This is a genomic window from Roseateles sp. GW823-FHT07B05 (assembly GCF_058794515.1).
Window position 1 is genome coordinate 56,788 of record NZ_JBXAGX010000003.1, and the last position, 109,543, is coordinate 166,330.

The window sequence follows — 109,543 nt, forward strand, 5'->3', positions numbered from 1 at the left end:
CCGATATTGTTCAGAGTGATCGTGATTTTTCCGTTGGTGACGGAGTCCAGCGACTTGACTTCCTTCGTGCCCTTGAAGTCGCCAGTCGCCATGATGCCGTTGGTGCCAGCGTCGCAGCCAGTCTTGTCACCGCCCTTTTCCTGAATGCACAGGGCAACGGCGGACTTCAGCGAGTCAGCGACCGTCAGGGCGTTTGCCGCCTTGGCGCGCGTCGTGTACGTGCGGTACTGCGGCAGTGCCACTGCGGCCAGGATGCCGATGATGGCCACGACGATCATCAGTTCGATCAGGGTGAAGCCCTTCTGGGCTTGGGTGCGAGCTTTCAGTTGCATGTCTGTTCTCCAGCGAGAGTGGTTGGGAGGTGGGCAGATCCCATGAATGCAGGGGGCGTGCCAGCTTTTTGTGGGGGGTGATCCGTGCAAAAGCACACGTCCGAAGGCCTTGCGGGCCCGCTTCTGACAAAAATCGTCACTTCCAGGTGACGCGTTTTGTCGCTTGACGGCCGGCGGGCAAGAAACGTCAGACAGCAAAAACGGCGCCGAGGCGCCGTTCGTGTTTCACCGCTAACGTCCAGTTACAGAACCATCTCCTGCCCCGCCTGCAGCGCGCTGATGCGGTGCGGGCTGGTGAGGGCCTGCACGCCGGCCATGACGGCATCCATCTCGCCGGGCTTGATGTGCGTGATGCGCACGTCCACGCTGCCGGCGAGCTGCGCCAGCTCCCGGCCGAGCTCGGTCGGGCACAGGTGCTGGCTGACGTGGGCCAGCTCGATCTCGTCGTCGCTGAAGGCCGTCTCGATGACCAGGTGGGACAGGCGCAGCTGCGCCAGCCGCTGCCACAGCGCCGGGTTGGGCCCGGTGTCACCGGTGAAGACCCAGTGCGCATGGCCGCCGGCCGCGCCGCCGTCGACGGCGAAACCCACCGCCGGCACCGTGTGTGCGGCCGACAGCACCTCGATGGCGCGGCCGCCCAGGTCCAGCCGGTCGCCGACCTGGAAGGGGTGCAGGCTCAGCACCGGCGCCTCGCGGCTGGGCAGGCGTGTGAAGTCGGGCCAGATGGCGCCATTGAAGATGTGCTGCTGCAGCGCCGCCAGCGTCTGCGGCAGCGCGTGCACCTGGATGGGCGGGCGGCCGGCGGCCGCGCGCAGGCGCAGCACGGCGTCGGCTAGCAGCGGGATGCCCAGCACATGGTCCAGGTGGGAGTGCGTCAGCAGGATGTGGTCGATGGCGGCCAGGGCATCCAGCGGCAGGTCGCCCACGCCGGTGCCGGCGTCGATGAGGACATCGTCGTCCAGCAGGAAGGCGGTGGTCTTGTAGCCGGCGGCGATGGCGCCGGAGCAGCCCAGGACGCGGATGTTCATGCGATGCGTTGGCTCGGGATCGGGGGCCTCGCGCCTGGCGAGGTGGAGCCAAGAATGTACGCACCCGCCCCGGGGGGCGAACGGTCGGAATACCGAGTTGGGGGCATCCCGGCCGTGAGGAAATCACACGCCGGCGACTCCCGCCGGTCCGGCGCTGCCGGGCGGCTGGAAGTGCCCCTTTCGAGGGCGTGTCAGCCTTGGATGAACTGCATCTGCGTGCCGGCCAGCTCGATCAGGTCGCCGCTGCGCAGTGCAATCGATTCGCCCGTCAGCGGGATGCCGTTGACGCTGGGGCGCTGCGCGCCTTCGACGTGGGCGAACACGTAGCCGGTGGGGCGTTTGGTGATGGAGGCCACCTGCACGCCGGGCTTGCCCAGCGTCGTGACGACCTTGGTCAGCGCCACCTCGCGGCCGGCGGCCGCACCCGTCAGCACCTTGATGGAGGCGGGGCCGATGGCCGCCACGCTGCCGCCCAGGCCGCCGAACGAGGAGCCCAGCCCACCCGCCAGGCCCGGCGGCGTCGCACCGGGCTTGAGGATCATGGTCTTTTCGTAGTCCCCGCCGTCATTGAGCAGGAACTTGATCTTGTACTTGCCGATCTCGACCGTATCGTTGTCAGCGAGCAGCTGCTTCTTGATGGCCTTGCCGTTGATGTACGTGCCGTTGGTGGAGTTGAGGTCTTCGATGAAAACGTCGTTGCCCACCATCTGCAGGACGGCGTGCTCACCCGACACGGCCAGGTTGTCGATGACGATGTCGTTGTAGGGACGGCGACCGAGCGTCGTCTTGTCCTTGGTGATCTGCACCTCCTTGATCACGACGCCGTCGAGCGAAACCACCAGTTTGCCCATGAATGACCTCAAGTTCTGTTGTTCGTGCCGTGACTCTCAGGCGAGGATGTCAGTTGCCGCCACGTCTTCCGAAGGGCCACCAGCCCCGGCCTTCGGTTCTTTGACGGCCCTCTGCGCGGGCCAGGATCAGGGCGATGTTATCGCGGCCGCCGCTCTCATTGGCCGCGTTGATCAGCGCCTGTGCAGCCTCGGGCAACGTGGGATTGCCGTTGAGCAGGTTGGCGATGCTGTCATCGTCGAGCATGTCGGACAGCCCGTCGGAGCAAAAAAGGTAGGTATCGCCGGCCTGGACCTCGTGCAGGTGCAGCTCCATCAGCACGGTGTCTTCCACGCCGACAGCACGCGTGACGAGGTTCTTGTTGCTGGAGAAGGCGGCCTCCTCCACGGTCAGCAGGCCGGCGTCGATCTGCTCCTGCAGCAGCGAGTGGTCGCGCGTGATCTGCTGGAGGCGACCCGCCCGCAGGCGGTAGCCGCGCGAGTCGCCGACGTGGCCCAGCAGCAGGCCCTCGGGGCGGAACACGCCCAGCACCAGCGTCGTGCCCATGCCGGCGTACTTGGGGTTGGTGTTGGCGGCGTTGAAGATGGCGCGGTTGGCGTTGTCCACGCAGATGTCCATCGCCCGCTTGACCTCGCCGGCGCGCGCCTCGCGGCCGGCGTCTTTGAGCCAGCGGCCCAGTTCGGAGCTGACGAAACCGGTCAGCATCTGGCTGGCCACTTCACCGGCGTTGTAGCCGCCCATGCCATCGGCCAGCACGGCCAGGCCGGCTGCCTCGTCGAGGGCGACCGAGTCTTCGTTGTTGTCGCGCGCGCGGCCCACGTCGGTGGCGCTGAAGAACTCCAGGATCATGAGGCTCGGGAGGAGGGGTCTTGGGGCTCGCCGGCGTGGGCGGGGGAGCGGCGATTCTGCCCTGCTTCCTCCGGCGTCAAGCGCAGTGTTTGTGCGAAGGCTGCTTCCTGGGACTTGACGGATTCGGCCTGCGGCGCTGCGGGCTCGGTCTGCAGGTCCATGATGAGCACGGCGTCCAGGTCCCGCGCCATCTGTTCTCCAGAGGGATAGCGCAGTTCGGGGCGCTTCTCCAGCGCGACGGCCAGCACCAGCGCCAGTGATTCGGGCAGCTCGGGGCGGTGAATCCTCACGTCCGGCGCCGGCTCGATGGCGATCTGCTGCATCAGCCGTGCCATGGAGTCGCTCTGGTGCGGCAGCGCGCCGGCCAGCAGCTGGTACAGCAGCACACCCAGCGAATACAGGTCGCTGCGGCCGTCCACCGTCAGGCCGGCCAACTGCTCGGGCGACATGAAGGACGGCGTGCCCAACACCAGGCCCGTGCGGGTGCGGCTGCCGTCGCCGACGCGCGCGATGCCGAAGTCCATCAGCTTGAGGCTGCCGTTGACGCGGTCCAGCATGACGTTGGCCGGCTTGATGTCACGGTGGATAACGCCGCGGCTGTGCGCATAGTCCAGCGCCCGCGCCAGCCGCGCGCCGAGCTGAACGACCTCGCGCACCGGTAGCAGCTGGCCGGGGCGGGTGAACAGGCTGAGGTCGCGGCCCAGCACGTACTCCAGCGCGATCCACGCGTCGCGGCCGTCCTGGCCGGCGTCGACGACTTGCAGGATGTCGGGGTGCTCCAGCGCGCGGGCGGCGCGGGCCTCGCGCATGAAGCGCTCGCGCACGTCAGCCAGGTCTTCGGCCGAGAACTCGCGCGAGAGGGCCAGCCGCTTCACGGCCACCTGCCGTCCGGTGGAGCGCTGGGTGGCCTTGTAGACGATGGCCATGGCGCCGCGACCGATCTCGGCGCCCAGCTCGAAGTCATGCAGGTCGGGCGGTGCCGGCGTGGGCCTGGCCTGCGCGGGCGAGGCGCCCGGCGCCTCGGTCTGCTGCGCGAGGGGCAGCGTGGAGAGCTCGCTGGGCGGCGTGTCCGCCACGCGTCCGACGAGGCGTTGCCAGAAACCGGGTTTGCCGCCGCTTGCCATGCGGCCGATCTTAGGGGGCTTCGGCCTTGCCGCGCCGGGCCAGCCACATGCCAGTGGCCACCACGGCCACCGCACAGCCGATGCTGACGGTGTAGTCCAGGCCGTGCATGTGGGCTTCGAACCAGTCGTGCACGGCCGCATCGTTCGTGGCCATCTCGCCGGCCACGAAGCCCAGCAGCGCCGCGCCCAGCGTGATGATGACCGGGAAGCGCTCCATCAGCTTCAGCAGCAGCGTGCTGCCGAAGATGATGAGCGGGATCGACAGGCCCAGGCCGATGATGAGCAGCAGCACGCGGGCGTTCTCCGGCGCGCTGTTGGCTGCGGCCGCGACGGCGATGACGTTGTCCAGGCTCATGACGAGGTCGGCGATCAGGATGGTGCGGATGGCCACCCAGATGCTGCTGCTGGCATGCACGTCGGCGTCGTCACCCCCATCGGCCAGCAACTGCACGCCGATCCACAGCAGCAGCACGGCGCCGATGAGCTTGAGCCACGGCAGCTGCAGCAGCTGCACCGCGAACAGCGTCAGCACGACGCGCAGCACGATGGCTGCGCCGCTGCCGAAGAAGATGGCGCGCTTCTGCTGGTCGGCGGCCAGGTTGCGCGAAGCCAGCGCGATGACGACGGCGTTGTCGCCGGACAGCAGGATATTGACCCAGATGATCTTCAGCAGGGCGATTAGGAAGGCGGCGTTGAGCAGGTCCATGGCGTGGCGAGGCAGGGGATGCGGGAGTTTCGGCGCGCGCAGGCGCGCTGTGTCTGCGGAAACTACGCAGGCGAGGGGCGGAATGAAAAAGGGCCGTTCGATGAACGGCCCTCGTCGATGCTCAAGGCAGGTTTACAGCAGCGCCTTCAGCAGCTTGCCCATCTCGGACGGGTTGCGCGTGATCGTGAAGCCGCACTCTTCCATGATGGCGAGCTTGGCGTCGGCCGTGTCGGCGCCGCCGGAGATCAGCGCGCCGGCGTGGCCCATGCGCTTGCCCGGAGGGGCGGTGACGCCGGCGATGAAGCCGACGATGGGCTTCTTCATGTTGGCCTTGCACCAGCGGGCGGCTTCCGCCTCGTCCGGGCCGCCGATCTCGCCGATCATGATGACGGCGTCGGTGTCCGGGTCGTCGTTGAAGGCCTTCATCACGTCGATGTGCTTCAGGCCGTTGATCGGGTCGCCACCGATGCCGACGGCGGACGACTGGCCGATGCCCAGCTCGGTCAGCTGCGCCACGGCTTCATAGGTCAGCGTGCCGGAGCGCGACACGACGCCGATGCGGCCCTTCTTGTGGATGTGGCCCGGCATGATGCCGATCTTGATTTCTTCCGGCGTGATCAGGCCGGGGCAGTTGGGGCCCAGCAGCAGCGTGCGCTTGCCGCCGGCGGCTTCCTTGGCCTTCATCTTGTTGCGCACTTCCAGCATGTCGCGGACGGGGATGCCCTCCGTGATGCAGATCGCCAGGTCCAGGTCGGCCTCGACGGCTTCCCAGATGGCGGCCGCAGCGCCCGCGGGCGGCACGTAGATGACCGAGACGGTCGCGCCGGTCTGGCCGGCGGCTTCCTTGACGGTCGCGTAGATGGGGATCTCGGAGAACTTCTCGCCGGCCTTCTTCGGGTTCACGCCCGCAACGAAGGCGTTCTTGCCGTTGGCATAGGCCTGGCAACCCAGCGTGTGGAACTGGCCGGTCTTGCCGGTGATGCCCTGGGTGATGACCTTGGTGTCTTTGTTGATGTAGATCGACATTTCTCTTACTCCTGGGCTTTAGGCAACGGCCGCAACGATCTTGGTGGCCGCTTCGGCCATCGTGTCGGCGGCAATGATGGGCAGGCCCGATTCGGCCAGCATCTTCTTGCCCAGTTCTTCGTTGGTGCCCTTCATGCGCACGACCAGTGGCACGGACAGGTTCACGGCCTTGCAGGCGGTGATGACGCCCTCGGCGATGGTGTCGCACTTCATGATGCCGCCGAAGATGTTCACGAGGATGCCCTTCACGCTCTTGTTCTTGAGCATGATCTTGAACGCCTCGGTCACCTTCTCGGCCGTGGCGCCGCCGCCGACGTCCAGGAAGTTGGCCGGCTCGCCGCCGAACAGCTTGATGGTGTCCATCGTGGCCATGGCCAGGCCGGCGCCGTTCACCAGGCAGCCGATGTTGCCGTCCAGCGAGATGTAGGCGAGGTCGAACTTGGAAGCTTCGACTTCGGCCGGATCTTCTTCGTCCAGGTCGCGGTAGGCGACGATCTCGGGGTGGCGGAACAACGCGTTGGCGTCGAAGTTGAACTTCGCGTCCAGCGCCATCAGGTTGCCCTTGGAGTCGCAGTTCAGCGGGTTGATTTCAACCAGCGACGCGTCCGTGTCCATGTAGCACTTGTAGAGCTTGGCGAAGATGTCGACAGCCTGGTCGACCGAGCCGCCGGTCAGGCCGATGGCGCCGGCGATCTTGCGCGACTGCGCTTCGGTCAGGCCGGTCAGCGGGTCGATCAGCTCGGTGATGATCTTCTCGGGCGTGCTGTGGGCCACCTCTTCGATGTCCATGCCGCCTTCGCTCGATGCGATGAAGGCGACCTTCTGCGTGCCGCGGTCGGTGACCAGCGAGACGTACAGCTCGTTCTTGATGTCGGCGCCGTCTTCGATGTAGAGGCGGCGGACCTTCTGGCCTTCGGGGCCGGTCTGGTGCGTCTTGAGCTGCATGCCCAGGATGCCTTCGGCCTTTTCCTTGACGTCGTCGATGGTCTTGGCGACCTTGACGCCGCCGCCCTTGCCGCGGCCGCCGGCGTGGATCTGGGCCTTCACGACCCAGACCGGGCCACCCAGCTTCTGGGCGGCTTCAACGGCTTCCTGCACGGTGAAGGCGGGGATGCCGCGCGGCACCGGCACGCCGAACTGGCGCAGGATTTCTTTGCCCTGGTATTCGTGGATTTTCATGGCTGGGTCTCTCGGGTCGGGGAAGTCAGGAAACGTTGGTCGCGGTCTCTGGCGCCTGGTGCCAGCGCGGGTAGAACTTGGCGACGGTCTCGCCGTCGCGCCGAAGGGCGTGGCAGCGGTCGAGCTGGAAAGGCGGGTTGCCGTCGGCATCGCCCTCGCGGGTGTCGATGACGGAGCCGGCCATGGCCTGGATGACGGCCGTGGGCAGCACTTGGCAGAGTTCGGTCAGGTGGGTGCAGCCGCGCGTGCCGCCCAATCGTTCCTGGACGGCCTGACGGAAGCCTTTCATCAGGTTCAGGCCGACCAGGCGGGCGTAGGCGTCGCCGTGCTCGTTGCAGGCGCCGGCGTACGGCATCCACCGGGTCTCCGACGTGGCGGCCGTGATGGCCAGCGTCGCGTCGACGGTCAGATGCAGGTGCATCTCGTGGATGGGGTCGCCCGCGCGGCGCGTCTCGCCGGCCAGCGGCACGTCATGCGACTTGGTGTCGATGAGGCTTGCTTCGACGTCGAACAGGCCGTCTTCACGCGCGAACACCTGCACATCGAGGGCGCGGCGGTGTAGCTGGCGGCGCGTGACGGAGGGTTGGACGGGGGGCATGAAACGGAACGGGCGAAACAATCCCGGCCGGTGCCGGGGACAGCGGGTGGAGCGACTCGCAGGGCCGCTTTGCCAAGGAGCTGAAGGCGTGTAACCGGGTGAACCGCCGTGCTGGCGGCAGCCGGCAATGTAGCACGGAGGGGAAAAATGCCTCCGCGTGCGCCGTCAAGCGGCCTTCAGGCGCGCAGCAAGCGGCGCACCAGATCGGGGGCAAACCCGCGTGTCAGCAGGAAACGTGTCTGCCGCGCCTGCGCCGTCGCGTCGCGCGGCGGTTCGGCGCCAAAACGCTTGTGCCAGACCTCGCGGGCGCGTTCCAGCTCGGTTTCACGCAGCGTGGTCTGCTGGTCGGCGTCCAGCTTCAGCCCATGCCGGGCCAGTTCCTGCTGGATGCGCTGGGTGCCGAAGCGGCCGGCACGCACGTGCAGCCGCGATTCGACAAAGCGGGTTTCGTCCAGGTAGCCGTCGGCAGCGAGGCTGTCGAGCAATGCATCGATGGCGGCCGAACGCGCTTCGGGGTCATCGTCTTCGGTCGGCGTCTCGTGATCCGCGCCGTCGGCGTCGGCCGACGTCACGGTCTGCTGCGCGCGCTGCTGCTCGATGCGCAGCAGCTTGCGCCGCAACTCGGTGCGGCTGTGCTCGCGCTGGGCCAGCAGGCCGATGGCGCGTGCTTTCAGCGACAGCGGCCCGCGGCTGGCCATGCTCCGGTGGCGTGGCGCGGCGGTTTAGGCTGCGTCGGGCGCATCGGCGCCCAGCGGCGCGACGCCGACGGCCGTGCGGATCTTGTTCTCGATCTCGCGCGCGATGTCCGGGTTCTCGCGCAGGAACTCGCGCGAGTTGTCCTTGCCCTGACCGATCTTCTCGCCGTTGTAGGCGTACCAGGCACCGGACTTGTCGACGATCTTGTGCACCACACCCATGTCGACGATCTCGCCCTCGCGGCTGATGCCTTCGCCGTAGAGGATGTCGAATTCGGCGGTCTTGAACGGCGGGCTGACCTTGTTCTTGACGACCTTGACCTTGGTCTCGGAGCCGATGACCTCTTCGCCCTTCTTGATCGAACCGATGCGACGGATGTCCAGGCGCACGGAGGCGTAGAACTTCAGCGCATTGCCGCCGGTGGTGGTTTCGGGCGAGCCGAACATGACGCCGATCTTCATGCGGATCTGGTTGATGAAGATGACCGTGCAGTTGGTCTTCTTGATCGTGGCGGTCAGCTTGCGCAGCGCCTGGCTCATCAGGCGGGCCTGCAGGCCGGGGAGCTGGTCGCCCATCTCGCCTTCGATTTCGGCGCGGGGCGTCAGCGCGGCGACCGAGTCGATGACGATGAGGTCCACGGAGCCGGAGCGCACCAGTGCGTCGACGATTTCCAGCGCCTGCTCGCCGGTGTCGGGCTGGCTGATCAGCAGGTCGGTCAGGTTGACGCCCAGCTTTTGCGCGTACTGGATGTCCAGCGCGTGCTCGGCGTCGATGAAGGCGCAGGTGCCAGAGAGCTTTTGCATCTCGGCGATGACCTGCAGCGTCAGCGTCGTCTTGCCGGAGGACTCGGGGCCGTAGATCTCGATGACGCGGCCGCGCGGCAGGCCACCGACGCCCAGCGCGATGTCCAGCCCCAGCGAGCCGGTAGAGACGACCTGGATGTCCTCCAGCACCTCGCCTTCACCGAGACGCATGATGGAGCCCTTGCCGAACTGCTTCTCGATCTGCGAGAGGGCGGCCTGCAGGGCCTTGGCTTTTTCGGTGTTCAGGGCTTTGACGGGGGCGTCCATTCGAATCTCCAGGTGAATGCGTGGATTATGGGTCAATCTGTACGTTTGTACAGTAGTTTTGTCCGGCGGTTTGAGGACAGCTGGCCCCCGCGAGGGGACTTGAAAGCGCCGGTATCGGGTCTGTGAATCGGATGCTACGGGCTGGGTAGCTCATGGCGTGAGCCAGTTTGCGGAGTTGCGCCAGCGCAGAGGGCAGCCGGCGTCGGCCCGTAACATCGGGCGCAGGAGACAGACAACCATGCGCATCCTCATTGCGGAAGACGACCAAGTGCTGGCGGACGGCCTGCTGCGCGCGCTGCGCGCGTCGGGGTATGCGGTGGACCGCGTGAGCAGCGGCACCGAGGCCGACACGGCGCTTGCCACGCATGAGTTCGACCTCGTCATCCTGGACCTGGGCCTGCCGCGGCTGCACGGGCTGGAGGTGCTGCGCAAGCTGCGCGCGCGCGGCTCGACGATGCCGGTGCTGATCCTGACGGCGGCCGACAGCGTGGAGCAGCGCGTCAAGGGCCTGGACCTGGGCGCGGACGACTACATGGCCAAGCCGTTCTCGCTGCAGGAGCTGGAGGCGCGCGTGCGCGCGCTGACGCGCCGCGGCCTGGGCACGGCCAGCAGCGTCATCAAGCACGGGCCGCTGACGTTCGACGCGACCGGCCGCGTGGCCTACATCAACGACCAGATGCTGGAGCTGTCGGCGCGCGAGCTGTCGCTGCTGGAGGTGCTGCTGCAGCGCGCCGGGCGGCTGGTCAGCAAGGACCAGCTCGTCGAGCGGCTGTGCGAGTGGGGTGAGGAGGTCTCGAACAACGCGATCGAGGTCTACATCCACCGGCTGCGCAAGAAGATCGAGCAGGGCCCGATCCGCATCGCCACCGTGCGCGGGCTCGGTTACTGCCTCGAAAAGATCAATTCGTGATGGCGCACCCCGCCGGCCGGGTACGGCCGTCGACCCTCCGCGAGGGTCGGACCTTGCTCGGGAGCGGCCCAGCGCTGCGGTCCGCGTAAATGCCAACCAAGGAAGGCGCCAGCCCGCAGCAGGGCTCGCTGTTCGGCGAGATCCTGGACTGGATGCTCGCGCCGCTGCTGCTGATCTGGCCGATCAGCGTGGCGCTGACGTGGCTGGTGGCGCAGGGCATTGCGAGCCGACCCTACGACCGCGAGCTGGGCGAGATGGCGCGCAGCCTGGGCCAGCAGGTGGCGGCCGCCGAGGCGCCGCAGAAGGGCCGCGACCGCTACGCGCTGGCGCCGGAGGCGGCGGCGCTGCTGCGCGTGGACGCGTCGGACACTGTGTTCTATCAAGTGCTGGGCCTGCGCGGCGAGCTGCTGAGCGGCGATGCGGCGCTGCCCGTGCCCACGGACGATGCACCCGCCGTGCCGTGGGAGCTGCACTTCCGCGACGACGAGGTGGGCACGGACGCGGTGCGGGTGGCCTACCTGTGGGTGGCGCCGGAGGGGCAGGCCGGCCCGGGCAAGGCGATGCTGGTGCAGGTGGCCGAGACGCTGGGCAAGCGCGCGCGGCTGACCAACGAGATCATCAAGGGCGTCATCCTGCCGCAGTTCGTCATCCTGCCGCTGGCGGTGCTGCTGGTGTGGCTGGCGCTGGCGCGCGGCATCTCGCCGCTGAACGAGCTGCAGCGGCGCATCCGCTCGCGCGAGAGCTCGGACCTGTCGCCCATCGACGAGCAGCGCGTGCCGGACGAGGTGGCGCCGCTGGTGCAGGCCATCAACGACTTGCTGGCGCGGCTGGACTCCTCGATGAGCCGGCAGAAGCACTTCCTGGCCGACGCGGCCCATCAGCTGAAGACGCCGCTGGCCGGGCTGCGCACGCAGGCCGAGCTGGTCCAGCGCGAGATCGATGCGGGCCGCTCCAACCCCGACGAGCTGAAGCGCTCGCTCGCGCAGATTGCACGCGCCAGCGAACGCGCCGCGCACATGGTCAACCAGCTGCTGTCGATGGCGCGGGCCGAGGATGCCGAGCAGGCCATGCGCCGGGAGTCGGTCAACCTGGCTGAGGTTGCCGTCGACACGGTGCGCGACTTCGTGCCGCGGGCGCTGGAGCGGCGCATCGACCTGGGCTACGACGGCGTGGTGCCGGACGACAGCCGGCTGCGCGTGCACGGCCAGCCGGTGCTGATCGGCGAGCTGATCCGCAACCTCGTCGACAACGCGCTGCTGTACACGCCGGCGGGCGGGCTGGTGACGGTGCGCGTCGTGGAAGACCCGTTCGGCCAGGTCGTCGTGCTGCAGGTGGAGGACACCGGGCCGGGCATCGCGCCGGGCGAGCGCGAGAAGGTGTTCCAGCCGTTCTACCGGTCCCTCGGCAGCGGCGTGGAGGGCTCGGGCCTGGGCCTGGCCATCGTGCAGGAGATCGTGCAGCAGCACGACGCGGAGCTGATGCTGGACGACACCCGCGTGCGCCGCGCAGCGGGCGGCGAGTCGCCGGACGGGCAGGGGCCGGGGGCGCGGTTCACGATCCGGTTCCCGGCAACGCCGGCCGCACCGCCGGCTATGTCTTGACCAGCTTTTTTACGCGCGCGATCGACATCAGCAGGCCCAGGCTCAGCCCCAGCGTCACCATCGCCGTGCCGCCGTAGCTGATGAAGGGCAGCGGCACGCCGACGACGGGCAGGATGCCGCTGACCATGCCCATGTTGACGAACACGTAGGTGAAGAAGGACAGCGTCACGGCGCCGGCCATCAGCCGTGTGAACAGCGTCGGCGCGTCGGACGCGATCATCAGCCCGCGCAGGATCAGCGCCGTGAAGCCGGCCAGCAGCGCCAGCGCGCCGAGGAAGCCGAACTCCTCGCCGAAGGCCGCGAAGATGAAGTCGGTGGTGCGCTCGGGGATGAACTCCAGGTGGGTCTGCGTGCCCTGCATGAAGCCCTTGCCGGTGGTGCCGCCGGAGCCGATGGCGATCTCGCCCTGGATGATGTGGAAGCCCTTGCCGAGCGGGTCCTTGGACGGGTCCAGCAGTGTGCAGACGCGGTGCTTCTGGTACTCCTTCAGCACGGGCCATTTGACGTCGGGCTGGCAGATGGCGTCCTCGCTGAGCACCAGCGTCGTGGCGCCCGCGGCGGCCAGCACGACCGCCGGCACGATGAGCTTCCACGGCAGGCCGGCGAAGAAGATCACGTACAGGCCCGCAGCAAGCACCAGGATGCCGGTGCCCAGGTCGGGCTGCTTGGCGATCAGCAGGAAGGGCAGCAGCAGCAGGCCGAACGCGGCGATGAAGTCGGGCCAGCGCAGGATGCCCTCGCGCTTCTGGAACCACCAGGCCAGCATCAGCGGCGTGGCGAGCTTGAGCAGTTCCGACGGCTGGATCTGCGTGATGCCGATGTTGAGCCAGCGCGTGGCGCCCTTTTTCGTGATGCCGAACAAGGCGGTGGCCAGCAGCAGCGTGACGCCGAAGACGTACAACGGGATGGCCACCGCCATCAGCTTCTGCGGCGAGATCTGCGCGACGATGAACATCAGCCCCAGCGCCAGCGCCATGTTGCGGGCGTGGTCGACGAAGCGGGTGCCGTGGTCGTAGCCGGCGGAGTACATGCACAGCAGGCCCCAGCCGCACAGCCACAGGATGGCCAGCAGCAGCGGGATGTCGAAGCCGCTGAGCCAGGGCTTGAGCCGCTGCCACAGGGGCGGGCGCTCGATGACGGTCATCGTGAGGCTCCTGACGCGGGCGCCGAGGCCGCGGACGCGCCGGCACCCGGCGCGCCGGGCTGGCCCGGCAGCGGCACGTCGGCCGCGCGGCGCGGTGTGCCGATGGGTGCGAAGGTCTGGCCCAGCTGGGTCTTGGCGATGTCTTCCTCGCTGGGGTAGGTGCCGGTGAGCAGATAGTCGAACACGCGGCGCGCGATGGGGGCGGCCGAGGCCGAGCCCCAGCCGGCGTTCTCGACGATGACGGCCAGCGCGACCGTGGGCTGCTCCAGCGGTGCGAAGGCGACGTACAGCGAGTGGTCGCGCTTGCGCTCGTCGGCCTTGATGCTGCTGTATTTCTCGCCTTGCCTCAGGCCCACGGCCTGCGCGGTGCCGGTCTTGCCGCCGCTCTGGTAGGCCGCGCCCAGGAAGACCTGGCGCGACGTGCCCTCCAGCGTCACGCCGTTCATCGCGTTGCGGATGACGTCGACGTCGGCCGGGCGCAGCGGCAGCGGCTCACGGGCGTCGCTGGCGATGCGGCGGCGCTCGTGCTTCACCACGTCCTCGATCTCGCGCACCAGGCGCGGCCGGTAGCGCTGGCCGCCGGAGGCGACGGTCGCGTAGGCATTGGCCATCTGCAGCATCGTGAAGCTGTTGTAGCCCTGGCCGATGCCCAGCGAAATGGTCTCGCCCGGGAACCACTTCTGGTTGGCCGGGCTGCGGCGGAAGTACTCGCGCTTCCAGGCCTGCGACGGCAGCACGCCGCTGACCTCGCCCTGCACGTCGATCTCAGTCTTGCTGCCGAGGCCGAACGGCGCGAGCTGGTCGTGGATCAGGTCCACGCCCATCTCGTTGGCCAGGCTGTAGAAGTAGACGTTGGATGAGCTGACGATGGCCAGCCGCATGTCCTTGGGGCCGGGCCGGTCGGTCTCGGGGCTGCCGAAGGTGCGGCCGCCGAAGCTGTAGGTCAGGTTGTCCATGACGACCGTGCCGGGTGCACGCTTGCCGCTGGTCAGCGCCGCCATCGCCATCAGCGGCTTGAACGTGGAGCCGGGCGGGTAGGTGCCGCGCAGCGCGCGGTTCAGCAGCGGCTTGTCGATGTCCTCGTTAAGGTCGCGCCAGGAGTCGACGTCGATGCCGTCGACGAAGAGGTTGGGGTCGAACGTGGGCTTGGACACGAAGGCCAGCACCTCGCCGTTGCGCGGGTCGATGGCCACCAGCGCGCCGCGTCGCTCGCCGAACAGCTGCTCCACCAGCGCCTGCAGCTTGATGTCGATGGACAGGTTCAGCGTGTTGCCGGGCGTGGGCGGGCGGTGGTCCAGCCGGCGCACGGCACGGCCGCCGGCGCTGGTCTCGACCTGCTCGAAGCCGGTGATGCCGTGCAGCTCGCGCTCGTAGGCCTGCTCCAGCCCCAGCTTGCCGATGTACTCCGTGCCGCGGTAGTTGGAGATGTCCTCCTCCTCCCAGTCGTCCATGGCCTTCTTCTCGGCCTGGTTGATGCGGCCGATGTAGCCGATCAGGTGGGCGCCGATGTCGCCCAGCGGGTAGGAGCGGAACAGCCGCGCCTTGATCTCGACGCCGGGGAAGCGGAAGCGCTGCGCCGTGAAGCGCGCGACCTCCTCGTCGGTCAGCTTGGTGCGGATGGGCAGCGAGTCGGTGTGCTTGGCCTCGTCCATCAGGCGCTTGAAGCGGCGCTTGTCGCGGGGCTGGATGTCGATGACGTGGCCCAGCGCCTCGATGGTGCCGTCCAGGTCCGTCACCTTCTCGGGGTTGATCTCCAGCGTGTAGGCCGAGTAGTTGCTGGCCAGCACAACGCCGTTGCGGTCCTTGATGAGGCCGCGGTTGGGCACGATGGGCACGACGGCGATGCGGTTGCTCTCGGCGCGTTCGGCAAAGCTGTCGTGCTGGATGACCTGCAGCCACACCAGTCGCGCGACGAGCAGCCCGAAGCAGAACAGCACGAACGCGACCGCCGCCAGCACACGCATGCGAAAGCGCGACAGCTCCTGGTGGAGGTTCTTCAGGACGACCATGTCAGTGGCGGAATTTCGGGCCGGGCGCCGGGCGCATCACAACGGTCTGTGGGCGTCGCGGTCCGGCGCGCGCTTCTGCGGCGCCAGCAGCAGCACGCTGGCAACGGGCCACAGCGCGGCCTCGAACAGCGGCGCCAGCAGCACGCCCCAGCCCGGCCACATGCCGCCCACCAGCAGGCGCACGACGACGGCCAGCACATGCGCCGCGACGAACAGCGGCAGCACCTGGATGGCCTGGCCGCGCAGGCTGAACCAGGGCAGCCGGCGGTGCAGCGTGATGGCGCTGAAGCTCAGCGCGCTGTAGGCCAGCGCATGCTGGCCCAGCACGGCGCCGTCGTGCACGTCGATGAGCAGGCCGAACACGAAGGCCCACAGCACGCCCACGCGGCGCGGCTGGTGCACGCCCCAGAAGACGAGGACGACGGCCAGCACGTCCGGCATGGCCGCCGCGCGGCCCACCGGCACCATGTCGATCATCAGCGCGACGATCAGCGTGAAGGCGATGAACCAGGGGTTGGCGGGGAGCAGCAGCTTTTCGGCTGCGCGCGGCATGATCATGGTGTCACCCCTGATGCCTTCGCCGCAGCTTTCTCCGCGGCCTTCTCTGCGCGTGCCGCCTTCTTCGCCTCGCGGGCCGTGGCCTTGGCTTCGGCGGCAGACGCCGCTTCGGCCGCTGCGGCCACCTCGGCCTCCTGCTTGGCCGCGATGTGGCGGTCCATCGGCTGCAGCACCAGCACGTGGCGCGCGCTGTCGGGCTGCGCGATGGGCGCCAGCAGCACCTGCGCAAAGCTGGAGTCGCCGCGGCGGTCCACCGCCGCGACCTTGGCCACCGGCAGGCCCGGCGGGTAGACGCCGTCCAGGCCCGACGTGGTCATCAGGTCGCCCACCTTCACGTCGGCATTGGCGGCCAGGAAGCGCAGCTCCATGCCGCTGCCGTCGGCGCGACCCGCGGCGGCGTTGCGCATCTGCGTGCGGGCGTTCAGCAGCGGGATGGCGGCGTCCTTGTCGGTCAGCAGCGTGACCTCGGCGGACAGCGGATAGACGCGTGTCACCTGGCCCAGCACGCCGGCCTCGTTGATGACCGGCGAGCCGGCCTTGACGCCCTGCGTCGCGCCGCGGTCGATGACGACGCGGCGCGAGAACGGGTCCGGCGCCTCGAACAGCACCTCGGCCGACAGCGACGCCACCGCCAGCGCGGGGCGCAGGTCCAGCAGCTTGCGCAGCCGCTCGTTCTCGGCCTGCAGCGCCTCGGCGCGCGACAGCCGCTCGGCCTGCGCGGCGAGCTGGCGCTTGGCGAGGTCTTCGGCGGCCATGGCGCGCTTGGTGCCGCGCAGGTAGTCCCCGGCGTTCTCCCAGGCGTCCACCGGCGTCAGCAGCAGGCGCTGCACGGGCTGCAGCACCAGCGCCAGCGCGGCGCGTGCCGGCTGCATCAGCTTGAAGCGGGCATCCGCCACCATCAGCACGAGGGCCAGCGCCGAACAGAGCGCGAGCTTGGTCAGCGCCGACGGTCCCTGGCGGAAGAAGGCGGGAGGGGTGCGGTCGAGAGTGCCGAGGGGCATGGCGCGCGCGGCGCGTTAGGGCTTATTCGGACGTGAAGATGGAGCCCAGGCGCTCCATGCGCTCCAGGGCCATGCCGCAGCCGCGCACGACGCAGGTCAGCGGGTCCTCGGCCACCAGCACCGGCAGGCCGGTCTCTTCGCCCAGCAGGCGGTCCAGGTCGCGCAGCAGCGCGCCGCCACCGGTCAGCATCATGCCGCGCTCGGCGATGTCGGCGCCCAGTTCCGGAGGTGTCTGCTCCAGCGCGTTCTTCACGGCGGAGACGATCTGGTTCAGCGGGTCGGTCAGCGCTTCCAGGATCTCGTTGGACGAGATCGTGAAGCTGCGCGGCACGCCTTCGGAGAGGTTGCGGCCCTTGACCTCCATCTCCTTCACCTCGGAGCCGGGGAAGGCGCTGCCGATGTTCTTCTTGATGGCTTCGGCGGTGGGTTCGCCGATCAACATGCCGTAGTTGCGGCGGATGTAGTTGATGATGGCTTCGTCGAACTTGTCGCCGCCGACGCGGACCGAGCCCTTGTAGACCATGCCGCCCAGCGAAATGACGCCGACTTCCGTCGTGCCGCCGCCGATGTCGACGACCATGGAGCCCGAGGCCTCGGCCACCGGCAGGCCGGCGCCGATGGCGGCGGCCATGGGTTCCTCGATCAGGTAGACCTCGCTGGCGCCGGCGCCCAGGGCGCTTTCACGGATGGCGCGGCGCTCGACCTGGGTGGAGCCGCAGGGCACGCAGATGATGATCCTCGGCGACGGCTTGAACGTCTTCGAGTCGTGGACCATCTTGATGAACTGCTTGAGCATCTGCTCGGTGACCGTGAAGTCGGCGATGACGCCGTCCTTCATCGGGCGGATGGCCTCGATGTTGCCGGGCACCTTGCCCAGCATGGCCTTGGCTTCGCGGCCGACGGCCTGGATGGTCTTCTTGCCGTTGGGGCCGCCTTCGTGGCGGATGGATACCACCGAGGGCTCGTCCAGCACGATGCCCTTGCCGCGCACGTAGATCAGGGTGTTTGCGGTGCCGAGGTCGATGGCCAGGTCGGTGGAGAAGTAGCGGCGCAGGGAGGCGAACATGGTGTGGCGCGGGGAGCCTCGCCGGCGGGGCGCGGCTTGAAATCGGGGGGCTGAATAAGCAACGAGGCCGCCCGGGCCGCGACGGAATTCATCGCGAAGCGGGCAGCCTCGAAGGCTTGCAAGATGGGCGGCGATAATAACCGAACACCCCTGTTTTGAGCCCTAGCACAGTAGGTTTTCGGCTCAATCCTTACACCTGAAAACGCCCTCCATGAGCCTCAGCCACGACGACGTGAGCCGCATTGCCAACCTGGCCCGGTTGGAGCTGCAGCCGGCCGAATCCGCCAGCCTGCTCGGCAACCTGAACGATTTCTTCAAGATCGTGGACCAGATGAGCGCCGTCGACACGGCCGGCGTCGAGCCGCTGTACACGCCGCTGTCGGCCATCCAGCAGGTGCAGCTGCGCCTGCGCGACGACGCCGTCACCGAGAGCAACCAGCGCGAAGCCAACCAGCGCAGCGCCCCGGCCGTCGAGGACGGCCTCTTCCTCGTTCCCAAGGTCATCGAATGAAGCCCGTTCACGACATGGGCGTGGCCGAGCTGGCCGCCGCCCTGAAATCCCGCGTGCTGTCCAGCCGCGAGGCCACGCAGGCGCTGCTGGCCCGCATCGCCGCGCACGACAAGGCGCTGGGCGCCTTCCTGCACGTCGACGCCGACGGCGCGCTGGCCCGCGCGGCCGCGGCCGACGCGCTGTTGGCCGCCGGCCAGGGCGGTGCGCTGGTGGGCGTGCCCATCGCGCACAAGGACATCTACGTCACGGCCGACATGCCCACCACGGCGGGCTCGAAGATGCTGGCCGGCTACCGCAGCCCGTTCGACGCCACCGTCGTGGCCCGCCTGAACGCAGCTGGCGCCGTGAGTCTGGGCAAGCTGAACTGCGACGAGTTCGCGATGGGCTCGGCCAACGAGAACAGCGCCTTCTTCCCGGCCAACAACCCGTGGGACCTGGGCCGCGTGCCCGGCGGCTCGTCGGGTGGCTCGGCTGTCGCCGTGGCGGCGCGCCTCGTGCCCGGCGTGACCGGCACCGACACCGGCGGCTCCATCCGCCAGCCGGCCAGCTTCACCGGCATCACCGGCATCAAGCCCACCTACGGCGTGTGCTCGCGCTACGGCATGATCGCCTTCGCCTCCAGTCTGGACCAGGCCGGCCCGATGGCCCGCTCGGCCGAGGACTGTGCACTGCTGCTGTCCAGCATGAGCGGCTTCGACGAGCGCGATGCCACCAGCGTCAACCAGCCGCCGCAGGACTTCCACGCGCAGATGCTGGCCGCCCGTGACGGCGCCACCGCCGCGCAGCCGTTGAAGGGCCTGCGCATCGGCCTGCCGAGGGAGTTCTTCCCATCGGGCCTGTCGGCCGACGTGAACGCCGCCGTGCGAGCCGGCCTGGCCGAGCTGGAGAAGCTGGGCGCGACGCTGGTGGACGTCAGCCTGCCGCGCACCGAGCTGGCCATTCCTGTGTACTACATCATTGCCCCGGCCGAGGCGAGCTCCAACCTGAGCCGCTTCGACGGCGTCAAGTTCGGTCATCGCGCCGCCAAGTACGACGATCTTCTCGACATGTACAAGAAGACGCGTGCCGAAGGCTTCGGTGCCGAGGTCAAGCGCCGCATCATGATCGGCACCTACGTGTTGAGCCACGGCTACTACGACGCCTACTACCTGCAGGCCCAGAAGCTGCGCCGCATGATCGCGGACGACTTCCAGCAGTGCTTCACGCAGTGCGACGTCATCGCCGGCCCGGTGGCGCCCACCGTCGCTTGGAAGCACGGCGAGGGCAAGGACGACCCGACGCAGGCCTACCTCGCCGACATCTTCACGCTGCCTGGCTCGCTGGCCGGCCTGCCCGGCATGAGCGTGCCGGTGGGCACCGGCGCAGGCGGCATGCCCGTGGGCCTGCAGCTCATCGGCAACTACTTCAAGGAAGGGCAGTTGCTGCACACCGCGCACGCCCTGCAGCAGGCGACCGACTGGCACCTGGCCGCGCCCGCAGGAATCTGACCATGCCCACGACGCCCCAACTCATCCGCGGCTACGAAGTCGTCATCGGCCTCGAAAACCACGTCCAGCTCTCTACGCAGAGCAAGATCTTCAGCGGCAGCTCTACCGCCTTCGGTGCGGAGCCCAATACTCAGGCGTCGCCGGTGGACCTGGCGCTGCCCGGCACGCTGCCAGTGCTGAACCGCGCCGCCGTCGAGCGCGCCATCCGCTTCGGCCTGGCGGTGGGCGCCAAGGTGGCGCCGCTGTCCATCTTCGCGCGCAAGAACTACTTCTACCCCGACCTGCCCAAGGGCTACCAGATCAGCCAGTTCGAGATCCCGGTGGTGCAGGGCGGCAAGGTGGAGTTCTTCGTCGGCGACAAGAAGCACGTCGTCAACCTGACCCGCGCCCACCTCGAGGAAGACGCCGGCAAGAGCCTGCACGAGGACTACCACGGCCAGTCCGGCATCGACCTGAACCGCGCCGGCACGCCGCTGCTGGAGATCGTCTCCGAGCCCGACATGCGCTCGGGTGCAGAAGCCGCCGAGTACGCCAAGACGCTGCACGCGCTGGTGATGTGGCTGGGCATCTGCGACGGCAACATGCAGGAAGGCTCGTTCCGCTGCGACGTCAACGTGTCCGTCCGCAAGCCCGGCGAGCCCTTCGGCACGCGCCGCGAGATCAAGAACCTCAACAGCTTCCGCTTCCTCGTTGACGCGGTGAACTACGAGGTGAACTGGCAGATCGACGAGATCGAGGACGGCCGCAAGATCCAGCAGGCCACGGTGCTCTACAACCCGGACACCGGCGAGACCCGCGCGATGCGCAGCAAGGAGGACTCGGCCGACTACCGCTACTTCCCCGACCCCGACCTGCCGCCGCTGGTGATCGCGCCGGAGTGGGTGGAGCGTGTGAAGGGCGAGATGCCCGAGCTGCCGGCCGTGATGGCCGCGCGGTTCATCGAGGTCGACGGCCTGCCGGAGTACGACGCGACGATGATGACGCAGAGCCTGGCGACGGCCCGCTACTACGAGGCCGCCAAGGCCGCAGGGGCGGTGCCGAAGCTGGTAGCGAACTGGGTCATGGGCGAGATCAGCAAGCGGCTGAATGCGAGCGGTGGCGAGATCGACGCTGCGCCGGTCGGACCTGAGTTGCTTGCCGCCCTGATCTCGCGAATCAAGGACGGCACGATCAGCAACAACGCCGCCAAGGAGGTTTTCGATTTCCTCTGGACGGCATCTGAAGCGACCGGTGCTGCGTTCAACGCGTCACACGCAGATCGCGCGATCCAGGATCTGGCGCGGATCGACGCCGTCATCGACGCCAAGGGCCTGAAGCAGGTCAGCGACACCGGCGCCATCGAGGCCATCCTCGACGAGGTGCTGGCCGCCAACCAGAAGTCCGTCGACGAATTCCGCGCCGGCAAGGACAAGGCGTTCAACGCGCTGGTCGGCCAGGCCATGAAGGCCACCAAGGGCAAGGCCAACCCGGCGCTGGTCAACGAGTTGCTGAAGAAGAAGCTCGGCTGATGGGGGCCCCGGCGCTCAGTGCGCCGGGAGGCTTCAACGCTTGGGTGCCGACGGCGTGGCCGTCGGCGCCGCCTTGGGCAGCTCGCCCAGCGGCGGCATGGAGCCGGGCGCCGCGCCGGCCCACAGCTTCTTCAGCCGTGCCAGCTCGGCGTCGAAGCGCGTGTTGATGCGCACGATCTCGGCCTTCTGGTTCTCGATGAGCACCTGCTGCGCCTCGACGCTGGCGTCGTTGGCGTCCAGCTGCTGCTTGAGCTTGCCCGGCAGCGGCCGGCCCTTGTAGAACTCGGCCTCGTCCAGCAGCGGCTTGCGCTCCTGCCCCAGGTCCTTGATGCGCCGCTCGGAGATGCGCATGGCCTTGTTGGCATCGTCCAGCGCGGCGTTGCGCGCGCGCTGGTGCGCCGCCTCGGTGGGGTAGCGCTGCACCAGCGTACGGTCGCGGCGGATGGCGTCCAGCTGGGCCAGCCGTTCGGCCGCGGCGCGGCGGTCGGCGGCCTCCTTGGCAGCGCGCTCCTCGGGGCTGAGGAAGGGCGGCAGCGTCGTGCGCTGCGAGCCGTCGGCGTTCAGCACGCGCTGCTCGCGCGAGGTGCATTCGGCAATCGGGCGGTCGCTGGTCAGGCGCCGGCCGTCGGCCGTCGTGCAGGTGTAGATGCCTTTGCCCGCGCCATCCTGGGCCTGGGCGGCCGACACGGCGATCAGCAGGGTGGCAGCGACGATCGGCGTGCGCATCGGCGGGTCAGACCCCGTAACGCTCTCGGTAGGCCTGCACGGCCGGGCGGTGGGCGGCGAGGTCTGGCGCGCCGTCCAGGAAGGTCAGCAGGTCGGCCAGGCCGGCCACCGAGACGACGTCCAGGCCGTAGCGCTGCTGCACCTGCTGCACGGCGGAGTGCGGGCTGTCGACGCCGCCCTCGGCGGCCTTCTCCTGGCGGTCCAGCGCGATGGCGACGCCGCAGGGCGTGGCGCCAGCAGCCTCAATCATCTGGATGGACTCGCGCACCGAGGTGCCGGCGGAGATGACGTCGTCGATGATGAGCACGCGGCCCTTGACCGGCGCGCCGACGAGGGTGCCGCCTTCGCCGTGGTCCTTGGCTTCCTTGCGGTTGTAGGCAAAGGGCACGTTGCGGCCGCGGCGGGCCAGCTCCATCGACACGGCGGCGGCCAGCGTGATGCCCTTGTAGGCCGGGCCGAAGATCATGTCGAAGGGCAGGCCCGAGGCGATCAGGCGCTCGGCGTAGAAGCCGGCCAGCCGGCCCAGCTTGGCGCCGTCGTCGAACAGGCCGGCATTGAAGAAGTACGGGCTGAGCCGCCCGGCCTTGGTCTTGAACTCGCCGAAGCGCAACACGCCCGCCTCGACGGCAAAGGCAACAAAGGATTGGGCGAGGGAATCGGTGGGCGCGGCGGACATGTCCGCGGGATTCTAGGGGTCAAAAAAACAGGCTCGACCCCTAGAAGAGGCCGAGCCTTCGCTGGTTTTCACCGAGTCGCGGGCCGGGCCCGCTTGTCGTCAGGAGGCGCTCAGAACGAGGCCTTGAACTGCACGCCGTAGCTGCGCGGTTCGTTGACGATACCGGTCAGGTTGTTGAAGTCGATTGCGGCGATGACCTGGCGGTGGTTGGTGATGTTGCGCGAGAACGCGGCCACCTCGTACTTGCCGTTGTCCCAGCCGTAGCCCACGCGCAGGCCGCCTTCCAGCGCCGACTTGGCGGTGTACTCCTTGGCGGCGTACAGGAACATGTTGTACTTGTCCTTGTAGGCCCAGTCGGTCAGTACGGTCAGCTCGCCACCGGCCAGCTCGGTGCTGTACTTCAGCGTCCAGTTCCACACCCACTTCGGCGCGCGCGGCAGCGGGTTGCCGTTGATGTTGACGGTGCCGTTCAGGCCCGCCGGGTTCAGCACGGCGCAGCCGTTGCCGCAGGGCACGACGAACAGGTTGGGGTCCTTGATCTCGGTGTCGTTGTACGACACGCCCAGCGTCGTGCGCCAGTCGCGGCCCAGGATGGCCTGGCCGTCGATCTCGAAGCCCTGGCCCTCGGCCTTGGCGGCGTTGAAGAGGCGGTTCTGGTTGATGGTGCCGCTGCCGGCCGTGACCTGCATGCCCTTCACGCGGTACTTGAACACTGTGGCGGTGACGCGCGCCGTGTTGTCCAGCAGGTCGGCCTTAATGCCGGCGTCGACGGACAGCACCTTTTCAGCGTTGGCCTGCGAGATGGGCGACGTGCCAGCAGGCACGGCGGATGCGTCGTAGAACAGCACGCGGCCCTGGATGCTGGGCGCGCGATAGCCGGTGGCCACGCGGGTGAACACGCTGGTGGCCTTGTCCAGGCTGTAGTTGGCGCCCAGGTCCCAGCTCCAGTTCGTCGACTTCGGCGACGTCGTGACGGTGGCGATGTTGGGCAGGAAGGGGTGCGACGTGCGGGCGGCGTCGAAGTCCTTCTTGTCGTTCGTGTAGCGCAGGCCGGCGGTGACCTTCAGGTCCGGCGTGATGGCGTGCTTGACGTTGCCGAACACGGCCCAGGACTTGGCGTTCTGGTGCTGCACGGCGTAACCGTTCTGCGGGTCGCCGGCGGCGAAGGTGTCGAAGTTGAAGCTGTCCACCTGCAGCTTCTCGTTGAAGTAGTACAGGCCCAGGATCCACTGCGTCGGATCGTTGGTGTTGGACTGCAGGCGGAATTCCTGCGTCGTCTGGCGCAGGTAGGGGATGCCGTCGGCGGTCTGCGAGTCGAACGGGATGTTGGCGTTCTGGCTGCCGTAGTTGGGGCCGGAGGGCAGCGCGTATGAGGCTCCGAAGCCGCCGTCCACGTCGGCGCGGCTGTAGAACTTGGCGCGGTCGTGGGCGGTGATGGAGTACAGCGACACGCCGTTGAAGTCCCAGCGCAGGCGGGCGCTGACCTCGTTGGACGTCAGCGTCTGCGAGTTGACGCCGTCGGTGGGGTAATAGGCGTCGTCATAGCCGTCGACCAGCTCGTTGGTGCCCTTCTTGATGATGTTGGCGCGGAAGAGCGTTGCCGAGCCCGTGTAGTCGCGGGCCTGCACCTTGAAGAGGCCCTCGAAGTTGCCGCTCTTGTAGAGGGCCTGCACGCGCAGCGCCTTGTCGCTGTAGCCCTCGAAATCGGAGGTCGCGCCCGGCAGCGGGTTGTGCACGCGGTCGTTCTGGCGCTGCACGAGGCCGGCCACGCGCAGCTGCAAGTCGCTGTTGACCGGCACGTTGACGGCCGCCTCCAGGTTCAGGGCGCTCCAGCGGCCGAAGCCCAGGTTGGCGTAGCCCTCCAGGCGCTTGGTCGGGCGGGCGGAGTCGAATTTCATGACGCCGGCCGGCGAGTTGCGGCCGAACAGCGTGCCCTGCGGGCCGCGCAGCAGTTCCACCTGGGCCATGTCGAAGACCGGGAAGCCCTTCAGCGCGATGCTTTCCTGCACGACGTCGTCATAGACCAGGCCCACCGGCTGGGAGGCATTCATGTCGAAGTCGGTGTTGCCGATGCCGCGGATGTAGAAGCGCGGGAACGTGCGGCCGTAGTCGGACTCGATGTTCAGGCTCGGCACCTTGCCCGACAGCGCGCGGATGTCCTGGCCGCTGGCGTTGTAGGTGTCCAGTTCCTCGGACTTGATCGCCGAGATGGACAGCGACACGTCCTTCAGGTTCTCGGCCCGGCGGCTGCCGGTGACGATGACGGCCTGCAGCTGGTTCACGTCCTTCTTGGCTTCGGGCTCCGACGCGGCCTGGGCGACGGCGGACTGCAGCGGAAAGGCCGCACCCAGCGCCAGCGCAAGCAGGGTCGGGGTGGTCAGGATCTTGGGCATGGGAAATCCTCGGGGTTGATGGGCAGACAGACGGACGGGGGGGAGAGCGGCGGGGGCACTTGTGGTGCCTCTGGATTGCTACGGGATAGTAAAGATCGCGTGACGATTTCGTGATGACAGCGACCCGGCGCTGTTGTGCATTTGCTGCACTGCGATACTGGGGTTTTGCCGCCCCCCCAACCGCCCCGATGCGCTTCATCACCGCCAACCTCAACGGCGTCCGCTCCGCCGCCAGCAAGGGCTTTTTCGACTGGCTGGCCCAGCAGCAGGCCGATGCCGTCGGCGTGCAGGAGCTCAAGGCGCAGGCCGACGTCGTGGAGAGCAAGTTCCGCAGCTGCGACAAGCTCAACGGCCATTTCCACTATGCCGAGAAGAAGGGTTACTCCGGGGTGGGGCTGTACACCCGGGAGGAGCCCAGCGACGTCGTCACCGGATTGGGGATTGCGGAGTTCGACGGCGAGGGGCGCTGGGTGGAGAAGCGCTTCGACAAGCCGGGCCGCAAGCTCAGCCTCATCAGCGTCTACTTCCCCAGCGGCACCAGCGGCGAGGAGCGCCAGCAGGTCAAGTACCGCTTCCTGGATGCCGTGTTCCCGCACCTGCAGGCGCTGAAGGCCGAGCGGGAGTTCATCCTCGTGGCCGACGTGAACATCGCGCACAAGGAGATCGACCTGAAGAACTGGCGCGGCAACCAGAAGAACAGCGGCTTCCTGCCCGAGGAGCGGGCCTGGATGACGCGGCTGCTGGACGAGGGCGGCGTGGTGGACGTGTTCCGCACGCTGAACCAGCAGGCCGAGCAGTACACGTGGTGGAGCAACCGCGGCAACGCGCGCGCCAACAACGTCGGGTGGCGGCTGGACTACCACCTCGCCACGCCCGGCGTCGCGGCGCTGGCCCGGGCCGAGTCCATCTACACGGGCCAGCTGTTCAGCGACCACGCGCCGCTGACCATCGACTACGACTTTGAACTCTGACTGGCGCGGCCTTCAGCCTTTAACGCGGGGTAACGAGCCGCTACGGGGTGGCGGCAACTCCTACAGCGCGTCGGGCCGGGTGCCGACCCCGGCGGCAGGGCGACCCTCCTAGAGTGGATTCCAGCCGGTGGAAATCCCGGCCCCGCCAGCCGGCGCTCCATGGCCGGTTCACCGCTTTGAAAGGAGTCCTCCATGTCTGCCCTCAAGACCGCCACCTCCGCGCTCACCGCCGTCGTCCTCGTGTCCGGCATCAGCTTCGCCTGGGCCCAGTCCGACGAGCAACCCGTGCAGCCTGTCGACACCCCCGCCGCCGTCATGCCCAGCGAGGAAACGCCGGCCGACCCGAATGCGCTGCCGCCCGTCGACAACACGACAGCCAACACCCCGCAGCAGCAACAGCAGGCTGACGACCCGTCGCGCACGATGCCCCCGGCCGACACCACCACCACGCCGCTGCCGCAGGACAGCAGCAGCCAGCCGGCGCCCATGCCCGAGCCGGCGCAGGAACCGGCCCCCCGCGCCGACCGCAACTGATCGGCTAACCTGGCGCGACGTCTGCACTGACCGCCATGCGATCCGACGCGCCTCCTGAGCACGACGCTGCCGCCCGCCGGCGGCGCGACGTGCTCACCGGCCTGGGGCGGGGCGTGCTGTTGGCCGCCCTCGCCCTGGCCGTGCTGTACCTCGTCGTCGGTGACCGCTTCCGGCGCAGCACGCCAGCGCCGGCACCCACGCCGCCCACCGCCGTGGCGCGAGCGCTGCCGGCCGCCAGTGCGGCCCTGCCGCGGCAGCTGGACCTGGCCGGCGTCAGCGCGCCGCGCGACGTGACGCAGGTGGCCGCCTGGGCCGTGCGCGATGCCGACAACGCCAGCCGCCCCTTCGCCATCGTCGACAAGCGCCGTGCACAGGTCTACGTTTTCGCGCCCGGCGGCCGGCTGCTCGGCACCAGCCCGGTGCTGCTGGGCTACGCGGCCGGTGACCGCAGCGTCCAGGGCATTGGCAACAAGGCGATCGATCAGATCCAGCCCCACGAACGCACCACGCCTGCCGGGCGCTTCCAGTCCGCACCCGGGCGCAATTCGCTGGGGCAGGAGGTCGTGTGGGTCGACTACTACGCCGCCGTCTCCATGCACCGCGTGCGCGCCACCAACCCGGCCGAGCGTCGCCTGGAACGCCTGGCGACCCAGACCGCTGCGGACAACCGCATCAGCTGGGGGTGCATCAACGTGCCGGTCGCATTCTTCGACGAGACCGTCTGGCCCCACATCGGCCAGGGGCGCGGCGTCGTCTACGTGCTGCCCGAGCGCGAGCCCCTGGCCGCCTTCTTCCCTGCCGCGGCCGCGGCGCCGCAGCTGGCCCAGCTGTCTGCCCCAAAAAGGTAACACCGCCAAACCGTGAAGTCCTCGGCTGTGCGCCGCGGGTCTGCCTTCCTAGACTGCCCGCCGGGCTGGCGCGCGGTCGCGCCCGCCTTCATGAATGGGGCAGCAGGTGGGCAGCAGGTGGGCAAGCCGGTTCAGGGGCGGTGTCACGGGCATCGTGATCGCGTGGGGCGCCATGTCGGCCGCGCCCGCCATGGCCGAGGTGTCGCCGCGGCCCGTCGCGCATGACGCCGCGGATGCCCGCCCGTTCGCCGTCGTCGACAAGCGCCGGGCGACGCTGGCCGTCTACGCTGCGGATGGTCGCCTCGTCGGCCGCACCGCTACGCTGCTGGGTCTGACGCCCGGCGACCGCGAGCCGGCCAGCGCGCGCGGCAAGGCCCCCAGCGCCCTGAACACCCACGAGCGGGTGACGCCGGCCGGCCGTTTCGAGGCCGTGCCCGGGCGCAACCTCAGCGGCGAACGCGTCGTCTGGTTCGACTACGCGGCCAACCTCGCCATCCACCGCCTGCGCCCGGCGCCCGCGAGCGAGCGCCGGCCCGAGCGGCTGGCGTCGGCCAACCTGCAGGAGCGCCGCATCACGCTGGGCTGCGTGGTCGTCGACCCGGGGTTCTTCGACGCCGTCGTGCTGCCCACGCTGGGCCGCGGCCCCAGCCTGGTCTACATCCTGCCGGAGCATGACGAGGCCGTGGTATCCGGCGGCGGCAAGTCACGCGCCGCGGCGCCTTGAGCGCCTGAACGGGGCGGCGCGGCCCTAGGATGCGCGCCCATGACCCTGATCAGCATCGTCACCAGCTGCCTGAACGAGGCCGACAACGTCGTCGAGCTGCACCAGCGCATCAAGGCGCAGTTCGACGCCGGCGGGCCGGCCGCCGACTTCGAGTTCGAGCACATCTACGTGGACAACGGATCCACCGACGCGACGGTGGCGCAGGTCAAGGCGCTTGCCGCGGCGGACCCGCGCGTCAAGCTGATCGTCAACGCCCGCAACTTCGGCCACGTGCGCTCACCGCTGCACGGCATGTACCAGGCCAGCGGGCAGGCGGTCATCTGCATGGCGTCCGACCTGCAGGACCCGCCGGAGCTGATCGCGCAGTTCGTGGCGCACTGGCGCGCCGGCGAACTGATCGTGCTGGGCGTGAAGCCGCATTCGCGCGAGACCTGGGCCATGGCGGTGCTGCGGCGCGCCTACTACCGCGCGCTGCGCCGCATGGCCGACGTGCCGTTGATCGCCAACTTCACCGGCTTCGGGCTCTATGACCGCTCCGTCGTGGCGATGATCCGCGAGCTGGGCGACCCGTACCCCTACTTCCGCGGACTCATTGCCGAGCTGGGCATCCGCTACGCCACCGTCGAGTTCGAGCAGCCCGCGCGGGTACGCGGCATCACGAAGAACAACTTCTACACGCTGTACGACCTGGCGATGCTCGGGTTGACCAGCCACTCCAAGCTGCCGCTGCGGCTGGCCACGCTGGCCGGCTTCACGCTCAGCGCGCTCAGTCTGCTGGTGTCGCTGGGCTACCTGGTGGCCAAGCTGCTGTTCTGGCAGTACTTCACCGTCGGCACGGCGCCCATCATCATCGGCCTGTTCTTCTTCGGTGCGGTGCAGCTGTTCTTCATCGGCATCGTCGGCGAGTACGTGGCAGCCATCCACACGCAGGTCAGCCGGCGGCCGCTGGTCGTCGAGAAGGAGCGCGTCAACCTGCCGCCGGGGCCGGCACTGCCGCGCCATTCGGGCGGGGGCGAGCAGTGAGCCGTACGCCCACCGGCCGTGGCATCGGCTGGCTGTTTTGGGCCTATCTGGCCGTTGCGCTGGCGACGATGGCGGTGTCGGCGCGGCTGTGGTGGCAGTCGCCACTGCAGTTGACGACGTTCGAGTTCGACTATTTCCTCGGCCTGTTCGATGGCAGCGGCCCTCGCGTCGCCCCGGAGCGTGTGCTGCAGGGGCGGGCGCTGCATCTGGTGCTGATGCTGGCGCTGGGCTTGCTGTTTGCAGCCGCCCTGCTGCGCGTGGCCCGGCAGCCCGAGGCAGTGTCCGTGCCGCGCATCGCGGCAGCGTCGGCGCTTGCCGCCGTCGTCTTTGCCCTCGGCATGCCGTGGGTCAGCCCGGATGTTTTCTTCTACATCGGCACCGGCTGGGTGGATGCGCACTACGGGCTCAACCCCTACCGGCAGCCGATGGGACAGATCCCCGGCTTCGCGAACGACCCGATGTTCGCCAATGTCTTCCCGAGATTCCTCCAGGGCACCACGGCCTACGGCCCTCTGTTCCAGAAGATCGCCGCCGGGCTGGCTGGCTTGTCCGGTGGCAACGAGAAGCTGGCACTGGCACTGCACAAGCTGTTCTACCTGGGCCTGCATGCGGCGGCCAGCGCGCTGGTGTACCGGCTGGCGCCGCCGGCCTGGCGCAAGGCGGCGTTGTTCGGCTACGCGGCCAACCCGCTGATCCTGTTCAGCGTGCTGACCTGCGCGCACAACGATCACCTGATGAACGTGTGCGTGCTGGGCGCGCTGTGCCTGCTGCAGCGCCGGCACGTGCTGGCGGCCGGCCTGGCGCTGGGCACCGCGTTCAGCCTCAAGTACTTCCCGCTGGTGTTCCTGCCCATCATGGCGGCCATGGCGCTGCTGCAGCCCGGGCCGCTGCGGCTGCAGTGGCGCACGCTGCAGCCGCCGGCGCTGCTGTTCATGGGTTTCGGGCTGGCAGTGCTGGCGTGGTCCAAGCTCTATCCGGCTTCGACGGAGCATGTGTCGCACCTGCTGAGCACGGGCGTCCATGTCTATCGCAGCAGCATCTTCCACTTGGTGGACGCGGTGACGCGCTATGTGCTGCCGGCATTGTTCGGCGCGCCGCCGGCGCTGATCGAGCGCGAAGACCTCGGTGGCGTGCTGCGGCTGGCCTACATGGCCTTGTACGCGCTGATGTGCTGGCGCTACTGGCCGCGGTTGAAGCGCGACCCCTTCCAGGCCGGCATCGAGATGTGCCTGCTGGCGACGCTGCTGTACTTCCTGCTCGTCAACACCTCCAACCAGGAGTGGTACCTGACGTGGCTGATGGGCTTCGCGTTCGTGCTGCCCAGCGAGGCGGCGCGCACGCTGACGCTGCGGCTGTCGGTGGCCTACGTGCCGCTGGTCATCTACACGGTGCGCGGCGATCGTGGCGTGGTGTTCGCGGCCAACCTGGCGCTGTACCTGTTGCTGCTGGTGTGCGCCTGGGCTTACATGCGCAGCCGGATCGCCCGTCCGGAGCCTCGGCCGTGACCCTGGCCGTGGAGGCCCGCTGGGCGCTGGCGACCCGTGCCGTCCAGGGGCTGGGAGCGCTGATTGCCGTCATCTGCGTGGTGCGCGGCTACGGCGTCGAATTGCAGGGCCTGTTCTTCAGCTTCCTGAGCCTGGCGGCGCTGATCCAGCTGGGCGACTTCGGCGTCGGCTATGCCAGCCTGCAGATGGCCGGCCACCTGCGCGCGCGAGGCGAGGTCGCCGAGGCCGCCCAGTTGCGCCGGCAGGCGCGCCGGCGTGGCCTGGCGTGGCTGGCGGCCAGCGGCGCGGTCGTGGCGGTCGCCGTCATGCTGTCTCTGCGCGCCTCGGCCGGCCAGCCCTGGCTGGGCGCCTGGTGTGCGCTGGCGTTGGCGGCCGTTGCGCTGCAGTGGGCGCAGCTGGAGCTGGCCTGGCTGGAGGGCGCGCGCTCGGTGGCCCTGGCGTGGCGCCTTCGCTTCGCACAGGAGTCGCTCGGCGCCGGTGTGTTCGTCGGCAGCCTGCTGGCGGGCTGGGGCCTGTGGAGCCTCGCGCTGTATTTCGTGGTCCGGGCGGTGGTGCCGCTGTGCTGGTGGCTGCTCGCCGGGCGCGCCGTTGCCCCGGTCGCCGAGCAGACCGCCGAGCCGGCAAACTTCTCCTGGGCCCGGCAGCTGTGGCCTTTCCAGTGGCGCATCGGCCTGAGCGCGCTGGCGGGCTTCCTCGTCTTCCAGGCGGTCAACCCGGTGCTGCTGCTCAGCCAGGGCGCGGCCGCCGCGGCACGCTTCGGCATCGCCCTGGCCATCATGAACATGCTGCTGCTGCTGTGCACCGCCTGGCCGTTGAGCCAAGCGGCGCGCTTTGCCGCGCTGCTGGCGCAGCAGGACGGCGCCGGCGTGCGCCTGAGATTGGCGCGCGTGCTTTGGCCGTCGCTGGCGCTGGCGCTGCTGGCCGCGCTGCTGGCGCTGGCTGTCGTGGCCGCGCTGTTGCACTGGCTGCCGCCGCTGGCTGAGCGGCTGCCGGACCTCGCCACGCTGTCGCTGCTGCTGGCTGCAGGCCTGGCCCACCAGGCCACGGCGTGCTACGCGGTGGTGCTGCGAGCCGAGCGTCAGGAGCCCCTGCTGAGGGTCAGCGTCATCGGCGGGTTGGGTGGCCTCGTGCTCATCGCCGCCGTTGCTCGGGTGACAGGCCTGCCCGGCGTCGCGCTGGCCCATCTGGGCTGCACGCTGGTCGGGCTGCTGATCGCCTGGCGGCACTGCCAGCGGCTGTTGCAACGTCTGCCCGTGTCATGAATCAACGCCCCCGCCTGAGTATTGCCATTCCCACGCTGAACCGCGCCGAGCTTGTGAAGCGCGCGCTGGACAGCGCGCTCGCCCAAACCTGCCAGGACATCGAGATCCTGATCTCCGACAACGGCTCGCGCGACGGCACGGCGGCCTGGCTGGCCGGCATCAGCGACCCGCGGCTGCGCAAGTTCCGCCATGAGCAGACGATGGACGCGGCGGTGCATGGAAACTTCCTGATCGAGCAGGCGCGTGGCGACTACTTCGTCGGCCTGTCCGACGACGACTGGCTGGAGCCCGACTTCGCGGCCGAGGTGCTGGCGCTGCTGGACCGGCACCCCGACCTGCCGTTCGTCTACACCGGCTGCCTGACCCACTACGCCGGCAACGCCGTGCCGGCGCTGTGCGGCCCCGAGCGCGAGTCGGGCAGCGAGTTCCTGGCCGCCTTCTTCGCCGGCCGGCGCGAGGTGTGCTGGTGCGCCTGCGCCAGTCGCCTGGCCGACGTGCGCGAGATCGGGCCCATTCCGCCGGGGCGCATTTTTGGCGACCTGTATCTGTGGACGCGGCTGGCGCGCCGGGGTGATATCGGCTGCGTGCCGCGGCCGCTGTCAAATTACCGCTTCGTGACGGCAGACAACGTCTCCACCGGCACGCCCGTGACGGCCTGGGCGCGCGAGACCCGGCTGGTGGCCGATGAGGTGCTCGCGGCCTGGCCCGCGCTGGCCGACGCCCCGCAGCGGCGGCAGCGCGACCGGCTGGTACGCGACATGCACGACTTCGTTGCCCGTTCCAGCGCCAACCAGTTCGTCTGGAATGCGGTGCGCGGCGTGCCTCGGAGGGCGTTGTGGCGCAGCCTGCTGCCGCTGTGGGGGCTGCTGTGGCGGTCGCCCCGCGTGGCGCCGCGGCTGGCGTTGGCGTTGCTGCTGCCGCAGCGCTGGGTACGCGGGCTGGTGCTCGCGGCTGCGGCCCGGCGGGGGCGTCAGCGCTAAGAGACCCCGCCAGGAACCCAGGGCAATCCCTGGGTGGATGGCCCCGGGTTTGTCGGCGCCAGACAGGACAATTCCGCCCTTTCCAGCGGGTTACCGCCCGCGCCCCCGGTTTCACTTGGAACGACAGACGTGACCACCCCCACCACCACGGCCCATCCGGCCGGCCGCGCGGCAGCCGCGACGCCGGCCACCACCATCCTCGGCCAGCCCAACCAGCTCTTCGTCCTCTTCTTCACGGAGATGTGGGAGCGCTTCTCCTACTACGGCATGCGTGCGCTGCTCGTGCTGTTCCTCGTCACCGAGGCCAGCAAGGGCGGCTGGGGCTGGAGCCGGGCGGATGCGACCAACCTGTACGGCTGGTACACGATGTTCGTGTACTTCACGCCCATCCTCGGCGGCTACGTGGCCGACCGGCTGCTGGGCACGCGCCGCTCGGTGCTGCTGGGCGGCTTCATCATCGCGGCCGGCCACATCGCGCTGTTCATGGAGACGGTGCCGATGTTCTACACCGGCCTGGGCCTCGTGGTGCTGGGCACGGGCCTGTTCAAGCCCAACATCTCGGCCATCGTCGGCCAGCTCTACGGCAAGGACAACGAGGGCGCCCGTGACGGTGGCTACACGCTGTTCTACATGGGCGTGAACGCCGGTGCCTTCTTCGGCATCTCGCTGTGCGGCTACATCGGCGAGAAGATCTCCTGGAACCTCGGCTTCGGGCTGGCCGGCATCTTCATGGTCCTGGGCGCCATCCAGTTCTGGCTCAGCCAGGGCCTGTTCGGCACCATCGGCGACAAGATCGACGCCGCCAAGAAGGTCGTCGAGGAGAAGCTGGACGACACGCCGGCGCACGTCGTGGCCGACCGCCTGAAGGCCATCTTCGTGTTCTCGTTCTTCACGATCTTCTTCTGGTTCGCCTTCGAGCAGGCCGGCGGCTCCATGACCATCTTCGCGGCCGACTACACCGACCGCACGCTGGTCGGCACGGCCGGCCTCGCGTTCAAGATCGTCAACACGGCGATGACGCTGGTGCCGGCGGCCATCCTGTCGTGGCTGCTGTTCAAGCTCTACCGCTCCACCGGCGGCCAGTACGCCCTGGCCAACGTGTCGCTGGCCGTCGCCTTCGCCATCATCTGGGGCCTGTGCCTGTGGATGCTGGGCCGCGAGTTCGCGATGGACCAGAGCGAGGTGCCTGCCACGTGGTTCGGCGTGCTGAACAGCTTCTTCATCGTCGTGCTGGCGCCGATGTTCTCCAAGATGTGGGAGGAGAAGTGGAACCCGTCCGGCCCGGTAAAGTTCGGTGTCGGCCTGGTGCTGCTGGGTCTGGGCTTCGCCGTGCTGTCCTACGGCTCGGCCGGCATCCCGCAGGGCGCCAAGACGGCGCAGGTCAGCATGATGTTCCTGACGCTGGCCTACCTGTTCCACACCATGGGCGAGCTGTGCCTGTCGCCGGTGGGCCTGTCCTACATCTCCAAGCTGGCGCCGACGCGGCTGCTGGGCCTGATGTTCGGCGTGTGGTTCCTGAACTCCGCCATCGCCAACAAGATCGCGGGCTCCACCGGCTCCTACATCGACCAGATCTCGTCGACGTACTCGATGTCCGTGTTCTTCCTGATCTTCACGATCATTCCCATCGGCGCCGGTGTCGTGCTGATGGCGATGACGCCGCTGATGAAGAAGTGGATGCACGGCGTTCACTAGCCCGCCCGCTACCGGCTTCGCCGGCCTGACGAAACCGCCCGAGGGCGGTTTTCCTTTTTGTTCACAGTTCTTTGCTGTTGACAAGGAATGTCAGCAGCATGGTCGGGCTTTATGTTCTGGGGTTACAGCGGAAGCTGTGATTTGCTTACAGTCGCCGGCTTGCACCCGGAGCCCCCCATGACGAAGCACAGCCTGGCGCTGACCCTGACCCCCCTCCTCGCCGCCGCCCTCCTCGCCGCCTGCGGCCAGAAGCAGGATGGCGCCGGCGGCCACGCCGGCGGCCCGCCGCCCGTGTCGGTGGCGCCTGCCACCCAGCGCGAGGTGCAGGAGTTCGACGAATTCACCGCCCGCCTGGAGGCGCCCGACACCGTCGAGGTGCGTGCCCGCGTCGCCGGCACCGTGGACGCCGTGCGCTTCAAGGAAGGCCAGCTGGTGAAGAAGGGCGACCCGCTGTTCACTATCGACGCCCGCGCCTTCAAGGCCGAGGTGGCGCGCGCCGAGGCGCAGATCGCCGCCGCGAAGACCCAGGCCGAGCTCGCCAAGGCCGACCTCGCCCGCGCCGAGAAGCTGGTCAGCGCCAACGCGGTCAGCCAGCAGGAGATCGACCAGCTGCGCGCCGCGCTGCGCAGCGCCGAGGCCAACCAGAAGAGCGCCGAGGCCGCGCTGGTGCAGGCCCGGCTGAATGTGGAGTACGCCAGCGTGACGGCACCCGTCAGCGGCCGCACGTCGCGCGCCAACGTGACGCCGGGCAACCTCGTGGGCGTGGGTGACGCGGTGCTGACCACCGTCGTCTCCAGCGACAAGGTCTACGCCTACTTCGACGCCAGCGAGGCTACCTATCTCAAGTACATGCGCTCGGCCAAGCCCATCCAGACCGCCGTGCAGATGGGCCTGTCCAACGAGCAGGGCTTCCCGCACACCGGCAAGCTGGACTTCGTCGACAACCGCCTGAACCCCGCCACCGCGTCCATCCGCGCCCGCGCCGTGTTCGACAACAAGGGCGGCCTGTTCACGCCGGGCCTGTACGCCCGCGTGAAGCTGGGCGGCAGCGGCACCTATGCCGGCGTCGTCGTGCCCGACCGCGCCATCACGACCGACCAGACCCAGAAGCTCGTCCTCGTCGTCGGCCCCAACAACATCGTGCAGCCGCGGCCCGTGAAGCCCGGCGCGCTGATCGACGGCATGCGCGTCGTCGACGGCGTCAAGGCCGGCGAGCTGGTCATCGTCGACGGCCTGCTGCGTGCCTTCCCCGGCGCGCCGGTCACGCCGCAGGTGCTGAAGGTGGATGACAAGGGCATGCCGATCCCGGCAGCTCCCCCGGGCGCCGCGCCTGCGCCGGCCCCGGCTTCTGCCGCCTCGAAGTAACCAAAGGCGGCACCAGCCATGGACATCTCACGCTTCTTCATCGACCGGCCGCGTTTCGCGACCGTGTTGTCCCTCTTCGTCTTCCTGATCGGCGCGCTGGCCATCCCGCTGCTGCCGATCTCGGAGTACCCCGAGGTCGCGCCGCCGCAGGTCGTCGTGCGCGCCCAGTACCCCGGCGCCAACCCGCGCGTCATCGCCGAGACGGTCGCCACGCCGCTCGAGGAACAGATCAACGGCCTCGAGAACGTTCTCTACTTCGAGAGCCAGGCCACCGGTGACGGCGGCATGACGCTGACCGTCACGTTCAAGATCGGCACCCACCCCGAGGCCGCCGAGACGGCGGTGCAGAACCGCATCAACCGCGCGCTGCCGCGGCTGCCCGAGATCGTGCGCACCATCGGCGTGACGACCGAGAAGTCCAGCCCCAACCTCACCATGGTGGTGCACCTGGTGAGCCCGGACAACTCGCGCGACGCGCTCTACCTGCGCAACTACGCGACGCTGAACGTGCGCGACGACCTGCTGCGCATCCCGGGCATGGGCTCGGTGCAGAGCTTCGGTGCGGGCGACTACGCGATGCGCATCTGGTTGGACCCGCAGAAGCTCGCTGGCCGCAACCTGACGGCGGGCGACGTCGTCGGCGCCATCCGCGAGCAGAACACCCAGGTGGCCGCCGGTGTCGTCGGCGCGTCGCCGTCGCCGCAGGGCACGGACTTCCAGCTCTCCATCAACGCCCAGGGCCGCCTGGCCAGCGAGGAGGAGTTCGGCAACATCATCGTCCGCACCGACCCGCGCACCGGCGCCTTCGTCCGCGTGAAGGACGTGGGCCGCGTCGAGATCAGCGCCAACACCTACGCGCTGCGCAGCCTGCTGAACAACAAGGAGGCCGCCGCCATCGCCGTGTTCCAGGCGCCGGGCTCCAACGCACTGGCCATCTCGGACAACGTCCGCAAGACGATGGAGAAGCTCAAGCCCAGCTTCCCCAAGGGCGTGGACTACGCCATCGTCTACGACCCGACGCGCTTCGTGCAGACCTCCATCGAGAAGGTCGTGCACACGCTGTTCGAGGCCGTCGCGCTGGTGGTGCTGGTCGTCATCATCTTCCTGCAGACTTGGCGCGCGTCCATCATCCCGCTGGTCGCCGTGCCGGTGTCCATCGTCGGCACGTTCGCGGTGCTGCTGCTGCTGGGCTTCTCCATCAACACGCTGACGCTGTTCGGCCTCGTGCTGGCCATCGGCATCGTCGTGGACGATGCCATCGTGGTCGTCGAAAACGTCGAGCGCAACATCCAGGACGGCCTCACGCCGCATGCGGCGACCGTGAAGGCGATGCAGGAGGTCTCGGGACCCATCATCGCCATCGCGCTGGTGCTGTGCGCGGTGTTCATCCCGCTGACGCTGGTGCCGGGCCTGTCGGGCCAGTTCTACAAGCAGTTCGCGGTGACCATCGCCATCTCGACGGTGATCTCGGCGTTCAACTCGCTGACGCTGTCGCCCGCGCTCGCAGCCATCCTGCTGCGCCCGCATGACGCGCCCAAGGACCGCCTGATGGTGGTCATGGACAAGCTGTTCGGCCGCTTCTTCCACTGGTTCAACTGCTTCTTCCAGCGCCGCTCCAGCGACTACGGCCGCGGCGTCACCGGCATCCTCAAGCGCAAGGGCGCCGCGCTGGTGGTCTATGCGCTGCTGCTGGGCGCCACGGCGCTGCTGTTCACGCGCATTCCCAGCGGCTTCGTGCCCGCGCCGGACAAGCAGTACCTGATCGGCGTGGCCCAGTTGCCGGCCGGCTCCAGCCTGGACCGCACCGAGGAAGTCATCCGCCAGATGAGCGCCATCGCGCTCAAGGTGCCCGGCATCGTCGACTCGGTGGCCTTCCCCGGCCTGTCGGTGGCCGGCTTCTCGGCCTCGCCCAACGAAGGCATCGTGTTCTTCGGACTGGACAGTTTCGACAAGCGCACCTCGCGTGAGCTGAGCAAGGAAGCCATCCTTGGCCAGGTCAACGGCGCCATCCAGCAGATCCAGGGCGCGCGCATGTTCGTCGTGCCGCCGCCACCGGTGGACGGCCTGGGCATCGCGGGCGGCTTCAAGATCCAGGTGCAGGACCGCAGCAGCCAGGGCGAGCAGGCGCTGTACGGCGCCACCTGGGGCTCGCTGGGCCAGATCTACGGCAACCCGGGCACCAGCATCGGCACGCCGTACTCCAACTACGACATCAACGTGCCGCAGCTGTTCGCCAACGTCGATCGCGTGAAGGCCAAGCAGATGGGCGTGCCGCTGGCCTCCATCTACGACACGCTGCAGATCAACCTCGGCTCGCTGTACGTCAACGACTTCACCAAGTTCGGCAAGACCTACCAGGTCATCGTGCAGGCCGACGCGCCGTTCCGCGCCAAGGCCGAGGACGTCGTGCAGCTCAAGACCCGCAACGACGGTGGCGACATGGTGCCGCTGGGCTCGCTGATGAGCGTGGAGCCCACGTTCGGCCCCACGCGCGTGACTCGCTACAACGGCTTCCCCGCCGCCGACATCAACGGCGCGCCCAAGCCGGGCTTCTCGTCCGGCCAGGCCGAGGCCGAGATCGAGCGCATCCTGAAGACGCTGCCGCGCGGTTTCAGCTACGAGTTCACCGACCTCAGCTACCAGGACCGCCTGACCCGCGACGTCGAGCTGCCCGGCACCGGCATCAAGGTGCCCACGCTGGCCGCCGTGCTCGCGTTCTCGGTGCTGCTGGTCATCCTCGTGCTGGCCGCTCAGTACGAGAGCTGGAGCCTGCCGCTGGCCATCATCCTGATCGTGCCGATGTGCATCCTGTCGGCGCTGTTCGGCGTGTGGATCTCGCACTTCCCGCCGTTCATGCAGGCGGGGGACCTGAACATCTTCACGCAGGTGGCGCTGGTGGTGCTGGTGGGCCTGGCGTGCAAGAACGCCATCCTCATCGTCGAGTTCGCCAAGGAGCTGGAGGAGCACGGTCGCTCGGTGGCGGACGCCGTCATCGAGGCCTGCCGCCTGCGGCTGCGCCCCATCCTGATGACGTCCATCGCGTTCTGCGCGGGCGTGATCCCGCTGATCCTCGGCAGTGGTGCCGGCAGCGAGATGCGCCGTGCGATGGGTATCGCCGTGTTCGCCGGCATGCTCGGTGTGACCTTCTTCGGCATCTTCCTGACGCCGGTGTTCTACGCGCTGCTGCGCAAGGGTACCGAGAAGCGCCGCGCCCGCGCGGCCGCGCTGCGCGCCCAGGTCGAGGCCTCGGCCCACGCCTTCCACCCCGGCATCGATGACGCCGCCCCCAAGAAGGAGGGCCACTAAATGAGCCACAAGCCCCCACGTTCGCTTCGCTCGCTGCCCCCCGAGGAGGCGCGCAACGGCTCCGGGCGGACGAGCGCCATTGCAGCCCGCCTGACCCCTTTCGCCCTCGCGGCCCTCGTCGTCGGCTGCGCCGCGCCCGGCCTGTCCCAGGGCCCGGCCCCGCTGGCCCCTGAGAAGTTCGCGCAGCTGCCGCCCTCCGGCAACGGCGCCGCGACGATGACCGCCGCCTTCGTCGACAGCGCGCAGCTGCAGCGCGTCGTCGACGACGTGCTGGCCAACAACCGCGACCTGCGCGCCGCCGCCGCGCGGCTCAAGCAGGCCGAGGCACTGGCCGACGCGGCCGGCGCGCGCCGCCTGCCGTCGGTGGGTGCCGGCGCCAACGCCAGCCGCCAGCGCGCCGCCAACGACCAGGGCCAGTACAACAACTTCAACAGCTACGGCGTCAACGCGACGGCGGCCTGGGAGGTCGACCTGTGGGGCCGCGCGTCGGCCACCGCGCAGGCGGCCGGTTATGACGCCCAGGGCGCCGCGCTGGACCGCGACGCCGCCCAGCTCAGCCTGGCCGGCACCGCGCTGAACCTGCAGGCCCAGCTCATCGGCCTGGGCCACCGCCTCAAGCTCGCGAAGGAAACGCTGGTCGTGCAGAACCAGCTGCTGGACCTCGTGAAGGCCCGTGTCGGCGCCGGCCGCAACACCGCGCTGGACCAGGCCCGCGCCGAAGCGCTGGTCGCGCAGACCTCCGCCAGCGTGCCCGCGCTGCGCAACGCGGCGTGCCTCACCCGCCTGCAGCTGGACGTGCTGCGCGGCCAGCCGCCGGCCGACTGCGACAAGGCCGACACCGACCCGCTGCCCGCCATGCCCGAGCCGCGCCTCGTCAGCCTCGGCGCGCTGCCCGACCCCGCCGGCCTGCTGGCCGCGCGGCCCGACGTGAAGGCCGCCAACGCTCGCGCCCAGGCCGCCGCCGCGCGGGCCCAGGTCGCCTGGGCCGCGCGCTGGCCCACGCTGGGCCTGACCGGCCAGATCGGCTGGAGCGCCGGCAAGGCCGGCGACCTGTTCAAGAGCGGCACGCAGATCCACAGCCTTGCCGCCGCGCTGAACTGGAACTTCCTGGACTTCGGCGCCCGCAAGGCCGAGGAAACGGCCGCCCGCGCCGGCTTCGACGCCGCCGTGGCCGCCGCCGAGCAGGCGCAGCTCACCGCGCTTCAGGACGCGCAGGGCAGCCTGTCCACGCTGCGCGAGACCGAGCTGCAGGCTGTGGCCCAGGCGCAGGCGGCGGACGCCACCGTGCGCGCGCGGGACCTGGCCTTCAAGCGCTACGACGCCGGCGTGACCGACTTCTATGCGCTGCTGAACGCCGAACAGGAACGCCTGGCCGCGGCCGATGCGCTGATCCAGGTGCAGACCGGCCGCGCCACGGCGCTGCTGGCCGTGCACAAGGCGTTTGCGGCGAAGCTGACGGCGCAGTGAATGAGGGGCTGTCGGCTCAGCGAATCGACAGCCACCCGGCCAACCAAGTGGCGGTGCTGGCAGCGCTGATCCAGCCGATACACAGGCCGGCCCCGGCCAGCGTGATCCAGAAGGTCTGGCGTGCCATCGCCGTGGCGGGCAATGGTTGCGCGTGAACCATGCAGAAGCAGCCGGCGATGAAGCCTGCTGGCACCCAGATCGCCTGCAACAGAGCCGGGGCGTTTAGCTGCATGCTCAAGACAAAGCCGTAGCCTGCGCCGCAAAGGAACGCCGCGGCGGTGACCTTGCCGCCTGCCGTGTATCGGCCCTGGCATGACGGGCAGATCCTGGGGGAGCGCTCACCCCAGACGGCCCACCGGGATAGCGGGGCTCGGCAGTGCGGGCACGCATAGACGTCGGGGGTAAGCCTGGCCATGGCGCGAATTCTCATGCCACGACGGATCGCGGGCCGACCGCGCACGGTGGCTCGCCCGTCTCATCGTGTCAGCCGTGTTCCAGCAGCCACCGCGCGGCCTTCAGGTCTGCCAGGCGGACAGCGGGTTTCAGCGGGCGGCAGCAACGTCAGTCCAGCGGCTGGGTCTGCGGCGTCCGCTGGAAGGCGGCCTTGTCGAAGCCCAGCTCCGCGGCGCGGTCCAGCAGCGACTGCAGCGTGGCTTCGTCCAGCTGCGGCGTGCGCGACAGCACCCAGGCGTACTTGCGGTCCGGCTCGCCCACCAGCACATGGCGGTAGTCGGCGTCCAGCGCCAGCACCCAGTAGTCGCCGTAGAAGGGCCAGAAGAACGTCACGCGCAGCTTGGCGTTGCCGCTGCCGGCCGCCACCTTGGCGTGGCCGCGGATGTCTTCCACGCGGCCGTCCGCCGTGCGGCAGCGGTTCAGCACGCTGACGCGTTCGCCGTCCAGCTGGTAGCGGGCCTGCGTGTCGGCCACGCACTGCTTCTGGAAGCGGTTGGGCAGCAGCGCGATCTCGTACCAGGCTCCGGCATAGCGAGCCAGGTCCACCTGCGCGACGGTGGGCAGCGGGGCCGGCGCGGCCGCCGCGGGCAGGGTCGCGGTAGCGATCATGGCGGCGTACAACAGGCGGGTGGCGTCAGTCGGCATGGCAGGCGGGCGAGGGTGGAGCGACATTCTGGCGCGTCGCGGGCCGCGCCGGCCGCCGCTACCGGCTGGCGCCGTCCTCCACGGCCTGGCGCTCCACCACGCGGTTGCGCCCCTGCGCCTTGGCCTCGTAGAGACCGGCGTCGGCACGGTTGATGAGGGTGTCCAGCGAGTCCTGCGGCCGCGCGCCGGCCACGCCGATGCTGACCGCGCAGCACGGCAGCACCGGGTCGGCGCAGGTGCTGGCGCGGATGCGCTCGGCCACGGCGAGCGCCTGCGCCGTGTCGGTGTCCGGCAGCAGCGCGACGAACTCCTCGCCGCCGTAGCGGCCCAGCACGGCCGGGCGGCGCAGCACCGCGTGTGCGCGGGCCACGAAGTCCACCAGCACGCAGTCGCCGACACGGTGGCCGTGCTCGTCGTTGATCTGCTTGAAGTGGTCCAGGTCCAGCATCAGCACCGACAGCGGCCGCCCCTGCCGCCGTGCGCGCGCCAGCTCGGCCTCGCCGGTCGTGAACAGCGCGCGGCGCGTCAACGCGCCGGTCAGGCTGTCGTGCGTGATGAGGCGTTCCAGCTCCCGGCGCAGGTGCTCCGACGCCATCAGCACCGTGCCGATGCTGGTCAGCAGCGTGCCGAAGGCCAGGCCCAGCAGGTAGACGACCTGCATCGGCGCCGGCGTGAACAGGCCCTCCTGCGGCGGCGCGAACGGCGCGCTGGCGGCGCGGGCCAGGATGATGGCGCTCGTCAGCGCCAGCACGGTGCCGGTGAAGCGCGTCGCGAAGCTGTGCACCGGTTGGCGCCAGACGACGGCGGCATGCCAGGCGCCCACGCCGCCCAGCAGCAGGCCCATGAACAGCACGCGCCAGCCATAGCCGCCGGTGAACAGGCTCATGAACAGCAGCGCCGCCACGCCGGTCAACCACAGCAGCGTCGTGGCCCGCGCGGACAGCGGCCGCCCGAAGAAGCGGCAGCTGCCGGCCAGGAAGGTCGCCGCCGCCGCGAACATCAGCGCATTGGCCAGCCCGGCCGACAGCAGCGCCGGCAACACGCCGCGCAGCGTGAACAGCAGTGCCGACGCGAACCCCAGCAGCGGCGCCACCGTCCAGTGGCCGAGGCCGTGGATGGACGGCGGATAGCTGCGGCGCTGGAATGCCATCACGAGCGCCATCAGGCAGCCCATCACCCCGGTGACGCCGCTGATGGTGCGCAACTCCAGCATGTCCAGCACGGTCTGGCCTCCTGCCGGCGCATCCACGTCGGCATGCGGAGTCTAGGAGCCGGCGGCGGCCGGGGGCGAATGGCGGTGCCGCCGGGGTGAACGACGCGGGCGGCGGTGTGGCGGCGGGGGACACTGCGGCATGCCCATCCTGCCGCGCCGCTGGCGCCTGCCCTATGTCGCGCTGCTGACCGTCGTCGGCGGGCTGCTCAGCGCGTCGGCGCTGGAGGCCTACCGGCTGGGCGGCGGCACGCAGCCGTGGGAGCCCTTCCTGTGGGAGTACAGCTCGGTCTTCGTCATCGGCGCGCTGGCCTTGCGCGTGCACGCCCTCGTCGGCCGGCTGCAAGGGCAGCCCTGGCCGCGGCAGCTGCTGGCGCATGCCGTGGCGCTGCCGGTCTTCAGCGTGCTGCACATCGCCGGCATGTTCGGCCTGCGGCTGCTGGTCTACGGGCTCGTGGGGGCGGGCTATCACCCCGACGACATCCCCACGCTGCTCGTCTACGAGGGCGGCAAGGACGCGGTGAGCTACCTCAGCTTCTGCCTGATCTCGCGCGGCGTCTGGATGGCCCAGGCGGCGGAGCGCGCGCGCCGCGAGCTGGCCGAGGTGCGCCTGGCGCGCCTGGCCGACCAGGTGCAGCCGCACTTCCTGTTCAACACGCTGAACCTGATCTCGTCGGTCATGTACGAGGACGTGCCCCGCGCCGACCGGCTGCTGTGCCAGCTGGCCGACCTGCTGCGCCAGACGCTGGCCGCGCAGCAGCGCGCCGAGCACACGCTGCGCGAGGAGCTGGCGCTGGTTGAACCCTTTCTTGCGTTGATGCAGGCGCGCTTCGGCCCCGAGCGGCTGGTGGTGCGCCTCGACGCCGACGACGCGGCGCTGGCCTGCCGGCTGCCGGCGCTGCTGCTGCTGGCGCCGGTGGAGAACGCCGTCAAGCACGACGTGGCGCGGCACCGCGGCCGCGTCGAGGTCGTCGTGGCGGCGGCGCGCGACGGCCAGCGCTTGACGCTGCGCGTCAGCAACCATGGCGACACGCCCGTGCCCGCGTCGCCGCCCGACCCCGACGGCGGCCTGGGCCTGCGCAACCTGCGCGAGCGGCTGGCAGCGCGCTACGGCGGCGCGGCCAGCGTCCGGTTCGGGCCCGATGGCCGCGGCATGAGCCTGGTCGTGGAGTTGCCGTGCGCGTCCTGATCGTCGACGACGAACCCGCCGCGCGCGCCCGGCTGCGCCGGTTGCTGGCCGCCGAGCCCGACGTGGCCGAACTGCTGGAGGCCCCCGACGCGCCGGCCGCGCTGGCCCTGGTGCAGACGCTCGCCGCGCCGCCCGACCTCGCGCTGCTGGACATCGAGATGCCCGGCGGCAACGGCGTGCAACTGGCCGCCGCGCTACGCGAGCGGGGCGTGCGCAGCGTCATCTTCTCGACCGCGCACGCCGAGCACGCGCTGCAGGCTTTCGAGCTGGCGGCGCTGGACTATCTGCTCAAGCCCTACACGCCCGAACGCCTGGCCGCTGCGCTGGCCCGCGTGCGCGAGCGCCTGGCGCAGCCGCCCGCGCCGGTGGGCGAGTGGTGGGTGGACGGCGAGCGCGTGACGCTGGCCGACGTGCCGTGGATCTCTGCGGCCGACAACTACATCGAGCTGCACCTGCCGCCGCGCTGCCTGCTGGAGCGCGCCACGCTGGCCGACGCGCTGGCCCGCCCCGGCTGGGCCGCGCGCTTCCTGCGCGTGCACCGCAGCCACGCCGTCAACCCGGCGCATGTGCAGCGCATCGAACGGCTGGGCAGCGGCGAGGCGGTGCTGACGCTCGCCTGCGGCGAGGTGCTGCGCGTGTCGCGCGGCTACCGCGACGTGCTGGACGCGTTCACCCCGTAGCGCCCGCCACTCGCCCCGCCGCCGTCGCGCCGCGCGGCCGGGCCGGCGAAGCTGCGGGCCATGAACACACCACGCCTGCCCTTTCTCGACGGCCTGCGCGTCGCCGCCTTTGCGCTGCTGATCCCGTACCACGTCGGCATGTACTACGTGACCTGGGACTGGCACGTGAAAAGCCCCGCCGCCAGCGCCGCGCTGGAGCCCTTCATGCAGCTCAGCTCGCCGTGGCGGCTGTCGCTGCTGTTCCTCATCGCCGGTGCGGCCTGCCACGGCCTGTTCGCGAAGCGCGGCGCGCTCGGCACGCTGAAGGACCGTTCGCAGCGCCTGCTGCTGCCGCTGCTGTTCGGCATGGCCGTCATCGTCACGCCGCAGGCCTACTTCGAGGTGCTGACCAAGGTGCCCGCGCAGCTGCCCGGCGACGGCGGCTACCTGGACTTCTGGGCCGCCTACCTGCGCAGCGGCCGCTACTGCCGCGGCGACGACTGCATGGTCGTGCCGACCTGGAACCACCTGTGGTTCCTGCCCTACCTGTGGGTGTACGCGGTCGTGGGGGCGGCGCTCGCGTCGTTGAAGCTGAAGCCGCGGTCCATCGAGCTGCCTGCCTGGGCTTGGCTGCTGGCGCCCGCGGTGCCACTGGCGCTGCTGCGCGTCTTCGTCATGCCGCACTGGCCCAGCACGCATGACCTCGTGCACGACCTCTACAACCACCTGCAGTACGGCTTCGTGTTCGCCGTCGGCTGGGCCAGCCGCACGCCGCTGGCGCAAGGCCTGTGGCCCGCGGCGCTGCGGCTGCGCTGGGTGGCGCTGGGGGTGTCGCTGTCGACCTGGGCCGCGCTGCTGGCGTTCAATGCCCGCTACGCGGACGCGGCGCCGCCCGACGCCGTTCTGGTAGCGGCCCGCACGCTGCGCGGCGCGTTGACGTGGTGGTCCATCGTCGCCTGCTGTGGCTGGGCGCAGCGCGCCTTCCCGCGCGAGACGCCCTGGCTGCGCCAGGCCGCCGCGGCGGTGTTCTGCCTCTACATCCTGCACCAGAGCGTCATCGTGCTGCTGACGCAGGCGCTGAAGCCGCTGGCGTTGCCCTGGGGCCTGGAGGCGGTGCTGCTGATCGTGCTGACCTTCGCGGTCTGCACGCTGGCCTATCTGGGCGCGCGGCACGTGCCGGGGATGGCGCTGCTGCTGGGCATCCAGCGCCGGCCGCGGCCGGCTGGCCCGGCCGTCAGTTCGGCAGCACCGGCGTGAACAGCGGCGTGGCCATGCGCACCGGCGTCACGTCCAGCCGCACCTTCAGCACCGTGTAGTCGTCGCCGCCCAGCGCGTTGCTGAACCAGCCGACCGTGCCCGGTCCCTTGTAGAGCCGGAACTCGAAGCCCAGCTCCGGCGCCAGGTCGCCTGGCCGCGGCCGCACGCGGTAGGCCAGGCCGCGCACCTCGGGCTGTCGGCTGTCCAGCAGCTGCGACATGGCCGTCACGATCATGTTGTCGGCCAGGATGTCGAGAAAGTAGTGGTCGAACTGCAGGTAGGGGCGGTAGTCCGCCGCGGCGGGGTCGAGCTTCTGGTCGCGCAGCTTGTGGGCCGCGGGCGTGGTGAGGCCGGTCTTGATGTCGTGCCGGTCGCCGCGGTCCAGGTAGCTGATGACGGCGCCGCGCACGTTGAAGGCCGGCAGCTTCGCGTCTGATGAGGCTTCGGACAGGTCCACCAGCATCGCGCCGCGCGCGCCGACGATCTCCACCTCTTGGCCCTTGACGACGGCGGCCGTGTTCTCCTCCACGCCCAGACCCAGCGTGTAGCCCAGTGCCCGCATCGCCGGCAGCATGCGGCCGATGCGGCCGCGCTTGAGGAAATGCTGGTCCACGAACAGGCCCGGCATGACGAAGCCCAGGCCCTGGTCGTACTCTCGCTTGTCGCGCCACTGGCCCTTGAGGATCTGCAGGTTGTCCGGCGCGTCGCGGAACATGATGCGGCTCATGATGGCTGCGCCCGCACTGGTGCCGGCCACGACGCCGCCGTCGTCGAACACCTGGCGGATGGCCTTCAGCATCGCCGTCGGTTCGCCGCCGGGCTGCAGCGTGTCGACGATGTACTCCTGCGCGCCGCCCGAGAAGAACACCGCCCTGGACGCGGCGACCTTGGCGATCAGTGCCGGGTCGTTCAGGTTGGCCTGCCAGTCCACGTCCTTCTGCCGCGGCGCGACGGGGATGGCCTCGGCGTTGGCGCCGCGCCGGTTCAGCGACGCGACGATGAGGCCGGCGCTGCGCTCGGGGTTGGCAGCAGCCGTCGCGAACACGGCGATGCGCGCGCCCGGGCCGCCAGCCTCGTCGACGATGCGCTGCCAGACGGCGTCGTTGTCACTCTTGGTGGCGCCGCCGATGACGATGGCGGTGCCCGCGTGGGCGGCGAGATGAAGGAGGAGGACCGCCGCGGCGGTCAGTCGGAACAGGAGGGCAGGCATGCCCCGCAGCTTAAGCGGCAGTTCAGGCGGCTACTTGCGCGGCAATGCCTTCGCTCAAGTAGACGCAATCGCCCTGCTCGAACACGCGCACCTCGCCCGGCTGGAACGCCTGCCAGGCTTCGTCGTGCGTCAGCGGCTCGGTGGCCACCAGCGTCATGCGGTCGCGCGGGCCGTTCAGCAGCGACAGGTCCACGCTCAGGTCGCCATCGCGCAGCCGCACATGCCCGAACGGCGCCTGGCGGCGCAGCCAGTGCAGGCGCGTGGACGCATGCGCCAGCATCGCGCGGCCATCGGTCAGCAGCAGGTTGAAGCGGCCGTGCTCGGCGATCTCGTGCAGCCAGGGCGTCAGCGTGGCGGCCAGCTCGGGCCAGGCCGGCGCAGTGTGGCCGAAGCGCTGCTGCAGGCGCTGCATCAGCCAGCAGAAGGCGCGCTCGCTGTCGGTCTGGCCGGCGGGCGTGAAGCTGCCGTCCAGGTCGGGGTGGAAGTCCTTCAGGTCGCCGTTGTGGGCGAACACCCAGCTGCGGCCCGCCCAGTCGCGGCGGAACGGGTGGCAGTTCTCCACCGCGCGCACGCCCTGCGTGGCCTTGCGGATGTGGGCAATGATGTTGCGCGCCTGCACCGGGTGGCGGCCGTAGTGGGAGGCCAGGTCCGACTCGGCGGCGGGGCGGTCCTCGACGACCACCTCGCAGCGCTCGCCGGCGTGGAAGGCCACGCCCCAGCCGTCGACATGGTCTGCCGTGCGGCCGCCGCGGGCGGCAAAGCCGCTCAGCGAGAAGTTCGCGGCGGCGGCCAGGCGGCTGTTGAGGGCGAAAAGCTCACACATCGGCGGTACAGGCAGTGGCGGATTGAGGTGACAACGCCGCCAGTCTGAAGCGCGATGACAGAAACGCCAACGAATCTTCCGTCATGAGCTCATGCCATCGTGCGTTGTTCACAAACGGCGTCCAGCGGCCGGCAATCCCTAGTTTGGAAATGCGTTTGGCCGAAATGACGCGCCCCTGGTATTCGTTCACAAACACATCCAGCAACATTTACGCCCGTGTCCAAACGTGCTCTCCTACGCTTTGAGGATGGCTCGCAGCGGGTGGGCCGAGGAGTGCTGCCATGTGGATGAATGAGTTTGTTCAACCGGGCCAGGCGCCTGGCCGCCCCCACGAGCGCCGCCAGGCGGCCTCGCTGTCCAGCCAGTGGATGGGGTTGGTGCTGGAGGAGCTCGACCACGGCGTCGTGCTGCTCAACGGCGCCGGCCGCATGCTGCACGCCAACCTGGCGGCGCGGGCCTCGCTGGATGACAACCACCCGCTGGAGGTCGTGGGTCCGCACCTGCGTGCGCGGCTGCTGACCGACGCTGTGCCGTTCGCCGAGGCGCTGGAAGGCGCCGAGGCCAGCGGCCGCCGCTGCCTGCTGCGCCTGGGCGATGACCGCGCCGAGTGCGGCCGCGCCAATGTCGTCGTCGTGCCGCTCAACCGCGACGTCAGCCAGGCGGCCGTGCTGCTGATCCTGGAGCGCCGCCAGCTGTGCGGCGACCTGGCCGCGCAGTGGTTCGCGCTGCGCTACCAGCTCACGCCGGCCGAGACCGAGGTGCTCAAGGCGCTGTCCAACGGCGTCAAGCCCACCGAGGTGGCGCAGCGCCAGGGCGTGGCCATCTCGACGGTGCGCAGCCAGATTCAGAGCATCCGCGCCAAGAGCGGCGCCGACAGCATCGGCGAACTGATGCGCCAGCTGGCGCTGCTGCCACCGCTGGTGTCGTCGCTGCGGCCGGCCAAGCTGGTCAACTGAGCCGCACGGCGCCTCCGAACTCCGCCATGGGCCGAGCGCGGGGCGCGTGCCGCCATGCTGGCGAGATTGGGCGAGGGGCTAATATTCCCCGATGCCTGACGATTCCAACGACGCTGAACTCCTGGCCCTACCCAGCTCGCTGCGCCTGCTCGCGGTGCGCGGCATCTCGCGCAGCCATCGCAAGGGCGTGGTGCTGATCGAGGAGGGCTCGGTCGGCGACAACCTCTACGTGGTGCTGTCCGGTTCGCTGCGGGCCTATAGCAGCGACGCGCGCGGCCGCGAGATCACCTACGGCGTGTACGGCCCCGGCGAGTACGTCGGCGAGATGAGCCTGGACGGCGGGCCGCGCTCGGCCAGCGTCATCACGGAGGAAGCCAGCCGGTTGGTCATGGTCACGCGGGCCAGCTTGCTGACGCACATCAGCGAGCACCCGGAGTTCGCGTTCGAGCTGCTGACCAAGGTCATCCGCCGCGCGCGTGCCGCGACGCTGTCGACCAAGCAGCTGGCGCTGAACGACGTCTACGGGCGGCTGAAGAACCTCGTCGACGAGCTGACGCAGGACGGCCGCCACCTGGCGCTGACGCACCAGGGCATGGCGCAGCGCCTGGGCTGCTCGCGCGAGATGGTGTCCAAGCTGGTCAAGGACCTGGAGCTGGGCGGCTATCTGCGCCGCGTCGCGGCCGGCGAGTACCAGCGCCTCAAGAACCTGCCTGCGCGCTGGTGACTGGCTGACTCAGGACTGCCGGGCCGCCAGCGGCGGCGCCACCGGGAAGCGCTGGTCCGGCTTGGCCGCACGGGCGTACAGCCCTTCCACCTTGGGCAGGTTGGCCTGGATGTCGCGGATGCGCGTGCCGCTGGCCGGGTGGGTGGACAGCCATTGCGGCGGCGCGCCCTTGTTGGCGGCCATCATCTTTTCCCACAGCCGCACGGCGGCGGACGGGTCGTAGCCGGCGCGGGCCGACAGCTCGATGCCCACCAGGTCGGCCTCGGTCTCGTCGTCGCGGCTGAAGCGCAGGCTCAGCAGTTGGCCGCCCATGCCCGCCAGGCCGCGGCCCAGGTTGCCCAGGCCCAGCAGCGCCGAGCCCAGCTCGATGACGCCGTTGGTGACGGCCGACTTGCCGACGCGCTCGCGCGCATGCTCGCGCAGCGCATGCGCCACCTCGTGGCCCATGATGGCGGCGACCTCGTCATCCTCCAGCTTGAGCTTGTCGAGGATGCCGTAATAGAACGCGATCTTGCCGCCCGGCATGCAGAAGGCGTTCAGCTGCGCGTCGCCCAGCAGGTTGACCTCCCACTTCCAGCGCCGCGCGCGGTCGTTCCATTCGTAGCTGTACGGAATGATGCGCTGGGCGATGTAGCGCAGCCGCTGCAGCTGCGGATGCTGCATCGAGGCCAGGCCGCGCTGCTGGTTGGCCTGGGTCATCATCTGCGCGTACTGCTGGCCGCCGGCCTGCTCCAGCTGGTCGGCCGACACGAAGCCGGTGAACTTGCTCTTGGGGCCCACGTCCACGCCCTCGCGGGCCCAGGCGGGCAGCGCGGCGGCTGCGCCGGTGGCGGCCAGCAGGCCCGTGAAGAGGCGGCGCCCGCGGCGGGGCGGCGCGCAGCGGCCAGCGGCGCAGTCGGCACAGGCGCCGAACATCCGCTGCGGCAGGTGGCTGAGTTGCAGGTCGTCGTGGACCTGGAAGTCGTCGGCATGCATGCCGGGATTGTGCGATGGCGGCGTGGGTGTTTTCGTAGGACGACGCGCGGGACTGGCGACAATCGCGGGATGACACTGCCTCCACGCCCGTGCTGCCCGCTGCCCCCCGAGGGGGCGCATCCATGCCTTCGGGCGGCCGGGCGGCACTGATATGGACACCCAGCAATTCCGCGCCGCCCTCGGCATGTTCGCCACCGGCGTGACGGTCATCACCGTGCGTTCGGCGGACGGCGGCCTCGTGGGCCTGACGGCCAACTCCTTCAACTCCGTGTCGCTGGACCCGCCGCTGGTGCTGTGGAGCCTGGCGCGCCGCGCCGGCTCGCTGCCGACCTTCACGCACGGCTCGCACTACGCGATCAACATCCTCGCGGCCGACCAGAAGGAACTGGCGCAGCGCTTCGCCACCCGCGACATCGACCGCTTCGCCGGCGTGGCCTGGCGCGAGGGTGCCGGCGGCGCGCCGGTGCTGGACGGCGCCGTGGCCGTGTTCGAGTGCGCCAACCGCAGCCGCTACGAGGAGGGCGACCATGTCATCTTTGTCGGCGAGGTGGAGCGCTGCACGTCGCGGCCCGGCGCGCAGCCGCTGATCTTCCACGGCGGGCGCTACTTCACCGAGCTGCCGATCTGACGGGGTGTCGATCGGGCGGCGCCTGAATCGTCGAGACTGCAGAGGGTCGTCCTCTCGTCCCCATCAGGAACCGCCATGCCCAGCACCGTCACCTTCCATCGCGTCCTGCGCTGCCCGCCGGACCGCGTCTACCGCGCCTTCACGACGCCCGCCGCCATGGCCAAGTGGCTGCCGCCGTTCGGCTTCACGTGCGCCGTGTACGCGATGGATGCGCAGGTCGGCGGCAGCTACCGCATGGCGTTCACGAATCACACGACCGGTGGCAGCCACGGCTTCGGCGGCCGCTACCTGGCGCTGGTGCCGGGCGAACGGGTGCAGTACACCGCCACCTTCGACGACGCCCACCTGCCCGGCGAGATGCAGACGACGGTCGAGCTGAAGGCCGTGTCCTGCGGCACCGAGGTGCGCGTCCAGCAGGAAGGCATCCCCGATGTCATCCCGGCGGAGGGCTGCTACCTGGGGTGGCAGGAGTCGCTGCTGCAGCTGGCCCAGCTGGTGGAGCCGGAGATCCGCGAGTGATCAGCTGAGCCTGCCGGTGGGCAGCGCGGCCGGCGCCCGGCTGAGCGTGCGCCAGCGCCAGGCCAGCAGGCCGGCCGACAGCGCCGGCACCGCGACGGTCAGCAGCGCCATCGGCACGCCCAGCTGCGACAGCCCGTACAGCAGCCCCGCCGTTGCCATGAACGCCAGCACGGGCCACATCGTCGTCAGCACCTGCGGCGCGCGCATGGCAGCCGGGCGGCGCGTGAGGTTCACCGCCATCACCGGGAGCGCCGCCAGCGGCAGGCATAGCAGCCAGCGGTTGCCGGCGGCCAGGCCCAGTGCCAGCAACACGAGGCTGGTGGCCAGCCAGGCCATGGCCGCGTTGCGCAGGTGGCCCGCGGCCACGGCGCGGTTCAGCGCGGCGCCGCGCGGCATGCCGGGCAGCAGGCACAGCAGGGCCTGCTCGCGCCGGCTTTGCCACAGCGCCGTGGGCAGCGCGAAACCGGGGTTGAAGCCCATGCTGGCGATGGCGATGCCCATGCCGAAGGCGCCTGGCAGGAAGGCCTTCAGCGGCACCTGCGCGAAGCTGGACACCGCCGCGAACACGACGAGCACGATGGCGGCCAGCGCGGCGATGCCCATCAGCTGGTACATCCAGTGCTGCACGCCGTGCAGCACGATGGCGGCGCGGGCCATCACGTTGGCCGGGCTGGCGTTGTCGGCGCGCGCCAGCAGCCGGCGCTGCCAGGCGTCGACCACCAGGCCGAACGGGCGCGTTACCCATTCGATGGGCCGGCCCCAGACCGCCGCGTTGGCCTGCCGGCCGTCCAGCTGCATGCGCATGGCGTTGCGCATCAGCATCTGGCGGGCGTGGCGGCCGCGGTGCCGGGCGTCACCGCCGCCGAAGGCCAGCATCACCAGCGCGGCCTGGGCGAGCAGGCCGGCCAGCAGCATCGCCGCGGTGTGCTCGTCCCAGAGCGCGATCAGCACCCTCCCGGCCGGTGCCAGCGAGCCACCCAGCGCGCCCAGCAGCGGCGACAGCAGCGTGAGCAGCAGCCACAGCCACACCATGCGCGACGACCACAGCAGGAACACGGCGATGAAGCCGCAGCTCAGCAGCAGCATGGGCCCCGCGCCGCCGGGCGGAAAGATGGCCCACAGCAGCAGCGTGGACAGCCCCGTGCACAGCGCCCAGCCCAGCAGCGCGGCGCGCCTGAGCGTGCGCAGGTGACCCGGCACGGTGCGGGCGGCGGTCGGGTGGTTCTGCTCCTGCAGGCTGCCGCACACGGCCAGCCAGACGCCCAGGCCCGTCAGCAGCAGCAGTCCGGCCACCACCAGCCAGCCGGCCGGGGCGGGCAGCCCCACCAGCGCGGCGGCGGCGCCCAGCGCCAGCAGCGCGGCGATGGCGCGGCGCCCCCACGGGGCGCTGCGGTCGCGCTGCCGCCAGAAGGCCAGCAGCACCTGCGAGTAGCGGGTGGCGGCGCGCATCAGGTCAGCTCCGTGAACAGGTCGTCCAGGTTCAGTCGCTCGGCCGCGACGCCGCCCGGCAGCGCGCCGCCGGCCGGCAGCCGCGCCAGCACGCGCTCGCGGCCGGCCTCCAGCGGCGTGCGCTTGAGCGGCTGCGCGCCGAGGCGCCCCATCAGCGTGGCCATCTCGGTGACGCTGCCGGTGAAGGCGCGCACCTGCTCCAGCAGATCGTCCAGCGGCGCCTGCAGCGCGATGCGGCCCTGCGCCAGGAAGGCGATGTTGAAGGCCACGCGCTCCAGGTCCGACAGGATGTGGGTGGAGAACACCACCGTCGCGCCGCGGTCCAGCACCTCGCCCACCAGCTCGCGCAGGAAGTCGCGCCGGCCGGCCGGGTCCAGGCTGGCGACGGGCTCGTCCAGCACCAGCAGGTCGGGCTCGTGGGCCAGCGCGCGGATGATGGACAGCCGCTGCTTCTGGCCGCCGGAGAGCTTGCGGATGGGCTGGTCGGCCCGGATGTCCCAGCGCGACATCAGGCCCTCCACCTTGGCCTCGTTCCAGCGCGGGTAGAAGCTCTTGAAGTAGGCCAGCAGCTGCGCCGGCGTGAAGCCCTCGAACAGGTCGCTGTGCTGCGGCACGTAGCCGATGCGGGCGCGGGCGGCGTCGTCCAGCCGCTGGGCGTCCTGGCCGAACAGCTTGACCGTGCCCGCATCCGGCTCGCGCAGCCCCAGCAGCGACTCCAGCAGCGTCGTCTTGCCGGCGCCGTTGCGGCCCAGCAGGCCCACCACCTGGCCCGGCTTCAGCGCCCAGTCCAGGCCGTCGAGCACGGCCGGGCCCTTGGGGTAGGCCAGCGACAGGCCGTGCAGCTCGGCAAAGAGCGTCTCGGAATGAGGAAGGTGCGGACTGGTCATGGGGCTTGCTCGTCGAGGATGGTCTTGAACAGCTGCAGGGCCTGGGCCGTGGACAGCTCCAGTTGCCGCGCTTCGGCGGCGGCTTTCTCCAGCGTCGGGCGCAGCAGCCCGGCGCGGTCGGCGGCGGGCTGGGCCTGCTGGTGCTGGGCCGCCACCACCATGGACAGGCCACGGCGGCGTTCCAGCACGCCGTCCATCTCCAGCAGGGAATAGGCCTTGGAGATGGTCATGGGGTGCACGGCCAGCGCCTGGGCCAGCTCCCGCACCGACGGGATCTCGTCGCCCGCCTTCAGCTGCCCGGCCGCCACGCGGCGCTTCACCTGTTCGATGAGCTGGCGGTAGATGGGCTCGGGCGAGCCGGTGTTGATGTGGACGAAGTGGGCGTGGTCCATGGGTGCTGGCTATGTGTACTAGTACGATAGTACACGTGGACAGATGCGGTCAAGTCCCGCGGTCGCACAATGGCAGCTTCACCGTTGTAGCTCCCCCCCTTGCCATGCGTCGTCTGCTGCTTGTTCCCGCCCTGTTGCTGTCCCTGGCCGCCCAGGCCCAGAGCCCCGCCGTGAAGGTGGACGACCCCTGGGTGCGCGCCACCGTCGCGCCGCAGAAGGCCACCGGCGCCTTCATGCAGCTGACGTCGGCCCAGGCGGCCAAGGTGGTGGCCGCCAGCTCGCCGGTGGCGGGCATGGTGGAGATCCACGAAATGAAGATGGACGACGGCGTCATGAAGATGCGCCCCGTCGACGCGCTGCCGCTGCCGGCCGGCCAGGCCGTGGCGCTGAAGCCGGGCAGCTATCACGTCATGCTGATAGGCCTGAAGGCCCCGATCAAGGCCGGCGAGGTCGTGCCGCTGACGCTGACCGTCGAGGGCGCGGACGGCAAGCGCACGGACGTCGAGGTCAAGGCGAAGGCGCGCTGACGCGGCCCGGGCAGAAATCGCTCAAGTTCGCCGCGTGGCGGTCGATAGACACGAACGCACGTCTTCCATCCCGCCATGCTGCCTCCCGTCACCCCCGCTGCCAGCGCCTCCCCGTCCGGGGTGGTGGCTGCGCCGATGCCGGCGCGGCGGGGCGCTGGCGAGGCGGCCTCTGCCGTGGTGATGGTGTCCGCCGCGGGCGCGCAGGCGGCGGCGCGGGACACGGCCAAGGTGGCCACCGGCGTGGTCCACGTGACGGCCGACGTCAACCATGACGGCACGGTGTCGGATCAGGAGCAGCAGACCGAGACGGCCCAGCTGGCGCTGAAGCGCGCGCTGATGGAAGGCGGTGCCAACCTCGGCGAGGCGCTGGAGGCCTACCAGTCCGTCGCGTCGCTGGCGGACGTGCAGCGCTGACGCTCAGGCACGCGCCGCGTTGGCGGCGATCTCGGCGGCCAGCCGCGGCCACAGCGGCTCGGGCAGGTCGTGGCCCCAGCCGGGGATGATTTCCAGCCTTGCATCCGGGATGCGCCGGGCCAGGTCGCGCGCCGCGGCCACGGGGATCAGCGCATCGTGCTCGCCATGCAGCACCAGCGTGGGCGCGGCAATGCGCGACACGCGCTCGGCGCGGTGGGCGTCGGCCGCGATGGCCACCAGCTGGCGCGCCACCGCCTGCGGCCGGAACGCGCGCTTCACGCCCTGCGCGATGCGCTCGCGCAGCACTGCGGGGTCGGCCGGGTAGCCGGGGCTGCCGATGATGCCGTACAGGCCCACGAAGTGGTCCAGCACGTTCTGCAGCTTCTGCTCGGGCGTGCTGCCCGGCCGGGGCCGGGACAGCAGCGCGCGGCGCACCTTCAGGCTCTCCTTGGGCAGGCTGCGGTCGCCGCTGGTGGTCATCATCAGCGTCAGGCTCTTCACGCGCTGCGCATGCGCGAAGCCCAGGTGCTGGGCGATCATGCCGCCCATGGACGCGCCGCAGACATGCGCCGCCGGGATGCCCAGCGCGTCCAGCACGCCGACGGCGTCGCGCGCCAGGTCGGCCAGCTGGTAGGGCGCCTTGATGGGCAGGTGGAACAGGTGCAGCAGCGCGGCCAGCGGCACGTTGGGCGGGCCCAGCTCGTCGAAGGGCTGGGACAGGCCCACGTCGCGGTTGTCGAAGCGGATGACGCGAAAGCCGCGGGCCACCAGCTCGTCCACCAGGCCGTCGGGCCAGGCGATGAGCTGCATCCCCAGGCCCATGATCATCAGCAGCGGCTCGCCGTCGGCCGGGCCGCGGATGTCGACCTCGATGCGGACGCCGTTGGCGCTGAGCTGCATGCGGGCGGGCGCGGGGTCAGCCGAGGTCGACCTGGCGCTCGATGACGCGCGACACCAGGCCGTAGGCGATGGCTTCCTCGGTGCCCATCCAGAAGTCGCGCTCGATGTCCACGCGCACGCGGTCCAGCGGCTGGCCGGTCTCGCGGGCGATGACGGCGGCGATGCGCTCGCGGGTGCGGATGATTTCCTTGGCCTGGATGGCGATGTCGCTGGCCTGGCCGCCGGCGCCGCCGGCCGGCTGGTGGATCATGAAGCGCGTGTTGGGCAGCGCGACGCGGCGCTCCTTGGGCGCGGCCAGGTAGATGTGCGTGCCGGCGCTGGCCACCCAGCCCGTGCCCACCACGGTGACCGGGGCGCGCACGAAGCGGATCATGTCGTGGATGGCGTCGCCGCTCTCGACGTGGCCGCCGGGGCTGGAGATCAGCAGCGTGATGGGGGCGTCCGATTCCTGGCTCAGCGCCAGCAGGCGGCGGCAGGTGGCGTGGGCCATCTTGTCGTCGATCTCGCCGAAGATCATCACGTAGCGGCCCTTGAAGAGCAGCTGCTCTTCCTGCTTCTCGGGGGCTTCTTTCTTGGCGGCCTTGTCGTCGGCGGCGGCGAGGGTGTGGTGTTGCATGGGCTTGGGTCCGGTTGAGGGCGATACCTTACCGCGAGAAGCGCGGCGGCGTGGAAGCGGGGTCAGGCATCGCCGTGGCGGCGCCACCAGGCCGCGCTGGCGACGGCGAGCAGCGCCGCGAAGCAGCTGGTGCTCCAGACGACGCTGCGCACGAGGCGGTGCGACCCGTAGGCGGGCAGCGTGGCCGGCGTCAGCGCCCAGGCGCTGGCGGCCCCGATGGCCAGGGCCACGGCCGCGCAGGCCAGCAGCAGGCGGCGGCGCTGCGTGTCCAGCGGTGCGGGCACGGCCGGCGGCAGGCGGCGCAGCGCGCGCCCGTACACGACGGCCAGTGCCGCCACGCCCACGGCGGTGCTCAGGTGCTGCAGCAGGTGCGTGAGCTGGAACTGCCGGTCCAGCCCCTCCAGCAGCGGCTCCTCCAGATCGGGCAGCAGCTCGGCACCCCAGCGGCCCTCGTGCGTGAACGAGTCCCACACCAGGTGCGTGGCCGCACCGATCAGCACCGACAGCATGGCTACCGCGAGCGCCCGCCAGGCCGGGTGCGGCGGCGGCTGCAGCTGCGCGCGCACCAGGCCGCGGTGCGGTTCGGCCAGCAGCACGGTCAGCGGCTTCGCAAAGCGCAGCAGCAGCGCCAGCAGCAGCAGGCACACCGGCAGGCAGGCGGTGAGGATGCCCTCGGGCGTGTGGCAGAACGCGCGCCACTTGCCGTGCATGCCGATGTAGTAGCTCATGTCGGGCGCCATGGCGCCGAGGGTCAGGGCCGGCAGCGAGAGCCAGCGGGGGCACAGCCGCCGCAGCGGCAGGATGGCCGCCGGGTGGGCAAAGGTCCAGGGCATGGGTGGGTCTTCAAACGAAAGGGCAGGGCGGGTGCAGCAAGTCCTGCGCCATGGGCAGCGTGCCCGGTGGCGGGGTCAGGTCTTGTAGAACCAGCGCCGCGCACCCTTGGGCTCGAAAGGCTGCCACTGCCCTTCGGGCTGCGCCAGCCGGTCGGCCAGCGCGTACAGCGCGATGGGGTTGACGCCCAGGCCGATGTGGCTGGCCTGGACCTCGATGTTCTCCGCCAGCGGTGACGGCTCGTTGACGCTGCAGCGCCAGGCGACGACGCCGTCGGTCTTGGAGTAGATGGACGTGGTGGGCACCGGCGGCGCCTGGCGGATCTGCGCCAGCAGGTCGTGGTCGTCGGCCACGGTCTGGCCGCTGACCATCTCGAAGAAGCGCCACGCGTTGGTGGCGCGCGGGTGGCCGGTGAACGGCGTGCCCAGCGTGACGACGCAGCGCGTCAGCTCAGGAGCTTCCTTGGCCAACTCGCGGGCATAGATGCCGCCCAGGCTCCAGCCGATGAGGCTGACCTTGCGGTGGTGGCGGCGGTGCAGGTCTGCCAGGTGGGCGCGGCACTGCTCCAGCACGCCGGCGCGCGGGCCGAAGTTGAAGCCCTGCTGCCAGGGCTGCGTGGCGTAGCCCAGCGAATCGAGCAGCGCGCGCAGCGGCGCGGTGGTCAGGTCGTTGGCGCCCAGGCCGGGGAACACCAGCACCGGGTGGCCGTCGCCCTGGGGGAGCTTCTTCATCCACGGCAGCGTGGCCAGCAGCGCGGCGTATTCCCACGGCGCGCGGCCTTCCAGCATCAGCAGCCAGGCATTGGGGGCGCGCAGGTCGTGCGCGGCAGCGGGGGCGTGGTCAGTCGGCGTGGGCCGGCGCGGGAGGCGCGGCGAGCGGGAGGCGGGCATGCAGGCGGGAAAGGGACTCAAGCACCGCGATTGTCCGCCGGCCGGCGCGGGGCGGTGCAGCGTGCTTGCCCGGGGCGCCGGTGTCGCGTGGGCGACGTCGGTGGTCTCGCCGTGGGCTCAGGGGCGCGGCGCTGCTGTTGACGGCTTGCCGATGGGGCACTGGGCGGTGGCGTTCGCGCTCGCGGGGCGGGCGTCGAAGGTCTGGCGCAGGTCGGCCGCCAGGTAGCCGATGACGCCGACCAGCACGGGAAACAGCACCAGACCCACCACGCCGCGCAGCGTGGCCCGCCAGCCGGCCACGGCGATGGTGTCCTGCGTCGGCACGCTGTCCAGCGGCGGTGCGTACCCGCCGCGGAGGATGCGCACGGACTGCAGGAGCAGCGGGGACAGCGTCGGCATCAGCAGGATCGGGAGGCCCGGATAGATCAGCAGCCACAGCAGCTGTGCGGTCTGCGCCGCACCGAGGCGTTCGCACAGCAGCGACAGCGCGCCTGCAGGCCTGAGCATGGGCAGGCCGAGCGCGAGTGCCGCCACCACGAGAATGTGCAGCGCCGCCTTCCAGCCGGCAGGCCGCTTGCCCCGCAGGATGACGGCGTGGGCGGTGGCGGGATAGCCGGCCAGCCGCTTCTGCAGGAGGGCCTCTTGCCGCGACTTGGCGTCGCTGTGGTCGCTCTTGACGACAACCACGATGAGCGCGATGACGCCCAGCAGCACGCAGCCCCAGAAGACCAGGTCGCCTGGAAAGTCATCCATCGCCGTCAGGCAGCCTTGGCGACACGTCGTCTGGCCGGCGCCTTCTTGGCGGCCACCGGCTTGGCAGCGGCCTTCTTCGCCGGGGCGCGCTTCTTCACGGCCGGCGCCGGCTCAGCCGCCACCTCGGCCACTGGCAGCGCCTGCAGCTCCATGAAGGCCGCCTCGACATAGGCCGCGAGTTCGGCGGTCTCGGGCAGTGCCTCGCCGCAGGCCATCAGGCCGATGTCCAGCGACTGGTTGTAGGTCTGCACCGTCACGTTCAGCGCCAGGCCGTGCACGGCGATGGACGTGGGGTAGTTGGTCAGCATCAGCGCACCGGCCAGGTACAGCGGCACTTGCGGGCCGGGCACGTTGGAGATGACGACGTTGGCGATGACCGGCAGCTTCTCGGCCACCTTGGCGCGGCCGTACAGCATGGCGCCGGCCTGCATCAGCCAGGGGATGCCCAGGGACGGGAAGTCGGTGGGCATCAGGCTCTTGAGCTGGGCCATCTGCGCCTTCATCGCGTGGCTGGACGCCATCACGTGGGCCAGCCGGTCAGGGGGGCTGGCGAGGTGGGTGCCCAGGCTCATGAAGGTCATCGTGGCCTGGTTGTTGGACGTGGTGTCGCCGGCCGCGCGCGTGGACACGGGCACGGCGGCGATGAGGCTCTTGCGCGGCTGCGGGCCGTGCTTGGCGAAGTAGCGCCGCAGCGCGCCGCCGATGACGAACAGCACCGCGTCGTTGACGCTGGCGCCGTGGCGCTTGCGGGCGCGGTTCAGCTCGGCCAGCGGCAGCGTGACGCCGGCGAACGAGCGCGTGTCGGACAGGCTCACGTTGAAGCGCGTGCGCGGCGCCGGGCCCAGGCTGGAGACGGCTGTCTTGCCGCGCACGAGGGCGGTCGTCTGCGCCGCCGCGCCGGACACGGCGGCCAGCAGCGCGCGCAGCTTGTCGACGGAGCTGCCGGCCGCGGCGCCGCCCACGTAGCCCACGGCCATATTGCCGAGGATGCCGGCCGCGCTGGGCAGCGCGCGGGCCAGCTTGACGGTCTGCTGCCACTGCTGCGACACGGCCGCGCGCAGCAGGCCCACGGTGCCCAGCTGCCCGCGTTTCTTGCCGCGCGCGGCGAGCGACTCGATGGCGCGCGGCTCGGGGCTGAGGTCGAGGATGACCTGCGCCAGCGCCACGGCGGCCTGGCCGTCCACGGCGGCGTGGTGCAGCTGCGTGTAGAGGGCCACGCGCACCTGGCCATCGGGGCCGGGCTCCAGGCCGGTGAAGACGTGGAACTTCCACAGGGGACGAGCCCGGTCCAGCAGCACGGGGTGCAGGGCGCCCACCTGCGCCTCCAGCTCGGCCATGCCGCTGCCCTCGGCCAACGGGATCTCGACGATGTGGTCTTCGAGATCGGGCTCGGCGTCCACCCACCCGGGGTTGGACAGGCCCAGCGGCATCGTCAGCAGCTTGCGTCGCAGCGCCGGCAGCAGCGGCATGCGGGCGCGCATGTGCTCGCGCAGGTCCTCGAGGTAGTCGCCGTCGTAGCCGGCCGGCAGCTCCAGCAGGTGCAGCGCGCCGACATGCATCGGCATCTGCGGCGTCTCCAGGTACAGGAAGCTGGCGTCGAGGCCTGGGAGCTGTTTCATCGGCGGTCTCCGGCGTTGTCGAGCCAGCATACCGATGAAACCGGTGGAGGCCCTCCGGGCCGACCCCTCCAGCAGCCGCCGCGGAACCGGCTTTGCCGGGCCGCCAGCGGCGCCCCCTTGAGGGGGAGGCGCGTCAGCGCCTCGGGGGTGGGCTTACTCCTCGGGGACGAAGATCCAGAGGAGGATGTAGAGGAACACGCCGCTGCCGAAGACCAGGAACAGCACCGTGAAGATCAGGCGCCAGACCCAGGAGTCCAGCCCCGTGAAGCGGGCGACGCCACCGCAGACGCCGCCGATCCAGCGGTCCACGCGGGCGCGACGCAGGTCGTTGACGGCGTTGAAGTGGGGGTTGCTGCCGGCGCCGTGGCTGGGCGTGCCCAGGCCGCCCAGCACCCGGGCCTTGGCCTGCGCGAACTCCGCGTCGCTGAGCACGCCGCGGGCGTGCAGGTCGGCCAGCTTGTTGAGTTCTTCCGCGTCGTTCATCTCGAGCTCCTGTCGGTGTTGATGGGCTGAAGCCTATCGGCACGCGGCGTGCCTGCCAGCGGCTTGCGACAGGCCGTCGAAACCGTGGGATGCATCCGCGGAAATCCGCGGATGGGCGGCCTACTGGCGCGCCCGTGATCGTCCTGCGTCGATGTCGACGTACTGCCAGAAGTCGTTCCAGAACAGCGGCCGGCGGAAGCCGCTCATCCACGGCTGCTCGATGTCGGTCAGCATGCGATGCACATGGACCTTGTAGGGCATGTAGGTCACCGCGTAGCGCTTGGCCTCCTTGAACAGCGCGTCGCGCTCGGGGCCGTCGGGCAGGCCCTGCATGCGGTCATACAGCGCGTCGAAGCGCGCGTCGCGGAAGCGCGGCAGGTTCTGCGTGCCGGCACCGGGGCCGTAGTAGCGCTGCAGGGCTTCCTGGCCGTCGGGCGACGTGGCGGTGGAACCGACGGGCCACATCTGATAGTTGCCGGCCTGCACGGCCTTCAGGTTCTCGGGCCACTGCTGGATCTTGATCTGCAGCCGGATGCCGACGGCCCGCATCGCCTTCTCCCACAGCTCGTCGATGGCGCGGCTCAGCGAGTTGGGCTCGGTGTTGCGCGTGATGACCAGCGGGCTGCCGTCGGGCAGGTCGCGCCAGCCGTCGCCGTCGCGGTCGATGTAGCCGTACATGTCCAGCAGCGCCTTGGCGCGCGGCGGGTCGTAGTCGCTCATCTCGCTCTTGAAGGCCGGGTCGTAGCCGCTGGTGTTGGGCAGGATGGGCGACTGCGCCGGCACGCCCTGGCCGCGGCGCGCGATCGTGATCTCCTTGCGCACGTCGTAGGCCAGCGAGATGGCCCGGCGCAGCGCAACCTTGTCCGGCGTGACGCCGCCAACGACCGGGTCGTCGAGGTTGAAGCAGGTCAGCGTCATGTCCGGCGCCAGCGTGAACACCGCCTGCATGCCGCGCTTGGCCAGGCTGGGCGCGATGCGGCCGCCCGGCGCGGCCTGGGTGATGAACTCCTCGGGCACGCGCTCCATGAAGTCGTGCTCGTTGTTCAGGAAGGCCAGCCAGCGCGGCTGGTTCTCCACGATGACGTCCACGACGACGCGGTCCACCATCGGGAGGCGCCGGCCCTTGAACTTCGCGTAGATGGCCTCGGCTTCCTTGTCGCCAGGCGCGGGCTGCGACTCGTAGTGGCGCTCGCGGTAGGTCGGGTTGCGCTCGAACACCATCTGCGAGCTGCGCCGCCATTCCTTCAGCACGAAGGGGCCGGTGCCGACCGGGTGCTCCATGATCTTGTCGCCGTAGAACTCGACGACCTCGCGCGCGACCACGCCGTAGATGTCGTTGCCGCTGAAGATGGACTCGACAAGGCGCGGCCGCGGGGCACGTGTTTTCACCTGCAGCGTGTAGCGGTCCAGCGCCTTCAGGCCCTCGATCTCGGTGTCGTAGGGGAACGGCTTTTTCGACTTCAGCACCTGTTCGCGCAGCTCGTTCAGGCCGGCTAGGCCGTTCTCCTCGTACGCCACCCAGGCCTGCGCGTTGGTGGCGGGGTCGGCGAAGCGCTTGATGCTGTAGACGAAGTCGGCCGCGGTGACCTCGCGCTTGCGGCCCTGGAAGGCCGGGTCGTCGGCGAAGTAGATGCCGGGGCGCACCTTGATCGTGAAGGTCTTGTAGTCGGCGCTGACCTCGGGCTCGCCGGCCGCCAGCAGCGGCACCAGGCGCGGGGGGCGCGCCAGCGGGTCGAACGCGTACAGCGTCTCGAAGATGTGCGCCGTGACGGTGCGCGAGTAGATGTCGGAGATGCGCGCCGGGTCGAAGCCGGTCTCGGCGATGCGGAAGGCGTAGCGCAGCGTCTTGGTGGGCTTGGCAGGCTCGGCGGCGCGGGCCGGTGCGGCCAGCGCGAGGCAGGCCGCCAGCGCGGCGAGCAGGGGCTTCATCAGGGCTCCTTGGGCAGTGCGGCGGGGTCGATGTCCATGTACTTCCAGAAGTCGCGCACGAAGATGTTGCGGCTGTAGCCGCGCACCCAGGGCTGGGCCATGTCGGTCCAGACCTTGTGCACGTGGAACTTGTAGGGGGCGTAGGCGACCAGCAGGCGCTGCAGCTCGGTCAGCAGCGCGGCGCGCTCGGGGCCGTCGGGCAGCGCCTTCTGCTGTTCGTAGATCGCCTCGAACGCCGGCAGGTCGAAGCGCGGCTTGTTGGCCTTGCCCTTGGACGCGCTGGAGCCCATTGCGACGAAGGTGTCGCCGTCGGGCGTGGTGCCCACCCAGCCGGCCTGCCACATCTGCAGCTTGCCGGCGTTGGCGGCCTTGAGCTGCTCGGGGAACTTGCCGATCTTGAACTTGAAGCGCACGCCCAGCGCGGTCATGTTCTTCTGCCACAGCTCGGCCAGCTGGCGGCGCTCGCCGTCGGCCAGCGTGGCGTACTCGATGAGCAGCGGCTGGCCGTCGGGCTGCTCGCGCCAGCCGTCGCCGTCGCGATCCCTGTAGCCGTACATGTCCAGCAGCGCGCGCGCCTTGGCGAGGTTGAACTCGGACATCTCGGACCGGAACGCCGGGTCGTGCCCGAAGGCCACCGGCGGGATGGGCCCCTGGCTCTTGACGGCCTGGCCGCGGCGCACGAGGCGCAGCTCCTTGTCCAGGTCCACGGCCAGGTTGATCGCACGGCGCAGCGCGATGCGCGCCGGCGTGTAGCCGCCGACGACCGGGTCCTCCATGTTGAAGTAGCTGAAGGACACGTCGGCGCGCGGGTAGCGCGTCATCGTGAGGCCCTGCTTGGCGAGGTTGGGCGCGAGCTTGTTGCCGGGCATGGCCACGCCGGCGAAGTCGATGGGAACTTCCTCGATGACGTCGGCCTCGCCGCGCAGGAAGGACAGCCAGCGCGGCTGGTTCTCCTCGACGATGTCGATCACCACGCGGTCCACCATCGGCAGCCGGCGGCCCTGCAGCGCGGCCACCTCGGCCTTGAGCCTGTCGGGGGCGTCGGGCGGTGCGGTCTCGGCGTAGCGCACGTCGCGGTAGTTGGGGTTCTTCTCCAGCACGATGCGCGAGTTGCGCCGCCACTCGGCCAGCCGGTAGGCGTTGGTGCCCACCGGGTGCTCCATGATCTTCTCGCCGTAGTACTCGACGACCTCGCGCGCGACGGCACCCAGGAAGCCGGCGTCGGCGAACTGGTAGACGAAGCGCGGGTCGGGCACGCCCAGCTTGAGCTGGAAGGTGTAGCGGTCCAGCACCTTCAGGCCTGCCACCTCGCGGTCGTAGTCGAACGGCTTCTTCGCCGCCATCAGCTCGCGGCGCAGCTCCGACAGGCCCAGGATTCTGGGGTTCTCCAGCAGGTAGAGGTTGGCGCTGTTCCAGCGCGGGTCGTAGTGGCGCTTGACGCTGTAGACGTAGTCGGCCGCGGTCAGCTCGCGCTTGCGGCCCTTGAAGGCCGGGTCGTCGGCGAAGTAGATGCCAGGCCGGACCCGCATCGTGATGGTCTTGAAGTCGGCGCTGATCTCGGGCATCGCCGCGAGCGTGTTGGGCCGCAGCTTGAACGGGCGGGCGCCGAAGTCGTATTCCAGCGGCGCGTCCAGGATGCCGGCCACGACGGCCTTGGAGTAGGTGTCGCTGATCTGCGCGGGGTCGAACCCGGTCTCGGCCACCTTGAAGGCATAGCGCAGCACCTTGTCCTGGGCCTGTGCAAGGGTCAGCGTGCAGGCCAGCAGCAGGCCGGTCAGCAGGAGGGAAGGCTTCATCGCGGGAGGTGCGCTTGGAAAAGCGCGGAGTCTAGTGAAACCGTCAGGGTGGGCGGGCGGCGCGCTCGCATAGACTCCGGCCCGTTCTCTGGTGTAACCCCGCGCCTGCCGCGGGGTTTGTGGTTTCTGGGAGCCCCGATGGCGGCCTATTTGATTCGACGCCTGTGGCAGATGATCCCCACGTTGCTGGGCGTCGTGCTGCTGGTGTTCTTCCTGTTCAAGTACTTCGGCAGCGACCCCGCCATCATCCTGGGCGGCATGAACGCCAGCCCCGAGCAGATCGAGGCCATCCGCGACCAGCTCGGGCTGAACAAGCCGGTCTGGGAGCAGCTGCTGATCTTCCTGAAGCAGATCGTGACCTTCGACTGGGGCCGCAGCTGGGCCACCAAGGAGGCCGTGGCGAACCTGTTCGCGACGCGGCTGCCGGCCACGCTGACGGTGACCGTGCCCATCCTGGTGCTGGAGGTGCTGTTGGCCATCCCGTTCGCACTGGCGGTGGCCACCGTGCGCGGCAGCCTGACGGACCGCGCGGTGATGGTCTGCACGACGGTGGCGGTGTCCATCTCGCTGCTGGTCTACGTCATCCTGTCGCAGTACTTCTTCGCGTTCCGGCTGGGCTGGTTCCCGGTGCAGGGCTGGACGGCCAGCCACTGGACCAACCTGACCACCTACGCCCCGCTGCCCATCCTCGTTGCGGTGGCCGTGTCGCTGGCGCCGCAGATCCGGCTGTACCGCAGCTTCTTCCTCGACGAGCTGGGCCACGACTACGTGCGCACTGCGCGCGCCAAGGGCATGACCGAGGGCACCGTGCTGCTCAAGCACGTGCTGCGCAACGCGATGATCCCCATCCTGACCAACGTGTCGGTGCTGCTGCCCGGCGTGTTGGTGGGCAGCTTCCTGATCGAGGTGTTCTTCTCCATCCCGGGTCTGGGCCGCGAGCTCTACCTGGCCGTGAACCGCGGTGACTACCCCGTCATCCAGGCCTTCGCCATCTACCTGGCGGCGCTGACGATGACGGTCAACCTCGTCGTCGACATCCTCTACAAGCTCGTCGATCCCCGCGTTGTCCTGAAATGAGTGCCGTGCTGACTTCCTCTTCCGGCGGCGTCTGGGCCGCCGCCTGGCGGCGCCTGAAGACCGACCGTGTCGGCGTCGTGTCCATGGGCATCGTCGGCGTGTTCCTCGTGCTGGTGCTGCTGGCGGCCACCGACCTCGTCGCCGCCGGCTGGCAGCGGGAGATCGGCGTGCCCAACGCGCCGCCGACGCTGCTGGGCCCGCAGCCCGCCGAGGACACCGGCACCATCGCCGCGCCCACTGGCCCCAACGTCGACCTGTTCGACATCGACCCGCTGGCGCCCCGCTACGCCGAGTGGGCCGAGCGCGCCAAGGCGTTCAAGACCGACGAGATCGTGCGCGCCGAGACGCTGCCGCTGGGCGGCGACCGGCTGGGCCGCGACGTGCTGGCCAAGGTCGTCAAGGGCGCCGAGGTGTCCATCTTCGTGGGCCTGGCCGCGGCGGTGGTGGCCACGCTGATCGGCACCGTGCTGGGCGCCGTCTCGGGCTTCTTCGGCGGCAGGGTGGGCGACTTCCTGGAGTGGGTCTACAACGTCTTCACGGCCATCCCCAGCATCCTGCTGATCTTCGCGTTCGCGGCCATCTTCCACCGCGGCATGGGCTCGGTGGTCGCCATCCTGGCGCTGACTGGCTGGACCGGCATCTACCGCCTCATCCGTGCGGAGTTCATGAAGCACCGCGTGCGCGAGTACGTGCGCTCGGCCGAGGCCATCGGCGCGTCGCAGGCGTCGCGCATGTTCCGGCACATCCTGCCCAACGTGTCGCACGTGGCGCTGGTGCAGCTGTCGCTGCACGTCGTCAGCTTCATCAAGAGCGAAGTCATCCTCAGCTACCTGGGCCTGGGCGTCAGCGTCGACCAGGTCTCCTGGGGCACCATGCTGGCCGAGGCGCAGAACGAGCTGATCCTCGGCTACTGGTGGCAGCTGGCCGCCGTGGCCGCCTTCATGGCCGTCTTCGTCACCGCGTTTGCGCTGTTCACCGATGCGCTGCGCGATGCGCTCGATCCGAAGCTGAGGGGACTCGAATGACCGCGCTGCTCAGCATCCAGGACCTGCAGGTCGCCTTCCGCATGGGCCGCGAGGGCGGCGAGATGAAGCGCCAGCTGGCCGTCAAGGGCATCAGCTTCGATGTGCCGGAGAACGGCACCGTGGCGCTGGTGGGCGAGTCGGGCTCGGGCAAGAGCGTCACGGCCATGTCCATCCTGAACCTGCTGCCCAGCAACGCGGAGCGCTCGGGCGCCATCCTGTTCCAGGGCCGCGACCTGCTGCAGGCGTCCACCCGCGAGCTGCAGGCCATCCGCGGCAAGGACATTGCCTGCGTGTTCCAGGACCCGATGAGCTCGCTGAACCCGGTGTTCGACGTTGCCACGCAGATCTGCGAGCCGCTGGTCAAGCACATGGGCATGACGCGTCGCCAGGCGCGGGTGCGCGCCGAGGAACTGCTGCACGAGGTCGGCATCCCCGAGCCGAAGCGGCGCCTCGCGGCCTACCCGCACGAGATGTCGGGCGGCCAGCAGCAGCGCGTCATGATCGCCGTGGCGCTGGCCTGCAGCCCGAAGCTGCTGATCGCCGACGAGCCCACCACCGCGCTGGACGTGACCATCCAGCGCCAGGTCATGGAACTGCTGGCCCGGCTCAAGGACAGCCACAAGATGAGCCTGCTGTTCATCTCGCACGACCTCGGCGTGGTGGGCGAGATCTCCGACCATGTCGTCGTCATGCGCCACGGCCAGGTGCGCGAGACGGCGCCGGTCGCGCAGATCTTCAGCGACCCGCAGGACGCCTACACCAAGGCGCTGCTGGCCTGCCGGCCGTCGCTGACCGAGAACCCGGCGCGGCTGATGGTCATCGACGATCACATCGCCGGCCGCGCCGCGTCCACCGACGTGAAGCCCAAGGACCCCGACGCCCCCGTCGTGCTGGAGGTCACCGGCTTGAAGAAGAGCTTCTGGCTCAAGGACGGGCTGTTCGGCCGGCGTGAGTTCAAGGCCGTCAAGGGCGTGAACTTCACGCTGCGCAAGGGCTACACGCTGGGCGTCGTCGGCGAGTCCGGCTCGGGCAAGACGACCATGGGCCTGGCGCTGCTGCGCCTGCACGAGCAGACCAACGGCACGATGGGCGGCCAGGTGCTGTTCGACGGCCGCGACCTGCTGAAGATGAGCGGCGCCGACTGGCAGCAGATGCGCCGCCGCATCCAGGTCGTGTTCCAGAACCCCTACGCGTCGCTGAACCCGCGCTTCACGATCGCGCAGACGCTGCGCGAGCCGATGGAGATCCACGGCATCGGCAGCGGCACGGCCGACCGCGAGGCCCGCGCGGTGGCGCTGCTGCGGCGCGTGGGCCTGGACGAGAGCGCCATGGCCAAGTACCCGCACGAGTTCTCCGGCGGCCAGCGCCAGCGCATCGCCATCGCGCGCTGCCTGACGCTGCAGCCCGAGGTGCTGGTGCTGGACGAGGCCGTGTCGGCGCTGGACGTGTCGGTGCAGGCCCAGGTGCTGAACCTGTTGAAGGACCTGCAGGACGAGTTCGGCCTGAGCTACATCTTCATCAGCCACGACCTGGCCGTCGTCAAGTTCATCTCCGACGAGGTGCTGGTCATGCAGAACGGCGACGTCGTCGAGCAGGCGCCCACGCAGGCCCTCATCGCCGCGCCGCGTGAGGACTACACGCGCCGCCTGCTGGGCGCCGTGCCGCGCGGCTACCAGGGCGCGCGGGCCTGAGCGTGATGCGGCGCGGCACGTGGAATTTGAACGCTCTGCTGCGCCTGCCGTGCGATGCTGCCCCGCAACCGCGCTGAAATGGGCGGTTCGGGACCACAAGCCCCCGTTTTGCTGCCGTGATGCATCCAATCCAGGCCCAGCTCAAGACGCAGTGCGCGGCATTCGCCGCGCTGCTGCTGCTGGCCGCCTGCTCGCCGGGCGGTTCGTCCGGCACGCCATCGGCGCCGTCGTCGGCGGCCTCGGCCGCGGCGGCCGACGACAGCCTGTCGCGTGAGCTGGACCGCATCGAGCGTGCCGAGCGCGCCAAGCCGGCGCAGTACGAGCTGGAGCTGCGCCAGCGCGCCGCCGCGCAGCCGGGCGGCGAGGCGCGGCTGGACGTCGTCGCGCAGCGCGGCCTGCTTGCGTCGCTGGCCCGCGACCGCGTGCTCAGCGACCGCCTGGCGCAGCGGCTGCGCGACTGGCCCGTCGCCGAGCAGCGCGCCGACGCCCGCGTCGCCGCGGCCATCATCGGCGCCGAGTACCTGCGCTCGCAGGGCGACCTGCGCGAGGCCCGCAAGCTGCTGACCGGCGTGGACGCCGCGCAGCTGGCGGCCGCCGGCGCGCTGTCCCGCTGGCGGTACCACCGCATGTTCGCCGGCATCAGCGGCGACGCTGGCGAGCTGGACTCCGCGCTCACCGAGGGCCACCAGGCGCTGCGCCTGGCGCAGCAGATCGGCCAGCCCTGGCGCGTGGCGCTGTCGCTGGCCGACCTGTCCTTCACGACGCTGCGCGCCGACACGCCGGCCCGCGCCCGTCAGCTCGCCGCACAGGCGCTGGCCGAGGCGCAGAAGGACCCCGACCCCATGACACTGAACGCCGTGCACACGACGCGCGGCATCGTGCATGCCGACGACGCCGACACCAGCATCACGTTGCAGGCCAACGCCGACGCGCTGGAGCAGGCCGCCGCGGCCGGCGCCGACTCGGTGCGCGCGCTGGGCCTGGCCAACTTCGCCGACTACCACCTGCGCCAGGGCCGCTACGCGCGGGCACTGGAGCTGGCCGAGCAGGCGCTGCCGCTGGCGCACGCCACGCGCAACGTCAGCGCCGAGAGCGTGGCCCGCTCCAACATCGGCCTGGCCAAGATCGCGCTGGGCCGCGTCGCCGAGGGCCGTGCCGAGGCGCGCGCGGCCATCGCGCTGGACGAGCAGCAGGGCGCCGTCACGTACGCGTCCGACGGCTGGAAGGAGCTGGCCGTCTACCTGGAGCGCGCCGGCGACCTGGGCGGCGCCGTGGACGCCTGGCGCGAGCACCGCCGCCTGGTGGACCGCGTGCTGCGCGACGAGACCCGCAAGCTGCTGCTGGAGGCGCAGGAGCGCCAGGACGCCGAGCAGCGCGCCCGCGACATCGAGCTGCTGAACCGCGACAACGCGCTCAAGGCCGAGCAGGTGCACCAGCGCAACCTGGGCCTGATGCTGTGGGCCGCTCTGGGCGGCTGCGTCGCGGTGTCGCTGGGCCTGCTGTGGCAGGCGTTCCGGCGCGTGCGCCGCACCAACGAGCAGCTGGCCCACAGCAACGCATCGCTGCAGCGCCAGAGCGAGACCGACCCGCTGACCGGCCTGGCCAACCGCCGCCACTTCCAGGCCGCCATCAAGACGCTGAGCGGCCCCGACGGCCTGGCGGGCGCCGTCTTCCTCATCGACGTGGACCACTTCAAGCGCATCAACGACGGCTTCGGCCATGCTGCCGGCGACGCCGTGCTGACCGAGCTGGCGCGGCGGTTGCGCGAGGCCGTGCGCGACGGCGACCTCGTCGTGCGCTGGGGCGGCGAGGAGTTCCTCATCGTCGCCCGCACCCGCGAGGGCCTGTTCGCGCCGCAGCTCGCGCAGCGCCTGCTCGACCTGATCGGCGGCCGCCCCGTGGAGCACGAGGGGCGGCGCATCCCGGTCACGGCGTCCATCGGCTTCGTCAGCCTGCCCGTGCCGCCGCACGGCCTGCGCCTGCCGTGGGAGCGTGCCATCGACCTCGTCGACACCGTCATGTACCTCGCCAAGGCGCATGGCCGCAACAAGGCCTACGGCGTCGAGCGCATCCATGCCGCCGACGCCGCCGCCGCCGCGCAGCTGACGGCGCAGCTGGAGGCCGCCTGGAGCGAAGGCCGCGTGGGCCTGACGGTGCTGCACGGCCCCACCCCTCACGACGGCGCCCGGCCGGCCCACGCATGAAGGCCTGGCTGCTCGCGCTGACACTGGCCGCTGCCGTGGCGCAGGCCACGCCCGACCTCGCGGCCGAACGCGCCCAGCTGGCCGACCTGACGCGGCGCGCCTACGACGAGCCCGCCGCCATGCTGGCCGAGCTGGACCGGCGCTGGCCCGCGGGTGCCGAGCCGGCCCGCGAGGCCGCCTGGCTGTTCGCGCGCGGCCGCGTGCTGCTGGCGGCCGGCCAGGCCGAGGCGGCCGACGCGGTGGCCGTGCAGCTGGCAGCGCTGGACGGCGGCGCCGACCGCAGCTGGCTGCTGCGCGCGCTCATCCAGGAGCGCGCCGGCCGGCCGGCCGGCACGCTGGCCGCCCGCGCGCTGACCGGCCTGGAGAAACACTGCCCCGCCGACGAGGCGGGCCGTGCGCAGCGCGACGCCGCATGCGACGTGGCCGCCACCTGGGAGGCGCTGCGGCTGCAGCTGCGCGAGCAGGCGGGGCAGGGCGCCTTTGTCGACGCCGAGAACGGCGCGCGCCGCGCGCTGGCACTGGCGCGGCTGGGCGGCGACCGCCACCTCGCCGCGCTCAGCCTGGGCCTGCTGGCCACCGTGCTGCAGCAGCAGGACCAGCTCGACGCGGCGCGCGCCGAGATCCGCGCCGCGCATGCCGAGGCGCAGGGCGACCCGGTGGCCGGGGCGCGCGTGCGCAACTACGAGGCCGTCGTGGAGCGCCGCTCGCGCGACGTGCCGGCCGCCCGCGCCGCGCTGGAGGCCGGACTGCAGCTCGCCGAGCAGGCCGACGCGCCGCACCTGGCGGCGCAGCTGCGCACCAACCTCGTCGACACCTACATGCACCTGGGCCTGCTGAAGGAGGCCCTGGCCGCCGCCCAGCGGGCCATGCCGGTGCTGCAGCGCTTCCACGACAGGCTGCAGGAACGCAACCTGCACCACAACCTCGCCGTCACGCAGATCAAGCTGCGTCAGTTTGACGCGGCCCGCCAGGAGCTCGCCAAGGTGGCCGAGTTCGCGATGGACCCCGCCGACCTCGTGCCGCGCGCCCGCGAGCTGCGCGAGCTGGGTGACACCTGGGCCGAGGCCGGCCAGCACAAGGAAGCGCTGGCCGCGTACCACGGCGAGCGCGAGCTGACCGCGCGCACCAACGAGCGCAACCGTGCCAGCGCGCTGGAGGAGCTGCGCCGCAAGTACGACACCGCCGCCAAGCAGCGCGACCTGGCGCTGCTGGCCCGCGACGGCCAGCTGAAGGACCAGCAGTTGGCCAACGGCCGCCTCGCGCAGCAGCTGGGCCTGGCCATCGGCGTGCTGCTGCTGCTGTCCCTGGCGCTGGTGGGCGTCACGCTGCTGCGCATGCGCCGCGCGCAGGCGCGCCTGACGGCCAACCAGCACCTGCTGCGCGCGCAGAGCGAGCGCGACCCGCTGACCGACCTGTCCAACCGCCGCCACTTCCTGGCCGTCATGGACGCCCGCGCGCGCGACGGCGGCGCCGAGGGCTTCCGTGGCGTGCTGATGATGATCGACATCGACCACTTCAAGAACGTCAACGACCAGCACGGCCACGCGGCCGGCGACGCCGTCATCGTCGAGGTGGGCCGGCGCATCCGCGCCGCGGTGCGCGATACCGACCTCGTCGTGCGCTGGGGCGGCGAGGAGTTCCTCGTCTTCGCGCCCGAGCTGCCCGCCGACGACCTGGCGCAAATGGCCGCACGCATCCTGCACGGCATCGGCGGCCCGCCCATCGCGACGCCCGACGGCATGCTGCGCATCACGGCCAGCATCGGCTTCGCCAGCTTCCCGCTGGGCGGCACGGCCGGCGCCGCGCTGCGCCTGCATTGGGAGCAGGCCGTCAACTGGGCCGACATGGTGCTCTACAAGGCCAAGGCCGAGGGGCGCAACCGCGGCGTCGGCATCGCCGCCGTCGAGGCACCCGACGCCGACACGCTGGCGGCCATCCTGCAGGACTTCGACGCGGCCTGCCTGCAGGGGCAGGTGCGGCTCAACGTGCTGGTGGGCCCGGCATGAAGAAGCCCCTCGTCCAAGGCGTACCTTGGCTGGGACCGCTCTGCGGCCGGCGGCCGCAGAGCTTCGGCAGGCACGACAAGTCCACAGGACTCGTCGTGTCCGGCCTCAGCCCCCGAGGGGACGGCGATGCTTGCGGCATCGAGCCGCAAGCACATCGCCGGGCCGGGCCGGCTTGGGGCGGCCCGGCGCTCGGCCCGCAGTTGCAACGGCGCGCGTTGCTGCTCTGCCTCGCCAGCCCCGGCGCCTGGGCCCAGCCGGCCTGGCCGTCCCGGCCGCTGCGCATCGTCGTGCCCTACCCGGCGGGCGGCGCGGCGGACCAGGCCTCGCGGCTGCTGGCGCCCGACCTGCAGAGGAGCCTGGGCCAGCCCGTCACCGTCGACAACCGCCCCGGCGCGGACGGCAACATCGGCACCGCCGCCGTGGCGGCGGCCGGGGACAGCCACACGCTGCTGATGGGCAGCCTGGGCACGCATGTGCTGAACCCGCTGCTGTCGCGCCGACTGCCCTACGACGCGGTGAAGGACTTCGCGCCCGTGTGCCTCGTCGCGACGGTGCCGCTGGTGCTGGTGATGAACCCGGCCGTCGCGCAGTCGCTGGGCGTGCGCCGCCTGACCGACCTGGTGCACGCCGCCACGTCCCAGCCCGGGCGGCTGCACATCGCGTCCAGCGGCAACGGCAATCCCACGCACCTGGCCGGCGAGCTGTTCAAGCGGCTGACGCAGACCTACATGCTGCACTTCCCGTACCGCAGCGCCGCGTCGGCGCAGCAGGACGTCATCGCCGGCAACATGGACCTGATGTTCGACGTGCTGCCGTCGGCGCTGCCGCAGATCCGCGCCGGCAAGCTGCTGGCGCTGGCCGTCACCAGCGCGCGCCGCAGCCCCAGCCTGCCGGACCTGCCCACCATCGACGAGGCCGGCGGCCTGTCGCTGAAGGGCTACGAGGCCAGCGCCTGGATCGGCCTGTTCGCGCCCGGCAGCCTGGCCGCCGAACCGCTGGCGCGGCTGCAGCGCGACTGCGTGGCCGCGCTGGCCGCGCCCGCGCTGCGCGAGCGGCTGACCGCGCGCGGCATGCTGGTGCACGGCAGCGGCGGCGCGGAGTTCGCGGCGCTGATCTCGGCGGAGACCACCAAGTGGGCGCGCGTCATCCAGGTCTCCGGCGTCAAGGTCGACCGATGAAGATGCCCCTCGCCCAACCTCGCGTCGCTGAACGCGAGCGAGTCTGGTCGGCCCCCCGAGGGGGCGGCGATGCCCGCGGCATCGAGCCGCGAGCACATCGCCAGCGCGGGCCGGCTTGGGAGCGGCCCGGCGCTCGGCCCGCAGGAAATGCTTGACATGAGAGCGACCTGGCGCGCCGACCTGATCGCCGGTGCCGTCGTCGCCGTGCTGCTGATCCCGCAGAGCCTGGCCTATGCGATGCTGGCCGGACTGCCGCCGCAGACCGGGCTGTACGCCAGCCTGCTGCCGCTGCTGGCCTACGCGGCGCTGGGCTCCAGCCCCGTGCTGGGCCTGGGGCCGGTGGCGGTGCTGGCGCTGATGATCGCCCAGGCGCTGGCGGGGCTGCCGGCCGGCGTCAGCGCCGAAGCCGGCGCGCTGGTGCTGGCCGCCGAGGTGGGCGGCTTGCTTGCGCTGGCGGCTCTGCTGCGGCTGGACGCGCTGTCCAGCCTGCTGTCGGTGCCGGCGCTGCGCGGCTTCGAGAATGGCGCCACGCTGATGATCGCGGCCAGCCAGGTGCCGGTGCTGCTGGGCAGCGCCGCCACCGGCGCCACGCTGCCGGGCCTGGCGCTGGCCACCGCGCAGGCGGGCGTGAAGCCGCTGAGCCTGGCCTGGGGCGGCGTGGCCATCGCGCTGTTGCTGCTGTCGCGTCGTGCCGGGTCGCGCACGCTGGCGCGTCTGGCGCCGTTGCTGCTGCTGGTGGCCGCGATGGTGCTGTCGGCACTGACGCCGGCGGCGGACGGTGTGGCCCAGGTGGGCGCGCTGCCGCAGCTGGCGCTGCCGCTGGCGCTGCCGTCGCTGGACGCGGCGCTGTGGCTGCGGCTGCTGCCGTCCGCCGCGCTGGTTGCGCTGATGGCGTTCGTGTCCAGCCTGGCGGTGTCCGAGTCGCTGGCGCAGCGGCGCGGCGAGAAGGTGCTGCCCGCCGCCGAGCTGCGCGGGCTGGCGGCGGCCAACGTCGTCGCGTCGCTGACCGGCGGCATGCCGGTGGCGGGCAGCTTCTCGCGCAGCATCCTGCTGCACGAGGCTGGCTCGCAGAGCCGCTGGACGCTGGTGTTCGTCGCCGGCTTCATGGGCCTGGCCATGCTGCTGCTGGCCGGGCCGCTGGCGCACCTGCCCAAGCCGGTGCTGGCAGCCACCATCGTCGTCGCCGTGCTGGGCGGCTTCACGGCGCGCCACTACCGCGAGGCCTGGCGCTATGCGCGCGCCGAGGGGCTGCTGATGGCAGCCGTCACGGCGGCCGTGCTGCTGTGGAGCGTGGGCGCGGCGCTGGCCATTGGCGTGGTGGGCTCCATCGCGCTGCTGATCCAGCGCACCGCGCAGCCGCATGTGGCGCGCATCGGCCGCGTGCCCGGCACGCAGCATTACCGCAACGTGGAGCGCTACGCCGTCGAGTGCCAGCCCGAGGTGGTGGGGCTGCGCATCGACGAGAGCCTGGTGTTCACCAACGCCCGCGGCCTGGTGGACGCCGTGCTGGCCCGCGTGCGCGAGCACCGCGAGCGCGTCGGCGCACCGCAGCGCGTGCTGCTGCTGATGGGGCCGGTCAACCACATCGACGTGTCGGGGCTGGTGGCGCTGCAGGAACTGCGCGCGGCGCTCGCGGGCGAGGGGCTGCGGCTGGAGTTCTCCGAGGTCAAGGGCCCCGTGCTGGACCGGCTGAAGGCGATCGGCTGGCTGGAGCGGCACGACGTGTCGCTCTACCTCAGCCACCACGAGGGCATCCAGGCCGGCCAACATGACCTGAGGCCCAGTCTGGCCGACCACGACGCTCCGGGGCAGCTGTAGCGCCGTTCTGCTACCGTCTCGGGCCAATTAGCGCTCGAGACGCCATGAACGACAAAGAGACCTTGCTCGGCATCCGCCGTGGCATCGAGAAAGAGAGCCTGCGCGCGCTGCCCGGCGGCGGCCTGGCGCTGACGCCGCACCCCGCCGCGCTGGGGTCGGCGCTGACGCACCCGCACATCACGACGGATTACAGCGAGTCGCAGCTGGAGCTCATCACCGGCGTGCACGCCGGCGTGCAGGACTGCCTGCAGGAACTCACCGAGATCCACCAGGCCGTCTACCGGGCCCTCGCCGACGAGCGGCTGTGGGTCAGCTCCATGCCCTGCGGCCTGCCGGCCGACGAGACCATCCCCATCGGCCGCTACGGCAGCAGCAACGTCGGCCGCGCCAAGAGCATCTACCGCATGGGCCTGGGCCAGCGCTACGGCCGGCGCATGCAGACCATCTCCGGCATCCACTACAACTGGTCGCTGCCGGGCGTGTCCACCGAGGGCTACTTTGGCGCCATCCGCAACTTCCGCCGCGAGGGCTGGCTGCTGCTGTACCTGTTCGGCGCCAGCCCGGCGCTGTGCGACAGCTTCGTGCACGGCCGCGACCACGGCCTGCAGCGCCTGGCCGAGCACACGCTGTACCTGCCGCACGCCACGTCGCTGCGCATGGGGCGCCTGGGCTACCAGAGCGATGCGCAGGCCAGCATCTCGGTCAGCTACAACTGCCTGGAGAGCTATGCCGCCTCGCTGCAGGACGCGCTGTCGCGCCCCTACCCGGCCTACGAGGCCATCGGCGTGCAGACGCCGGGCGGTGACTACAACCAGCTCTCCACCAGCCTGCTGCAGATCGAGAACGAGTTCTACAGCACCATCCGCGCCAAGCGCGTGATCCGCTCCGGCGAGCGGCCGCTGCATGCGCTGCGCGAGCGCGGCGTCGAGTACATCGAGGTGCGGCTGATGGACCTGGACCCGTTCGAGCCCGTGGGCATCGGCGCCGACGCGATCCGCGTGCTGGACACCTTCCTGCTGCACTGCCTGCACAGCGACAGCCCCGACGACACGCCCGACGAGATCGCCGCCAACGCGCGCAACCAGCATGCGGTGGCCGCACGCGGCCGCGAGCCGGGCCTGGTGCTGGAGCACTGGCAGGGCGGCGAGCGCTCGCTGGCCGACTGGGCGGCGCAGATCCTGGCCGGCTGCGCGGTGCAGGCCGAGGCGCTGGACGCGGCGCACGGCGGCAGCGCCTACCGCGACGCGCTGGCCCGCGTGGGCGAGCGGCTGCAGCGGCCCGAGCTGTGCCCGTCGGCGCGCGTGCTGGCCGTCATGGCGCAGGACTTCGGCGACAGCCACGTCGGCTTCATCCGCCGCCAGAGCGACGCCACGCGCGCCGCACTGCTGGCACTGCCGTTCCCGGACGCGCTGCAGCAGCGCTTCGAGACAATGGCCGCCGAGTCGCTGGCCCAGCAGGCCCGCATCGAGCGGGCCGACACGCTGGACTTCGAGACCTTCCGGCGCTTCTACGTTGCGCCGGAGCGCATGGCCGTCTAGTCGAGGCCGGCGAACACCGAGTCGCTGAAGCCCAGCCGCGCGTCATCGCCTTGTGACTGCATCGCCCAGCGGGCCAGCTCCTGGGCCGGCATGGGCCGGGCGAACAGGAAGCCCTGCAGCTTGTCGCAGCGCTTGGCGCGCAGCACGGCGGCCTGGCCTTCGGTCTCCACGCCCTCGGCCACCACCTCCAGGCTCAGCGCATGGGCCAGCTCGATGACGGCGTTGACGATGGCGCGTGCGTCGGCGCTGGTCTCCAGGTCCTGGATGAAGCTGCGGTCGATCTTCAGCTGCGACACCGGCAGCCGGCGCAGGTAGGCCAGGCTGGAGTAGCCGGTGCCGAAGTCGTCGATGGACAGGCTCACGCCCAGCGCGCCCAGGCGCTGCAGCACACGCTCGGTGGCGGCGGCGTCCTCCATGGCGACCGACTCGGTGATCTCGCAGCTCAGCTGCGCCGCGTCCAGGTGGTGGTGCGCCAGCGCCTGCTGCAGCCGCTGCAGCAGCGCCTCGGGCTGGCGCAGCTGCTGCACCGACAGGTTGATGGCGACGCGCAGCTTGAGACCCTGGTCGCGCCAGTCGGCGATCTGCCGGCAGGCCTCGTCGATGACCCAGTCACCCAACGGGATGATGAGCCCGAAGCGCTCCGCCACCGGGATGAAGGTGCCGGGGCTGACCGGGCCGCGCCGCGGGTGCTGCCAGCGCAGCAGCGCCTCCACGCCCAGCACGCGCGCGGTGTCGCCGGCCACCTTGGGCTGGTAGTGCAGCGCCAGGCCCGCACCGCCGGCCTCCAGCGCCGCGCGCAGGTCGCGGGCCAGCTCCAGCTGGTCGCGCACGCCGTCCTGCATGTGCGCCTCGAAGAACGCGAAGCCGTTGCCGCCGCTGCGCTTGACCGACTGCGCGGCCGAATCGGCCTGGCCGATGAGGATGCGGCTGGCGATGTCGCTGCCGCTGTGCACCGCGATGCCGATGGACGCCGACAGCTGCAGCGGCTGGCTGGCCTCGCCGGTGACGATGGCCATGGGCTCGGCCAGCGCGTCCAGCAGCCGCTGTGCGATCTGCGCCAGCGGCGCCTCGCCGGCCTCGCCCTCCAGCAGCACGACGAACTCGTCGGCGCCCAGGCGGGCCAGTGTGTCGTGGCCGCGCGACTGCGCCTGCAGCCGCGCCGCCACCTCGCGCAGCACGGCGTCCCCGGCGGCGTGGCCGAACGAGTCGTTGACGGGCTTGAAGCCGTCCAGGTTCAGCATCAGCAGCGCCACGCCGGTGCCGTCGCGCCGGCCGCGCGCAATCGCGTGGCTGATGCGGTCGTCCAGCAGCTGGCGGTTGGACAGCCCGGTCAGCGCGTCGCGCAGCGCCTGCTCGGCCAGCTCGGTGTTGGCCTCGTGCAGCGACTGCTGCAGCCCGGCGGCACGCCGGCGCAGCCGCGCATCCAGCGCCGACGTGAACAGCGTCAGCACCAGCAGCGCCAGCGTGGCGCCGGCCACCAGCGCGGCCAGGTTGTCGCCGCGCAGCCCGTTGGTGCTGAGGCAGACGCTGTCGTCGGCGATGCCGGCAGCGGCCATGCCGGTGTAGTGCATGCCGGCCACGGCCGCGCCCATGACCAGCGCCGCGGCCAGCTGGCCCCAGCGGGCCTGCGCGGCGGACAGCCGGCGCAGCCAGAAGAAGATCACCAGCGCCGCCGCCGCCGCGCCCGTGGCCACGCCGGCGGACGCCGCCACCATGCCCCAGTGCCAGCGGATGCCCGGCGCCAGCACCAGCGCCGCCATGCCGGTGTAGTGCATGCCGCAGATGCCGGCACCCATGCTGACGGCACCCAGCGTGAGCCGCTTCACCGTCAGCCGGTCCAGCGCCGCCACGCGCAGCGCGATGGCCGACACGGCCACCGCCGCCAGCCAGCTCAGCGCCGTGACGGCCTTGTCGTAGCCGGTCGCGAACGGCAGCTTCAGCGCCAGCATGCCGATGAAATGCATCGCCCAGATGCCGCTGCCCATGGACAGCGAGCCGGCGAACCACCAGACCCTGGCGGTCTGCGCGTCCGGCGTGCGCACCCGCTGCGCCAGGTCCAGCGCCACGTAGGAGGCGAAGGCGGCGGTGAGGTAGGACAGCACGACGACGCCGGGGTCGAAGCGCAGCGCGAGGTCGGCGACGGGCATCGAACCAGTATGCAAGCGAAGCGCAAGCTTGGCGCGCCGGCACCGTGGCAAGGCTGCGGCAGCCTTCACGGCCACCCCGATTCAGGCAAAAAAAGACCCGGTCAGCCGTGCTGCCGGGTCTGCAAGCCCTCGAGGGGAGGGCGTCGTTGGGAAGGTCCACTTTAGGCGCCGCCCCGCCGCGCGGGCGGGCACTATTCACGGCGAGCTGTCGATAATCCGACGATGAAACCCGCCGCCGACTCCCTCTCCGAAGCCGACCTGGAGCGCCTGCAGGCCCTGCTGGACGCGCTGCCCGCACCGCTGGAGCCGCTGGACGTCAGCATGGTCGATGGCTATCTGTGCGGCGTGCTGCTGCAGCCCGACGCGGTGCCGCTGTCGGCCTGGCTGCCGCCGCTGCTGGACACCGAGGGCCGGCCCACGCCCGGGCGTGTCGACGACGACCTGCTGGCGCTGCTGCGCCGCCGCCACAAGGAGCTGAACGTCGCCATCGCCGGCCGGCAGTGGTTCGACCCGTGGATCTTCGAGCTTGACGACGAGGCCGACCCCAGCGAGACCGTGCTGCCGTGGGTGGCCGGCTTCGCGCATGCGCTGGACGCGCACCCGGCGCTGATGCGCCTGCCCGAGGAGCCGCTGCTGGAGCCGCTGGCGGCCATCTACCTGCACCTGGACCCGGACGACCTCGAGGACGCCGACGCGTTGCTGGAGGAGATCGAGTCGCTGGAGCCGCCGGCGGATCTTGAGGAGGCCGTCGAAGGCCTCGTCAGCGCCGTGCTGATGCTGGCCGACGTGTCGCGGCCGGTGAAGGCCGCGCCGGCGCGGGCGCCGCAGCGCCGCGGCCCGCCGCCGCGGCGGCGCTGATCACTGCGGGGCCCTGGGGTCCCGCGTCTGGCGTTTCATCCAGGTGCTCATCTCCCACAGCGTGTGGCCAATCGATTCGCGCGCCGAGTAGCCGTGCGACTCGTGCGGCAGCACGACGTAGCGCACCTGGCCGCCGGTGCCGGCCAGCGCCTGGTAGAAGCGCGCCGACTGGATGGGGAAGGTGCCGGGGTTGTCGTCGCTCTCGCCGTGGATCAGCAGCAGCGGCTCCTTGAGCTTGTCGGCGTAGTTGAACGGCGACAGCTTCAGGTAGACGTCCTGCGCCTCCCAGTAGGTGCGGCGTTCGCTCTGGAAGCCGAATGGCGTCAGCGTGCGGTTGTAGGCGCCGCTGCGGGCGATGCCGGCCTTGAACAGGTCGGTGTGGGCCAGCAGGTTGGCCGTCATGAAGGCGCCGTAGCTGTGGCCGCCCACCACCATCTGCTGCGGGTCGCTGACGCCCAGCTCGGCCGCCTTGTCGATGATGGCCTTGGCGTTGGCGGTGATCTGCTCGACGAAGCTGTCGTTGACGGTCTTGGGGTCGCCGACGACGGGCATGGTCGCGTCCATCAGCACCACGTAGCCGTCCAGCGCCATCATGACCGGGCTGGTGCCGGCCAGCTGCACGAAGCGGCTGCCGGAGCCGCTGACCTGGCCGGCCGTGGACGCGTCGGTGAACTCCAGCGGGTAGGCCCACACCAGCGTCGGGCGGCGCTGCCCGGGCTGGTGGTCCGGCGGCAGGTACATCCAGAACGACAGCTCCACGCCGTCCGCGCGCTTGAACTTCACCAGCTCGCGCTTGAGGGTGCGCAGCTGCGGCGTGGGGTCGGTGTTGCGGGTGACGGGCTGCATCTGCGCGAAGCCGTCGCCGCTGCGCAGCACGAGGTTGGGTGGCTCGGTGGCGCTCTCGCGGCTGGTCAGCAGCCGGCCGTCGGCGAGCAGCGTGATCGGGCGCTCGTAGTGCGTGGTGCCCGAGCGGAACAGCCGCGTGGGCTTGGCGGCCTTGCCTTCCTTGAGGCTGAGGCTGTCGATGAACGGCAGGTCGCCGTCCTTGCTGGCGCCGGCGCCGGCGAACAGCAGGCGGTCGCCGCCGTCCACGCGGGCGACGTTGCGGCCGTTGGGCAGCAGGCGCAGCAGCGGCTGGCCGGGGTCGTTGTAGCGGTCGCGCCAGGAGCGGTCCTGCAGCCGCTGCGGGGCGGCGGCGCCGTCCAGCGCGAGCAGGTCGGTCGTCACCCACAGGCGGTCGCGGTCGAAGTCGGTCACCAGCGCGCGCGCGCCGCCTTCGACGAACAGCAGGCTGCTCAGGCGGCCGGCCGTGCGGTGCACCTCGCGGGCCTCGCCCTGGTAGGGCGGGTCCAGGCGCATCAGCCGGTCGCGCTGGGGCACCTTGTTGCGCTGGTCGCCACCGTCCAGGGCTTCCACCCAGTAGACCGCGCCGTCGGCCTGCGGCGAGCTGCTGAAGTTGCGCGGGCCGGTGATGACGCCTTCCACCGGTACGCCCTCCTTGAGCTTGACGGTGCCCAGGTCGCGCAGCAGCTGGCCCTTGGCATCACGCAGCTCGACCTGGCGGGCGAAGTCCTGCCAGGTGACCTGGTAGCTGAACGGCGGCACCAGGCGCTCGGTCAGCAGCGTGCCGTGCTGGCCGACGACCTCGAGGTCGGCGTAGAGCCCCGGCGTGCCGATCTCGCGCGACGCGCCGGTGGCCAGCTGGATGCGGCGCAGCGCGGACGTGGCGTGGTGCACGAACAGCGCCTCGTCCTGGGGGTTCTTCAGCAGGTCCTGCAGCGTGCGCTCGGGCGACGTGCGGCCCATGGACTCCTGGATGGCGGGGCCGCTGGGCGCGTCGAACACCGGGGCGGGGCCGCGGCGCTCGGGCACGGTCAGCGCGACGATCTCGTCAGCGCCGATCCAGGCGACCGACGTGCCGAGGACGGTGTTGAGCTTCACGCCCTTGACGGGGCGCACCTGGCCGGTGGCCGCGTCGCCCACCCACAGCTCGGTGGCGCTGGCGGTGCGGCGGTTCAGCAGGAAGCGCCGGCTGTCGGGCGACCAGCGCAGCGCCGAGAAGCTGCCGCCGGCCGGCAGCTTGACGATGCGCTCCGGCGCGCCGGGGTTGGCCAGCTCGCGCAGCGTGATGGACTCGATGTGACCGGTCAGCTGCGGGCTGCTGGCGGCCGCGTCGATGCGCAGGCCGGCCAGGCGCAACACGGGCCGCGCCAACTCGGCCACGCCGCGGTAGCGCCGCACGCCGACGCTGGCGAGGGTGCGCTGGTCGGGCGACAGCGCGTGGCCGGGCAGTGGCGGGGCGTCCAGCACGGCGCGGATCTCGGCCGAGGGCTGCTGGTAGGTCTGGCTGTCGGTCGCGTGGGCCGCGTAGGCCGCGGTGGCGGCCAGGGCGGCGGCGGCCCAGGTGAGGGCTTTCAACATGAGGTGCGCGTTCGGGTGAGGCGAAGCCGCGCAGCCTACCAGCGCCGGCGCGCGGCGCTCAGGCGGAGCAGAACAGCTGCTGTGCGTGCAGCCCCAGCCCGGTCGCCACCGACGCGAAGCGGTCGCCTGTGACGCGCGCCGCGCCGGGGAAGCCCGCCGCCATGCCGTCCACCAGCAGCCGCAGGCCGGTGGAGCCGCCGGTGAAGTACAGCGCGTCGACCTGCTCGGGCTTCAGGCCCGCCAGCGCCACCGTCTCGTGGGCCGTGGCGATGATGCGGTCCAGGTCGGCGCGCAGCGCGTCCACGGCGGTCTTCTCGCTGAGCGGCAGCACCAGGCCGGTCTCGACGTGGGAGAGGTCCACCGTCGTGTCGGCGCCGCCGGAGACGGCGATCTTGGCGCCCTCGGCGCGCGCGGCCAGCTCGTGGCCCAGGCGCTCCTCCAGCACCGTCATCAGCCGCGCGTGCTGGCGCACGTCGCTGAACCAGCTCTTCATGTTGCGCCACTCGGCCACGCGCAGCGGCGAGTAGCAGGTGTTGATGAGGTGCCAGGTGGCGAGGTCGAAGTAGATGCCGCTGGGAATCTCTCGCCCGCTGGGGCCCGTGGCGCGGTAGCCGAACTCGGGCAGCAGGCCGGCCAGCTCGATGTGGCGGTCGAAGTCCGTGCCGGCGATGTGCACGCCGTGGCTGGCCAGGATGTCGTCGCGCCGTGCCAGCCGCTGCACGCGCTCGGGGCCCACGCGCACGAGGGAGAAGTCGCTGGTGCCGCCGCCGATGTCGGCCACCAGCACGATCTGCTCGCCGCGGCCTTCGCGGATGGCCTGCTGCTCGAAGTCGAACGCGGCGGCGATCGGCTCGTACTGGAAGTGCACGTCGGTGAAGCCCACGGCGCGGGCGCAGGCCTCCAGCTGCGCCTGCGCGGTCGCGTCGCGCTCGGGCTCGCCGTCGACGAAGAACACCGGCCGGCCCAGCACCACGCGCGTGGGCTCGCCGGCCAGGCGGCGCAGCCGCTTCAGGTAGCCCGACACGATGTCCGAGTACTTGGCGCCGCGGCCGCCGCCGACGTCGGTGGTCTGGTCGATCAGCGGCGAGCCGAGTATGCTTTTCATCGAGCGCATCAGCCGGCCGTCGTGGCCTTCCACGTAGGCGGCAACGGCGGCACGGCCGAAGGCGCGCGGCGGGCCGTCGGCGTCGTGCGGGCCCTCGGCAAAGTAGAAGACGGCCGTGGGCATGGTGCGCTGGCCGGGCTCCAGCTCGATGAGGCGCATGGCACCGTCGGCACCGGGGATGGCGACCGCGGAATTGGACGTGCCGAAGTCGATGGCGCAGAAGGGAGGCGCGGCGGACATGGTGTATTACCGGCCTTGGGGCCAGTCCTGACAAGGGGCGCGGATTCTAGGAACACAATCGCGCGCCTGTTCACGGAGACATGATGAAGACGCGCCATTTCGCCCTGATCCTGCTGACCGCCGCCCTGGCCGGCTGCAGCCAACGCTCGGAGCAGGAGTTGCTCGCCGCTGCGCAGAAGCGCATGGAGCAGAAGGATGCGGCGGGTGCCGTCATCGAGCTGAAGAACCTGCTCCAGAAGAACCCCGACAACGCCACCGGCCGCCACCTGCTGGGCAAGTCGCTGCTGGAAGCGGGTGACATGGCGGGCGCCGAGATCGAGCTGCGCCGCGCCTGGGACCTGGGCGCGCCGCGCGACGAGCTGGCGCCGCTGCTGGCGCAGACGCTGCTGCAGTCGGGCCAGGCGCGCAAGCTCATCACCGAGTTCGGCGAGCAGAGCCTGGCCGACCCCAAGGCCATGTCCACGCTGCAGCAGCAGTTGTCGCTGGCCTACCTGACGCAGGGCAACCTGACCGAGGCCAAGGCCGCCGCCGTGAAGGCGCTGCAGCTGGCGCCGGAGGACGAAGGCGCCGTCATCGTCAGCGCGCGCACCAAGCTGGCAGGCGGCTTCCCGGACGAGGCGGTGGCGCAGCTGGACGAGCTGCTGCAGCGTGCGCCCAAGGCCATCCGCGCGGTGCAGCTCAAGGCCGAGGTGCTGCTGGCGCGTGGCAAGGTGGACGAGGCCGAGCCGCTGCTCAAGCGCGTGCTGGACCTGGACCCGAACAACTACGAAGCCCGCTCGCTGCTCGTGCGGATGGCCTTCGGCCGCCAGCAGCTGGACGAGGCTGCCAAGCTCATCGAGGGCATGCCGCCCGCGCTGGCCAAGAAGCCGCAGGGCCGCTTCCTGCAGGCGCAGCTGGCGCTGGCGAAGAACGACGCCGCCAAGGCCCGCGAGCTGGCGCTGCCGCTGCTCAAGCTGATGCCCAACTACCTGCCGCTGCTGCGCCTGGCCGCCGGCGCCCACCAGCAGCTGGGCGAGCTGGCCGATGCCGAGAACCTGCTCAACCAGGCGGTCAAGCTGGCGCCCGAGGACGCCGGCCTGCGGCGCCAGTACGCCGGGCTGCAGCTGCAGGGCCGCTCTCCGGCCAAGACGCTGGAAACGCTGCGCCCGGTGCTGGACAGCGGCAAGGCCGACGCCGAGACGCTGCTGCTGGCCGGCAAGGCGCAGCTGATGCAGGGCAACTTCGAGGGTGCCGACCGCGCCTTCGCGGCCGCCGCCAAGCTGCGCCCCGACGACGCCAAGACCCAGGCCGCGCTGGCGCTGACCGCCATCGCGCGCGACTCCGTCGCCCCCGGCGGCGCGGGCCGCGCCAAGGCTGACGCCGCGCTGGCCCAGCTGCGCGAGCTGGCCGCCAAGGACAGCGGCAGCAACTACGACCTGATGGTGGTCAACACGCTGATGCGCCGCCAGGACTTCCCCGCCGCGCTGGCCGCCCTGGACAAGCTGGCGCCCAAGATGAAGGACAGCCCGGTGCCGTCGGCGCTGCGTGGCCGCATCCTGCTGGTGCGCAAGGACGCCGCCGGTGCGCAGGCCGCCTTCGAGGCCGCGCTGAAGGCCGATGCCGGCTACCTGCCGGCCGCGCTGGGCCTGGTGGCCATCGACCTGCAGGCCAACCGCACGGAAGCGGCCGTCAAGCGGCTGGAGACCTTCGTCGCCACCCAGCAGCACTCGGCGCAGGCGCGCCTGGCGCTGGCCGAGCTGCTGCTGCAGACGCGCGCACCCGCCGAGCGCGTGACCGAGGTGCTGACCACCGCCGTGCGCGAGGAGCCCAACGAGGCCGCGCTGCGCCTGGCGCTGATCGACCACCAGCTGCGCCTGGGCAACATCCCTGCCGCCGCGCAGGCCGCGCAGGAGGCTTCAGCCGCGCAGCCGCTGAACCCCGACCTGCTGGAGCGCCTGGCGCGCACGCAGCTGGCGTCCGGCGACAAGTCCCAGGCCGCCAAGACCTACTCGCGCCTGACCGTGCTGGCGCCCGGGCGGGCGCATGGCTACCTGGGCCTGGCGCAGCTGCGCTTCGTCGACAAGGACTATGCCGGCGCCGAGCGCGAGGTCAAGCGCGCGCTGGAGGCCGAGCCGGGCTCCGTCACCGCGCAGCGGCTGCTGATCCAGCTGGCGATGCGCCTGGGCCGCCTGGACGAAGCCCAGGCCGCGCTGCGTGAACGCCAGAAGAAGTACCCGCAGGAGGCTTACTCGCTGGTCGTCGAGTCCGACATCGAACTCAACCGCCAGCGCCCTGACGCCGCGCTGGCGCTGCTGCGCAAGGCCGTCGCGCTGCCCGACCCGGGCGATGCCGCGCCGCGCCTGTTCGCGCTGCTGCTGGCCACCAAGAAGCGCGACGAGGCCCAGGCCTTCGAGACGCAGTGGCTGGCCGCCCACCCGCAGGACAACGCGTTCGCGACCGCGGTGGCCGACGTGACGCTGGCGCGCGGCGACTTCGACGGCGCGCTGACCCGCTACGAGGCGCTGCTCAAGCGCTACCCGGACGCGGTGCCGCTGATCAACAACGTGGCCTGGCTGCGCAGCAAGTCCGGCAAGCCCGGCGCCCGCGAGCTGGCCGAGCGCGGCCTGAAGCTGCGCCCGGACGATGCCGCGCTGCGCGACACCTACGCCACCGTGCTGGCGGGCGACAAGCAGTTCGACAAGGCCGTCAGCCTGCAGCGCCAGCTCATCGCCGACCAGCCCGACGAGCCGTCGTTCCGGCTCAACCTGGCGCAGATCCTGATCCAGTCCGGCGACAAGGCCGCGGCCAAGTCCGAGCTGGAGGGCCTGGCCAAGCTGGGCAAGAAGTTCCCGCAGCAGCCGCAGGTCGAGGCGCTGCTGAAGACGCTCTGATCAGGGGTTGTAGAAACTGAATTGCATCCCGGGCCGGCGGCCCGCGATCAGTTCGGCCATCGCCCGGCCCGAGCCGGCGCCGTGCGTCCAGCCCAGCGTGCCGTGGCCGGCGTTGAGCCACAGGTTGCGCGCGCGCTTGCTGCGGCCGATGTAGGGAATGTTGGTGGGCGTGCTGGGGCGCAGGCCGGTCCAGTAGTTGGGCTCGCTGGTGTCGGCCACGCCGGGGAACAGCTCCTCGTAGCGCTTCACCAGCGCCGCGCAGCGCACGCGGGCCGTCGGCGAGTCCAGGTTCAGGTCGAAGCCCGACAGCTCGGCCGTGCCGGCGATGCGGATGTGGTCGCCCAGCCGCGAGATCGCGATCTTGCGGCTGTCGTCCAGCAGGCTGACGACGCTGGCCGCCTCCGGCTTCTTCAGCCGCAGCGTGGCCGAGTAGCCCTTGGCCGGGTAGATGTTCAGGTGCTCGCCCAGCGGCCGCACCAGCTCGGGCGTGTAGGAACCCATCGCGGCGACGAAGGCATCGGCCTTCACGGTCTTGCGTTCGCCGCTGCGCACGTCGGCGATCTGCACGGCCTCGATGCCGTCGCCGGCGCGCTGCAGCGCCAGGATGTCGTGCTCGTACAGGAACTGCGCGCCGCGCGCCGCGCACAGCGCCGCCAGCTTCTGCGTGAAGACCTTGGCGTCGCCGCTCTCGTCGCTGGGCGTGAACGTGCCGCCGGCCACGCGCGAGCCGAACGCGGCCAGCGCCGGCTCCACCTTCAGCACCTCGTCGCGGTTCAGCACGCGGCGGTCCACGCCGTGCCGGCGCATGATCTCGGCGCCCGCCGCGCCGGCGTCGAAGTCCGCCTGGGTGGAAAAGAAATGCAGGATGCCGCGCTCCAGCCGGTCGTACTCGATGCCGGTGCTGGCCACCAGCGCCTTCAGCGACTCGTGCGAGTAGCGGCCCAGCTGCACCAGCTCCTCCACGTTGCGCTCGAACGCCGCGGTGGTGCACTGCGCCAGGAAGGCCAGGCCCCAGCGCCACTGGTTCGGGTCCAGCCGCGGGCGGAACAGCAGCGGTGAGTCGTCGCGCAGCAGCCACTTGGCCACCTTGAACGGCGCGCCGGCGTTGGCCCAGGGCTCGCAGAAGCTGACCGAGATCTGCGCGCCGTTGGCGAAGCTGGTTTCCAGCGCGGCGTCGCGCTGGCGGTCGACGACGATGACGTCGTGACCTTCGTCGAGCAGATACCAGGCGGTGGCGATGCCGATGATGCCGGCGCCGAGGACAACGATCTTCATGAGCGGGTGGCCAAGGGCCTGTTGATGCTATGGCAATGGGTCGCGAAGGCCTGCCGACAGGGGCCAATCAAGGCGCGGCACGCCGCCCGCACTCGTGTGCGGGCAAGTGGCGTAACGCGGAGTGGCCCCTGTCGGCAGGCCTTCCCGCGGGTTGCGGTCAAAAAGGCCGCGCGCGGCGTTGCAAATGCTCGCCGGGTGGAATACCCGGCTCCGCTTTGCGCCTTGCTCGCGGCCTTTTTGACCACAACGCGACCCGTTGCCATAGCGTCAACAGGCCCTAGAGCGGTTGCAGGAGGAGTTGTAAACCCAGGCCGGCCATCAGCAAAGCGACCAGCCCGTCGAGAACCCGCCAGGTGTTGGCGTTTTGCAGCTTTGGTGCCGCGGCGGCTGCGCCGAAGCCCAGCAGGCCGAACCACATCGCCGACGCGACGCAGGCGCCGGCCGCGAACGCGGCGCGCAGCTCCGGCGGCTGGCGCGCGCCCAGGCCGCCCAGCAGCACGACGGTGTCCAGATAGACGTGCGGGTTCAGATAGGTGAAGGCGAAGGCGGCCGACAGCGTCGCCCCCAGGCTGCTGGCCTGGCCGGCCGCCGACAGGCCCGCGGAGGGCCGCCAGGCGCGCCTGGCAGCCAGCACGGCATAGCCCAGCAGGAAGGCTGCACCGCCGAAACGGAAGGCCTCCAGCAGCAGCGGGCTGCCCTGGATCAGCGCGCCCAGGCCGAACACGCCCAGCGCGATCAGCAGCCAGTCCGACAGCGTGCAGACCGCCACGACAGCGCCCACATGCTCGCGTTTCAGCCCCTGGCGCAGCACCAGCGCGTTCTGCGCACCGATGGCCAGGATGAGCCCGGCACCCATGGCCCAGCCCTGCGCGAAAACGGCAGGTGCGGTGGCGGTGGCGAGCGAGGCGGGCATCCGCTCCATTCTGCGGAGCGACCCTGAATTCAAGAAGTTGGATTCATATTATTCGATCTACATTAGATGAACTTATGAGCGACTTCGATCCCGCCGCACTGGACTGCCTGGCCGCGCTGGCCGACGAGCAGGGCTTCGAGCGCGCCGCGCAACGCCTGTCGATCACGCAGAGCGCCGTGTCGCAGCGGCTGCGCACGCTGGAGACGCAGGTGGGGCAGCCGCTGGTGGTGCGTTCCCGGCCGCTGCGGCTGACCGAGGCCGGCAAGGTGCTGCTGCGCTTCGCCCGCCAGTTGCAGGCGCTGCGCGTGGACGTGGCCCGGGAACTGGGTGAGCGCGTCGCGCCGCAGTCGCGGCTGGCCATCGCCGTCAACGCCGACAGCCTGGCCACCTGGGTGCTGCCGGCGCTGGATGCGCTGGTGCAGCAGGGGCTGCGCGAGGGCTACGGGCTGGAGCTGGTCGTCGACGACCAGGACTTCACCCACGACAGCCTGCGCCAGGGCGCGGTGCTGGGCTGTGTGTCCACGGTGGCCGAGGCGTTGCAGGGCTGCCGCGTGCAGCCGCTGGGCGTGATGCGCTACGTGGCGGTGGCCAGCCCGGGCTTCCTGGCGGCGCAGCTGCCGGAGGGGCTGCACGCCGGCAACTTCGCCGACACGCCCTTCCTCGTCTTCAACCGCAAGGACGACAGCCAGGTGCAGTGGGTGGCCCAGGCCTTCGGCGTGCGCGCGCCGCGGCTGCGCGAGCGCTTCGTGCCGTCCAGCGAGGCCTACGTGAGTGCCGCCGTCATGGGCTGGGGGGTGGGCGTGGCGCCCGAAATCCAGGTGCGTCCGCTGGTGGAATCAGGCCGCCTGCTGGTGCTCAAGCCGGAGGTCGGCGTCGACGTGGCGCTCTACTGGCACCAGTGGCAGTTGCAGGGGCGAGGCGCCTTGCTGGACCAGATCGGCCAGGCGTTGGCGCAAGGGGCTCAGCGCGCGCTGGCGTGATCAGCGGCGCTCAGGCGCCGACGCGGCGTCGGCAGGGGCAGCAACGGCCTGAGACACGAGCAAGGCATCGGGCGTGATGGCGCCGGGTTGTACGGCGTGTGCAACCCACAGCGTGCCGGCGACAACGAAGCCGATCATGCCGTTGGCGATCCATCTCAGTGCAGTAAACGTCATGCGGGAAAGCCCGAACTTCCAAGAGAGCGCGCAGCTTACGCGTATCGGCACCGATTTGGGTTGACACAGTTGGGGAGGCGCCGTTCATTTGCAATCACGCAACGCTCAGCCGGTGATGCGAATCAGCCACAAACCCCGATGGCCATTAGGTCTGGACCCACCCTGAACGTGTGGTATTTGGAGCTGGGGCAATATTTACTGACACATGCAGTGTTCGGTTGTCACATGCTTCGCTCACACTGACTGCACTGAGCCGATGTGGTTGTCGGTTCATCACGCAAAGAGGTCTGTCATGCGATTCGTACCAGCGCTGCGTTTTTTCCGCCGTGACGCTGCCGTTCGCAGCGAACCGGACCCGGCCGACCTGGGCACCGCCTTCGGCCTGGATGCCTGCCTCGATGGCGGTGGCATCAGCGAATACCGCAGCCAGCCGCCAACCGAATTCCTGGAATCGCAGTCCGGCCGCGTCGCCGTCGCGCAGGATTCGCCGCTGAGCTGGCTGTCGCGGCGTACGGCCTGACGGCGGCGAGCCCGCCTTTCACACCGCGTCGTTCGGTGCAGTGGCCGTCAGTGGCTTGTTGTCGCCTGTACTCAGGCGGGACCATGCCTTGCGCACCAGGTGCCTGGACAGCAGCAGCATCGGCATGCGCAGCCAGTGCGCACGTACGTAGACCAGCAGCCGTGCCGTGGCCGTGAACCGCTGGTCGCAGCTGGCATGGTCCGGCATCAACGCGCGCTGGTAGCAGAAGTCCATCATGGCAAGCGTCGCGGGCCCGGGGGCGTGCTGGTCAGCCTGCGCCTGCACGGCCTCGGGAATGGGCGTGTGCAGCAGGCGCTGCGTGTACCGCAGCGCGTAGAAGAGCGGCCGTTCCAGGCCCAGCACGCCGGCCCGGGGCCAGAGCGCAGTCCAGAAGCCCGGGTCGCGGCCGAAGTCATGCAGCAGCGCGTCGAGGTCGCACAGGTCGCGCAGCCCTTTCTCCAGCTCGCCCTCATGGAACAGATGCGCGGCGCTGTGCAGGAACATCGTGACGGGCGCGAGCACCCGCATGCCGGGTGATGTCGGCAGCGGCTGGGCGTCCTCGAACAGCGCGTCGGTGTTGACATGCACCCGTGCCGTGGGCGGGAGGATGGTGTGGTGCACGTCCAGCGAGCTGCCACGCTCCTCATGGAACAGCGGGGGGATTTCGTGCATCCAGTCCCGGTAGTAGCGGCGGTCGTAGTCGCTCAGCGTGTCGCTGAACATCCAGCCTTGTGAACGTAGCGCTGCCTCGACGGCGGCGATCTGCGCCTTGGGCACCAGGATGTCGACGTCGCCGAACAGCCGCCCCTGGCTGGCCGGCAACTCGGCCATCAGGTAAGCCGCGCCTTTGAGGAGGATGGGTTCGATGCCCAGCGGCGCACAGGTCCTGCGCAGGCAGTGGACCTCCCAGCGGGTCGTCTGGCGTTGACGGCGGGCCACGAGCTCGGCCGCATCGAGGTGGTGTCGCGGCGCCTGTGGCAAGCGGTCGCGCATGGAAGCCAGGTTTGCCGCCAGGCGCGACAACAGGTTGGCGCGACGGGCCTGGCGGATCAGCAGGTCCCACTCGGCCGCCGTCAGGCCCGGCGCCAGCTGCGGGTCGAGGAGTACTTGCAGCAGCAGGATCGTCTTCATAGCTGGAGGCCTCGCACTAGCTGATCGAAGGTCGTGACGGCCTCGTCCAGCGATGCGTAGACGAACTCGAAGCAGTCGCAGCGTTCCACCAGGTCCGCGGTGGCGGTGAAGCCGGCACGGCCGTGGAGGTCGTAGTTGAACGCCTGATCTGCCAGCATGAGCAGCATGCGCGCCTTGTCCACGGGCAGCAGTTGCGCGGGGCTGTCGGCCAGGTAGCGCGGCGTGATGATCCATGCGGGGCGAGCGGGCTCGTCCGCCCGGCGGATGCTGTCCTCGGGGGCGCGCATCAGCGCGAGGGTGCCCTTGAGCGTGTCCGGTACCGGCTCGGTCATCACGGCGTCGGGTGCGAAACGGCGAATCAGCTCGATGGCCTTGTTCTTCAGGTTCACCGGACGGGCCATGCCATGCAGGAGGCCCGTGTGCGGGTCCAGCAAGGCCAGTTCATCGGACAACAGGCGCCAGCCGCGCTGCGCCAACGCCGCCGTCAGCGTGCTCTTGCCCGATCCCGGCGGGGCGGGCAGCACCACGGCGACGCCGTGGCGCTCCAGCACTGCGGCGTGGTAGATCAGGTAGCGATGCGCCGACGACGTGACGGCCCAGTTCAGGCCCCATTCCACCATGTGGAAGGCCTGCTCGGCAGGCAGGGCGGTGAACGCGTCCTGTCCGTCCGCTGAAAAGCGCGCCTGGGGCCGTGCCCACCGTCGCCAGCCACCGTCGAAGGCCACGCGCAGGTGGAAGTCGGCGAACTCGTCGGCGTCGCCCAGCTCGAAGTCGGCGTAGAGGCGGCGCAGGTCGCAGGCCACCCGCGGGACGTCAGACCACAGTCGCGTGACGAAGCCGGGAATCCGGAAGGTCAGGCCTGGCGCACCAAGCAATGTCCGGAGGCGGGCTTCGTCAAGCTCGCCGAGTTTCATGCCGGCGTGGCCTGGAGCAGGTCCAGCTGCTCCAGCGCGTGCAGCTGCGCAGTCAACATTGCGCGAGCCTCTTCCGCGGGCAATTCGTCAGGCAACAGCGCCTGCATGTGGGTGAGCAGATCCTCTTCGGTTCGCGGCGTGCCAGTCAGCATGTCGATCAGCTCGATCGCCAAGGCGTTGAGCAGGTGGGTCCTGCCGCTGCCCGCATCGTAGATCGCGCCGAGTTCACCCCAGTCCCGTGCGAGCAGATCGCCGGGACGGGCCACCGACCATTCGCGGCCGACCATGTCAGACGGGATGCCCTAGGCCAGGCCGGCCGCCGCGGTCAGCGCGCCAGCCAGTTGGAATACAGGTAAGTGACGACGCGTTCTTGCGACCACTGCTTGCCATCGGGGCCGGTGCCGCCGGCGGACGAAATGCCACTCAGAATGTTCAGCTGGTTGATCCCGCGGGTCGTGTCGGTCACGCAACGCGACACGGTGGTGTTGGTCTGTACCCGGTAGTTCAACCAGGCGCACACCATGGACTTCTGGAACGGCGTGTAGGACTGCCCCGTCACCGGGTTCTTGCCGGTCAGGACGTTCCACACCTTGTCGGTGGACACCAGGCCACTGGGCATGGTCACGCCGGAGCACAGCGTGCCGACGGTGTACGCCTTGATCTTGGCGACCGTGTTGCAGCCCAGTGCGGTGTTGGGCCAGCCGGGGCAGGTGGGCGTGCCCACCACGGCATCGGCGCCCGAGTACTCGCACCACTTGGACACCAGGTAGGTGCCCGACAGCGTCACGGACTTGTTCTGCAGGCGCGTGTACTGGCTGTTGTTGACCGACATGCCCTGGAAGGAGCCCCAGGCGGAAGCGGTCAGGCACTGGGTGGCCATCACCGGGCGGCTGCTGAGCGTCAGCGCGACGGGCACGACGCCCGAGCCGATCTTCAGAAAACGGCGGCGGCGGGCGGAGGCCAGTGCCTGCGCGGACACGTCAACGAGCGCCGGCGCGTCGGGCGTCGGCAGGGAGTCGTTTGATCGGTGTTCGCTCATGACAGGGGCCTCGTGTATCCGGTTCTACTGCGCGGGGACGTCGTGCGCAGCACGCTCTGGAATTCAGAGCAGCCGATGCTATGGCTCGGCTTGGGATTTAAGTGGAAGTGTTCCACACAAAGCCGGCGGGGCGATATCGGCCGCCCCCTTGATTGGGTGGGCGATTTTCGGGGTTATTTGGGGGGTCAGAGCGCTGTTGACGAAAAGGTGTCACAGGCGCGCAGTTCGCCGGCGTCCAGGCCGCGGCGGAACCAGCGCACGCGCTGGGCGCTGCTGCCGTGGGTGAAGCTCTCGGGCACGACCGTGCCCTGGCTGCGCTTTTGCAGCGTGTCGTCGCCGATCTGGGCGGCGGCGTTCAGCGCTTCCTCGACATCGCCGGGCTCCAGTCGCCAGCCTTGCGCCTGCTGGGACAGGCGGGCCCAGACGCCGGCGTAGCAGTCGGCCTGCAGTTCCAGCCGCACGCTCATCGCGTTCATCTCGCGTTCCGATACCCGGCCGCGGGCTCGGTCCAGCTTCTCGCTGGTGCCCATCAGGTTCTGCAGGTGGTGGCCCACCTCGTGCGCGATGACGTAGGCCTGGGCGAAGTCGCCTGGCGCGCCCAGGCGGTCGCGCAGCGTGTCGTAGAAGCCGAGGTCGATGTAGACCTTGCGGTCGGCCGGGCAGTAGAACGGGCCCATGGCGGCCTCGCCGCGGCCGCAGGCGGTGGGTTCGCTGCCGCGGAAGACGCGCAGCTTCGGTGCGGCATATTGCTGGCCGCTGCGCTGGAAGTAGGCGCCCCAGACGTCCTCGGTGCTGCCCAGCACGCGTTTGACGAAGACGTAGCCGGGGTCGCTGGCCCCCGAGTCGCCGGCCGGCGCCTGCATCGGCGCACCGCCCCCGCCGCCGCTGAGCAGCCCCAGCACCGTCAGCGGGTTGACGCCCAGCACCCACGACGCCACCAGCGCGATGACGATGCCGCCCAGCCCCAGGCCGCGGCCGCCGATGGGAAGCCCCCCTCTCCCGCCGCCACCGCCCCGGGAGTCTTCGACGTTTTCGCTCTCGCGCTGGCCTTCCCACTTCATGCGGTTCTCCTGGCAGATCGGCCGATCCTACGGCCCATCCCTGCGGCGCTGCAGTTCGTCGCGCCGCGCGGGCGGTGCGGGCGCGGGCTGGCCACACTGCCGCCGCATTGCAGAACCCGGAGTCCCGAGATGAAGAAGCTTGCCCTGCTGATCCTGAGCGCCACGCTGGCCTGCGGCACCGCGCTGGCCGGCGACAACGACTGGCACCTGCACATCAAGAAGGAGGCTGACGGCTGGACGGCCCGCCTCAGCGGCCCCATCGAGTACGGCAGCGGCAAGCACCGCATCCGGGGTTCGGGCGTCAAGGTGGAGAAGCCGCGGGCGCTGGCGGCGTTCACCAGCCTGCGCATCGACGGTCCTTTCGATGTGCGCCTGACGCAGGCGGGCAGCGACCAGGCCACCGTCGTGGCCGACGACAACATCGAGCCGCTGGTGGAGACGGTCGTGGAGGGCGACACGCTGGTCGTGCGCCTGAAGCGCGATGCGGGGTTCACGACGCGGCTGTCGCCGACGGTGCGCGTCGACGCCCGCGCGCTGCAGGCGGTGACGATCAACGGTTCCGGCGATCTGTCCGCGGAGCGCTTCAAGGCCGACCGGCTGGCGCTGCGCGTCGACGGCTCGGGCGACGTGGCGCTGGGGCTGGTCGAGTTGAAGGAGCTGAATGTCGACATCCACGGCTCCGGCGACGTGCGCGTGGCGGGCCGGGCCGAGCAGCAGCAGTGGAAGATCCATGGGTCGGGCGATGTGGATGCCGCGGCGCTGTCCGGCCGCGCGGCGCGGGTCGAGCTGCATGGCTCGGGCGACGTGTCGCTGGGCGTCACCGAGCAGCTGGACGCGCAGTTGAGCGGATCGGGCGACCTCAGCTACGCCGGCCGGCCGCAGTTGCGCCAAAGCGTCACGGGCTCGGGCGAAATCCACCGGCGCTGATGGCGGGCTGGGTTCCAATGCCCGGGTGACTTCAAGCGATTTCTGGTGGCAGGCGCTGGCCGATGGCCCGGTGCTGTTGGCGCGGTTCGATGCCGAGGGCCGGCTGTGCCAGGCCAATGCGGCCTACCGCGCCGCGTGGGCGCTGGGTGAGCAGGACGCGCCGACGCGCGCGGAGATCGCCGATGCCGCGCACGCCGCGGGTGCCGGGCCGGTGGACCCGCCGGGGCGCCGGGCGCGGGCGGCGCGCTCGGGCTACGAGCAGGCCTGGCGCGATGGCCGCCGGCTGTGGTGGGTGGAGCAGGTGACGCCGGACGGCGGCCGCGTCTGCACGGGCGTGGACATCAGCGCGCTGGCGCGGCCACGGCCGGCGGCCGGGCAGGTGCTGGACACGGTGGCCGGGCTGGCGCTGTTGCAGTCGCTGCTGAGCGATTCGCGCGCCTGGCCGCTGTGCGTGGCGACGACGGCACCCGGCGTGCCGGACCAGGCCTTGCTGGCGCTGATCCGCGGCGACGACGGCTGCGCGCGGCTGGCCGACGGGCGGCTGCTGCTGATGTTGCCGTCCACCGGGCCGGCCCAGGCGGCGGCGCTGTGCGGGCGCCTCGGCGGCCTGCGCCTCACCGAGGCGCAGTGGGGCGAGTCGGCTACCGAGCTGCTGGCGCGAGCCTGAGATCGCGGCCCTGGGCCTGCGCGGGCGCGGGCAGGCCGGCGACGCCGGCCAGCGTGGGCGCCAGGTCGGCGATCTCCACGCGGGCCTTCTCTTCGCCCTGGCCGACGTAGCCGGGCCCCCAGAACAGCAGCGGCACATGCGTGTCGTAGCGGTGCGGGCTGCCGTGGCTGCTGCCGCCCGGGCGGTAGCTGTGAATCCAGTTCGGCTTCAGCACGATCTGCAGCTGGGCGGCGCGCGTCGGGTCGAAGGACTTGCGCATCTGCGCCAGATAGGGCGTGGTGGTGTCGCTGCCCAGCAACTGCTCGCGCGTGAAGACGGTCTCCACGCCGGGCAGCTTCAGCAGCTCGTCGCGGGCGGCCGCCTGCACGTCGGCGAACTTCAGGCCGCGCTCGGCCGCGAGCTGCTCGTTCAGCAGCAGGCCGGCGGCGGAGAAGTCGCGGGCCAGCTTGTCGACGCCGAACTTGGCGGACAGCGCGGCGTTGACGAGCGCCAGCGACGGCGCCGACGCGAAGCGGCCGGCGTCGCGGCCTTGGGTGGCGGCCCATTCCGGCGTGTCGGTGAAGCCGTGGTCGGCCGTCAACGCCAGCACGTAGTTGCCGGCGCCCACCTCCTTGTCGAGGAACTGGAAGAAGGCCTGCAGGTGGCGGTCCAGGTGCAGCGTGTGGTCGTGCGACAGGCGCGACTCGGGGCCGAACGAATGGTTGACGTAGTCATGGCTGGACAGGCTGACCGACAGGATGTCCTGCACGCCGCGCCGGCCCAGCTGCTCGTTCGTGACGGCGGCGCGGGCGAAGGCCAGCGTCAGCTCGTCGCCGAAGGGCGAGGCCAGCAGGTTGCCGTAGAAGCGCGGGCCGGGGCCATCCATCTTGTCGCCCATGACGGCCGGCAGGCGGTTGCCGTTGCCGCTGGCGACCTGCCAGGTCTGGCCGTCGGGCACGGAGCGGGCGTAGGCCGATTCCGGCAGCAGCGGCGCCCAGGTCTTCTTGAAGAACGCGTCGGCCGGCTTGCCGGCGTTGAAGTCTTTCACCCAGGCCGGCAGCGCGGCCATGTAGTAGGTGCTGGACGAGAACTGGCCCGTCTCGCCCATGTACATGTAGGCCGTGCCTTTGTGGCCGGCGGGCAGGATGGCGCCGCGGTCCTTGCCGGAGATGCCGATGACCTTGGACTCGGGCGAGCGCGTGCGCAGCACGTCGCCCAGCGTCTCGACCTTGAGGCTGCGCGGGCTGGTGCCGGACAGCGGCGCCGTCGGGTTGTCGAGGTAGGTGTAGGCCGCGTCGCCGGTGTTGTAGACCGGCGCGCCGGTGGCCGGGTCGCGCCATTCGTTGCTGATGATGCCGCTGCGCTGCGGGTAGGCGCCGCTCAGCATCACCGAGTGGCCGGCCGCCGTCACGGTGTGGCCGTGGCCGTAGTGGGCGTCCGAGAACCAGCGGCCGCGCTCCAGGAAGCGCGCGAAGCCGTCGGGCGCGAGCTGGTCGCGGTAGCCGGTGACCTGGCGCATGGGCAGGCCGTCGATGACGACCAGCACCAGCAGCTTGGGTGACGAGATGGTGGGGGCGGTGGGCGCCGTGGGCGTCGTCGTGCAGGCGGCAAGGGTGGCGGTGGCCAGGGCCAGCCCCAGCAGGCGGCGGCGGGTGTGCATCGACATGGTGGGTTCACAACAGGGGATCGGGGATGGGAGCTTACGTCGTCACAATGCCCGCCAGCATCGCCATGGCCAAGACCGACGATTTCGACCCCGCCCGCGTCCTGGACGGCTGGCGCGCGCCCGCGCCGCCGCCGCTGGACGACCTGGACCTGGGCCGGCTGCTGGACGCCGGCCGCGCCAGCATCGACGCCACCAAGCGCGCGCGGCTGCAGGCGCGCGGCTACGCGATGCAGGACGTCGAGGACATCGACCTGCCGCACGTGGCGCCGCCGCCGCCCGTCAACGACATTCCGCGCCTCAACCTGCCGGTGCCGCGCGCCGACCGCCCGGCGCAGCTGCTGTCGGCCTGGGAACCGCGGGCCTGGACGGCACTGGTGCGGCGCGTGCGCGGGGCGACGTCCGAGCTCGTGGCCGGCCACGCCGGGCACCCCGTCGTCGAGAACCACGCGCCGCAGTGGCTGTGCGCGCTGTGGCCGCCGCAGCGGCTGGAGGCGCCGGTGCTGGGCCGCTGGCCCGAGCTGGCCACGTTGACCGCGGCCGAGACGGCCCTGGGCGCGCTGCACCAGCTGCTGGCCCAGCTGCCGCTTGAGGCCAAGGTCTGGCCGGCCGAGCTGGACGCGGACTGGGTGCTGATCGCCGAGCTGGTGCTGCACCAGGACCCGCGGCTGCGGCCCAGTCAGGCGCAGGCGCTGCGCGAGCTGGCCGACGCGGAGCGCAGCGCGACGTTCGCGCGGCTGAACGACGGCTACGCGCTGCGCAACCGCGTGGCAAGGCGGCGCACGTGAACCCGCTGCTGACGGTGGAGGGCGGTGTCGCCCGCATCACGCTGCGCCGCCCGCGCCAGGCCAACCGGCTCAGCGTGGATGATCTGGCCACGCTGCGCGGCTTCATCGACGCGGTCGATGCGAACGCCGCCGTGCGTGTGCTGGTGCTGGCGGGCGAGGGACGGCATTTCTGCAGCGGCTTCGACCTGGGCGCGCTGGGCAGCGTCGACGCCGGCGCGCGCTTCGGCGAGTTGGCCGACGCGCTGGAGGCGGCGCGGCCCATCACCGTCGCGCGGCTGCATGGCGGCGTCTATGGCGGCGCGGCAGACCTGGCGCTGGCCTGCGACTTTCGCCTCGGCGCACCGGCCGTGGAGATGTTCGTGCCGGCGGCGCGCATCGGCCTGCATTTCTACGCGGGCGGGCTGAAGCGCTTCGTCAGCCGGTTGGGCCTGGCCACCGCCAAGCAGGTGCTGCTGGCCGGCCGCACGCTGGACGCGCCCGCGCTGCTGGCCTGCGGTTATCTGGACCAGCTGCTGCCCGATGTCGACACGCTGGACGCGACACTCGCCGCGCTGACGGCCGAACTGCTGGCCATGGCGCCGTTGGCGCTGCTGCCGATGAAGCAGCATCTCAACGCCATCGCGGCCGGCAGGCTCGATGAACAGCGGCTTGCGGCCGACATCCTGACGGCCCGCGACTCGCGCGATCTGGCCGAGGGACAGGCCGCCTGGGCCGAAAAAAGAACGGCCAAATTCGAGGGGTGTTGAAAGCCCTAGGCCGGGGTCTGCCGACATGGTGGAAAATACAGGGCCCCAGCGCCTGCCCGGCGTTCCCCACTTACAACTCTTCGACAGGACCAGCGTGGCCAAAGAAACCACCAAGACCACCATCGAAGCGGATGGTCTGCGCTACCGCTCCAAAGCCCCGGGCTCGCCCTTCGCGGCGACCTCCTCTTTCGGCGCAGCGACGATGTCCTGCTTCCTCTGCGGCAAGCACCGCCCGCGCGCGATGCTCAAGTCCAAGAAGCTGCTGGGCAAGTCCCAGCCGGTGTGCTCGCCGTCCTGCAAGGAGCTGGACGCGCAGATTGCTGCTAAATAGGCGGCCCCTCGCCCGGTCTCGCCGCTGAACGCGGGCGAGTCCGGTCGGTCCCCCGAGGGGACGGCGATGTTCGCGGCATCGAGCCGCGAACACATCGCCAGACGGGCCGGCTTGGGAGCGGCCCGGCGCTCGGCCCGTATAAGGCACCACGGCCTTGCCACGCTTTTACGTTGACACCCCACTGACTCAGCCGGGCGACTTCACGCTGCCGGCGGGTGCTGCACGCCATGTGCAGGTGCTGCGGTTGCAGCCGGGGGATGCGCTGACGCTGTTCGACGGCAGCGGCCCGGAATGGCGGGCCGAGGTGACGGCGATGGGGCGCAGCGAGGTGCGCGTGAATCTCATCGACGCCGAGCGGCCGCAGCGTGAACTTTCCCGTGCGGTGACGCTGGCCGTTGTCATGCCGGCCAACGACCGCATGGACTTCCTCGTCGAGAAGGCCACCGAACTGGGCGCCGTGGCGCTGCAGCCGCTGGTGGGCGAGCGGTCGGTGCTGCGCCTGGCCGGCGAGCGGGCCGACAAGAAGCGCGCGCATTGGCAGGGTGTGGCCATCGCGGCGGCCGAGCAGAGCGGGCGCACGGTGCCGCTGCGCGTCGAACCCGTGCAGCCGCTGGCCGCCTGGCTGGCCGCGCTGCCGGCGCCGGCCGATGACGAGTGGCGTGGCCTGCTGAGCCCGCGGGCGGCGGCGCCGCTGGGGGCGTTGGCTCAGCCGCGCGCGCTGTTCCTCAGCGGCCCCGAGGGCGGCCTGAGCGACGCCGAGGAAGACGCCGCGCGTGCCCGCGGCTTCGCGGCCGTCACGCTGGGCCCGCGCATCCTGCGGGCCGACACGGCGCCGCTGGCGGTGCTGTCCTGGCTGGCCTTGTCTTGAACAAGCGCCTGGCCCTGCTGGTGCTGGCCCAGGGCCTGTTCCTCACCAACAACATCTGCTTCATGGCCATCAACGGCCTCGTCGGTCTGGCGCTGGCGCCGCGGCCGTGGATGGCCACGCTGCCCATCTGCGCCTACGTGGCCGGCGGCGCGCTGACGGCGCGCCTGGTGGGGCGGCACCAGCTGCGCTTCGGGCGCCGGCGGGCCTTCCAGATCGGGCTGGGCGTGGCGCTGTTCAGCTGCGTGATGGCCTTCGTCAGCGTGCTGTACCAGCAGTTCTGGGGCGTGGTGCTGGCGACGCTGATCGCCGGCTACTACACGGCCAATGCGGCGCTGTACCGCTTCGCCGCGACCGAGCTCGTGGCGCCGGAGAAGCGCGAGGCCGCCATCTCGTGGGTGCTGGGCGGTGGCTGCCTGGGCGCGGTCATCGGGCCGCTGCTGGCGCGCGAGAGCCAGTACCTGCTGACGGTGCCGTTCGCCGGTGCCTACCTGCTGCTGATCGTCGTGGCGCTGGCCGGGCTGGCGCTGATCTCGCTGATCGACTTCCCGCCGCTGGCACGGCCGGCGCCGGGCGCGGGCGGGCGGCCGGGGGCGGAGCTGGTGCGCCAGCCGGTGTTCCTCGTCGCGCTGGCCGCGAGTGCGCTGGGTTACGGCGTCATGAACCTGCTGATGGCGGCCACGCCCATCGCGATGGGCCAGTGCGGCCTGCCGTTTGCTGACGCCGGGCTGGTGCTGCAGTGGCATGTGCTGGGCATGTTCGTGCCCAGCTTCTTCACCGGGCCGCTGATCAAGCGCATCGGCGTGCATCCGGTCATGTGGATGGGCGTGCTGCTGAACGCGGGCTGCGTGGCGTTCGCGCTCAGCGGGCAGGACCTGGCGCATTTCCTCGGCGCGCTGCTGCTGCTGGGCGTGGGCTGGAACTTCCTCTACATCGGCGGCACGACGCTGTTCACGCAGGCCTACCGGCCCGAGGAGAAGACGCGCGCGCAGGGGCTGATGGACACGGGCGTCTACGCGACGATGACGGTCACGTCGTTCTCGTCCGGCGCGTTGGTGACGACGGGAGGCTGGCAGTGGATGAACCTGGCCAGCCTGGTGCCCATCGCGCTGTGCGCGGCGGCGCTGGCCTGGCTGGGGTGGCGTCAGCGCCGATCGTGCTGAAGGTAGTCGGCCGCCATCTGCGCGGCCAGTAGCTCGGGCTGCATGCGCCGCACGGCGGCGGGCGCCAGGTCGCGCTGCGTGACGAACAGCGGTGCGCCGATGCGCAGGCCCACGATGGCGGCGCCGTCGCCCAGCTGCGGCAGCAGCGGGTAGGCACGCAGCCGCAGCACCAGCGTGCCGGCGTCGTCGAAGACGGTGGTCTCCACCAGCGTGTGGCAGCCCAGGCGGTCGGCCTCGGCCAGCAGCGCGCGGCCGGCGGCCTGCGGGTCGATCTGGCGGGTGGAGGCGTCCAGCGCATGGGCGCTGCGGCCGTCTGCCTGCAGCGCGCCGGCGACGGCGGCGTTGAAGCGCTGGTTCAGGTCGTCCCAGTCCGGGCCGCCGGGCTGCGTCGCGTTGCGGCCCTGGCCGAACACCAGCGTGCAGCCGTCGGCCTGGGCGCTGCTGGCGCACAGCAGCGCCAGCGCGGCGGCGATCAGCTCACGCCGCACCGTCGTCCGCGGCCGGCTTGCGCGCCGAGCCCTTGACGAGGTCGAAGCGGAACAGCCGGCATTCGATGGGGCCGTTCCACATCGGCACGCGGCGGCTTTCCTTCAGGCGCATCTTGCTGGGCAGCTTCATGTCGGGCGTCAGCATCCAGGCGGTCCAGCCAGCGGGGTTGCCGGTGTACTGGCGCTTCCAGTGCGCGGCCAGGCGCGGGAAGAAGTCGTCGCCCGCGTCCAGCTCCTCGGAGCCGCGCGCGTCCCGCGTCATCGCGGCCTTGCCGCGCACCTCGATGCGCTCGCCGTAGGGCGGGTTCATGACGATGGCGCCGGGCATGCCGTCAGGCAGTTGCGGCGCCGGGCGCTCCAGCGCGTCGCCGCCGTTGAACTGGATGTACTGCGCCACGCCGGCGCGCTCGGCGTTGCGGCGCGCGAAGTCGACCATGCGGAAGGCCACGTCGCTGGCGTAGATGGGCACGGCCGGCGGGTGGATGCGGGCGCGGGCGGCCTGCGCCATCTCGCCCCAGACCGCCTTCAGCGCCGGCGTGGAGAACGGGATCTGCCGCTCGAACGCGAAGCGGCGCAGCAGGCCGGGCGCGGAGTCGCAGGCGATCAGCGCGGCCTCGATGGGGATGGTGCCGGAGCCGCAGCAGGGGTCGTGCAGCGCGCTGTCACCGCGCCAGCCGGCGGCGGCGAGCATGGCGGCGGCCAGCGTTTCCTTCAGCGGCGCGTCGCCCTTGTCGACGCGCCAGCCGCGCTTGAACAGCGGCTCGCCGGAGGTGTCGACGTAGATCGCCGCGCGCTCGGGGCCGACGTGCAGCAGCACCGGCAGGTCGGGCGAGTGGGTGTCGACGCTGGGGCGCTCGCCGGTGTGCTCGCGCAGCTGGTCGCAGATGGCGTCCTTGATGCGCAGCGTCGTGAAGTTCAGGCTCTTCAGCGGCGAACGCTGCGCGACGGTGTCGACGCGGATGGTGTGCCGCGGCGTGATCCAGTCGCGCCAGTCGACGCGGCGGGCGAGCGAGTAGAGGTCTTCCTCGTGGCGGTACGGGCCTTCGATGAGCTCGACCAGCACGCGTTGCGCGAGCCGGCTTTCGAGGTTGATGCGCAGCACGTCTTCCGCCGTGCCCACCAGGCCGCAGCCGCCGCGCAGCGCCTCGACCTTGCTGCGCACGCCGGGCGGCAGGAAGCGTTTGAGCTCCTCCTCCAGCAGCGGTTCGACGCCACCGGGGCAGGACACGAAGAGGGATAACTTGTTGGGCAGGCTCACCGGTGCATTGTCGCCGCCCCTAAACTGGATAGCGTTATCCAAGCCTGGAGCCACCGTGAAGCGATTCGTCCTGTCCCTGGCCTTCCTGTTCGGTGCGCTGCAGGCGCAGGCCGCCGACCCGACGCCGGCCTACCCCGCGCACACGATCCCGAACACCCAGCTGCGTGCGCTGCCGAAGAACGCCGACGGGCGGACCTACCAGCTGCACATCCACCTGCCGGGCTCGTTCGCCAAGGAGCCCAAGCGCCGCTACCCGGTGCTGTACGTGACCGACGGCTACTGGGACTTCGCCACCGTCGTCGCGTCGTACAACAACCTGGCCTACGACAAGGTCGTGCCCGAGTTCATCGTCGTCGGCCTGGGCTATGCGGGTGACAACCTGGACTACGGCGATCTGCGCGGCTGGGAGCTGTCGCCGGTGAAGCTGGGCCCGCTGGCCTTTGGCACCGGCCACGCCGACAAGTTCATCGCGTCGCTGGAGCAGGACATCTTCCCGCTGCTGGAGCGCGAGTACCGTGCCGACCCGGCGCAGCGCTATCTCGCTGGCAGCTCGCTGGGCGGGCTGTTCACGCTGCATGCGATGTACGCCAAGCCGGCGCTGTTCAAGGGCTACATCGCGGCCAGCCCGGCGGTGGTGGTGGGCGGGGACTGGATCATTGGTCAGGCCAAGGCCTATGCGGCGACGGGCAAGCCCATCGCGGCGCGGCTGTACGTGACCGGTGCTGAAAGCGAGTGGCCCGGCTTCCTGGCCGGCATCCAGCGCTACCAGGCGCTGCTGCCGACGCTGAAGCACCCCGGGCTGGTGTACGAGAACCGCACCATCGATGGCGAGCGCCACGCCGGCACCAAGGCCGAGAGCTACACGCGCGGCATGCGCTTCGTGTTCGAGCCGCTGGCGCCGGAGCGCGGCCCCTCCAAGGACTGAACGCCGCCCGGCGTCGGGCCGGGCGGCGCCTGCGGGCTTACTTGCTGACGAAGTCCAGCAGATCCTGGTTCAGGCGGTCCTTGTGCGTGTCGGTGATGCCGTGCGGGCCGCCGGCGTACTCGATGAGGCGTGCGCCCTTGACCAGCTTGGCCGTCGCGCGGCCGGTCGTCTCGATGGGCACGATCTGGTCGTCGGCGCCGTGGATGACCAGCGTCGGCACGTTCACCTTCGCCAGGTCGCCGCGGAAGTCGGAGTGGAAGAAGGCCTCGATGCTGTCGTAGGTGGCCTTGGCGCCGGCCTGCATGCCCTGCACGTAGAAGCTGTCCGCCTGGCCGGCCGAGACCTTGGCGCCCGGGCGGTTGAAGCCGAAGAACGGGCCGCCGGCGATGTCCTTGTAGAGCTGGGCGCGGTTGTCGAGAGACGCCTTGCGCAGGCCGTCGAACACGGCTTCCGGCACGCCCTCGGGGTGGGTGGCGCTGGCGCCCATCATCGGCGTCACGGCGCTCACGAACGCCACCTTGGCGACGCGGGCCGTGCCGTGGCGGCCGATGTAGCGGGCCACCTCGCCGCCGCCGGTGGAGAAGCCCACCAGCGTCGCGCGCTTCACGTCCTTGGCGCGCAGCACGGCGTCGAGGTCGTCGGCGTACTGGTCCATCGTGTTGTTGGCCCAGGGCTGGCCGGAGCGGCCGTGGCCGCGGCGGTCATGGGCGATGACGCGAAAGCCGCGTTCGGCCAGGAACTGCATCTGTGACTCCCAGCTGTCCGAGCTCAAAGGCCAGCCGTGGCTGAAGACGACGACCGGGCCGTTCTTCGGGCCCCAGTCCTTGACATACAGCGGCGTGCCGTCGGCAGCGGCCACGTACTGGCTGGCGACCGCGGTGGCGGCCGTGGGCGTGGCGGCCGCAGCCTGGGTCTGGATGGCAAAGCCACCGACGGCGATGGTGGCGGCGAGGGCGAGGCGGGTGAAGGCGGACATGGCGGGTTTCCTTTTCGGGGGTGACGGGTTTGCGGGGCAGGGGGCGATCAGGCCTTGCTGGCCGGGCGGACGGTCTCGCCGCGGCGGGCGGCGTACTCGGCGACGAGGGCGGCATAGCGCTCGCCGTGGCGCAGTGCGGCATAGCGCTGGCGGGCGGCCTGCAGCGCGGGGCTGTTCCAGGCGCCGGTCTCGCTGGCCACGCGCTCGGCGGCGGCCAGGCCCGATTCCTGGTAGACCTTCAGCTCGGCCAGCACCTCGGCGCGCGACACGGTGGACTGCACGCTGACGCTGTAGCCCGACTCGGGGTCGGACACGAAGGATTGCGCCTGGGCGGACGCGCCGGCCGTGACGGCAGCGGCGGCGAACAGCAGTTGGAGGACGGCGCGGTTGAAGCTGGGTTGGCGGGTCATGGCAGGCTCCTGGAAGGTGTCGGTGGGGGCGTTGGATCTGTCTTGCGACAGGGATGAACTGTGCCGACGATGGGTGTACCTGAGATGCCATAAAGTACGTTTAACTTTGCATCTGGTACCGATCATGGCCGACCGACTTGCCGCGCTGTTCACGCACTTCGCCGTGCGCGCCGAGACCTTCCAGACCGGCGCGCTGTGCGGCGTCAACAGCCTGGTGCCACAGGCCGGGCGCGGCCAGCTGCACCTGATCCGGTCGGGCGATGTGGCCGTCCACCATGACGGCGTGCCCGAGCCGCTGCGCATCACCGAGCCCAGCCTGCTGCTCTACCCGCGCCCGCTGGCCCACCGCTTCGTGACGGACCCGGCGTGCGGTGCCGAGTTCCTGTGCGCCCACATGGCCTTCGACGGCGGTGCCGGCCATCCCATCGCCGCGGCGCTGCCGGCCTGGGTGTGCCTGCCGCTGGCGTCGGTGCCCGGCTGCGCGCCGGTGCTGGCGCAGCTGTTCGCCGAGGCCGAGGCGACGTATTGCGGCCGCCAGCTGATGCTGGACCGGCTGTTCGAGGTGCTGCTGATCTGGGTGCTGCGCGAGCTGATGGCGCAGGGCCGGGTCGAGTCCGGCATGCTGGCCGGGCTGTCGCACCCGAAGCTGCGCGGCGCGCTGGTGGCCATGCACGAGGCGCCGCAGCGCGACTGGCCGCTGGAGGAGCTGGCGGCGGCGGCGGGCATGTCGCGCACCGTGTTCGCCAACAGCTTCCGCGATGTCGTCGGCTGTACGCCGGGCGTCTACCTGCAGCGCTGGCGCATCGGTCTGGCGCAGAAAGGGCTGCGCGAGGGCCGCTCGCTCAAGCACATCGCGATGGACGTGGGCTACGGCGGCGAGGCGGCGCTGTCACGCGCGTTCCGCGCGCACACGGGGCAGTCGCCGCGGGAGTGGCGCAAGGCGGAGCTGCCGCAGGATTGAGCGGTCAGGAGAGCCGCCGCACCGACATCTCGCGCAGCGACTGGAGCAAGGCCAGCGCCTCGTTCACAACGCCTTGCGCAGATTCGCCGGCGCGATCTTCATGCCTTCGCGGTACTTGGCCACCGTGCGGCGGGCGCACTGGATGCCCTGTTCCTCCAGCATCGCCGCGAGCGCGCTGTCGGACAGCGGCTTCTTGATGTCCTCGGCCGCGACGAACTGCTTGATCAGCGCGCGCACCGCGGTGCTGGACGCCTCGCCGCCGGCCTCGGTGCTCAGCCCCGAGCCGAAGAAGTACTTCAGCTCGAAGGTGCCCCAGGACGTGGCCATGTACTTGGCCGTCGTCACGCGCGAGATGGTGGACTCGTGCAGGCCCAGCTCGTCGGCGATTTCGCGCAGCACCAGCGGCTTCATGGCCAGCTCGCCGTGCGTGAAGAAGCCGCGCTGGCGCTCCACGATGGCCTGGCTGACGCGCAGGATGGTGTCGAAGCGCTGCTGGATGTTCTTGATGAACCAGCGCGCCTCCTGCAGCTGCCCGCCCAGCGGCGAGTTGCTGATGCCGCCGCGCGTGGCGCGCAGCGCGTTCGCGTACAGCTCGTTGATGCGCAGCTTGGGTGCCACCTCGGGGTTCAGCATGACGCGGAACTCGCGGCCCACCTTGCGCACGATGACGTCGGGCACGATGGCCGCAGCCGCGCTTTGCGCGAAGCGGCGGCCCGGCTTGGGCTCCAGCCGCGTGATGAGGCCTTGCGCCTCGCGCAGCAAGGCCTCGTCGGCGCCGGTCTCGGCCATCAGCCGGCGCATGTCGCGGCGGGCCAGCAGCTCCAGATGACTCTTGCAGATCAGCAGGGCGATGGCCTGCGCCGGGCTCTTGGGCCGGGCGCGCAGCTGCAGCACCAGGCATTCGGACAGGTCGCGCGCGCCGATGCCGGCCGGGTCCAGGCTCTGCAGCAGGCGCAGCGCGATGCGCAGGTGGTCCAGCAGCTCGTCGCGGTCCTCGGGGTCGTCGCCGGCCAGCGCGGTGGCGATGTCCTCCAGCGGGTCTTCGAGGTAGCCGTCCTCGTTCAGCGACTCGATGACGACGTGCAGCGCCGCGCGGTCGGCGGCCGACAGGCTCAGGCCGGCCAGCTGCTGTGCCAGGTGCTCGGCCAGCGTCGTCTCGGCGGACTCCTGGCTCTCGCGCTCGCCGTCGTCGTCGCCGCTGGACGGGCTGCTGCTGGGCAGCTCACGGATGCCGTCGAAGTCGTCGCGCTCGGTGCCGTTCTCCCAGTCCTCGCGCTCGGTGCCGCCGAAGTCCTCGCCGCTGAGCTCGGCAGACTCCCCGCCCTCGGACTCCCCGGCCGACGCCTCCGTGCCGGCCTCGGCCGGCGCATTGGTGGCCAGCTCCGGCGCGCTGACGGTGAACTCTTCCTCGGCCTCCAGCAGCGGGTTGGCGGCCAGCATCTGCTCGACCTCCTGGTGCAGCTCCAGCGTCGACAGCTGCAGCAGCCGGATGGACTGCTGCAACTGGGGCGTCAGCGCCAAGTGCTGACTGAGGCGGACCTGGAGGGTCTGTTTCATGGTGTGACCCGCGGACCGGCGCCGGGCCGCTCCCAAGCCGGCCCGCAGGCGATGTGCGAGCGGCTCAATGCCGTGAGCATCGCCGTCCCCTCGGGGGACCGACCGGAATCGCGCGCGTTCAGCGCCGCGAGGATGGGCGAGGGGCTCACCATCCCTACATCCGGAAATGCTCGCCGAGGTACACCTTCCGCAC

103 protein-coding genes (2 of these 103 running past the window's edge) are annotated in these 109,543 nt (G+C 70.7%); 47 read left to right on the top strand and 56 right to left on the bottom strand.

Going from position 1 to position 109,543, the window contains the following annotated elements; translation table 11 throughout:
- From AC1Q7O_RS08405 to recA, 11 genes are all read right to left on the bottom strand, one after another.
- A protein-coding gene (locus AC1Q7O_RS08405) for a pilin (RefSeq protein ID WP_492660987.1) crosses the window boundary here: on the bottom strand, positions 1-332 show its 5' portion. The gene continues 136 nt to the left of window position 1, outside the view; only the first 332 of its 468 coding nucleotides appear in the window; the start codon lies at positions 330-332; its stop codon lies off the left edge, out of view.
- A 242-nt stretch (positions 333-574) separates the two neighbouring features.
- Positions 575-1,360, bottom strand: coding sequence for a 3',5'-cyclic-nucleotide phosphodiesterase (locus tag AC1Q7O_RS08410; protein ID WP_492660988.1), 786 nt, complete (start codon positions 1,358-1,360; stop codon positions 575-577).
- Positions 1,361-1,551: 191 nt separating this feature from the next.
- Entirely contained in the window at positions 1,552-2,211 is a 660-nt protein-coding gene (locus AC1Q7O_RS08415; RefSeq protein ID WP_492660989.1) for an FHA domain-containing protein, read from the bottom strand.
- A gap of 49 nt (positions 2,212-2,260) precedes the next feature.
- The gene (locus tag AC1Q7O_RS08420; RefSeq protein ID WP_492660990.1) at positions 2,261-3,058 is read right to left on the bottom strand and encodes a Stp1/IreP family PP2C-type Ser/Thr phosphatase; all 798 of its coding nucleotides are present in this window, start codon (positions 3,056-3,058) and stop codon (positions 2,261-2,263) included.
- Entirely contained in the window at positions 3,055-4,182 is a 1,128-nt protein-coding gene (locus AC1Q7O_RS08425) for a serine/threonine-protein kinase (protein ID WP_492660991.1), read from the bottom strand. The genes AC1Q7O_RS08420 and AC1Q7O_RS08425 overlap by 4 nt, the downstream gene beginning before the upstream one ends.
- Before the next feature lie 10 nt (positions 4,183-4,192).
- Positions 4,193-4,888, bottom strand: coding sequence for a TerC family protein (locus AC1Q7O_RS08430; RefSeq protein ID WP_492660992.1), 696 nt, complete (start codon positions 4,886-4,888; stop codon positions 4,193-4,195).
- A 132-nt stretch (positions 4,889-5,020) separates the two neighbouring features.
- Positions 5,021-5,914 (bottom strand): succinate--CoA ligase subunit alpha, encoded by an 894-nt coding sequence (gene sucD / locus AC1Q7O_RS08435; protein WP_394509500.1) that lies wholly within the window; start codon positions 5,912-5,914, stop codon positions 5,021-5,023.
- Between the two features lie 18 nt (positions 5,915-5,932).
- On the bottom strand, positions 5,933-7,093 hold the full coding sequence (sucC, locus tag AC1Q7O_RS08440; RefSeq protein ID WP_492660993.1) for an ADP-forming succinate--CoA ligase subunit beta: 1,161 nt from the start codon (positions 7,091-7,093) through the stop codon (positions 5,933-5,935).
- A gap of 25 nt (positions 7,094-7,118) precedes the next feature.
- Complete coding sequence (locus tag AC1Q7O_RS08445) at positions 7,119-7,691, bottom strand: DUF2889 domain-containing protein (protein WP_492660994.1); 573 nt, start codon at positions 7,689-7,691, stop codon at positions 7,119-7,121.
- 176 nt (positions 7,692-7,867) lie between these two features.
- Complete coding sequence (locus AC1Q7O_RS08450; protein ID WP_492660995.1) at positions 7,868-8,389, bottom strand: regulatory protein RecX; 522 nt, start codon at positions 8,387-8,389, stop codon at positions 7,868-7,870.
- 24 nt (positions 8,390-8,413) lie between these two features.
- Positions 8,414-9,457 carry a recombinase RecA gene (gene recA, locus AC1Q7O_RS08455; RefSeq protein WP_492660996.1) on the bottom strand — a complete coding sequence of 348 codons (1,044 nt, stop codon included), beginning with the start codon at positions 9,455-9,457 and terminating at the stop codon, positions 8,414-8,416.
- Positions 9,458-9,695: 238 nt separating this feature from the next.
- Between recA and AC1Q7O_RS08460 the strand changes: the two genes are divergently transcribed.
- Entirely contained in the window at positions 9,696-10,367 is a 672-nt protein-coding gene (locus tag AC1Q7O_RS08460; RefSeq protein ID WP_394509494.1) for a response regulator, read from the top strand.
- Positions 10,368-10,456: 89 nt separating this feature from the next.
- Positions 10,457-11,968 carry a sensor histidine kinase gene (locus tag AC1Q7O_RS08465; protein ID WP_492660997.1) on the top strand — a complete coding sequence of 504 codons (1,512 nt, stop codon included), beginning with the start codon at positions 10,457-10,459 and terminating at the stop codon, positions 11,966-11,968.
- Here AC1Q7O_RS08465 and rodA read toward each other — a convergent pair.
- Genes rodA through AC1Q7O_RS08490 form a run of 5 tightly spaced genes read right to left on the bottom strand, consistent with a single transcriptional unit; the run spans position 11,958 to position 17,746 of the window.
- Entirely contained in the window at positions 11,958-13,112 is a 1,155-nt protein-coding gene (gene rodA, locus AC1Q7O_RS08470; protein ID WP_492660998.1) for a rod shape-determining protein RodA, read from the bottom strand. The two genes, AC1Q7O_RS08465 and rodA, sit on opposite strands and share 11 nt — an antisense overlap.
- A complete protein-coding gene (gene mrdA / locus AC1Q7O_RS08475; RefSeq protein ID WP_492660999.1) occupies positions 13,109-15,121 on the bottom strand; it encodes a penicillin-binding protein 2 in 2,013 nt (670 codons plus the stop codon). The genes rodA and mrdA overlap by 4 nt, the downstream gene beginning before the upstream one ends.
- A gap of 36 nt (positions 15,122-15,157) precedes the next feature.
- Complete coding sequence (gene mreD, locus AC1Q7O_RS08480; protein WP_492661000.1) at positions 15,158-15,679, bottom strand: rod shape-determining protein MreD; 522 nt, start codon at positions 15,677-15,679, stop codon at positions 15,158-15,160.
- Positions 15,676-16,680: a rod shape-determining protein MreC gene (gene mreC, locus AC1Q7O_RS08485; RefSeq protein WP_492661001.1), complete on the bottom strand. Its 1,005-nt coding sequence runs from the start codon at positions 16,678-16,680 to the stop codon at positions 15,676-15,678. The genes mreD and mreC overlap by 4 nt, the downstream gene beginning before the upstream one ends.
- Before the next feature lie 22 nt (positions 16,681-16,702).
- Complete coding sequence (locus tag AC1Q7O_RS08490; RefSeq protein WP_056191483.1) at positions 16,703-17,746, bottom strand: rod shape-determining protein; 1,044 nt, start codon at positions 17,744-17,746, stop codon at positions 16,703-16,705.
- 211 nt (positions 17,747-17,957) lie between these two features.
- Between AC1Q7O_RS08490 and gatC the strand changes: the two genes are divergently transcribed.
- From gatC to gatB, 3 genes are read left to right on the top strand one after another with little or no spacing between them, the layout of a single operon-like run.
- Entirely contained in the window at positions 17,958-18,257 is a 300-nt protein-coding gene (gene gatC / locus AC1Q7O_RS08495) for an Asp-tRNA(Asn)/Glu-tRNA(Gln) amidotransferase subunit GatC (RefSeq protein WP_492661002.1), read from the top strand.
- Positions 18,254-19,744, top strand: a complete 1,491-nt coding sequence (gene gatA, locus AC1Q7O_RS08500; RefSeq protein WP_492661003.1) for an Asp-tRNA(Asn)/Glu-tRNA(Gln) amidotransferase subunit GatA — start codon at positions 18,254-18,256, stop codon at positions 19,742-19,744. Before gatC ends, gatA begins: the two co-directional genes overlap by 4 nt.
- Before the next feature lie 2 nt (positions 19,745-19,746).
- Positions 19,747-21,252, top strand: a complete 1,506-nt coding sequence (gene gatB, locus AC1Q7O_RS08505) for an Asp-tRNA(Asn)/Glu-tRNA(Gln) amidotransferase subunit GatB (protein ID WP_492661004.1) — start codon at positions 19,747-19,749, stop codon at positions 21,250-21,252.
- 33 nt (positions 21,253-21,285) lie between these two features.
- On the opposite strand, the gene AC1Q7O_RS08510 is transcribed toward gatB, so the two are convergent.
- The 3 genes from AC1Q7O_RS08510 to AC1Q7O_RS08520 all read right to left on the bottom strand — a co-directional run bounded on the left by AC1Q7O_RS08510 (position 21,286) and on the right by AC1Q7O_RS08520 (position 25,047).
- Complete coding sequence (locus tag AC1Q7O_RS08510) at positions 21,286-21,978, bottom strand: hypothetical protein (RefSeq protein WP_492661005.1); 693 nt, start codon at positions 21,976-21,978, stop codon at positions 21,286-21,288.
- A gap of 7 nt (positions 21,979-21,985) precedes the next feature.
- Positions 21,986-22,654 (bottom strand): orotate phosphoribosyltransferase, encoded by a 669-nt coding sequence (gene pyrE / locus AC1Q7O_RS08515; protein WP_492661006.1) that lies wholly within the window; start codon positions 22,652-22,654, stop codon positions 21,986-21,988.
- A 110-nt stretch (positions 22,655-22,764) separates the two neighbouring features.
- Positions 22,765-25,047: a TonB-dependent receptor gene (locus AC1Q7O_RS08520; RefSeq protein ID WP_492661007.1), complete on the bottom strand. Its 2,283-nt coding sequence runs from the start codon at positions 25,045-25,047 to the stop codon at positions 22,765-22,767.
- 188 nt (positions 25,048-25,235) lie between these two features.
- Between AC1Q7O_RS08520 and AC1Q7O_RS08525 the strand changes: the two genes are divergently transcribed.
- The 12 genes from AC1Q7O_RS08525 to AC1Q7O_RS08580 all read left to right on the top strand — a co-directional run bounded on the left by AC1Q7O_RS08525 (position 25,236) and on the right by AC1Q7O_RS08580 (position 40,727).
- Positions 25,236-26,018, top strand: a complete 783-nt coding sequence (locus AC1Q7O_RS08525; protein WP_492661008.1) for an exodeoxyribonuclease III — start codon at positions 25,236-25,238, stop codon at positions 26,016-26,018.
- 192 nt (positions 26,019-26,210) lie between these two features.
- Positions 26,211-26,552, top strand: coding sequence for a hypothetical protein (locus AC1Q7O_RS08530; protein WP_492661009.1), 342 nt, complete (start codon positions 26,211-26,213; stop codon positions 26,550-26,552).
- 35 nt (positions 26,553-26,587) lie between these two features.
- The gene (locus AC1Q7O_RS08535) at positions 26,588-27,400 is read left to right on the top strand and encodes a hypothetical protein (RefSeq protein WP_492661010.1); all 813 of its coding nucleotides are present in this window, start codon (positions 26,588-26,590) and stop codon (positions 27,398-27,400) included.
- 172 nt (positions 27,401-27,572) lie between these two features.
- Positions 27,573-28,124 carry a L,D-transpeptidase gene (locus AC1Q7O_RS08540; RefSeq protein WP_492661011.1) on the top strand — a complete coding sequence of 184 codons (552 nt, stop codon included), beginning with the start codon at positions 27,573-27,575 and terminating at the stop codon, positions 28,122-28,124.
- Between the two features lie 39 nt (positions 28,125-28,163).
- Positions 28,164-29,147: a glycosyltransferase family 2 protein gene (locus AC1Q7O_RS08545; RefSeq protein ID WP_492661012.1), complete on the top strand. Its 984-nt coding sequence runs from the start codon at positions 28,164-28,166 to the stop codon at positions 29,145-29,147.
- Positions 29,144-30,652: an MptA/MptB family glycosyltransferase gene (locus tag AC1Q7O_RS08550; protein ID WP_492661013.1), complete on the top strand. Its 1,509-nt coding sequence runs from the start codon at positions 29,144-29,146 to the stop codon at positions 30,650-30,652. Before AC1Q7O_RS08545 ends, AC1Q7O_RS08550 begins: the two co-directional genes overlap by 4 nt.
- Entirely contained in the window at positions 30,649-31,914 is a 1,266-nt protein-coding gene (locus tag AC1Q7O_RS08555; RefSeq protein ID WP_492661014.1) for a hypothetical protein, read from the top strand. Before AC1Q7O_RS08550 ends, AC1Q7O_RS08555 begins: the two co-directional genes overlap by 4 nt.
- The gene (locus tag AC1Q7O_RS08560) at positions 31,911-32,894 is read left to right on the top strand and encodes a glycosyltransferase family 2 protein (RefSeq protein WP_492661015.1); all 984 of its coding nucleotides are present in this window, start codon (positions 31,911-31,913) and stop codon (positions 32,892-32,894) included. Before AC1Q7O_RS08555 ends, AC1Q7O_RS08560 begins: the two co-directional genes overlap by 4 nt.
- A 129-nt stretch (positions 32,895-33,023) precedes the next feature.
- Entirely contained in the window at positions 33,024-34,589 is a 1,566-nt protein-coding gene (locus tag AC1Q7O_RS08565; RefSeq protein WP_492661016.1) for a peptide MFS transporter, read from the top strand.
- Between the two features lie 177 nt (positions 34,590-34,766).
- Complete coding sequence (locus AC1Q7O_RS08570; protein WP_492661017.1) at positions 34,767-35,954, top strand: efflux RND transporter periplasmic adaptor subunit; 1,188 nt, start codon at positions 34,767-34,769, stop codon at positions 35,952-35,954.
- Between the two features lie 18 nt (positions 35,955-35,972).
- Positions 35,973-39,260, top strand: coding sequence for an efflux RND transporter permease subunit (locus tag AC1Q7O_RS08575; RefSeq protein WP_492661018.1), 3,288 nt, complete (start codon positions 35,973-35,975; stop codon positions 39,258-39,260).
- The gene (locus AC1Q7O_RS08580) at positions 39,261-40,727 is read left to right on the top strand and encodes an efflux transporter outer membrane subunit (protein WP_492661019.1); all 1,467 of its coding nucleotides are present in this window, start codon (positions 39,261-39,263) and stop codon (positions 40,725-40,727) included.
- Between the two features lie 16 nt (positions 40,728-40,743).
- Here AC1Q7O_RS08580 and AC1Q7O_RS08585 read toward each other — a convergent pair whose 3' ends face one another.
- The 3 genes from AC1Q7O_RS08585 to AC1Q7O_RS08595 form a co-directional block, all read right to left on the bottom strand.
- Positions 40,744-41,142 (bottom strand): hypothetical protein, encoded by a 399-nt coding sequence (locus tag AC1Q7O_RS08585; RefSeq protein ID WP_492661020.1) that lies wholly within the window; start codon positions 41,140-41,142, stop codon positions 40,744-40,746.
- A gap of 146 nt (positions 41,143-41,288) precedes the next feature.
- Positions 41,289-41,825, bottom strand: a complete 537-nt coding sequence (locus AC1Q7O_RS08590) for a lipocalin family protein (protein ID WP_492661021.1) — start codon at positions 41,823-41,825, stop codon at positions 41,289-41,291.
- A 58-nt stretch (positions 41,826-41,883) separates the two neighbouring features.
- Positions 41,884-43,038: a GGDEF domain-containing protein gene (locus AC1Q7O_RS08595; RefSeq protein ID WP_492662693.1), complete on the bottom strand. Its 1,155-nt coding sequence runs from the start codon at positions 43,036-43,038 to the stop codon at positions 41,884-41,886.
- Positions 43,039-43,177: 139 nt separating this feature from the next.
- On the opposite strand from AC1Q7O_RS08595, the gene AC1Q7O_RS08600 reads away from it, so the two are divergent.
- The 3 genes from AC1Q7O_RS08600 to AC1Q7O_RS08610 are packed head-to-tail and all read left to right on the top strand — an operon-like array spanning position 43,178 to position 46,140.
- Positions 43,178-44,224: a sensor histidine kinase gene (locus AC1Q7O_RS08600; RefSeq protein WP_492661023.1), complete on the top strand. Its 1,047-nt coding sequence runs from the start codon at positions 43,178-43,180 to the stop codon at positions 44,222-44,224.
- On the top strand, positions 44,212-44,904 hold the full coding sequence (locus AC1Q7O_RS08605) for a LytR/AlgR family response regulator transcription factor (RefSeq protein ID WP_492661024.1): 693 nt from the start codon (positions 44,212-44,214) through the stop codon (positions 44,902-44,904). The genes AC1Q7O_RS08600 and AC1Q7O_RS08605 overlap by 13 nt, the downstream gene beginning before the upstream one ends.
- A gap of 60 nt (positions 44,905-44,964) precedes the next feature.
- Positions 44,965-46,140 carry an acyltransferase family protein gene (locus AC1Q7O_RS08610; RefSeq protein ID WP_492661025.1) on the top strand — a complete coding sequence of 392 codons (1,176 nt, stop codon included), beginning with the start codon at positions 44,965-44,967 and terminating at the stop codon, positions 46,138-46,140.
- Here AC1Q7O_RS08610 and AC1Q7O_RS08615 read toward each other — a convergent pair.
- From AC1Q7O_RS08615 to AC1Q7O_RS08625, 3 genes are read right to left on the bottom strand one after another with little or no spacing between them, the layout of a single operon-like run.
- Complete coding sequence (locus AC1Q7O_RS08615) at positions 46,118-47,350, bottom strand: cyanophycinase (protein WP_492661026.1); 1,233 nt, start codon at positions 47,348-47,350, stop codon at positions 46,118-46,120. The genes AC1Q7O_RS08610 and AC1Q7O_RS08615 overlap by 23 nt on opposite strands.
- A gap of 22 nt (positions 47,351-47,372) precedes the next feature.
- Positions 47,373-48,173 (bottom strand): class II glutamine amidotransferase, encoded by an 801-nt coding sequence (locus tag AC1Q7O_RS08620; RefSeq protein WP_492661027.1) that lies wholly within the window; start codon positions 48,171-48,173, stop codon positions 47,373-47,375.
- Entirely contained in the window at positions 48,166-48,381 is a 216-nt protein-coding gene (locus AC1Q7O_RS08625) for a hypothetical protein (protein WP_492661028.1), read from the bottom strand. Before AC1Q7O_RS08625 ends, AC1Q7O_RS08620 begins: the two co-directional genes overlap by 8 nt.
- A 73-nt stretch (positions 48,382-48,454) precedes the next feature.
- Between AC1Q7O_RS08625 and AC1Q7O_RS08630 the strand changes: the two genes are divergently transcribed.
- Positions 48,455-49,129 carry a helix-turn-helix transcriptional regulator gene (locus AC1Q7O_RS08630; protein ID WP_492661029.1) on the top strand — a complete coding sequence of 225 codons (675 nt, stop codon included), beginning with the start codon at positions 48,455-48,457 and terminating at the stop codon, positions 49,127-49,129.
- A gap of 91 nt (positions 49,130-49,220) precedes the next feature.
- On the top strand, positions 49,221-49,853 hold the full coding sequence (locus tag AC1Q7O_RS08635; RefSeq protein ID WP_492661030.1) for a Crp/Fnr family transcriptional regulator: 633 nt from the start codon (positions 49,221-49,223) through the stop codon (positions 49,851-49,853).
- A 9-nt stretch (positions 49,854-49,862) separates the two neighbouring features.
- Here AC1Q7O_RS08635 and AC1Q7O_RS08640 read toward each other — a convergent pair whose 3' ends face one another.
- Positions 49,863-50,768, bottom strand: a complete 906-nt coding sequence (locus AC1Q7O_RS08640; protein WP_492661103.1) for a M48 family metallopeptidase — start codon at positions 50,766-50,768, stop codon at positions 49,863-49,865.
- 211 nt (positions 50,769-50,979) lie between these two features.
- On the opposite strand from AC1Q7O_RS08640, the gene AC1Q7O_RS08645 reads away from it, so the two are divergent.
- Together AC1Q7O_RS08645 and AC1Q7O_RS08650 are read left to right on the top strand one after the other, a co-directional pair.
- Entirely contained in the window at positions 50,980-51,456 is a 477-nt protein-coding gene (locus AC1Q7O_RS08645) for a flavin reductase family protein (protein WP_492661031.1), read from the top strand.
- 75 nt (positions 51,457-51,531) lie between these two features.
- Positions 51,532-51,975 (top strand): SRPBCC family protein, encoded by a 444-nt coding sequence (locus tag AC1Q7O_RS08650; protein WP_492661032.1) that lies wholly within the window; start codon positions 51,532-51,534, stop codon positions 51,973-51,975.
- Here the strand turns inward: AC1Q7O_RS08650 and AC1Q7O_RS08655 are convergent, their stop codons facing one another.
- The 3 genes from AC1Q7O_RS08655 to AC1Q7O_RS08665 are packed head-to-tail and all read right to left on the bottom strand — an operon-like array spanning position 51,976 to position 54,703.
- The gene (locus tag AC1Q7O_RS08655; protein WP_492661033.1) at positions 51,976-53,424 is read right to left on the bottom strand and encodes a hypothetical protein; all 1,449 of its coding nucleotides are present in this window, start codon (positions 53,422-53,424) and stop codon (positions 51,976-51,978) included. It lies immediately after the preceding gene.
- Positions 53,424-54,311, bottom strand: coding sequence for an ABC transporter ATP-binding protein (locus tag AC1Q7O_RS08660; protein ID WP_492661034.1), 888 nt, complete (start codon positions 54,309-54,311; stop codon positions 53,424-53,426). The genes AC1Q7O_RS08655 and AC1Q7O_RS08660 overlap by 1 nt, the downstream gene beginning before the upstream one ends.
- Positions 54,308-54,703, bottom strand: a complete 396-nt coding sequence (locus AC1Q7O_RS08665; RefSeq protein ID WP_492661035.1) for a GntR family transcriptional regulator — start codon at positions 54,701-54,703, stop codon at positions 54,308-54,310. Before AC1Q7O_RS08665 ends, AC1Q7O_RS08660 begins: the two co-directional genes overlap by 4 nt.
- Positions 54,704-54,807: 104 nt before the next feature.
- Here AC1Q7O_RS08665 and AC1Q7O_RS08670 point away from each other — a divergent pair, with 104 nt between their 5' ends.
- Both AC1Q7O_RS08670 and AC1Q7O_RS08675 read left to right on the top strand, forming a co-directional pair.
- Positions 54,808-55,230 carry a copper chaperone PCu(A)C gene (locus AC1Q7O_RS08670; RefSeq protein ID WP_492661036.1) on the top strand — a complete coding sequence of 141 codons (423 nt, stop codon included), beginning with the start codon at positions 54,808-54,810 and terminating at the stop codon, positions 55,228-55,230.
- Between the two features lie 75 nt (positions 55,231-55,305).
- Complete coding sequence (locus AC1Q7O_RS08675; protein WP_492661037.1) at positions 55,306-55,644, top strand: hypothetical protein; 339 nt, start codon at positions 55,306-55,308, stop codon at positions 55,642-55,644.
- A 3-nt stretch (positions 55,645-55,647) separates the two neighbouring features.
- Here AC1Q7O_RS08675 and AC1Q7O_RS08680 read toward each other — a convergent pair whose 3' ends face one another.
- The 9 genes from AC1Q7O_RS08680 to AC1Q7O_RS08720 form a co-directional block, all read right to left on the bottom strand.
- Positions 55,648-56,544, bottom strand: coding sequence for an alpha/beta fold hydrolase (locus tag AC1Q7O_RS08680; protein WP_492661038.1), 897 nt, complete (start codon positions 56,542-56,544; stop codon positions 55,648-55,650).
- Positions 56,545-56,560: 16 nt separating this feature from the next.
- Positions 56,561-57,160 carry an ATP-dependent Clp protease proteolytic subunit gene (locus AC1Q7O_RS08685; protein WP_492661039.1) on the bottom strand — a complete coding sequence of 200 codons (600 nt, stop codon included), beginning with the start codon at positions 57,158-57,160 and terminating at the stop codon, positions 56,561-56,563.
- Between the two features lie 62 nt (positions 57,161-57,222).
- Positions 57,223-57,993, bottom strand: a complete 771-nt coding sequence (locus AC1Q7O_RS08690) for a DUF4184 family protein (protein ID WP_492661040.1) — start codon at positions 57,991-57,993, stop codon at positions 57,223-57,225.
- Positions 57,994-58,068: 75 nt separating this feature from the next.
- Positions 58,069-58,881: an esterase/lipase family protein gene (locus AC1Q7O_RS08695; protein WP_492661041.1), complete on the bottom strand. Its 813-nt coding sequence runs from the start codon at positions 58,879-58,881 to the stop codon at positions 58,069-58,071.
- A gap of 117 nt (positions 58,882-58,998) precedes the next feature.
- Positions 58,999-59,634 carry a hypothetical protein gene (locus AC1Q7O_RS08700; protein WP_492661042.1) on the bottom strand — a complete coding sequence of 212 codons (636 nt, stop codon included), beginning with the start codon at positions 59,632-59,634 and terminating at the stop codon, positions 58,999-59,001.
- Between the two features lie 5 nt (positions 59,635-59,639).
- On the bottom strand, positions 59,640-61,253 hold the full coding sequence (locus tag AC1Q7O_RS08705) for a wax ester/triacylglycerol synthase family O-acyltransferase (protein WP_492661043.1): 1,614 nt from the start codon (positions 61,251-61,253) through the stop codon (positions 59,640-59,642).
- 153 nt (positions 61,254-61,406) lie between these two features.
- Positions 61,407-61,736 (bottom strand): PspC domain-containing protein, encoded by a 330-nt coding sequence (locus AC1Q7O_RS08710; RefSeq protein ID WP_492661044.1) that lies wholly within the window; start codon positions 61,734-61,736, stop codon positions 61,407-61,409.
- A 120-nt stretch (positions 61,737-61,856) separates the two neighbouring features.
- A complete protein-coding gene (locus AC1Q7O_RS08715) occupies positions 61,857-63,665 on the bottom strand; it encodes an ABC transporter substrate-binding protein (protein WP_492661045.1) in 1,809 nt (602 codons plus the stop codon).
- A complete protein-coding gene (locus tag AC1Q7O_RS08720; RefSeq protein ID WP_492661046.1) occupies positions 63,665-65,461 on the bottom strand; it encodes an ABC transporter substrate-binding protein in 1,797 nt (598 codons plus the stop codon). Before AC1Q7O_RS08720 ends, AC1Q7O_RS08715 begins: the two co-directional genes overlap by 1 nt.
- Positions 65,462-65,599: 138 nt before the next feature.
- Between AC1Q7O_RS08720 and AC1Q7O_RS08725 the strand changes: the two genes are divergently transcribed.
- From AC1Q7O_RS08725 to gshA, 8 genes are all read left to right on the top strand, one after another.
- Positions 65,600-66,538 carry an ABC transporter permease gene (locus tag AC1Q7O_RS08725; RefSeq protein WP_492661047.1) on the top strand — a complete coding sequence of 313 codons (939 nt, stop codon included), beginning with the start codon at positions 65,600-65,602 and terminating at the stop codon, positions 66,536-66,538.
- Positions 66,535-67,563: an ABC transporter permease gene (locus AC1Q7O_RS08730; RefSeq protein WP_492661048.1), complete on the top strand. Its 1,029-nt coding sequence runs from the start codon at positions 66,535-66,537 to the stop codon at positions 67,561-67,563. The genes AC1Q7O_RS08725 and AC1Q7O_RS08730 overlap by 4 nt, the downstream gene beginning before the upstream one ends.
- A complete protein-coding gene (locus AC1Q7O_RS08735; protein WP_492661049.1) occupies positions 67,560-69,254 on the top strand; it encodes an ABC transporter ATP-binding protein in 1,695 nt (564 codons plus the stop codon). The genes AC1Q7O_RS08730 and AC1Q7O_RS08735 overlap by 4 nt, the downstream gene beginning before the upstream one ends.
- Before the next feature lie 119 nt (positions 69,255-69,373).
- A complete protein-coding gene (locus AC1Q7O_RS08740; protein WP_492661050.1) occupies positions 69,374-71,458 on the top strand; it encodes a GGDEF domain-containing protein in 2,085 nt (694 codons plus the stop codon).
- Complete coding sequence (locus AC1Q7O_RS08745) at positions 71,455-73,464, top strand: diguanylate cyclase (RefSeq protein ID WP_492661051.1); 2,010 nt, start codon at positions 71,455-71,457, stop codon at positions 73,462-73,464. Before AC1Q7O_RS08740 ends, AC1Q7O_RS08745 begins: the two co-directional genes overlap by 4 nt.
- 215 nt (positions 73,465-73,679) lie before the next feature.
- Positions 73,680-74,642 (top strand): Bug family tripartite tricarboxylate transporter substrate binding protein, encoded by a 963-nt coding sequence (locus AC1Q7O_RS08750; protein WP_492661052.1) that lies wholly within the window; start codon positions 73,680-73,682, stop codon positions 74,640-74,642.
- Positions 74,643-74,798: 156 nt separating this feature from the next.
- On the top strand, positions 74,799-76,460 hold the full coding sequence (locus AC1Q7O_RS08755) for a SulP family inorganic anion transporter (RefSeq protein WP_492661053.1): 1,662 nt from the start codon (positions 74,799-74,801) through the stop codon (positions 76,458-76,460).
- A gap of 44 nt (positions 76,461-76,504) precedes the next feature.
- Positions 76,505-77,998, top strand: a complete 1,494-nt coding sequence (gshA, locus tag AC1Q7O_RS08760; protein ID WP_492661054.1) for a glutamate--cysteine ligase — start codon at positions 76,505-76,507, stop codon at positions 77,996-77,998.
- On the opposite strand, the gene AC1Q7O_RS08765 is transcribed toward gshA, so the two are convergent.
- The gene (locus tag AC1Q7O_RS08765; protein WP_492661055.1) at positions 77,995-80,145 is read right to left on the bottom strand and encodes a putative bifunctional diguanylate cyclase/phosphodiesterase; all 2,151 of its coding nucleotides are present in this window, start codon (positions 80,143-80,145) and stop codon (positions 77,995-77,997) included. The two genes, gshA and AC1Q7O_RS08765, sit on opposite strands and share 4 nt — an antisense overlap.
- A gap of 222 nt (positions 80,146-80,367) precedes the next feature.
- On the opposite strand from AC1Q7O_RS08765, the gene AC1Q7O_RS08770 reads away from it, so the two are divergent.
- On the top strand, positions 80,368-81,003 hold the full coding sequence (locus AC1Q7O_RS08770; protein WP_492661056.1) for a YecA/YgfB family protein: 636 nt from the start codon (positions 80,368-80,370) through the stop codon (positions 81,001-81,003).
- Here the strand turns inward: AC1Q7O_RS08770 and AC1Q7O_RS08775 are convergent, their stop codons facing one another.
- Together AC1Q7O_RS08775 and AC1Q7O_RS08780 are read right to left on the bottom strand one after the other, a co-directional pair.
- Positions 81,004-83,424, bottom strand: coding sequence for an alpha/beta hydrolase family protein (locus tag AC1Q7O_RS08775; protein ID WP_492661057.1), 2,421 nt, complete (start codon positions 83,422-83,424; stop codon positions 81,004-81,006). It abuts the gene before it with no gap.
- A gap of 58 nt (positions 83,425-83,482) precedes the next feature.
- The gene (locus tag AC1Q7O_RS08780) at positions 83,483-84,769 is read right to left on the bottom strand and encodes an Hsp70 family protein (RefSeq protein ID WP_492661058.1); all 1,287 of its coding nucleotides are present in this window, start codon (positions 84,767-84,769) and stop codon (positions 83,483-83,485) included.
- Between the two features lie 83 nt (positions 84,770-84,852).
- On the opposite strand from AC1Q7O_RS08780, the gene prsT reads away from it, so the two are divergent.
- A complete protein-coding gene (gene prsT / locus AC1Q7O_RS08785; RefSeq protein WP_492661059.1) occupies positions 84,853-87,639 on the top strand; it encodes an XrtA/PEP-CTERM system TPR-repeat protein PrsT in 2,787 nt (928 codons plus the stop codon).
- Here prsT and AC1Q7O_RS08790 read toward each other — a convergent pair whose 3' ends face one another.
- A complete protein-coding gene (locus tag AC1Q7O_RS08790) occupies positions 87,640-88,914 on the bottom strand; it encodes a D-amino acid dehydrogenase (protein ID WP_492661060.1) in 1,275 nt (424 codons plus the stop codon).
- A gap of 277 nt (positions 88,915-89,191) precedes the next feature.
- The gene (locus AC1Q7O_RS08795; protein WP_492661061.1) at positions 89,192-89,827 is read right to left on the bottom strand and encodes a LysE/ArgO family amino acid transporter; all 636 of its coding nucleotides are present in this window, start codon (positions 89,825-89,827) and stop codon (positions 89,192-89,194) included.
- Positions 89,828-89,901: 74 nt separating this feature from the next.
- On the opposite strand from AC1Q7O_RS08795, the gene AC1Q7O_RS08800 reads away from it, so the two are divergent.
- Positions 89,902-90,807: a LysR family transcriptional regulator ArgP gene (locus AC1Q7O_RS08800; RefSeq protein ID WP_492661062.1), complete on the top strand. Its 906-nt coding sequence runs from the start codon at positions 89,902-89,904 to the stop codon at positions 90,805-90,807.
- Here the strand turns inward: AC1Q7O_RS08800 and AC1Q7O_RS08805 are convergent, their stop codons facing one another.
- Positions 90,808-90,981: a hypothetical protein gene (locus AC1Q7O_RS08805; protein WP_492661063.1), complete on the bottom strand. Its 174-nt coding sequence runs from the start codon at positions 90,979-90,981 to the stop codon at positions 90,808-90,810. It abuts the gene before it with no gap.
- A gap of 292 nt (positions 90,982-91,273) precedes the next feature.
- Between AC1Q7O_RS08805 and AC1Q7O_RS08810 the strand changes: the two genes are divergently transcribed.
- Positions 91,274-91,501 (top strand): hypothetical protein, encoded by a 228-nt coding sequence (locus AC1Q7O_RS08810; protein ID WP_492661064.1) that lies wholly within the window; start codon positions 91,274-91,276, stop codon positions 91,499-91,501.
- 18 nt (positions 91,502-91,519) lie between these two features.
- Here AC1Q7O_RS08810 and AC1Q7O_RS08815 read toward each other — a convergent pair whose 3' ends face one another.
- From AC1Q7O_RS08815 to ypfJ, 5 genes are all read right to left on the bottom strand, one after another.
- The gene (locus tag AC1Q7O_RS08815) at positions 91,520-92,632 is read right to left on the bottom strand and encodes a nucleotidyltransferase domain-containing protein (protein ID WP_492661065.1); all 1,113 of its coding nucleotides are present in this window, start codon (positions 92,630-92,632) and stop codon (positions 91,520-91,522) included.
- Positions 92,629-93,546 carry an HprK-related kinase A gene (locus tag AC1Q7O_RS08820; RefSeq protein WP_492661066.1) on the bottom strand — a complete coding sequence of 306 codons (918 nt, stop codon included), beginning with the start codon at positions 93,544-93,546 and terminating at the stop codon, positions 92,629-92,631. Before AC1Q7O_RS08820 ends, AC1Q7O_RS08815 begins: the two co-directional genes overlap by 4 nt.
- Positions 93,543-93,833: an HPr-rel-A system PqqD family peptide chaperone gene (locus tag AC1Q7O_RS08825; RefSeq protein ID WP_492661067.1), complete on the bottom strand. Its 291-nt coding sequence runs from the start codon at positions 93,831-93,833 to the stop codon at positions 93,543-93,545. The genes AC1Q7O_RS08820 and AC1Q7O_RS08825 overlap by 4 nt, the downstream gene beginning before the upstream one ends.
- Positions 93,834-93,871: 38 nt before the next feature.
- Positions 93,872-94,585 (bottom strand): hypothetical protein, encoded by a 714-nt coding sequence (locus AC1Q7O_RS08830; protein ID WP_492661068.1) that lies wholly within the window; start codon positions 94,583-94,585, stop codon positions 93,872-93,874.
- Positions 94,586-94,770: 185 nt separating this feature from the next.
- The gene (ypfJ, locus tag AC1Q7O_RS08835; RefSeq protein ID WP_492661069.1) at positions 94,771-95,646 is read right to left on the bottom strand and encodes a KPN_02809 family neutral zinc metallopeptidase; all 876 of its coding nucleotides are present in this window, start codon (positions 95,644-95,646) and stop codon (positions 94,771-94,773) included.
- Between the two features lie 129 nt (positions 95,647-95,775).
- Between ypfJ and AC1Q7O_RS08840 the strand changes: the two genes are divergently transcribed.
- Both AC1Q7O_RS08840 and AC1Q7O_RS08845 read left to right on the top strand, forming a co-directional pair.
- Positions 95,776-96,573, top strand: a complete 798-nt coding sequence (locus AC1Q7O_RS08840) for a head GIN domain-containing protein (protein WP_492661070.1) — start codon at positions 95,776-95,778, stop codon at positions 96,571-96,573.
- 25 nt (positions 96,574-96,598) lie between these two features.
- Positions 96,599-97,240: a hypothetical protein gene (locus AC1Q7O_RS08845; RefSeq protein WP_492661071.1), complete on the top strand. Its 642-nt coding sequence runs from the start codon at positions 96,599-96,601 to the stop codon at positions 97,238-97,240.
- Here AC1Q7O_RS08845 and AC1Q7O_RS08850 read toward each other — a convergent pair.
- Positions 97,215-98,885: an alkaline phosphatase family protein gene (locus tag AC1Q7O_RS08850; RefSeq protein ID WP_492661072.1), complete on the bottom strand. Its 1,671-nt coding sequence runs from the start codon at positions 98,883-98,885 to the stop codon at positions 97,215-97,217. The genes AC1Q7O_RS08845 and AC1Q7O_RS08850 overlap by 26 nt on opposite strands.
- 47 nt (positions 98,886-98,932) lie before the next feature.
- On the opposite strand from AC1Q7O_RS08850, the gene AC1Q7O_RS08855 reads away from it, so the two are divergent.
- The 5 genes from AC1Q7O_RS08855 (at position 98,933) to AC1Q7O_RS08875 (ending at position 102,775) form a co-directional block, all read left to right on the top strand.
- Positions 98,933-99,670, top strand: a complete 738-nt coding sequence (locus tag AC1Q7O_RS08855) for a hypothetical protein (RefSeq protein ID WP_492661073.1) — start codon at positions 98,933-98,935, stop codon at positions 99,668-99,670.
- Positions 99,667-100,416 carry an enoyl-CoA hydratase/isomerase family protein gene (locus AC1Q7O_RS08860; RefSeq protein WP_492661074.1) on the top strand — a complete coding sequence of 250 codons (750 nt, stop codon included), beginning with the start codon at positions 99,667-99,669 and terminating at the stop codon, positions 100,414-100,416. The genes AC1Q7O_RS08855 and AC1Q7O_RS08860 overlap by 4 nt, the downstream gene beginning before the upstream one ends.
- A gap of 94 nt (positions 100,417-100,510) precedes the next feature.
- Positions 100,511-100,747, top strand: coding sequence for a hypothetical protein (locus tag AC1Q7O_RS08865; protein WP_056266878.1), 237 nt, complete (start codon positions 100,511-100,513; stop codon positions 100,745-100,747).
- A gap of 154 nt (positions 100,748-100,901) precedes the next feature.
- Positions 100,902-101,615 (top strand): 16S rRNA (uracil(1498)-N(3))-methyltransferase, encoded by a 714-nt coding sequence (locus AC1Q7O_RS08870; RefSeq protein ID WP_492661075.1) that lies wholly within the window; start codon positions 100,902-100,904, stop codon positions 101,613-101,615.
- On the top strand, positions 101,612-102,775 hold the full coding sequence (locus tag AC1Q7O_RS08875) for an MFS transporter (protein WP_492661076.1): 1,164 nt from the start codon (positions 101,612-101,614) through the stop codon (positions 102,773-102,775). The genes AC1Q7O_RS08870 and AC1Q7O_RS08875 overlap by 4 nt, the downstream gene beginning before the upstream one ends.
- Here AC1Q7O_RS08875 and AC1Q7O_RS08880 read toward each other — a convergent pair.
- Both AC1Q7O_RS08880 and AC1Q7O_RS08885 read right to left on the bottom strand, forming a co-directional pair.
- Complete coding sequence (locus AC1Q7O_RS08880; protein WP_492661077.1) at positions 102,757-103,263, bottom strand: hypothetical protein; 507 nt, start codon at positions 103,261-103,263, stop codon at positions 102,757-102,759. The genes AC1Q7O_RS08875 and AC1Q7O_RS08880 overlap by 19 nt on opposite strands.
- Entirely contained in the window at positions 103,253-104,521 is a 1,269-nt protein-coding gene (locus AC1Q7O_RS08885) for a THUMP domain-containing class I SAM-dependent RNA methyltransferase (RefSeq protein ID WP_492661078.1), read from the bottom strand. Before AC1Q7O_RS08885 ends, AC1Q7O_RS08880 begins: the two co-directional genes overlap by 11 nt.
- A 55-nt stretch (positions 104,522-104,576) precedes the next feature.
- Here AC1Q7O_RS08885 and AC1Q7O_RS08890 point away from each other — a divergent pair, with 55 nt between their 5' ends.
- A complete protein-coding gene (locus AC1Q7O_RS08890) occupies positions 104,577-105,446 on the top strand; it encodes an alpha/beta hydrolase (RefSeq protein ID WP_492661079.1) in 870 nt (289 codons plus the stop codon).
- Between the two features lie 37 nt (positions 105,447-105,483).
- On the opposite strand, the gene AC1Q7O_RS08895 is transcribed toward AC1Q7O_RS08890, so the two are convergent.
- Both AC1Q7O_RS08895 and AC1Q7O_RS08900 read right to left on the bottom strand, forming a co-directional pair.
- Entirely contained in the window at positions 105,484-106,422 is a 939-nt protein-coding gene (locus AC1Q7O_RS08895; RefSeq protein ID WP_492661080.1) for an alpha/beta fold hydrolase, read from the bottom strand.
- Between the two features lie 47 nt (positions 106,423-106,469).
- A complete protein-coding gene (locus AC1Q7O_RS08900; protein ID WP_492661081.1) occupies positions 106,470-106,832 on the bottom strand; it encodes a DUF4148 domain-containing protein in 363 nt (120 codons plus the stop codon).
- A 124-nt stretch (positions 106,833-106,956) separates the two neighbouring features.
- On the opposite strand from AC1Q7O_RS08900, the gene AC1Q7O_RS08905 reads away from it, so the two are divergent.
- Positions 106,957-107,793: an AraC family transcriptional regulator gene (locus AC1Q7O_RS08905; RefSeq protein WP_492661082.1), complete on the top strand. Its 837-nt coding sequence runs from the start codon at positions 106,957-106,959 to the stop codon at positions 107,791-107,793.
- 63 nt (positions 107,794-107,856) lie between these two features.
- On the opposite strand, the gene AC1Q7O_RS08910 is transcribed toward AC1Q7O_RS08905, so the two are convergent.
- Together AC1Q7O_RS08910 and lptB are read right to left on the bottom strand one after the other, a co-directional pair.
- Complete coding sequence (locus AC1Q7O_RS08910; RefSeq protein ID WP_492661083.1) at positions 107,857-109,350, bottom strand: RNA polymerase factor sigma-54; 1,494 nt, start codon at positions 109,348-109,350, stop codon at positions 107,857-107,859.
- A 154-nt stretch (positions 109,351-109,504) separates the two neighbouring features.
- Positions 109,505-109,543, bottom strand: the 3' end of a protein-coding gene (gene lptB / locus AC1Q7O_RS08915) for an LPS export ABC transporter ATP-binding protein (RefSeq protein ID WP_492661084.1). It continues 717 nt past the right edge of the window; only the last 39 of its 756 coding nucleotides appear in the window; the start codon falls outside the window, past its right edge — the gene reads right to left on this strand; the stop codon is at positions 109,505-109,507.

Bases quoted from the DNA above. Each gene is read 5' to 3' on its own strand.
- AC1Q7O_RS08410 (WP_492660988.1), bottom strand. From the start codon at position 1,360: ATGAACATCCGCGTCCTGGGCTGCTCCGGCGCCATCGCCGCCGGCTAC.
- AC1Q7O_RS08415 (WP_492660989.1), bottom strand. From the start codon at position 2,211: ATGGGCAAACTGGTGGTTTCGCTCGACGGCGTCGTGATCAAGGAGGTG.
- AC1Q7O_RS08420 (WP_492660990.1), bottom strand. From the start codon at position 3,058: ATGATCCTGGAGTTCTTCAGCGCCACCGACGTGGGCCGCGCGCGCGAC.
- AC1Q7O_RS08425 (WP_492660991.1), bottom strand. From the start codon at position 4,182: ATGGCAAGCGGCGGCAAACCCGGTTTCTGGCAACGCCTCGTCGGACGC.
- AC1Q7O_RS08430 (WP_492660992.1), bottom strand. From the start codon at position 4,888: ATGGACCTGCTCAACGCCGCCTTCCTAATCGCCCTGCTGAAGATCATC.
- sucD (WP_394509500.1), bottom strand. From the start codon at position 5,914: ATGTCGATCTACATCAACAAAGACACCAAGGTCATCACCCAGGGCATC.
- sucC (WP_492660993.1), bottom strand. From the start codon at position 7,093: ATGAAAATCCACGAATACCAGGGCAAAGAAATCCTGCGCCAGTTCGGC.
- AC1Q7O_RS08445 (WP_492660994.1), bottom strand. From the start codon at position 7,691: ATGCCCCCCGTCCAACCCTCCGTCACGCGCCGCCAGCTACACCGCCGC.
- AC1Q7O_RS08450 (WP_492660995.1), bottom strand. From the start codon at position 8,389: ATGGCCAGCCGCGGGCCGCTGTCGCTGAAAGCACGCGCCATCGGCCTG.
- recA (WP_492660996.1), bottom strand. From the start codon at position 9,457: ATGGACGCCCCCGTCAAAGCCCTGAACACCGAAAAAGCCAAGGCCCTG.
- AC1Q7O_RS08460 (WP_394509494.1), top strand. From the start codon at position 9,696: ATGCGCATCCTCATTGCGGAAGACGACCAAGTGCTGGCGGACGGCCTG.
- AC1Q7O_RS08465 (WP_492660997.1), top strand. From the start codon at position 10,457: ATGCCAACCAAGGAAGGCGCCAGCCCGCAGCAGGGCTCGCTGTTCGGC.
- rodA (WP_492660998.1), bottom strand. From the start codon at position 13,112: ATGACCGTCATCGAGCGCCCGCCCCTGTGGCAGCGGCTCAAGCCCTGG.
- mrdA (WP_492660999.1), bottom strand. From the start codon at position 15,121: ATGGTCGTCCTGAAGAACCTCCACCAGGAGCTGTCGCGCTTTCGCATG.
- mreD (WP_492661000.1), bottom strand. From the start codon at position 15,679: ATGATCATGCCGCGCGCAGCCGAAAAGCTGCTGCTCCCCGCCAACCCC.
- mreC (WP_492661001.1), bottom strand. From the start codon at position 16,680: ATGCCCCTCGGCACTCTCGACCGCACCCCTCCCGCCTTCTTCCGCCAG.
- AC1Q7O_RS08490 (WP_056191483.1), bottom strand. From the start codon at position 17,746: ATGTTCGCCTCCCTGCGCCGCTACTTCTCCACCGACCTGGCCATCGAC.
- gatC (WP_492661002.1), top strand. From the start codon at position 17,958: ATGAGCCTCAGCCACGACGACGTGAGCCGCATTGCCAACCTGGCCCGG.
- gatA (WP_492661003.1), top strand. From the start codon at position 18,254: ATGAAGCCCGTTCACGACATGGGCGTGGCCGAGCTGGCCGCCGCCCTG.
- gatB (WP_492661004.1), top strand. From the start codon at position 19,747: ATGCCCACGACGCCCCAACTCATCCGCGGCTACGAAGTCGTCATCGGC.
- AC1Q7O_RS08510 (WP_492661005.1), bottom strand. From the start codon at position 21,978: ATGCGCACGCCGATCGTCGCTGCCACCCTGCTGATCGCCGTGTCGGCC.
- pyrE (WP_492661006.1), bottom strand. From the start codon at position 22,654: ATGTCCGCCGCGCCCACCGATTCCCTCGCCCAATCCTTTGTTGCCTTT.
- AC1Q7O_RS08520 (WP_492661007.1), bottom strand. From the start codon at position 25,047: ATGCCCAAGATCCTGACCACCCCGACCCTGCTTGCGCTGGCGCTGGGT.
- AC1Q7O_RS08525 (WP_492661008.1), top strand. From the start codon at position 25,236: ATGCGCTTCATCACCGCCAACCTCAACGGCGTCCGCTCCGCCGCCAGC.
- AC1Q7O_RS08530 (WP_492661009.1), top strand. From the start codon at position 26,211: ATGTCTGCCCTCAAGACCGCCACCTCCGCGCTCACCGCCGTCGTCCTC.
- AC1Q7O_RS08535 (WP_492661010.1), top strand. From the start codon at position 26,588: ATGCGATCCGACGCGCCTCCTGAGCACGACGCTGCCGCCCGCCGGCGG.
- AC1Q7O_RS08540 (WP_492661011.1), top strand. From the start codon at position 27,573: ATGTCGGCCGCGCCCGCCATGGCCGAGGTGTCGCCGCGGCCCGTCGCG.
- AC1Q7O_RS08545 (WP_492661012.1), top strand. From the start codon at position 28,164: ATGACCCTGATCAGCATCGTCACCAGCTGCCTGAACGAGGCCGACAAC.
- AC1Q7O_RS08560 (WP_492661015.1), top strand. From the start codon at position 31,911: ATGAATCAACGCCCCCGCCTGAGTATTGCCATTCCCACGCTGAACCGC.
- AC1Q7O_RS08570 (WP_492661017.1), top strand. From the start codon at position 34,767: ATGACGAAGCACAGCCTGGCGCTGACCCTGACCCCCCTCCTCGCCGCC.
- AC1Q7O_RS08575 (WP_492661018.1), top strand. From the start codon at position 35,973: ATGGACATCTCACGCTTCTTCATCGACCGGCCGCGTTTCGCGACCGTG.
- AC1Q7O_RS08580 (WP_492661019.1), top strand. From the start codon at position 39,261: ATGAGCCACAAGCCCCCACGTTCGCTTCGCTCGCTGCCCCCCGAGGAG.
- AC1Q7O_RS08585 (WP_492661020.1), bottom strand. From the start codon at position 41,142: ATGGCCAGGCTTACCCCCGACGTCTATGCGTGCCCGCACTGCCGAGCC.
- AC1Q7O_RS08590 (WP_492661021.1), bottom strand. From the start codon at position 41,825: ATGCCGACTGACGCCACCCGCCTGTTGTACGCCGCCATGATCGCTACC.
- AC1Q7O_RS08595 (WP_492662693.1), bottom strand. From the start codon at position 43,038: ATGCTGGAGTTGCGCACCATCAGCGGCGTCACCGGGGTGATGGGCTGC.
- AC1Q7O_RS08600 (WP_492661023.1), top strand. From the start codon at position 43,178: ATGCCCATCCTGCCGCGCCGCTGGCGCCTGCCCTATGTCGCGCTGCTG.
- AC1Q7O_RS08610 (WP_492661025.1), top strand. From the start codon at position 44,965: ATGAACACACCACGCCTGCCCTTTCTCGACGGCCTGCGCGTCGCCGCC.
- AC1Q7O_RS08615 (WP_492661026.1), bottom strand. From the start codon at position 47,350: ATGCCTGCCCTCCTGTTCCGACTGACCGCCGCGGCGGTCCTCCTCCTT.
- AC1Q7O_RS08620 (WP_492661027.1), bottom strand. From the start codon at position 48,173: ATGTGTGAGCTTTTCGCCCTCAACAGCCGCCTGGCCGCCGCCGCGAAC.
- AC1Q7O_RS08625 (WP_492661028.1), bottom strand. From the start codon at position 48,381: ATGTTGCTGGATGTGTTTGTGAACGAATACCAGGGGCGCGTCATTTCG.
- AC1Q7O_RS08630 (WP_492661029.1), top strand. From the start codon at position 48,455: ATGTGGATGAATGAGTTTGTTCAACCGGGCCAGGCGCCTGGCCGCCCC.
- AC1Q7O_RS08635 (WP_492661030.1), top strand. From the start codon at position 49,221: ATGCCTGACGATTCCAACGACGCTGAACTCCTGGCCCTACCCAGCTCG.
- AC1Q7O_RS08640 (WP_492661103.1), bottom strand. From the start codon at position 50,768: ATGTTCGGCGCCTGTGCCGACTGCGCCGCTGGCCGCTGCGCGCCGCCC.
- AC1Q7O_RS08645 (WP_492661031.1), top strand. From the start codon at position 50,980: ATGGACACCCAGCAATTCCGCGCCGCCCTCGGCATGTTCGCCACCGGC.
- AC1Q7O_RS08650 (WP_492661032.1), top strand. From the start codon at position 51,532: ATGCCCAGCACCGTCACCTTCCATCGCGTCCTGCGCTGCCCGCCGGAC.
- AC1Q7O_RS08655 (WP_492661033.1), bottom strand. From the start codon at position 53,424: ATGCGCGCCGCCACCCGCTACTCGCAGGTGCTGCTGGCCTTCTGGCGG.
- AC1Q7O_RS08660 (WP_492661034.1), bottom strand. From the start codon at position 54,311: ATGACCAGTCCGCACCTTCCTCATTCCGAGACGCTCTTTGCCGAGCTG.
- AC1Q7O_RS08665 (WP_492661035.1), bottom strand. From the start codon at position 54,703: ATGGACCACGCCCACTTCGTCCACATCAACACCGGCTCGCCCGAGCCC.
- AC1Q7O_RS08670 (WP_492661036.1), top strand. From the start codon at position 54,808: ATGCGTCGTCTGCTGCTTGTTCCCGCCCTGTTGCTGTCCCTGGCCGCC.
- AC1Q7O_RS08675 (WP_492661037.1), top strand. From the start codon at position 55,306: ATGCTGCCTCCCGTCACCCCCGCTGCCAGCGCCTCCCCGTCCGGGGTG.
- AC1Q7O_RS08680 (WP_492661038.1), bottom strand. From the start codon at position 56,544: ATGCAGCTCAGCGCCAACGGCGTCCGCATCGAGGTCGACATCCGCGGC.
- AC1Q7O_RS08685 (WP_492661039.1), bottom strand. From the start codon at position 57,160: ATGCAACACCACACCCTCGCCGCCGCCGACGACAAGGCCGCCAAGAAA.
- AC1Q7O_RS08690 (WP_492661040.1), bottom strand. From the start codon at position 57,993: ATGCCCTGGACCTTTGCCCACCCGGCGGCCATCCTGCCGCTGCGGCGG.
- AC1Q7O_RS08695 (WP_492661041.1), bottom strand. From the start codon at position 58,881: ATGCCCGCCTCCCGCTCGCCGCGCCTCCCGCGCCGGCCCACGCCGACT.
- AC1Q7O_RS08700 (WP_492661042.1), bottom strand. From the start codon at position 59,634: ATGGATGACTTTCCAGGCGACCTGGTCTTCTGGGGCTGCGTGCTGCTG.
- AC1Q7O_RS08705 (WP_492661043.1), bottom strand. From the start codon at position 61,253: ATGAAACAGCTCCCAGGCCTCGACGCCAGCTTCCTGTACCTGGAGACG.
- AC1Q7O_RS08710 (WP_492661044.1), bottom strand. From the start codon at position 61,736: ATGAACGACGCGGAAGAACTCAACAAGCTGGCCGACCTGCACGCCCGC.
- AC1Q7O_RS08715 (WP_492661045.1), bottom strand. From the start codon at position 63,665: ATGAAGCCCCTGCTCGCCGCGCTGGCGGCCTGCCTCGCGCTGGCCGCA.
- AC1Q7O_RS08720 (WP_492661046.1), bottom strand. From the start codon at position 65,461: ATGAAGCCTTCCCTCCTGCTGACCGGCCTGCTGCTGGCCTGCACGCTG.
- AC1Q7O_RS08725 (WP_492661047.1), top strand. From the start codon at position 65,600: ATGGCGGCCTATTTGATTCGACGCCTGTGGCAGATGATCCCCACGTTG.
- AC1Q7O_RS08730 (WP_492661048.1), top strand. From the start codon at position 66,535: ATGAGTGCCGTGCTGACTTCCTCTTCCGGCGGCGTCTGGGCCGCCGCC.
- AC1Q7O_RS08735 (WP_492661049.1), top strand. From the start codon at position 67,560: ATGACCGCGCTGCTCAGCATCCAGGACCTGCAGGTCGCCTTCCGCATG.
- AC1Q7O_RS08740 (WP_492661050.1), top strand. From the start codon at position 69,374: ATGCATCCAATCCAGGCCCAGCTCAAGACGCAGTGCGCGGCATTCGCC.
- AC1Q7O_RS08745 (WP_492661051.1), top strand. From the start codon at position 71,455: ATGAAGGCCTGGCTGCTCGCGCTGACACTGGCCGCTGCCGTGGCGCAG.
- AC1Q7O_RS08755 (WP_492661053.1), top strand. From the start codon at position 74,799: ATGAGAGCGACCTGGCGCGCCGACCTGATCGCCGGTGCCGTCGTCGCC.
- gshA (WP_492661054.1), top strand. From the start codon at position 76,505: ATGAACGACAAAGAGACCTTGCTCGGCATCCGCCGTGGCATCGAGAAA.
- AC1Q7O_RS08765 (WP_492661055.1), bottom strand. From the start codon at position 80,145: ATGCCCGTCGCCGACCTCGCGCTGCGCTTCGACCCCGGCGTCGTCGTG.
- AC1Q7O_RS08770 (WP_492661056.1), top strand. From the start codon at position 80,368: ATGAAACCCGCCGCCGACTCCCTCTCCGAAGCCGACCTGGAGCGCCTG.
- AC1Q7O_RS08775 (WP_492661057.1), bottom strand. From the start codon at position 83,424: ATGTTGAAAGCCCTCACCTGGGCCGCCGCCGCCCTGGCCGCCACCGCG.
- AC1Q7O_RS08780 (WP_492661058.1), bottom strand. From the start codon at position 84,769: ATGTCCGCCGCGCCTCCCTTCTGCGCCATCGACTTCGGCACGTCCAAT.
- prsT (WP_492661059.1), top strand. From the start codon at position 84,853: ATGAAGACGCGCCATTTCGCCCTGATCCTGCTGACCGCCGCCCTGGCC.
- AC1Q7O_RS08790 (WP_492661060.1), bottom strand. From the start codon at position 88,914: ATGAAGATCGTTGTCCTCGGCGCCGGCATCATCGGCATCGCCACCGCC.
- AC1Q7O_RS08795 (WP_492661061.1), bottom strand. From the start codon at position 89,827: ATGCCCGCCTCGCTCGCCACCGCCACCGCACCTGCCGTTTTCGCGCAG.
- AC1Q7O_RS08800 (WP_492661062.1), top strand. From the start codon at position 89,902: ATGAGCGACTTCGATCCCGCCGCACTGGACTGCCTGGCCGCGCTGGCC.
- AC1Q7O_RS08805 (WP_492661063.1), bottom strand. From the start codon at position 90,981: ATGACGTTTACTGCACTGAGATGGATCGCCAACGGCATGATCGGCTTC.
- AC1Q7O_RS08810 (WP_492661064.1), top strand. From the start codon at position 91,274: ATGCGATTCGTACCAGCGCTGCGTTTTTTCCGCCGTGACGCTGCCGTT.
- AC1Q7O_RS08815 (WP_492661065.1), bottom strand. From the start codon at position 92,632: ATGAAGACGATCCTGCTGCTGCAAGTACTCCTCGACCCGCAGCTGGCG.
- AC1Q7O_RS08820 (WP_492661066.1), bottom strand. From the start codon at position 93,546: ATGAAACTCGGCGAGCTTGACGAAGCCCGCCTCCGGACATTGCTTGGT.
- AC1Q7O_RS08825 (WP_492661067.1), bottom strand. From the start codon at position 93,833: ATGGTCGGCCGCGAATGGTCGGTGGCCCGTCCCGGCGATCTGCTCGCA.
- AC1Q7O_RS08830 (WP_492661068.1), bottom strand. From the start codon at position 94,585: ATGAGCGAACACCGATCAAACGACTCCCTGCCGACGCCCGACGCGCCG.
- ypfJ (WP_492661069.1), bottom strand. From the start codon at position 95,646: ATGAAGTGGGAAGGCCAGCGCGAGAGCGAAAACGTCGAAGACTCCCGG.
- AC1Q7O_RS08840 (WP_492661070.1), top strand. From the start codon at position 95,776: ATGAAGAAGCTTGCCCTGCTGATCCTGAGCGCCACGCTGGCCTGCGGC.
- AC1Q7O_RS08850 (WP_492661072.1), bottom strand. From the start codon at position 98,885: ATGTCGATGCACACCCGCCGCCGCCTGCTGGGGCTGGCCCTGGCCACC.
- AC1Q7O_RS08855 (WP_492661073.1), top strand. From the start codon at position 98,933: ATGCCCGCCAGCATCGCCATGGCCAAGACCGACGATTTCGACCCCGCC.
- AC1Q7O_RS08895 (WP_492661080.1), bottom strand. From the start codon at position 106,422: ATGTCCGCCTTCACCCGCCTCGCCCTCGCCGCCACCATCGCCGTCGGT.
- AC1Q7O_RS08900 (WP_492661081.1), bottom strand. From the start codon at position 106,832: ATGACCCGCCAACCCAGCTTCAACCGCGCCGTCCTCCAACTGCTGTTC.
- AC1Q7O_RS08905 (WP_492661082.1), top strand. From the start codon at position 106,957: ATGGCCGACCGACTTGCCGCGCTGTTCACGCACTTCGCCGTGCGCGCC.
- AC1Q7O_RS08910 (WP_492661083.1), bottom strand. From the start codon at position 109,350: ATGAAACAGACCCTCCAGGTCCGCCTCAGTCAGCACTTGGCGCTGACG.